Source organism: Pontibacter russatus (assembly GCF_009931655.1).
GTDB lineage: Bacteria > Bacteroidota > Bacteroidia > Cytophagales > Hymenobacteraceae > Pontibacter > Pontibacter russatus.
On record NZ_CP047984.1, the window covers coordinates 2290858 to 2405784 of the forward strand.

General features: G+C 51.9%; 106 protein-coding genes and 1 tRNA gene (2 of these 107 cut by a window edge). 51 read left to right on the forward strand and 56 right to left on the reverse strand.

Going from position 1 to position 114927, the window contains the following annotated elements:
• The 7 genes in view from GSQ62_RS09160 to GSQ62_RS09190 are tightly spaced (at most 43 nt apart) and all read right to left on the reverse strand, a layout consistent with a single transcriptional unit that may run on beyond the window.
• Positions 1-14: the start of a cytochrome c oxidase subunit II gene (locus GSQ62_RS09160; RefSeq protein WP_161889216.1), read on the reverse strand. Its footprint begins 1057 nt before the window's first position; the window shows 14 of its 1071 coding nt (coding positions 1-14); its start codon is at positions 12-14; its stop codon lies beyond the left edge, outside the window.
• Between the two features lie 24 nt (positions 15-38).
• On the reverse strand, positions 39-1307 hold the full coding sequence (locus GSQ62_RS09165; RefSeq protein ID WP_161889217.1) for a quinol:cytochrome C oxidoreductase: 1269 nt from the start codon (positions 1305-1307) through the stop codon (positions 39-41).
• A gap of 26 nt (positions 1308-1333) precedes the next feature.
• The gene (locus GSQ62_RS09170; RefSeq protein WP_161889218.1) at positions 1334-2008 is read right to left on the reverse strand and encodes a c-type cytochrome; all 675 of its coding nucleotides are present in this window, start codon (positions 2006-2008) and stop codon (positions 1334-1336) included.
• Positions 2008-2532 (reverse strand): DUF3341 domain-containing protein, encoded by a 525-nt coding sequence (locus GSQ62_RS09175; RefSeq protein ID WP_161889219.1) that lies wholly within the window; start codon positions 2530-2532, stop codon positions 2008-2010. Before GSQ62_RS09175 ends, GSQ62_RS09170 begins: the two co-directional genes overlap by 1 nt.
• Positions 2525-3952, reverse strand: coding sequence for an NrfD/PsrC family molybdoenzyme membrane anchor subunit (gene nrfD, locus GSQ62_RS09180; protein ID WP_161889220.1), 1428 nt, complete (start codon positions 3950-3952; stop codon positions 2525-2527). Before nrfD ends, GSQ62_RS09175 begins: the two co-directional genes overlap by 8 nt.
• Positions 3953-3970: 18 nt before the next feature.
• Entirely contained in the window at positions 3971-6967 is a 2997-nt protein-coding gene (locus GSQ62_RS09185; RefSeq protein ID WP_161889221.1) for a TAT-variant-translocated molybdopterin oxidoreductase, read from the reverse strand.
• Positions 6968-7010: 43 nt separating this feature from the next.
• Entirely contained in the window at positions 7011-8288 is a 1278-nt protein-coding gene (locus GSQ62_RS09190) for a c-type cytochrome (protein WP_161889222.1), read from the reverse strand.
• Between the two features lie 584 nt (positions 8289-8872).
• On the opposite strand from GSQ62_RS09190, the gene rpsF reads away from it, so the two are divergent.
• From rpsF to GSQ62_RS09220, 6 genes are all read left to right on the forward strand, one after another.
• Positions 8873-9244 (forward strand): 30S ribosomal protein S6, encoded by a 372-nt coding sequence (gene rpsF, locus GSQ62_RS09195; RefSeq protein ID WP_161889223.1) that lies wholly within the window; start codon positions 8873-8875, stop codon positions 9242-9244.
• Positions 9241-9492: a 30S ribosomal protein S18 gene (rpsR, locus tag GSQ62_RS09200; protein ID WP_161889224.1), complete on the forward strand. Its 252-nt coding sequence runs from the start codon at positions 9241-9243 to the stop codon at positions 9490-9492. Before rpsF ends, rpsR begins: the two co-directional genes overlap by 4 nt.
• Positions 9493-9504: 12 nt before the next feature.
• On the forward strand, positions 9505-9948 hold the full coding sequence (gene rplI / locus GSQ62_RS09205; RefSeq protein WP_161889225.1) for a 50S ribosomal protein L9: 444 nt from the start codon (positions 9505-9507) through the stop codon (positions 9946-9948).
• A gap of 278 nt (positions 9949-10226) precedes the next feature.
• Positions 10227-11207, forward strand: coding sequence for a GSCFA domain-containing protein (locus tag GSQ62_RS09210; protein ID WP_161889226.1), 981 nt, complete (start codon positions 10227-10229; stop codon positions 11205-11207).
• A 73-nt stretch (positions 11208-11280) separates the two neighbouring features.
• Positions 11281-11640 (forward strand): hypothetical protein, encoded by a 360-nt coding sequence (locus GSQ62_RS09215; RefSeq protein WP_161889227.1) that lies wholly within the window; start codon positions 11281-11283, stop codon positions 11638-11640.
• Between the two features lie 105 nt (positions 11641-11745).
• Positions 11746-13809, forward strand: coding sequence for a thioredoxin domain-containing protein (locus GSQ62_RS09220; RefSeq protein WP_161889228.1), 2064 nt, complete (start codon positions 11746-11748; stop codon positions 13807-13809).
• Positions 13810-14190: 381 nt separating this feature from the next.
• On the opposite strand, the gene GSQ62_RS21080 is transcribed toward GSQ62_RS09220, so the two are convergent.
• Positions 14191-15618 (reverse strand): OmpA family protein, encoded by a 1428-nt coding sequence (locus tag GSQ62_RS21080; RefSeq protein WP_161889229.1) that lies wholly within the window; start codon positions 15616-15618, stop codon positions 14191-14193.
• A gap of 383 nt (positions 15619-16001) precedes the next feature.
• The gene (locus GSQ62_RS09230) at positions 16002-17291 is read right to left on the reverse strand and encodes an aminopeptidase P N-terminal domain-containing protein (RefSeq protein WP_161889230.1); all 1290 of its coding nucleotides are present in this window, start codon (positions 17289-17291) and stop codon (positions 16002-16004) included.
• Between the two features lie 360 nt (positions 17292-17651).
• Between GSQ62_RS09230 and moeB the strand changes: the two genes are divergently transcribed.
• Positions 17652-18737 (forward strand): molybdopterin-synthase adenylyltransferase MoeB, encoded by a 1086-nt coding sequence (gene moeB, locus GSQ62_RS09235; RefSeq protein WP_161889231.1) that lies wholly within the window; start codon positions 17652-17654, stop codon positions 18735-18737.
• Positions 18738-19052: 315 nt separating this feature from the next.
• Here moeB and GSQ62_RS09240 read toward each other — a convergent pair whose 3' ends face one another.
• On the reverse strand, positions 19053-20054 hold the full coding sequence (locus GSQ62_RS09240; protein WP_161889232.1) for a glycosyltransferase family 9 protein: 1002 nt from the start codon (positions 20052-20054) through the stop codon (positions 19053-19055).
• Between the two features lie 352 nt (positions 20055-20406).
• Here GSQ62_RS09240 and GSQ62_RS09245 point away from each other — a divergent pair, with 352 nt between their 5' ends.
• The 4 genes from GSQ62_RS09245 to GSQ62_RS09260 all read left to right on the forward strand — a co-directional run bounded on the left by GSQ62_RS09245 (position 20407) and on the right by GSQ62_RS09260 (position 26407).
• Positions 20407-21174 (forward strand): hypothetical protein, encoded by a 768-nt coding sequence (locus GSQ62_RS09245; RefSeq protein ID WP_161889233.1) that lies wholly within the window; start codon positions 20407-20409, stop codon positions 21172-21174.
• Positions 21175-21452: 278 nt separating this feature from the next.
• Complete coding sequence (locus tag GSQ62_RS09250; protein ID WP_161889234.1) at positions 21453-22685, forward strand: M16 family metallopeptidase; 1233 nt, start codon at positions 21453-21455, stop codon at positions 22683-22685.
• A 200-nt stretch (positions 22686-22885) separates the two neighbouring features.
• The gene (locus tag GSQ62_RS09255; protein ID WP_161889235.1) at positions 22886-23530 is read left to right on the forward strand and encodes an O-methyltransferase; all 645 of its coding nucleotides are present in this window, start codon (positions 22886-22888) and stop codon (positions 23528-23530) included.
• A gap of 354 nt (positions 23531-23884) precedes the next feature.
• Complete coding sequence (locus GSQ62_RS09260) at positions 23885-26407, forward strand: LysM peptidoglycan-binding domain-containing protein (RefSeq protein ID WP_161889236.1); 2523 nt, start codon at positions 23885-23887, stop codon at positions 26405-26407.
• Positions 26408-26590: 183 nt separating this feature from the next.
• Here GSQ62_RS09260 and GSQ62_RS09265 read toward each other — a convergent pair whose 3' ends face one another.
• Entirely contained in the window at positions 26591-27919 is a 1329-nt protein-coding gene (locus GSQ62_RS09265; RefSeq protein ID WP_202621862.1) for an MFS transporter, read from the reverse strand.
• A 412-nt stretch (positions 27920-28331) separates the two neighbouring features.
• Here GSQ62_RS09265 and dnaE point away from each other — a divergent pair, with 412 nt between their 5' ends.
• From dnaE to trxA, 3 genes are all read left to right on the forward strand, one after another.
• Positions 28332-31955 carry a DNA polymerase III subunit alpha gene (dnaE, locus tag GSQ62_RS09270; RefSeq protein ID WP_161889237.1) on the forward strand — a complete coding sequence of 1208 codons (3624 nt, stop codon included), beginning with the start codon at positions 28332-28334 and terminating at the stop codon, positions 31953-31955.
• A 281-nt stretch (positions 31956-32236) separates the two neighbouring features.
• Positions 32237-32692 (forward strand): transposase, encoded by a 456-nt coding sequence (locus GSQ62_RS09275; RefSeq protein WP_202621863.1) that lies wholly within the window; start codon positions 32237-32239, stop codon positions 32690-32692.
• Positions 32693-33040: 348 nt separating this feature from the next.
• Positions 33041-33367: a thioredoxin gene (gene trxA / locus GSQ62_RS09280; RefSeq protein WP_115563496.1), complete on the forward strand. Its 327-nt coding sequence runs from the start codon at positions 33041-33043 to the stop codon at positions 33365-33367.
• 67 nt (positions 33368-33434) lie between these two features.
• On the opposite strand, the gene GSQ62_RS09285 is transcribed toward trxA, so the two are convergent.
• Positions 33435-33962, reverse strand: coding sequence for a DUF421 domain-containing protein (locus GSQ62_RS09285; protein WP_237587123.1), 528 nt, complete (start codon positions 33960-33962; stop codon positions 33435-33437).
• Positions 33963-34163: 201 nt separating this feature from the next.
• Here GSQ62_RS09285 and GSQ62_RS09290 point away from each other — a divergent pair, with 201 nt between their 5' ends.
• Both GSQ62_RS09290 and GSQ62_RS09295 read left to right on the forward strand, forming a co-directional pair.
• Positions 34164-34568, forward strand: coding sequence for a DUF5329 family protein (locus GSQ62_RS09290; RefSeq protein WP_161889238.1), 405 nt, complete (start codon positions 34164-34166; stop codon positions 34566-34568).
• 162 nt (positions 34569-34730) lie between these two features.
• Complete coding sequence (locus tag GSQ62_RS09295) at positions 34731-35105, forward strand: SpoIIAA family protein (RefSeq protein WP_161889239.1); 375 nt, start codon at positions 34731-34733, stop codon at positions 35103-35105.
• Between the two features lie 97 nt (positions 35106-35202).
• Here the strand turns inward: GSQ62_RS09295 and GSQ62_RS09300 are convergent, their stop codons facing one another.
• Positions 35203-36069 (reverse strand): sugar phosphate isomerase/epimerase family protein, encoded by an 867-nt coding sequence (locus GSQ62_RS09300; protein WP_161889240.1) that lies wholly within the window; start codon positions 36067-36069, stop codon positions 35203-35205.
• A 511-nt stretch (positions 36070-36580) separates the two neighbouring features.
• Positions 36581-37612: an isoaspartyl peptidase/L-asparaginase family protein gene (locus GSQ62_RS09305; protein WP_161889241.1), complete on the reverse strand. Its 1032-nt coding sequence runs from the start codon at positions 37610-37612 to the stop codon at positions 36581-36583.
• Positions 37613-37870: 258 nt separating this feature from the next.
• Between GSQ62_RS09305 and GSQ62_RS09310 the strand changes: the two genes are divergently transcribed.
• Positions 37871-38581 (forward strand): OmpA family protein, encoded by a 711-nt coding sequence (locus GSQ62_RS09310; protein ID WP_161889242.1) that lies wholly within the window; start codon positions 37871-37873, stop codon positions 38579-38581.
• Positions 38582-38859: 278 nt separating this feature from the next.
• On the opposite strand, the gene GSQ62_RS09315 is transcribed toward GSQ62_RS09310, so the two are convergent.
• On the reverse strand, positions 38860-39369 hold the full coding sequence (locus GSQ62_RS09315; protein ID WP_161889243.1) for a DUF6141 family protein: 510 nt from the start codon (positions 39367-39369) through the stop codon (positions 38860-38862).
• A 192-nt stretch (positions 39370-39561) separates the two neighbouring features.
• Positions 39562-40704 (reverse strand): cystathionine gamma-synthase, encoded by a 1143-nt coding sequence (locus GSQ62_RS09320; protein WP_161889244.1) that lies wholly within the window; start codon positions 40702-40704, stop codon positions 39562-39564.
• 179 nt (positions 40705-40883) lie between these two features.
• On the opposite strand from GSQ62_RS09320, the gene GSQ62_RS09325 reads away from it, so the two are divergent.
• On the forward strand, positions 40884-41603 hold the full coding sequence (locus GSQ62_RS09325; protein ID WP_161889245.1) for a TVP38/TMEM64 family protein: 720 nt from the start codon (positions 40884-40886) through the stop codon (positions 41601-41603).
• A 72-nt stretch (positions 41604-41675) separates the two neighbouring features.
• Positions 41676-41749 (forward strand) — tRNA-Arg (locus tag GSQ62_RS09330).
• A 178-nt stretch (positions 41750-41927) separates the two neighbouring features.
• On the opposite strand, the gene GSQ62_RS09335 is transcribed toward GSQ62_RS09330, so the two are convergent.
• The 22 genes from GSQ62_RS09335 to GSQ62_RS09440 form a co-directional block, all read right to left on the reverse strand.
• Positions 41928-42245: a hypothetical protein gene (locus GSQ62_RS09335; RefSeq protein ID WP_161889246.1), complete on the reverse strand. Its 318-nt coding sequence runs from the start codon at positions 42243-42245 to the stop codon at positions 41928-41930.
• Positions 42245-44521: a hypothetical protein gene (locus GSQ62_RS09340; RefSeq protein ID WP_161889247.1), complete on the reverse strand. Its 2277-nt coding sequence runs from the start codon at positions 44519-44521 to the stop codon at positions 42245-42247. The genes GSQ62_RS09335 and GSQ62_RS09340 overlap by 1 nt, the downstream gene beginning before the upstream one ends.
• Positions 44522-44558: 37 nt before the next feature.
• Entirely contained in the window at positions 44559-49304 is a 4746-nt protein-coding gene (locus tag GSQ62_RS09345) for a strawberry notch-like NTP hydrolase domain-containing protein (RefSeq protein WP_161889248.1), read from the reverse strand.
• Positions 49305-49386: 82 nt separating this feature from the next.
• On the reverse strand, positions 49387-49626 hold the full coding sequence (locus tag GSQ62_RS09350; protein ID WP_202621864.1) for a hypothetical protein: 240 nt from the start codon (positions 49624-49626) through the stop codon (positions 49387-49389).
• A gap of 145 nt (positions 49627-49771) precedes the next feature.
• Complete coding sequence (locus tag GSQ62_RS09355; RefSeq protein WP_161889249.1) at positions 49772-50506, reverse strand: hypothetical protein; 735 nt, start codon at positions 50504-50506, stop codon at positions 49772-49774.
• Positions 50507-50576: 70 nt separating this feature from the next.
• Entirely contained in the window at positions 50577-51152 is a 576-nt protein-coding gene (locus GSQ62_RS09360; protein WP_161889250.1) for a glycosyl hydrolase 108 family protein, read from the reverse strand.
• Positions 51153-51155: 3 nt separating this feature from the next.
• A complete protein-coding gene (locus tag GSQ62_RS09365) occupies positions 51156-51770 on the reverse strand; it encodes a hypothetical protein (RefSeq protein ID WP_161889251.1) in 615 nt (204 codons plus the stop codon).
• Entirely contained in the window at positions 51757-52425 is a 669-nt protein-coding gene (locus GSQ62_RS09370) for a hypothetical protein (protein ID WP_161889252.1), read from the reverse strand. The genes GSQ62_RS09365 and GSQ62_RS09370 overlap by 14 nt, the downstream gene beginning before the upstream one ends.
• Before the next feature lie 4 nt (positions 52426-52429).
• On the reverse strand, positions 52430-52612 hold the full coding sequence (locus tag GSQ62_RS09375) for a hypothetical protein (RefSeq protein ID WP_161889253.1): 183 nt from the start codon (positions 52610-52612) through the stop codon (positions 52430-52432).
• A complete protein-coding gene (locus GSQ62_RS09380; RefSeq protein ID WP_161889254.1) occupies positions 52599-53444 on the reverse strand; it encodes a hypothetical protein in 846 nt (281 codons plus the stop codon). Before GSQ62_RS09380 ends, GSQ62_RS09375 begins: the two co-directional genes overlap by 14 nt.
• Before the next feature lie 22 nt (positions 53445-53466).
• Positions 53467-54279 (reverse strand): hypothetical protein, encoded by an 813-nt coding sequence (locus tag GSQ62_RS09385; protein ID WP_161889255.1) that lies wholly within the window; start codon positions 54277-54279, stop codon positions 53467-53469.
• 44 nt (positions 54280-54323) lie between these two features.
• On the reverse strand, positions 54324-56942 hold the full coding sequence (locus tag GSQ62_RS09390) for a tail fiber domain-containing protein (RefSeq protein ID WP_161889256.1): 2619 nt from the start codon (positions 56940-56942) through the stop codon (positions 54324-54326).
• 7 nt (positions 56943-56949) lie between these two features.
• Complete coding sequence (locus GSQ62_RS09395) at positions 56950-57816, reverse strand: hypothetical protein (protein WP_161889257.1); 867 nt, start codon at positions 57814-57816, stop codon at positions 56950-56952.
• 9 nt (positions 57817-57825) lie between these two features.
• A complete protein-coding gene (locus tag GSQ62_RS09400) occupies positions 57826-58134 on the reverse strand; it encodes a hypothetical protein (protein WP_161889258.1) in 309 nt (102 codons plus the stop codon).
• A 3-nt stretch (positions 58135-58137) separates the two neighbouring features.
• A complete protein-coding gene (locus tag GSQ62_RS09405; protein ID WP_161889259.1) occupies positions 58138-58503 on the reverse strand; it encodes a hypothetical protein in 366 nt (121 codons plus the stop codon).
• Positions 58504-58597: 94 nt separating this feature from the next.
• Positions 58598-59203 (reverse strand): hypothetical protein, encoded by a 606-nt coding sequence (locus GSQ62_RS09410; protein WP_161889260.1) that lies wholly within the window; start codon positions 59201-59203, stop codon positions 58598-58600.
• A gap of 108 nt (positions 59204-59311) precedes the next feature.
• Positions 59312-59782: a hypothetical protein gene (locus GSQ62_RS09415; protein WP_161889261.1), complete on the reverse strand. Its 471-nt coding sequence runs from the start codon at positions 59780-59782 to the stop codon at positions 59312-59314.
• 42 nt (positions 59783-59824) lie between these two features.
• Complete coding sequence (locus tag GSQ62_RS09420) at positions 59825-60361, reverse strand: hypothetical protein (protein WP_161889262.1); 537 nt, start codon at positions 60359-60361, stop codon at positions 59825-59827.
• Positions 60362-60421: 60 nt separating this feature from the next.
• Positions 60422-62137 (reverse strand): hypothetical protein, encoded by a 1716-nt coding sequence (locus GSQ62_RS09425; protein WP_161889263.1) that lies wholly within the window; start codon positions 62135-62137, stop codon positions 60422-60424.
• Positions 62137-63147 carry a transglycosylase SLT domain-containing protein gene (locus GSQ62_RS09430; RefSeq protein ID WP_202621865.1) on the reverse strand — a complete coding sequence of 337 codons (1011 nt, stop codon included), beginning with the start codon at positions 63145-63147 and terminating at the stop codon, positions 62137-62139. The genes GSQ62_RS09425 and GSQ62_RS09430 overlap by 1 nt, the downstream gene beginning before the upstream one ends.
• A gap of 8 nt (positions 63148-63155) precedes the next feature.
• Positions 63156-63644 carry a hypothetical protein gene (locus GSQ62_RS09435; protein ID WP_161889264.1) on the reverse strand — a complete coding sequence of 163 codons (489 nt, stop codon included), beginning with the start codon at positions 63642-63644 and terminating at the stop codon, positions 63156-63158.
• A complete protein-coding gene (locus GSQ62_RS09440) occupies positions 63644-63901 on the reverse strand; it encodes a hypothetical protein (protein WP_161889265.1) in 258 nt (85 codons plus the stop codon). The genes GSQ62_RS09435 and GSQ62_RS09440 overlap by 1 nt, the downstream gene beginning before the upstream one ends.
• A gap of 498 nt (positions 63902-64399) precedes the next feature.
• On the opposite strand from GSQ62_RS09440, the gene GSQ62_RS09445 reads away from it, so the two are divergent.
• The 6 genes from GSQ62_RS09445 (at position 64400) to GSQ62_RS09465 (ending at position 69444) form a co-directional block, all read left to right on the forward strand.
• Positions 64400-64978 (forward strand): O-methyltransferase, encoded by a 579-nt coding sequence (locus GSQ62_RS09445; protein ID WP_161889266.1) that lies wholly within the window; start codon positions 64400-64402, stop codon positions 64976-64978.
• Positions 64979-65032: 54 nt separating this feature from the next.
• Complete coding sequence (locus GSQ62_RS09450; RefSeq protein WP_161889267.1) at positions 65033-65428, forward strand: nuclear transport factor 2 family protein; 396 nt, start codon at positions 65033-65035, stop codon at positions 65426-65428.
• Between the two features lie 147 nt (positions 65429-65575).
• Positions 65576-66232, forward strand: a complete 657-nt coding sequence (locus GSQ62_RS09455) for a DUF6624 domain-containing protein (protein WP_161889268.1) — start codon at positions 65576-65578, stop codon at positions 66230-66232.
• Between the two features lie 91 nt (positions 66233-66323).
• The gene (locus GSQ62_RS20655) at positions 66324-66851 is read left to right on the forward strand and encodes a DUF6252 family protein (RefSeq protein WP_202621866.1); all 528 of its coding nucleotides are present in this window, start codon (positions 66324-66326) and stop codon (positions 66849-66851) included.
• A 188-nt stretch (positions 66852-67039) separates the two neighbouring features.
• The gene (locus GSQ62_RS09460; protein ID WP_161889269.1) at positions 67040-67627 is read left to right on the forward strand and encodes a hypothetical protein; all 588 of its coding nucleotides are present in this window, start codon (positions 67040-67042) and stop codon (positions 67625-67627) included.
• Positions 67628-68334: 707 nt separating this feature from the next.
• Positions 68335-69444 (forward strand): Fic family protein, encoded by a 1110-nt coding sequence (locus GSQ62_RS09465; protein ID WP_161889270.1) that lies wholly within the window; start codon positions 68335-68337, stop codon positions 69442-69444.
• Between the two features lie 470 nt (positions 69445-69914).
• Here the strand turns inward: GSQ62_RS09465 and GSQ62_RS09470 are convergent, their stop codons facing one another.
• Positions 69915-70550: a recombinase family protein gene (locus GSQ62_RS09470; RefSeq protein ID WP_161889271.1), complete on the reverse strand. Its 636-nt coding sequence runs from the start codon at positions 70548-70550 to the stop codon at positions 69915-69917.
• 521 nt (positions 70551-71071) lie between these two features.
• Between GSQ62_RS09470 and GSQ62_RS09475 the strand changes: the two genes are divergently transcribed.
• From GSQ62_RS09475 to GSQ62_RS09500, 6 genes are all read left to right on the forward strand, one after another.
• The gene (locus GSQ62_RS09475) at positions 71072-72019 is read left to right on the forward strand and encodes an OmpA family protein (RefSeq protein WP_161889272.1); all 948 of its coding nucleotides are present in this window, start codon (positions 71072-71074) and stop codon (positions 72017-72019) included.
• Positions 72020-72107: 88 nt separating this feature from the next.
• Positions 72108-73112, forward strand: a complete 1005-nt coding sequence (locus GSQ62_RS09480) for an alpha/beta hydrolase family protein (RefSeq protein WP_161889273.1) — start codon at positions 72108-72110, stop codon at positions 73110-73112.
• Between the two features lie 193 nt (positions 73113-73305).
• Positions 73306-76272 (forward strand): type I restriction endonuclease subunit R, encoded by a 2967-nt coding sequence (locus GSQ62_RS09485; protein ID WP_161889274.1) that lies wholly within the window; start codon positions 73306-73308, stop codon positions 76270-76272.
• A 13-nt stretch (positions 76273-76285) separates the two neighbouring features.
• Positions 76286-77515 (forward strand): restriction endonuclease subunit S, encoded by a 1230-nt coding sequence (locus GSQ62_RS09490; protein ID WP_202621867.1) that lies wholly within the window; start codon positions 76286-76288, stop codon positions 77513-77515.
• Positions 77516-77518: 3 nt separating this feature from the next.
• Positions 77519-78604, forward strand: a complete 1086-nt coding sequence (locus tag GSQ62_RS09495; RefSeq protein WP_161889276.1) for an AAA family ATPase — start codon at positions 77519-77521, stop codon at positions 78602-78604.
• Positions 78605-78609: 5 nt separating this feature from the next.
• The gene (locus GSQ62_RS09500; RefSeq protein WP_161889277.1) at positions 78610-80238 is read left to right on the forward strand and encodes a type I restriction-modification system subunit M; all 1629 of its coding nucleotides are present in this window, start codon (positions 78610-78612) and stop codon (positions 80236-80238) included.
• Positions 80239-80347: 109 nt separating this feature from the next.
• Here the strand turns inward: GSQ62_RS09500 and GSQ62_RS09505 are convergent, their stop codons facing one another.
• From GSQ62_RS09505 to GSQ62_RS09535, 7 genes are all read right to left on the reverse strand, one after another.
• Positions 80348-80731 carry a hypothetical protein gene (locus tag GSQ62_RS09505; protein ID WP_161889278.1) on the reverse strand — a complete coding sequence of 128 codons (384 nt, stop codon included), beginning with the start codon at positions 80729-80731 and terminating at the stop codon, positions 80348-80350.
• A 343-nt stretch (positions 80732-81074) separates the two neighbouring features.
• Positions 81075-81350, reverse strand: a complete 276-nt coding sequence (locus tag GSQ62_RS09510) for a hypothetical protein (RefSeq protein ID WP_161889279.1) — start codon at positions 81348-81350, stop codon at positions 81075-81077.
• A gap of 35 nt (positions 81351-81385) precedes the next feature.
• The gene (locus GSQ62_RS09515) at positions 81386-82699 is read right to left on the reverse strand and encodes a hypothetical protein (protein WP_161889280.1); all 1314 of its coding nucleotides are present in this window, start codon (positions 82697-82699) and stop codon (positions 81386-81388) included.
• Positions 82700-82842: 143 nt separating this feature from the next.
• Positions 82843-83076, reverse strand: a complete 234-nt coding sequence (locus tag GSQ62_RS09520; protein ID WP_161889281.1) for a hypothetical protein — start codon at positions 83074-83076, stop codon at positions 82843-82845.
• Positions 83073-83324 carry a hypothetical protein gene (locus tag GSQ62_RS09525; RefSeq protein ID WP_161889282.1) on the reverse strand — a complete coding sequence of 84 codons (252 nt, stop codon included), beginning with the start codon at positions 83322-83324 and terminating at the stop codon, positions 83073-83075. Before GSQ62_RS09525 ends, GSQ62_RS09520 begins: the two co-directional genes overlap by 4 nt.
• A 25-nt stretch (positions 83325-83349) precedes the next feature.
• Entirely contained in the window at positions 83350-83691 is a 342-nt protein-coding gene (locus GSQ62_RS09530) for a hypothetical protein (protein ID WP_161889283.1), read from the reverse strand.
• Between the two features lie 71 nt (positions 83692-83762).
• On the reverse strand, positions 83763-84107 hold the full coding sequence (locus GSQ62_RS09535) for a hypothetical protein (protein ID WP_161889284.1): 345 nt from the start codon (positions 84105-84107) through the stop codon (positions 83763-83765).
• A 137-nt stretch (positions 84108-84244) separates the two neighbouring features.
• Between GSQ62_RS09535 and GSQ62_RS09540 the strand changes: the two genes are divergently transcribed.
• The 5 genes from GSQ62_RS09540 (at position 84245) to GSQ62_RS09560 (ending at position 90485) form a co-directional block, all read left to right on the forward strand.
• Positions 84245-84676, forward strand: coding sequence for a helix-turn-helix domain-containing protein (locus tag GSQ62_RS09540; protein WP_161889285.1), 432 nt, complete (start codon positions 84245-84247; stop codon positions 84674-84676).
• A gap of 81 nt (positions 84677-84757) precedes the next feature.
• On the forward strand, positions 84758-86143 hold the full coding sequence (locus GSQ62_RS09545; protein WP_161889286.1) for a phage integrase SAM-like domain-containing protein: 1386 nt from the start codon (positions 84758-84760) through the stop codon (positions 86141-86143).
• 76 nt (positions 86144-86219) lie between these two features.
• On the forward strand, positions 86220-87731 hold the full coding sequence (locus tag GSQ62_RS09550) for an RNA-binding domain-containing protein (protein WP_161889287.1): 1512 nt from the start codon (positions 86220-86222) through the stop codon (positions 87729-87731).
• Positions 87732-88677: 946 nt separating this feature from the next.
• The gene (locus GSQ62_RS09555; protein ID WP_202621868.1) at positions 88678-89682 is read left to right on the forward strand and encodes a zinc-dependent alcohol dehydrogenase family protein; all 1005 of its coding nucleotides are present in this window, start codon (positions 88678-88680) and stop codon (positions 89680-89682) included.
• 335 nt (positions 89683-90017) lie between these two features.
• Entirely contained in the window at positions 90018-90485 is a 468-nt protein-coding gene (locus GSQ62_RS09560) for an Hsp20/alpha crystallin family protein (RefSeq protein WP_237587125.1), read from the forward strand.
• 215 nt (positions 90486-90700) lie between these two features.
• Here GSQ62_RS09560 and GSQ62_RS09565 read toward each other — a convergent pair whose 3' ends face one another.
• The gene (locus tag GSQ62_RS09565) at positions 90701-91117 is read right to left on the reverse strand and encodes a hypothetical protein (protein ID WP_161889288.1); all 417 of its coding nucleotides are present in this window, start codon (positions 91115-91117) and stop codon (positions 90701-90703) included.
• An 842-nt stretch (positions 91118-91959) separates the two neighbouring features.
• Here GSQ62_RS09565 and GSQ62_RS09570 point away from each other — a divergent pair.
• The 3 genes from GSQ62_RS09570 to GSQ62_RS20840 all read left to right on the forward strand — a co-directional run bounded on the left by GSQ62_RS09570 (position 91960) and on the right by GSQ62_RS20840 (position 94015).
• Complete coding sequence (locus tag GSQ62_RS09570) at positions 91960-92244, forward strand: hypothetical protein (RefSeq protein ID WP_161889289.1); 285 nt, start codon at positions 91960-91962, stop codon at positions 92242-92244.
• Between the two features lie 2 nt (positions 92245-92246).
• Positions 92247-93662, forward strand: a complete 1416-nt coding sequence (locus GSQ62_RS09575) for a hypothetical protein (protein WP_161889290.1) — start codon at positions 92247-92249, stop codon at positions 93660-93662.
• A gap of 230 nt (positions 93663-93892) precedes the next feature.
• The gene (locus GSQ62_RS20840; RefSeq protein ID WP_237587127.1) at positions 93893-94015 is read left to right on the forward strand and encodes a DUF433 domain-containing protein; all 123 of its coding nucleotides are present in this window, start codon (positions 93893-93895) and stop codon (positions 94013-94015) included.
• Between the two features lie 154 nt (positions 94016-94169).
• Here GSQ62_RS20840 and GSQ62_RS20845 read toward each other — a convergent pair whose 3' ends face one another.
• The gene (locus tag GSQ62_RS20845) at positions 94170-94484 is read right to left on the reverse strand and encodes a hypothetical protein (RefSeq protein WP_237587128.1); all 315 of its coding nucleotides are present in this window, start codon (positions 94482-94484) and stop codon (positions 94170-94172) included.
• A 195-nt stretch (positions 94485-94679) separates the two neighbouring features.
• Here GSQ62_RS20845 and GSQ62_RS09585 point away from each other — a divergent pair, with 195 nt between their 5' ends.
• Together GSQ62_RS09585 and GSQ62_RS09590 are read left to right on the forward strand one after the other, a co-directional pair.
• Entirely contained in the window at positions 94680-95045 is a 366-nt protein-coding gene (locus GSQ62_RS09585) for a hypothetical protein (RefSeq protein WP_161889291.1), read from the forward strand.
• Positions 95046-95311: 266 nt separating this feature from the next.
• Positions 95312-96424 (forward strand): acyltransferase family protein, encoded by a 1113-nt coding sequence (locus GSQ62_RS09590; protein ID WP_161889292.1) that lies wholly within the window; start codon positions 95312-95314, stop codon positions 96422-96424.
• Positions 96425-96572: 148 nt separating this feature from the next.
• Here GSQ62_RS09590 and GSQ62_RS09595 read toward each other — a convergent pair whose 3' ends face one another.
• From GSQ62_RS09595 to GSQ62_RS09620, 6 genes are all read right to left on the reverse strand, one after another.
• Complete coding sequence (locus tag GSQ62_RS09595) at positions 96573-97289, reverse strand: FkbM family methyltransferase (RefSeq protein WP_161889293.1); 717 nt, start codon at positions 97287-97289, stop codon at positions 96573-96575.
• 383 nt (positions 97290-97672) lie between these two features.
• Complete coding sequence (locus tag GSQ62_RS09600) at positions 97673-98797, reverse strand: sugar phosphate isomerase/epimerase family protein (RefSeq protein ID WP_161889294.1); 1125 nt, start codon at positions 98795-98797, stop codon at positions 97673-97675.
• 461 nt (positions 98798-99258) lie between these two features.
• The gene (locus GSQ62_RS09605) at positions 99259-101670 is read right to left on the reverse strand and encodes a TonB-dependent receptor (protein ID WP_161889295.1); all 2412 of its coding nucleotides are present in this window, start codon (positions 101668-101670) and stop codon (positions 99259-99261) included.
• 6 nt (positions 101671-101676) lie between these two features.
• Positions 101677-103050, reverse strand: coding sequence for an HTTM domain-containing protein (locus tag GSQ62_RS09610; RefSeq protein WP_161889296.1), 1374 nt, complete (start codon positions 103048-103050; stop codon positions 101677-101679).
• 47 nt (positions 103051-103097) lie between these two features.
• A complete protein-coding gene (locus GSQ62_RS09615; protein ID WP_161889297.1) occupies positions 103098-104204 on the reverse strand; it encodes an imelysin family protein in 1107 nt (368 codons plus the stop codon).
• A 93-nt stretch (positions 104205-104297) separates the two neighbouring features.
• Positions 104298-105407 (reverse strand): DUF4856 domain-containing protein, encoded by a 1110-nt coding sequence (locus GSQ62_RS09620; protein ID WP_161889298.1) that lies wholly within the window; start codon positions 105405-105407, stop codon positions 104298-104300.
• Between the two features lie 354 nt (positions 105408-105761).
• Here GSQ62_RS09620 and GSQ62_RS09625 point away from each other — a divergent pair, with 354 nt between their 5' ends.
• From GSQ62_RS09625 to GSQ62_RS09655, 7 genes are all read left to right on the forward strand, one after another.
• A complete protein-coding gene (locus GSQ62_RS09625; protein WP_161889299.1) occupies positions 105762-106079 on the forward strand; it encodes a hypothetical protein in 318 nt (105 codons plus the stop codon).
• A gap of 1 nt (position 106080) precedes the next feature.
• Complete coding sequence (locus tag GSQ62_RS09630; protein ID WP_161889300.1) at positions 106081-106572, forward strand: DUF2231 domain-containing protein; 492 nt, start codon at positions 106081-106083, stop codon at positions 106570-106572.
• A gap of 253 nt (positions 106573-106825) precedes the next feature.
• Positions 106826-108100 (forward strand): aspartate kinase, encoded by a 1275-nt coding sequence (locus tag GSQ62_RS09635; RefSeq protein WP_161889301.1) that lies wholly within the window; start codon positions 106826-106828, stop codon positions 108098-108100.
• A gap of 142 nt (positions 108101-108242) precedes the next feature.
• Positions 108243-108467 carry a hypothetical protein gene (locus tag GSQ62_RS09640; protein ID WP_161889302.1) on the forward strand — a complete coding sequence of 75 codons (225 nt, stop codon included), beginning with the start codon at positions 108243-108245 and terminating at the stop codon, positions 108465-108467.
• 113 nt (positions 108468-108580) lie between these two features.
• A complete protein-coding gene (locus GSQ62_RS09645) occupies positions 108581-109354 on the forward strand; it encodes an enoyl-CoA hydratase-related protein (protein ID WP_161889303.1) in 774 nt (257 codons plus the stop codon).
• A 666-nt stretch (positions 109355-110020) separates the two neighbouring features.
• Positions 110021-110497, forward strand: coding sequence for a Fur family transcriptional regulator (locus GSQ62_RS09650; protein ID WP_161889304.1), 477 nt, complete (start codon positions 110021-110023; stop codon positions 110495-110497).
• Positions 110498-110513: 16 nt separating this feature from the next.
• Entirely contained in the window at positions 110514-111152 is a 639-nt protein-coding gene (locus GSQ62_RS09655) for a peroxiredoxin (RefSeq protein WP_161889305.1), read from the forward strand.
• Positions 111153-111703: 551 nt separating this feature from the next.
• On the opposite strand, the gene GSQ62_RS09660 is transcribed toward GSQ62_RS09655, so the two are convergent.
• Both GSQ62_RS09660 and GSQ62_RS09665 read right to left on the reverse strand, forming a co-directional pair.
• Complete coding sequence (locus GSQ62_RS09660) at positions 111704-111994, reverse strand: hypothetical protein (protein WP_161889306.1); 291 nt, start codon at positions 111992-111994, stop codon at positions 111704-111706.
• Positions 111995-112119: 125 nt separating this feature from the next.
• A complete protein-coding gene (locus GSQ62_RS09665; RefSeq protein ID WP_161889307.1) occupies positions 112120-112263 on the reverse strand; it encodes a hypothetical protein in 144 nt (47 codons plus the stop codon).
• A gap of 407 nt (positions 112264-112670) precedes the next feature.
• Between GSQ62_RS09665 and GSQ62_RS09670 the strand changes: the two genes are divergently transcribed.
• The 3 genes in view from GSQ62_RS09670 to GSQ62_RS09680 are tightly spaced (at most 4 nt apart) and all read left to right on the forward strand, a layout consistent with a single transcriptional unit that may run on beyond the window.
• Entirely contained in the window at positions 112671-113549 is an 879-nt protein-coding gene (locus GSQ62_RS09670) for a prephenate dehydratase (protein WP_161889308.1), read from the forward strand.
• Positions 113550-113553: 4 nt separating this feature from the next.
• Complete coding sequence (locus tag GSQ62_RS09675) at positions 113554-114744, forward strand: pyridoxal phosphate-dependent aminotransferase (RefSeq protein WP_161889309.1); 1191 nt, start codon at positions 113554-113556, stop codon at positions 114742-114744.
• Positions 114731-114927, forward strand: the start of a protein-coding gene (locus GSQ62_RS09680) for a chorismate mutase (RefSeq protein WP_161889310.1). It continues 934 nt past the right edge of the window; the window shows 197 of its 1131 coding nt (coding positions 1-197); it begins with the start codon at positions 114731-114733; its stop codon lies off the right edge, out of view. Before GSQ62_RS09675 ends, GSQ62_RS09680 begins: the two co-directional genes overlap by 14 nt.

Here is a 114927-nt window from a genome sequence, read left to right on the forward strand (position 1 = left end):
GCGAACGTAATCATTATATAACGCTTTTAGTACAATCTCTAAACATGATGGTGAACACTCTCCTGAAGGAATGGGTGGTTCAGCGGCACCAGGGAGGCTTTCGTCAGCCCTTTTGTGAAAACCAGCAGGAAAAGACCCAGGAAAGTAAGCGCTGTGCCTATTTCTATGAAACCGATACCCGCGCTTGCGCCCATCGTTCCCGGCATCATCATCAGATAAAAGTCCAGCCAGTGGCCAACCAGAATGGCTATCATTACTATCTTGAGCATGATCATCTGGCGTTTTGCGTCTCTTGTCATCAAAACAAGGAATGGGAAAGCAAAGTTTACGATCAGGTTAGTGAAAAACACCCACTTATATGTTCCACCGTTTCCGCCCAGTCGCTCTATGAAGTAGATGGACTCTTCCGGTATGTTGGCATACCAGTACAGCAGAAACTGTGAGAACCATATATAGGTCCAGAAGATAGAGAACGCGAACACATACTTGCCCAAGTCGTGCAGGTGGTTGGCGTTCACGAGCTTCAGGTAGCCGTTCTGCTTCAGAAAAACGACGGCCAGCGTAATGGCGGCCAGCCCCGAAACGAACCAGCTGGAGAAGACATACCAGCCAAACATGGTAGAGAACCAGTGCGTGTCGATGGACAGTACCCAGTCCCATGCTGAAGTAGAGGAGGTGATACCGAATATCACCAGAAACATGGCAGACAGGCGGATGCTTTTGTGGTAATAATCTGTGCCCCCATACAGGTCCTCGTTAATGGAGTTTCTTCTGAGCCACATCGTGAACAAAGTCCAGAGGGCAAAGTAAACGACCATCCTGACCAGGAAGAACGGGGTGTTCAGGTAACCGGATTTCCCGGCGATGATCGGGTCATATTCCGGGCTGTCAATATCATAAAGGCCTTCGTGTGTCCAATGGAAGATGTCATGCGATCCGAAAAGGAACACCAGCAGCATGATGGCGCCGCCAACAGGCAGAAAGTAGCCCAATGCCTCCGGTACTCTTTTCACAAGAATTGACCAGCCAGAGTAGGCCACGTAATTGAATGCGACGAAAAACGTTCCGATCAGGGCGATGCCTGTAAAGTAGACGTTGTTCATCCAAAGGTTCACAAACAGACGGGTAGTCCAGTCTGCCGCCTCATGCCCCGCAGCAGCGGCCTCGTGGCCTTCTGCATGGTGTTCGCCTCCCCCGCCTGCAGCCATAATGATGATACCGGCAATAAGCAAAACCACACCTACAGCTATCATCAAGAAAAACCTGTTATTCGTTTTTCTGGAAATGATGAGTCTTTCTTCTGTCATTATCCTATAATAATTATGCCTTAGACTTAGTTTTCAGGAGTTCCTGCAGGTGTTCCAGTTACAGGGTTGTCTGTAATGGTCTCTCCACCGGCCTCGTTTTCAGTTTCCTCTGTGGTTGCTACAGTAGTTCCGGTTTCGCCTTTCTGTAGCTGCTGCACGTACATCACAATTTTCCAGCGCTCGGTCGGGTTTACCTGCGAGCCATATGGCATCATGCGGCCCCTGCCCTGCGCGATAACGTAGTATATGTGTCCGGCTGGCAACTCGGCCACGCGCCCGGCGGTGAAAGAAGGGACCCCTTTAAACTTAACACCCACCAAGCCTTGTCCGTCGCCGGCCTCTCCGTGGCAGGGCGAGCAGAAGCGGGAATACAGCACTTTACCCTGCGCTAAATTCTCTTCATTCTTGGCCAGCGGGTTTGTCAACTCTTCCCCGGCCGCTTCAGCTGTCTCTTCTGTCAGGTACAGGTTGTACCCCTGCATACCGCGCGCCACGGTTCCTTTTGCCGGTTCCCGCATGTTCATGCCGCCCGGGTTGTACTTATTCTCCTTGATCTGAGAATAAGGGTCCAATGCAATAGAGTGGTACATGTCCGGTGCATACTCCAGCCCCGGGCTCTGCTCGTTGCTACACGCAAAGAGTACTGCCGATGAGAAAAGCAGCGCAGAGGCTTGTAGTCCTATTTTAGAAAATCCTTTCATTATTTTACTACCTCCTTCTCGTTAACCTCCACGGCCCCGTTAGAGCGCAGCAGTTTGTTTAAAGCAGAAAGATCCGTTACGCCTTCCTTCACCTCGATGGCCATCACAAACTTGTCGTCTGTGGAGCGCTTGTCGAACACGTTCACCCGCAAAGATGGCTTCAGCCCCTGCACGATGAAGAATGCGATTACCATGCTGAAAGCAGAGAAAAGCACTGTTAGTTCGAATGTTACCGGTATGAAGGAAGGGAGCGCTATGTGCGGCTTACCACCGATGATCATGGGCCAGTCGAAGCCTAGCATCCATATCTGCATCCAGAGGGCAAAGCTCATCCCTGTCAGGCCCCCGAAGAAGGCGACTATCGGCAGCCTCGAGCGCTTGATGCCCAGCACATCGTCAATTCCATGGATGGGGTACGGGGAAAACACCTCGTATATCTTAGTGCCGGCAGCACGGATGTTCTCGATGGCGTGTAACAGCACATCTTCATCATCATATATACCAAGAACAAACTTCTTATTCATGTTTGTGATCTGTATTTGTGTTCAAATCTGTGTCAGTGCTGTGCATGGTTTCAGCATGCGAGTGCGTTACTCCTGAGGAAGACTTCAGAATGGCTTTTACCTCTGCCATGTTCACTACCGGAAAGAACTTCACGAAAAGGAAGAACAGGGTGAAGAACAGGCCGAACGTGCCGACATATACGCCGACGTCAATGATGGTAGGAGAGAACATCGCCCAGGAAGACGGCAGGTAGTCGCGGTGCAGCGAGGTCACAATGATTACGAATCGCTCGAACCACATCCCGATATTCACAAAGATGGAAATGATGAACGTTGCCGTGAGGCTTCTTCGGATAGAGCGGAACCAGAAAAGCTGCGGCGTGATCACGTTACACGTCATCATCGACCAATAAGCCCACCAGTACGGGCCGGTTGCCCGGTTGATGAAAGCGTACTGCTCATACTCCACGCCGGAGTACCAGGCGATGAAGAACTCTGTGGTATAGGCGATACCCACGATAGAGCCGGTGGTGATGATCACCTTGTTCATCGACTCGATGTGCTCCAGCGTAATGTAATCCTCTAACTTGAATACCTTCCGCGTGATGATCATCAGGGTCAATACCATCGCGAATCCCGAGAAGATTGCCCCGGCCACAAAGTAAGGCGGGAAGATGGTGGTGTGCCAGCCTGGAATCACGGAGGTTGCAAAGTCCATGGATACGATGGTGTGTACAGAAAGCACCAGCGGGGTTGCCACACCTGCCAGGATCAGCGATACCGTTTCATAGCGTGACCACCCTTTTGCAGAGCCTGTCCATCCCATAGAAAGGATAGCGTATGCTCTTCGGGCGATAGGGCCCACTGCGCGGTCGCGGATGGTGGCAAAATCGGGGATAAGCCCGATATACCAGAAAACCAGCGATACGGAGAAGTAAGTGGAGATGGCGAACACGTCCCAGAGCAGCGGCGAGTTGAAGTTAACCCACAGTGAACCAAAGGTGTTTGGCAACGGAAGCACCCAGTAGGCCAGCCAGGGGCGGCCCATGTGCAGAATAGGGAACATGGCAGCGCAGATTACCGCGAAAATCGTCATCGCTTCCGCTGCGCGGTTAATGGAGCTTCTCCACTTCTGGCGGAACAGGAGCAATACTGCCGAGATAAGCGTTCCGGCGTGGCCGATACCCACCCACCACACGAAGTTGGTGATGTCCCATGCCCAACCTACGGTCTTGTTCAGGCCCCACTCCCCGATGCCGAACCACACGGTGCGGTAAACGGAGTAAAAGAAAATAGCCAGTCCTACCAGCGATATAGCAAAGGCCGCCGCCCAGCGCGGGTTAGGCTTCGCCTCTACCTGTCTGCAAACGTCTTCTGTGATGTCGTGGTATGTTTTCCCCCCCGTTACAAGAGGCTCTCTTATCGGAGATACATGCTGCATAACGCTCTCGAATTATATTTAAGCTAAATTTCTAATTTTAGTCAGGTACGTTACGTTTGGCTGTGTGTTAAGCTCTTCCAGCACGTGGAAAGCCCGCTCGCCCTGCTCGCGCGCCAGAATCTGCGACACCCGGCTTTCCGGATCAAGCATATCCCCAAACACGATAGCCTCCGTTGGGCACGACTGCGCACAGGCTGTCACGGCCTCCCCGTCTCGCGGCCTTCTGTTCTCGCGTTTCGCCTCCAACTTGGCAAGTTGCACGCGCTGCACGCAGAAAGAGCATTTCTCCATCACACCACGGGCACGCACCGTCACATCCGGGTTTAGCACCATCTTGCCCAGATCGCTGTTCATCATATAGTTTTCGTTGGCGAACTTGTCGTTGTTGAAGTAAGCAAACCAGTTGAACCGGCGCACTTTATAAGGGCAGTTGTTGGCGCAGTAGCGCGTACCCACGCAGCGGTTATACACCATCTGGTTGATGCCTTCGGAGCTGTGCATGGTGGCCGCCACCGGGCAAACAGTCTCGCAGGGCGCGTGGTTACAGTGCTGGCAAAGCATGGGCTGGAAAATAACAGAAGGGTTATCTGCCGGGCGCTCAAAATCAGCAGGCCCGCCATCTTCGTTCTCCACAGCGCTGTAGTACCTGTCGATACGCAGCCAGTGCATGTCGCGGCGGTTCAGCACTTCTGCCTTCCCCACCACCGGAACGTTGTTCTCAATGTGGCAGCTAACTGTGCAGGCGTTGCAACCAATACAGGAGTTCAGGTCGATGACCATGCCCCAGTGGTGATTCTTGTACTCGTAATCCTCCCACAGCGAGATTGTGGCTGGCTTTGTAGGGCCCTCCTTCGTGGCGATGCGAATATATTCTGTTACCTCTTTTGGGTTCTCCTTGTATTGTGCCAGGGTGTTTTCCTGCACCACCAGGCGGTCCATGATGGTGTGGTGCGTCTGTGTCTGCGCGATTGGCGATACGGCACCGGTTTTTTCGATGGTCACCGGCCCTGTATATAGGAGCACGTTGTCAACTACCGATATGATAGGATAGGCGCTTGCCCCCATCCCCTCTGCCACCGGCATTGACTCCAGCTTGCGGCCGTAGCCCATGGCGACTGCAACCGTGCCGTCTGCCTGCCCAGGCTGAACCAGTATTGGCAGCTCAATATTCTTCCCACCTGCAGTCGTTACTTTCACCACGTCGCCCTGTACCAGTTCCATCTCCTCCGCCATGCGCTGCGGCATGGCCACATAGTTGCCCCAGCTCACTTTGGAGATCGGGTCTGGCATTTCGTGCAGCCAGGGGTTGTTGCCGTGCTCGTCAGTGCCGATCCCTACTTTCTCATACACCACTGCCTCGATGGCGCCTCCCTTTACAGGTTTAGCAACCGGAGAAGCGGCAGTGAAATTATTGTTAACAGTAAGTAAGGTGACACCGGTTTCCAACACGCCATTGTGCACGGCCTGCTCCCAGAACATGTTAAAATCTCCGGAGCCAGCTATCTTGCGCCAGTTCTCCCGGATGTAATCATAATAGGTCGTCTTGTTGCCGCTCCAGGTCAGCAGGCTGTCCTGCATCTGGCGCGTCAGGAAGATGGGGCTGATAGTGGGCTGCGTAAGGCTCAGGGAGCCTCTTCTTGGCTCATTGTCGTTCCATGACTCCAGATAATGGTGATCCGGGGTTACGAAATCCGCCAAAAGAGCCGTCTCTTCCACTCTTTCAGAGAAAGACACTTTCAACGGCACCTTCTTCAGGCCGCTCACCACTCTGTCAGACAGCGGGTGGTCATATACCGGGTTTGACTTGTAGAAGAACACGGCGCCAACGGTACCGGCGTTCATCTCCTCAATCAGGCGAATCATAGCGGCATCGTTCCCCTGCTTTACATAGTAAGGCTTGTCAGCGTCAATAGTGGCGCCTGTTGCACCGAGGGAGTTGTTGATGGCGGCCACCATGGCCTGCGTGCCCGGATCGTTTGACCCTGACACCACCAGCGCCTTGCCCTGGTTGGCCTTAAGTTCCTTGATAGCGGCAGCGAGGGCTTTGGTTGCTGCGGCGGGCACATTGCCTGCGCTTCCCTGGCCTGTGATGCCATTATATAGGGCCGTCACCACAGCCGCCTCTTCTGATGGCTTTATCGGAACACGAACGTCTGCGTTAGCACCAGTCATCGAGTAATGCGTCTCGAACTGGTAGTGGCGCGACATATTCGGGTTCTGCGCTGTTACTTTTCTGTTCTGAATGTATTGCTTGGCAAAAACTGTTGGAGCAACCCAGGTACCAAGGAAATCTGCGTTGATGCTTACTACAACCTGTGCTTTACTGAAATCATATCCTGGCACTAGGCCACCGTTGGCGCTCAGCAAGCCAGATGCAGAATTGGCATCGTAGGTAACATGCTCGAAGTTGCCGAAGCGGGCTCCGAACTCATTGATGAGTTGTTTGGTAGAAGGGCTGATGATGGTCGAAGATACGAAGGCCACTTTACCGGTGGTGCCCCCAAGGCGGGAAACAATTTCCTGGTCTACTTGCGCCCACTCGGCTACTTTCCCTTTGCTGAGGGGAGTCCGCAGCCTGTTGTTGTCATACACGCCCAGCACAGACGCCTGCGCTCTGGGGTGCGTACCAAGCGGCGTGAGCGAGGAACTGGGGTTGGGCTCTACTTTAATGGGTCTGCCTTCGCGGGTTTTAACAAGGATGCTGTTGAAGATACCGCTCTGGTAGTAGGTGGTGGCGTACCAGTTGGCCACGCCCGGCTCTACGTCCACTGGTTTATTCAGGTAAGGAATCGCTTTACGAACGGGTGCCTCGCACGATGCCAGCGAAACCGCCGCCAAGCTAAAGCCCATCAATTTCAGGAAGTCTCTCCGCTTTGTTTTGCCATTCGAAGCGCTTTCGTCACTGGTTTCCCTAACAGGCAGGAATTCTGGAAACTCGTTATGAGCATGCTTAGCGAATTCCGGAGTGTTCTCTAACTCCTCAATTCCTCTCCAGTATTTTATTCTGTTTTGCATATTATATGTAGAAAACTCGAATCTTTATCTAAAATAGAATGAATTAATAGTGGCACTTGGAGCACTCTGTACCGCCGTTGGATGAAACCGTGAACGCCCCTTTGGAGCTTGCCTCGTGTATTTCCACCAATTTGTCGTAGTAGCCGTTGCCTTCGGTGTTCAGCGGCGTTTCGCGGTGGCAGTCAATACACCAGCCCATGGTAAGCGGAGAATACTGGTAAACCACTTCCATTTCCTGAATCGGGCCGTGGCAGGTCTGGCACTCAATGCCACCCACCTGCGTGTGCTGCGAGTGGTTGAAGTAAGAAAGGTCGGGGAGGTTGTGGATGCGCACCCACTCGATGGGCTGGTTGGTCTCCAGCGCTGTATATATCTTCTGAATCTCCGGGGACTCTTTCTGAATCTGGCTGTGGCAGTTCATACAGATGTTGGCCGAAGGGATGCTGGCACTCTTGCTCTTGTATACGGTTGAGTGGCAGTAGCCACAGTCTATCTGGTGCTCACCGGCGTGCAGTTTATGCGAGAAGGCGATTGGCTGCTTTGGCTTGTACCCCTGCTGGATGCCGATGCCCATGGCTGAGTCCCAGGTCAGGTCGAGGAGGACCACCACGAAAATGAGCAGCACCAGCGTACGGACCGCCTTGGACTTATATACTTTGGAGAAATCGAAACGCTGGTTAACCACCTGCTCGTCGTACTCGTTCAGCTTGCGGTTGCTGTTCAGGTAGTTCTTCAGCAGCGAGGTAATCAGCAGCAGCGTCACCACCAGCACGATCAGCACCAGAATCAGCACCACCAGTATGATGTCCAGGTAGCCGCCCACGGCGCCAATGGCATCCTGCCCCACATTTTCGCCCGGGGCCTGCGCCACATCCGACCCTACCGTTGTCTGCACCGCCTCATTCGCTGCAGCCGCCTCGATATAGGTCAGAATAGAGGTGATCTCCGCATCGCTGAAGTTGAACGAGGGCATCGCCTGCTTGTTGTACTCGTTATATATGGCAACAGCCTCGGCATCGCCGGACTGTATCAGCGCCTGGGAGTTCTTGATCCAGCTGTGCAGCCACGCCTGATCCCTTCGCCCGTTTACACCCTGCAGGCCAGGCCCCACAATAACGTCTGTTCCGGCAGAGTGACAAACGGCACAGTTGTCTTTGAACAGCGCCTCCCCTGCGTCTACAATGGCGGCATCCTCAACAGGCAGCCCACCCGTACTTGCGGCTTCCGCCGCCCCTTCCGTAGCGCCCGGGGTCACTCCCTTCTGGGAAACCTCTGCCTGCTCACTGGCTCCCTGGGCGTAAGCGCCAAACGAAACCACCATAGCAAACAAGAAGACGAAGAAAACTTTGATTTTTGTTTTAACTATACAGCTAATCATTGCCAAGATCTCTTGTATGTGTTTATTATGAGGTAATATTTCTTAACGGCCACAAATCTACTATGCGAATTCCATTATTCAAACAGAATAAGTTTATTATTTGCCCCTATATACACTATGCGTATAAATCACTTTTAGGCGCCCTTTGAATGAGGTTTTCAGCACAATAGAGGCATTTTTATTTAGAATGATTATAAATAATATTACACTTTCAAAGCATCGATCATATAAGTAAAACCATATTTTATACATGAATTATTTTAGAAACTAATAGACACAAATTGAGGCGGCTAACTTTACAGCTGTCCAAATTAGTCTTTTTTTATCTCACCATTTCACACGCTAAAGTACAAGGCTCCGTGCTCCCGTGTACACCTTGGCATATATAAGGGTAGGCATTGCCCCGTGCCGTCGGCCCCCGACACACGCTGCGTTCTGGCGCGGCGGCGGCTAAACCCGCAAAAAATTTGCTTTGCAGTTATTTAACCCTTATCTTTGCAGGCTAAAATTAAAACCATATCGAACCGATGGAATTGAAAAATTACGAAACGGTCTTCATCCTGACGCCTCTGTTAAACGACGCGCAGATGCAAGAAACGGTCGAGAAGTTCAGACAGGTGCTTAAGGAAAATGGCGCCGACATTATTCACGAAGAGAACTGGGGTCTTCGCAAGCTCGCTTACCCTATCCAGAAGAAATCCACGGGTTTCTATCACCTCGTTGAATTTAAGGCTCCCGGCACCGTGGTGGACGCCCTTGAGCTGGCTTATCGCCGTGATGAAAAAGTTGTCCGTTTCCTGACAACGGCCCTCGACAAGCACGCTGTGGCGTACAACGAGCGCCGAAGAAACGGTGAATTCAAATCACAAGCTAAAAAAGAGGAGGTAAAAGCACAATGAGCTTAGTTAACGAAAGAGTACACAAGCAAGACAACCGCCAGAAGTACTGCCGCTTCAAGAAGAGCGGTATCAAGTATATCGATTACAAAGATGGCAACTTCCTGCTGAAGTTTGTGAACGAGCAGGGCAAGATCCTTCCGAGGAGGCTTACGGGCACCAGCCTGAAGTTCCAGCGCAAAGTGTCGCAGGCGGTAGCCCGGGCAAGGCACCTCGCGATTTTGCCTTATGTTGGAGATTCTTTAAAATAAGGAGGGAGCACGATGGAAGTAATACTGAAAGACGACGTAAAGAACCTCGGCTACAAGAACGACACCGTGACGGTGAAGCCAGGCTACGGCCGTAACTACCTTATCCCGCAGGGGCTGGCAGTTATCGCTGATAAATCAAACAAGAAAGTGGTAGCGGAGAACATCCGCCAGGCCGCACACAAGGCAGATAAAATCAAGAACGACGCGCAGGAGCTGGCAAACAGCATCGGCGATGTAGTGCTGGAGATTCCTGCCAAAGTGGGCGAGACCGGAAAAATTTTCGGCTCTGTTACCACGCTGCAGATTTCCGATGCCCTAAAAGCAAAGGGTGTTGAGGTAGACCGCAAGCGCATCTCCTTCGACCAGGACGTGAAGACAGCCGGTGAGTACACGGCCACCATCAACCTGCACAAGGAAGTGAAGCACCAGGTTAGGTTTAACGTGGTGGCTGAATAAGCACTTATTTAACTTATAAAAGCGTCCTGCCCCACAAAGGCAGGACGCTTTTTTTTACCGCACCCCAACCCCCTCCTAATAACAGGAGAGGGGTAAAAGTTCGAGGAAGAGTATCTGGACATATATAAACACTACTCTTATGTGGATGGCAGCTATAGAACTTTAACATCGCCTTGGTAGAAGCAGTCTCCCTCTCCTGATTTTAAGAGAGGGCCGGGGTGAGGTAAAAAAGCATTCCTCGTATATATACCAGAATCCCCTAAAGCCATATATAACTCATGTTCCGGACCGAAGTACAGATAGCCCCTGCCCAACTACAACTCTCCCTCCAAGACAAAGTGCTGACCATCGGGTCATGCTTTGCGGAGGTGATTGGCAGCAGGCTGAAGCAGAATAAGGTGGATGTGCTGGTAAATCCGTTCGGGACTATTTTCAACCCGCTTTCTGTTTGCCTGTTGTTACAGGCTGCCGCCGGAAATACTCACGACTTTGAGCAACACCTCGTGCAGCACAACGGCATCTGGTACGCTTATGATCTCCACTCCTCCCTCTCCTCGCCGCACAAACAAGAACTGCTGCAAAAGATACAGGAGCGGGTGCATCGGACAAAGGAGCAACTGCAACAGGCGTCGCTGCTCGTCGTTACGCTGGGCACCGCTGTGGCATATAAGCTGCGGGGCAGTGGCAAAGTGGTGGCGAACTGCCACAAGCTGCCGGCAAACAATTTTGAGCGCACGCTGCTGCAAACGGAGGAAATGAAGCAGGCCTTTGAGCAGACACTCGCGCTGCTAAGCCAGATCAACCCGAACCTGCACGTGCTGCTGACGGTGAGCCCGGTGCGGCATATAAAGGAAACCCTTCCCATGAACTCCGTGAGCAAAGCCACGCTGCGGGTGCTGTGCCACCAGTTGGAGGAAGCCCATGCGAACCTGCACTACTTCCCGGCTTTTGAGATCATGATGGACGACCTGCGCGATTACCGCTTCTACGCGCCCGACATGCTGCACCCGACAGAGGTTGCAGAGGAGTATATATGGCAGAAGTTTGTGGCGGCTTATTATGACAAGGGTTTCCAGGTTTTCCGGGAGGTGTGGCAGAAAATGCGGCGGGCGGTGGCGCACAGGCCGTTTCACCCGCAGTCGGAGGCGCACCAGGCGTTTGTGCGAAACACCCTGCAGCAGCTGGCGCAGTTGCGGGAGCAGTACCAGATAGAGACGTCGGCGGAGGAGAAAGCGCTACGCGATCAGTTGTCCGGATAAAGCTCGCGCCCATATAGGCAAAACTCAGGCTTCTGGCAGGCAGTATATATAATGCACACCAAGCCTCAAGCCTATGAAACCGTTACTTCTCTCCTGCTTCTTTTTTCTGGCAACACTGACTGCCGTGAACGCGCAGGCGCCCGCCAACGACCTGAGCATTTTTCTGGGCAAGCTGCAGACATATATAGCTACGCATCCACGTCATATAGAGCCAAGAATGCCCGTTGCAAAGCCTGAGCCTGTCAATCCTCCTGCCCCCATGCCTTCTCTTGAAGTAACCGGCTATATGGAAGACCCTAAAACGGGCCTGCGCTACTACGCCGCATATGACAAGATAGTAGATCCCGAAACAAAATACTCCTTTCATGTGGCTACCATGAAGATTACCTTAGAGCCCATCAAGGAAACAGAAACAGCCTATAAAGAGAAGTAGGCTTTGCCGCAGCCAACCTAAAAAGCATCGCCTGTATTGCAATTGCACCCTATATAACTAACTACCGCCCTCACAGAAAAAGGCCGGTACAACAACCACACAACTATGGCAGAAGACAGAAAACCCAACCGCCTCCTGAACGAAAGCAGCCCCTACCTGCTGCAGCACGCCTACAACCCCGTAGACTGGTACCCCTGGGGCGAGGAGGCGCTGCAGAAAGCGAAGCAGGAGGACAAGCCCATCATCGTGAGCATCGGCTACGCCGCCTGCCACTGGTGCCACGTCATGGAGCACCAGTCGTTTGAGAAGGAGGAGATTGCGGCGGTGATGAACGAGCACTTCGTCTGCATCAAAGTGGACCGGGAGGAGCGTCCGGATGTGGATGCGGTATATATGGATGCGGTGCACGCGATGGGGCTGCAGGGCGGCTGGCCCCTCAACGTGTTCCTGAACTCTGATGCAAAGCCCTTCTACGGAGGCACCTACTTTCCGCCGCAGCAGTGGGTGGGCCTGCTGCAGAACATCGCCGAGGCCTATAAAAAAACCCGGCAGGAGTTGGATAAGTCGGCAGACCAGTTTGCAGAGCACCTCAACCGGAGCGAGTTGGAGCGATACGGGCTGCGCGAGAGCAACTTCCATGTGCGCGAGGACGATTTCAAGCTGATGGGCTACAACTTCAGCACCCGCTTCGACCGGAAACTCGGCGGCATGGGCCAGGCGCCCAAATTCCCGATGCCCACCAACTACCTGTTCCTGCTGCGCTACCACCACCACACCTCCGACCAGACGGCCCTGAACCAGGTACACCTGACCTTGCGCGAGATGGCCTACGGCGGCATATATGACCAGGCGGGAGGCGGCTTTGCCCGCTACTCCGTGGACGCCGAGTGGCTGGTGCCGCACTTCGAGAAAATGCTCTATGACAACGGCCAGTTGGTGACACTTTATGCCGAGGCCTACCAGGCCACACGTGAAACATTGTACCATGAGGTGGTATATGAAACCATCGCGTTTGTGGAGCGGGAACTGATGAGCCCGGAGGGCGGCTTCTATTCCTCCTTAGATGCCGACAGCGAAGGCGAGGAAGGCCGGTTCTATACCTTCACCAAAGACGAACTGCACGAGATACTGGGCAGCGAGGAGCCGCTGTTTTCTAAATACTACCACGCCACCGCAGCGGGCAACTTCGAGCACGGCCGCAACATCCTGCACCGCCGCAGCAGCGACGAGGAGTTTGCCAAAGCGCACGAACTGGAGGTAGAAGTGCTGCAGGACATGGTGCAGAACTGGAAAAGGAAAATCATGGAGGTACGGGCCACGCGCGTCAGGCCGGGGCTGGATGACAAAATCCTCACTTCCTGGAATGCGCTGATGCTGAAAGGGCTGGTGGACGCCTACTATGTTTTCGGCAACGACCATTTTCTGCAGCTGGCCCTGCGCAATGCGAATTTCCTGCTCCAAAACCTGAAAAAAGGCGACAGGCTCTTCCACAACTACAAAGCAGGCAAGGCCACAATAGACGGTTTCCTGGAAGATTATGCCTACCTCATCCGCGCCTTTACCCGGCTATATGAGGTGACCTTCGACGAGCAATGGCTGCAGCAGGCAAGGCAACTGACAGACTATACCCTGAAGCACTTCTTCGACGAGGCAGAGGGCCTGTTCTTCTTCACCGACCAAAGCTCGGAGAAACTCATTGCCCGAAAAAAGGAAATCATCGACAATGTGACGCCTGCCTCCAACTCGGTAATGGCAACCAACCTGCACTTCCTCGGGCTGTATTTTGATGAGGAACGCTATACCGCCCTCTCGAACGAGATGCTGGCGAAGGTGAAGGACCTGCTCGTGAAAGAGCCCTCCCACCTGAGCAACTGGGCCTCGCTTTATTTTTACAAACTCACGCCAACAGCCGAAGTGGCCATCGCTGGCGAGGAAGCCTCCGGGATGCGTGACGAACTCAGCGCATTTTACCTGCCCAACATGATTCTGCTGGGCAGCAGCAACGGGCAAAGCAGCCTGGCGCTGCTGGAAGACAAAGTGGCCATCAACGGTGAAACCACCATCTACGTTTGCTACAACAAAACATGCCAGTTGCCCGTGCATGACGCCGCCTCGGTGCTGGAGCAGTTACAGGGCATGCAGCAGAATCCAAAATTCCCGCCGCTGTAGCTATATATGAGTTAAAGACGAAGCCGCCGGACAAGATATCCGTTTCAGCAGTTGGCACAGCTCTGAGTGGTATATAGCTGGAAAATCTCTATAGGACGCAGGAGGTGCAGTTCTTCTGTCGGAAGAGGGAATATATAAAGCGAAACAGACGGAAATCTACGTGAGGCAAGAAACAGGAACGCCGCCCCAGGCATAACCGGGGCGGCGTTCCTGTTCCTGCAAGTGCGGCTCCCTACCTACACACCCGCTCGAGGTTCGGGTTTGGGTAAGTTCCCCAATATCGCTTTAGAAAGATATATACCGGGCGCACGATCAGGCTCATAACAGAAAAAGGCCGCAGGATATCCTGCGGCCTTTTTCCAATCTTTATATACTCCCCTTTTATTCGAGGTCAAGTTGCATATCAGGTGTGTTCAATTCAAACCCTACCCTTCTGTTCTGCGCTCGCGCTTCTGCAGTTCTGCGGCGCGACAGGCGCTCGTTCACCTCTACCAGCGGCTGTGTCTCGCCATAACCTTTTGTCACCAAACGGTCAGGGTTCTGCACGCCTTGCTCAATGAGGTATTCCTTCACCGCTTCTGCCCGCTGCTCAGACAGCGCCTGGTTGTATTCTTCAGAGCCAATATAGTCGGCGTGGCCTTTGATGAGCAGCACATGGTCCGGATAGTTGGTCAGGGCAACCACAATGCTGTCGAGCAGTTGTTTGTAAGAATCCTGCACACGGGCCTGGTCGAACTCAAAGCGTACTTTCTCTTCCAGCAGGCGCTGCGTTGCCTCGTCTAATTCAGGGCATCCGTTTGTTTCGGCTGTTCCCGGAGAAGTTGGGCAGTTATCCTCATTGTCTGGCACACCGTCACCGTCAGAGTCTACTGGGCAACCGTCTGGGCCTACCTGCACACCGGCTGGCGTGTCTGGGCACTGATCCTGGTCATCTGCCACACCGTCGCCGTCTGCGTCAGGGCAACCCTGCATGGCGGCAGTACCGGCCTGGTCTGGGCAACGGTCATCTTTGTCGGCTACGCCGTCACCGTCTTTGTCAGGGCAACCCTGGGTCGCGGCAGTACCGGCCTCAGTCGGGCATTCATCCTGGTAATCCGGCACGCTGTCAGCGTCTGTGTCGATTGGGCAGCCGTTTTTGTCCACCTGCACGCCTGTCGGGGTGTCAGGGCAATCGTCTCTTCTGTCCGGCACACCGTCACCGTCAGTGTCTTTGGCTTTGCCTAAGTTAAAGCCGAGGCCTACGTTGTGCATCAGGAAGCGGTCGTTGTCGCCCTCCTCGATGCCATCGATTTTATCCTGGCCGATGATCATATAGTTCGTCTCTACAAACGCGCTTACGGCGTCAGAGAAACGCAGCCGGATACCGGCGCCGCCTTTCAGGGCAGACGTGAAAAATTTATCGTCCTGCTGCGTTGAGCCGTCAGCACGGGTTACATCTGTGTTAGCCCAGGCGCCACCACCGGCAATCTGCAGGTATGGTCCGATAAAAGCGTCCTCTTTCAGAATGGTGCCGTACATTTTCAGGCGCAGGGCCAGCATGGCGGTCCCCATCTTCGCCTCAAACTGCCCCAGCGTGGACGACTCGATTTCCGGCCTGCCATACGTGAACTGCAATCCAGCATCGAAAGAAGGGCTGATGAAGCGGTTCAGATTGATACCTCCACCCCACTCGGGGTCGCTGTACTCATCGTTGTTGTTCATGTCGCCCCTGTACTGTAAGGCACTTCCATATATCTGGAGATTTGTCTTCTGATCTGAGCTCTGCGCGAACAGTTGGTCACTTGCCGTAAGCAAGAACACCAGCGCCATAGCTAGTCTACATAGTTTTGTAAGTTGTGTTTGCATGGTTTTACGAAGTATATTTTGATATGACAATACGTGCATGTTTGCAAAGGTGTTTCTATTATCATTAAAAAACAACCTTTTGCCTGACGGCGCGGCGGCCGCCGCTGCACGAAACTTTAAGAGGAGAAAAAGTTTTTCCATAGGCACAGGAAGCGATTTATAATTCTAATACCTTAACTGCCACCGCAGTGGTGACTGAATTAAACCTGGCGCGCGCCAGTCCTATCCTTAAAACTGATACCACTGCACAAGGTTGTTCAGGACGTTTTTTTTTAATCAACCGCAGTAATTTTAGTGTAAGAACGGCAAAAACCGCTGTCGGCAATGCTCCGCCTCCGGCATGCGCACTACCGCTGCATGAGCCGTTCTATCTCATCGGCTTCAATGGGGATGTTTTTCATCAGGTCGCGGGGGCCGTGCGGCGTCACCAGGAAGTCGTTCTCCAGCCGGACGCCGATGCTCTCCTCCCGGATATAGATGCCCGGCTCGCAGGTGAACACCATGCCCGCCTCAAACGGCCGGAACCTGTTGCCGACGTCATGCACATCCAGTCCCAAGTGGTGCGAGGTGCCGTGCATGAAATACTTTTTATAGAGCGGCCTGGCAGGGTCCTGGTTGCGCACGTCGCTCTCGTTCAGCAGCCCCAGCCTGATGAGCTCGTTCTCCATCAGGGTGCCCACAAACTTATGGTACTGGTCGAGGGTGTTTCCCGGCACCAGCATCTGCGAGGCTGCCCTCATCACCGTCAGTACCGAGTTATATATGTCGCGCTGGCGGGGCGTGAATTTACCGCTCACCGGCACCGTACGCGTCATGTCGGCGGCATAGTTGGCGTATTCTGCCCCGAAGTCCATCAGCACCAGTTCGCCGTCCTCACATTCCTGGTTGTTGTCCACGTAATGCAGGATGCAGGCGTTGCCGCCGGAGGCGATGATGGACGCATAGGCGGGCCCCCTGGAGCGGTTGCGCAGGAACTCGTGGCAAATCTCCGCCTCTATCTCGTACTCCATCACACCGGGCCTGATGAAGCCCAGCAGGCGGCGAAAGGCTTTCTCCGTGATGTCGCAGGCCTGTTGGATAAGCGCCACCTCCTGCTCCGACTTTACCGCGCGCAGTTGGTGCATGATGGGCGCGCTGCGCTCGTATTTGTGCAGGGGGTAGCGCTGCTGGCACCGCTTCACGAAGCGGGCGTCGCGGGTCTCTACCTCCACCACGGCGCGCAGGTGCTCGTTTGTGTTCAGGTATATATGCTCGGCCTCAAAGAGCTGGCTGTTCAGCACCTGGTCAAACTGGTGCGTCCACAGGATGCTCTCGATACCGGACACTTCCCGGGCCTGCTCTTTGGTGAGTTTATATCCCTCCCAGGTCAGGATGTGGTCGTTGGTTTCGCGCACAAACAGCACCTCCTTCATGCGCTCGTCCTTCGCATCCGGGAAAAGCAGCAGGATGCTCTCCTCCTGGTCCACGCCCGTGAGGTAGAACAGGTCGCTGCCCTGCCGGAAAGGCATGGTGCCATCGGCATTGGTGGGCATCACGTCGTTGGAGTGGAAGATGGCGACAGAGGAGGGCTTCAGTTGGCCTGCAAAATTGCGGCGGTTGCGCTTAAAAAGGGACTGGCCGATCGGAGAGTATTTCATCTTGCCTGAGGGTTTTCTTCGGTTGAAACAATGGCTTTCGCCGCTTAAATCTACTATAAAATAAGCAAATTAAGCAACGCTGGTGTTCCGCTTTGCTTCCTGCCCGCTTCCCCGGGCATTCTTTTATATATCGTTAAGTATCCGGACAGAATGAACCTGCACTACCCATAGCAGCATTGTGCAATGCAGGTTTTGATGATTAACCATATATGAAACAGCGATGGCATTTGGTGGTTGAGGATATAAAACGCACAGCTCCCTGCCGCTCCTTTTCAGGCAACTCATTCCTGTTTGCCGTATCTTTATCGGGAGGAATGGGCGTGAGACTAACGCTGCAGCACCCTATATAAATTGCAAAGCATGTTAAGCAAAGAAGAGACAGCGCGCTACAACCGCCAGCTGATACTGCCGGAGTTAGGCGTGGCGGGCCAGCAGAGACTAAAAGAGGCGAAGGTGCTGATGATTGGCGCCGGGGGCCTGGGTTGCCCCGTGCTGCAGTATCTGGCAGCCGCTGGCGTGGGTACCATCGGCATCGCCGACATGGACGTGGTGGGCGAGAGCAACCTGCACCGGCAGATTTTATATACTTCCGCCGATGTGGGCCAGCCTAAGGCAGCCGTTGCCGCCCGGAAACTGGCGCAGCAGAATCCTTTTGTGCAGTTTGAGGAGCATGGCGGGGGGATTACGGTAGCCAACGCGCTGGAGCTGGTGCAACAGTACGACGTAGTCATCGACGGCTCCGACAATTTCCCGACGCGCTACCTCGTCAGCGATGCCTGCACTATCCTGAAGAAGCCGCTGGTGTTCGGCTCTATCTTTAAGTTCGAGGGGCAGGTGACGGTGTTTAACTACAAGGACGGCCCCACGTACCGCTGCCTTTTCCCGGAGCCGCCCGGTGCCAACGAAGTGCCCAACTGCGCCGAGATCGGGGTGCTGGGCGTGTTACCCGGCATTATTGGCACGCTGCAGGCCAACGAAGCGATAAAAGTGATAACCGGCATGGGCGACGTGGCTTCTGGCAGGTTGCTGCTGTTCAACGCCCTTGCCCTCAGCTTTTACTCCGTCAAGATCCCGCGCAGCGCCATGGCCGATCAGGTAACGAAGCTGCAACCCAGCTACGAAATAGCCTGCGCCCCCGAAGCTCCAACTGACATTGTGGAGTTGTCGCCGGAGGAATATAAGAAGTGGTTGAAAAACGGCAGAGAAGTGCAGTTGCTGGATGTACGGGAGCCGCACGAGTATGAGGCGTTCAACATTCGCGGGGCATCCGTCCCTTTGTCGACGCTGGAGCAGAAGATTTCCGGCTTGCAGCTGGCACCGGAGGTGGTGGTACACTGCCAGGCCGGGGCCCGCAGCCGGAAAGCCATCGCCCTGCTGCAGCCGCACTTTCCGGAGGTGAGGTTTTATAATTTAACCGGTGGCTTGGCAGCCTGGGATGCGGAGTAGATTTATGCCCAACGCCAGACGCTCGCAGGAGCTGCGCACACTGCGAGGTCTTTAAGGTCTACAGCCAACAGCTTATATATAGGCAGCAACCAGTCAACGTCCCCATACTCCAAGTTTGCAACTTGGAGTACCAATAAGGTCAGTTTTCAACCGGCAAAATTTTACAGAACAATCCACGCCAGTTGAAAACTGGCTCCAAAACAAGCTCCAAGTTCGCAACTTGAAGTATCATACAGATGCCACTGCGATATGCTTCATAATGACTGAAAAATCAACCATTGAGCCATTTAACAATCATCAACTAACAATTAACCATCACCCAGCCACCGCCTGTTGCAGCACATCCAGCAGTTGCGCGTTGCGGATGTCGCGGGCGCACTTAAAGTGGCCCTGGGGGCAGGCTTTGTAGCCGTGCAGGCCGCAGGGGCGGCAGTAGAGCGGCTCCTCGCGCTCCACCACTTCAGCAAAGTCAGCCAGCGGGCCGAAGCCGAAGCGCGGCACCGTGGAGCAATAGATGGCGCAGGTGGGGGCGTTCAGCGCCGAGGCCAGGTGCATCGGGCCGGAGTCGTTCACGTAGTTCAGCACCGCATCGCGCATCAGCGCCGCCGACTGCAGCAGGTTCAGCTGCCCGCACAGGTTCTCCACACGCGGATTCTCACTCTCCGCAATAATTCCCTCGCAGTGTGCTTTGTCGGCAGGCGAGCCCAGCAGGTACACTTTATAGATAGGGTCCAGGCTGTTGAGGAGTTGCACCCACTGCTGCTGCGGGTACTGCTTCGTGAACCACACCGACGTTGGGGCCATGCAGATATAGGGTTCCTTCTTCCATGCCTCCACTTTGGCAAAATCCATCGGGCTGGGGTAGAGCTTCGGCCTGGACGGGATGGCGTTAGTCAGGCTCTGGATGAGCAGGTCGTTGCGCTCCACCTCGTGCGTTCCCGACTCCACATCATGCACATAGCGCCGGGTGAAAAGGCGGGAGAAAGGGTTCTTCTCAAAGCCGACTGTTTGCTTCGCCCCCGAAAAAGCGGTGAGAAAACCTGTGGCCCCGAAGCGCTGCACGTTCACCACCAGATCGTACTGCTCGGCCCGTATCTGCCGCAGCAGTTTCCAGAGGCTTTTGTACTTGCCTTCCTGCTTGTTCCAGATGAGCACCTGGCGCAGCAGCGGGTGTTCTTTCAACAGGCCCTCGTTGCCTTTGCGCAGCAGGAAATCGATATGGGTGTCCGGGTAAAAAGCATGCAGTTTCTCCACCAGCGCGGTTGCCAGCACCACATCGCCCAGAAAAGCGGTCTGTATGATCAGTATTTTGTTCATGCTGCTATGGCTGCCCCGGCAAAACTACATCCGTTAAAGCTGGCGTGCAAACCACCCGGGGAAGCAGCAGGCGCTATATATAATAAGTGGCCCCGGGCAGGGCGAGACAATGAGTGAAGACTGCCGCCGCAATAGCTCAGGAAGCCGGATATGCTTAAACTAATATTAAAGCGACTTTAACGGAATAGTTGCGGAAACTATATAAAATTCCGTTTTGAGTCTTGATATTTGCGACCGGCTGCCTCCGCCACTGTGCTATATATAACCCGCAGCCAATGGCACACCACCTGTGCCCTACGTCATGACGCATGCAGGGGATGCGCGGCTTCCGCTTCCCTGCCTATATAACCATATGAAAAGACCTGTATCCCTTATCTGCTCCCTCGCCCTTTTGCTTTTCATGTCGGGCTGCGTGTCTACGTATATGCCCAACGTGCCCAACGTGCCCATGTTTACCCAGAAGGGTGAGTTGAGCGTTGGCGGCCATATCACGCCCAAAGGCAACATCACCTTCAACACCTCCTATGCCGTATCGGACCATTTTGCGGTGCTGGCGAATGGCTCCATGCTGAACAGCGAGCGCCGGAAGCGTGACTTCCAGCACAACCTGCTGGAGGCTGGCGGCGGCTACTTCACCACCTTTGGCCCGAACAACAACCGGATACTGGAGGTATATGGCGGCGTTGGCGCGGGCAGCAGCGACCGCACCGACAAAGACGAGGACGAGAAAGGCAACATGACGTACGAGCGCCGCGAGGCCAGCTTCAGCAAGTACTTTGTGCAGGTGAACTTCAGCTCCAAACGCAAGAAATCGCTGCGCCTGCTGGGCCGGGAGTTTCCGCTGAACTACGGCACCGCCCTGCGCGCCAGTTACGTGGATATGAGCAGACACCTGCTGAACGGCGTGCCGCAGGAAGAGGAAAGCAACATCTTTCTGGAGCCCATCTTTTACACGCGCCTCACCCTGAACCCCTCGGTGCAGTTGCAGTACACCAGCGGCTCCAACTTCGGCCTGAAGAACGGCGACGCCCTCACCGCCGGCTACGCCGTGTTCTCGCTCGGCTTTGTGATAAATGTGGGCAGCCGCAGCCCACAGAAAACCGCTCCCGCTAAACGTTAGATCACTCTTTCCATATATAACTTACATCTATATAGTTCATATAGCTGTATAGTTCAGCCTTGCATATATAAAGCCGCTGGATTTCAGTAGATGTAAACCCACCCCTCCTCAGAGGGGCAGGGGTGGGTTTAATTTCAGCAGTATGCCCGTATCGAGCTCGGGTACATGCAGCTCAGGTATATATAACTCCGCCACACGCTAACGAATGTCGGACTTGCGGATGCCGGAGAAGAATCTGCTATTTTTTCTGTACCTTTGCAGGCTAAATTTCAGATTGAATGCCTGATTATCATATCCATACTTTACCCAACGGAATTCGCATTGTACACAAGCAGGTGCTGCACACCAAGATAGCCCACAGCGGGTTTATCCTGGACATCGGCAGCCGCGACGAGCTTCCCAACCAGACCGGCATCGCCCACTTCTGGGAGCACATGGCCTTCAAAGGCACCGAAAAGCGCAGGTCGTTCCATATCCTCAACAGGCTCGAGTCGGTGGGCGGCGAGCTGAACGCCTACACCACCAAAGAGAAAATCTGCTTCTACTCCTCGGTGCTGGACAAGCACTTCGACAAATCGTTTGAGCTGCTGACCGACATTACCTTCCGCTCGGTGTTTCCGGAGCGTGAAATCGAGAAAGAACGCGGCGTGATTCTGGAGGAAATGGCTATGTACCTCGACACGCCCGAAGATGCCATTGTGGATGAGTTTGATGCTGTGGTATATGACAAGCACCCGCTGGGCAACAACATCCTGGGCACCAAAGAGAGCGTGTCGCGCTTCGCCAGGCAGGACTTCCTCGATTTCCTGGACCGCACCCTCAGCACCGATTCGCTCCTGTTCTGCTCTGTCAGCAACCTGCCGTTCGAGAAGGTGCTGAAGCTGGCCGAAAAGCACCTCGGCGATATCCCGGAAATCAAGAAACAGCGGGAGCGCGTGCCGTTCAGCAGTTATATGCCCAAGGCGATTACCCTCGAAAAGCCAATCTCGCAGGCACATTGCGTAATCGGCTCCCCGGCCTACGCCCTCTCCGACGACCGCCGCATCCCTTTTTTCATGCTCGTGAACCTGCTGGGTGGCCCTGGCATGAATTCGCGCCTGAATTTGGCGGTGCGCGAAAAGCACGGTCTGGTCTATACGATTGACGCCAACTACGCCACCTATATAGACACCGGCCTGCTCACCATCTACTTCGGCACTGAGAAAAAGCAGCTGAAGCGCACGACATCATTGGTATTAAAAGAACTGAAAAAGCTGCGCGAGGTGCCACTTGGCTCACTGCAACTGCACACGGCCAAAGAGCAGTTGATGGGCCAACTGGCCATGGCCGAGGAAAGCAACATGGGCCTGATGATGATGATTGGCAAGAGCATCCTCGACCAGGGCCACGTGGACTCGCTGAACGACATCTTCGGCCAGATAAAAAACATCACCGCCACCGACCTGACGGACATCGCCAACGACGCCCTGCGCGAAGACCAGCTCAGCTTCCTGAATTATGTGCCTGCGTGATAGTTGATTGTTAGTTGCTGCTTGTTATTCAGTAATTGTTAAATTGCTATATGGCTAAATGGTTGATTGTATGCTGATATATATATGGATGCCCCTTCTATATTTAAGAAACAACAACCAATTAACCATATAGCCATTAAGCCATTCAACCATATATCCGTAAACAATCAACAATCAGCTATTTACAACCAGCCATCAAAATGGACCTCATAGACGAAGACCTGCTGCACTATGCGGAGGAGCACACAACGCCGGAAAGCGCGCTGCTGCACAAGATAAACCGAGAAACGCACCTGCATGTGCTGCGGCCTCGGATGCTGTCGGGGCACCAGCAGGGACGCTTGCTGTCGATGTTTTCGAAGATGCTGCAGCCAAGGCAGATTCTGGAGGTCGGTACGTATACCGGCTACTCGGCCCTCTGCCTCGCCGAAGGGATGCAGCCGGGCGGCAAGCTCCACACCATCGACATAAACGAGGAACTGGAAGAGCGGGTGCGCGGCTATTTCGCGGAAGCTGGCCTCACAGACAGCATTAAATATTATATAGGCAACGCCCTGGAGATTATTCCCTCCCTTGAGGTTACGTTCGACCTGGTGTTCATCGACGCCGACAAAATCAATTACGCCGCCTACTACGACCTCGTGATTGACAAGGTGCGTCCCGGCGGTATCCTCATCGCCGACAATGTGCTCTGGAGCGGCAAGGTGCTGGAGAAGTACCGCAAAAAACTGGACGAGGACACGAAGGCCGTCATGGATTTCAACAGCAAAATACAGGACGACGCGCGCGTCGAAAACATCCTGCTGCCGGTGCGCGATGGTCTGCTGGTAGTACGGAAAATCTGAAGTAATATATATAGCATCTTAATTTTATAAAGGAAAGGGAGAGCGGCGATGCTCTCCCTTTTTTCTTTTTTGCACCGCCCGGCGTGGCCAGTTTCTCATCATTCATATATAACCAGCTACAATACTGCACGTTAGGCTCAAGCCATATATAAATGGCTTATCGGGCGGGCATAAAGGGCTCAAAAAATAAGGAAAGAACTTGGCGAAGCGTTTTATAATGCGAGGCAAATTGCGTTATTTTTGCGAGCGTTATATTACTTTCAAACATATTAGCGCATAGCAATTTAAGCGCCACCAACTCAACAGTAAGTAGAGCCGCAGCATCAACATTTAGCCATAGTAAAGTACCAAGCCATGAGAAAATCCATCAGCAGCCTTTTTGCCCTCCTGCTCCTGCCCCTGCTGGCGCTGGCGCAACTCGTCACGGTGCCCCGCAACGTCTATTTCGCCGACATTCACCTCACCCTCACCAACGGGGCGCAGGAGGAAATCCAGAGAAAGGTGGACGCGCTGCACCGCAACCAGACCTACTTCAAAATGAAGGTGGACCTGGCGGATGCCTACTTTCCGGTGATCGAGCGGGTGTTCAAGGAGGAAGGCGTTCCTGACGATTACAAGTACCTGGCCCTGCAGGAAAGCGGCCTCATCGGCGATGCCATATCCACCTCGAATGCGGTAGGCTACTGGCAGTTCAAGCGCGAGGCCGCCTCCGACTTTAACCTGCGCATGGACCACCGGGTGGACGAGCGCCGCCACATCATCGAGGCGAGCCGGGGCGCCGCCAAATATTTCCTGCGCAGCAACAACTACTACAACAACTGGCTGAACTCGCTGCTGTCGTACTACCTGGGCTACTCCGGCGCCAAGCCCTATACCCGCCCTTCGGACAACGGCACCCGCAGGATGGAGATAACGGAGAAGGTGAACCCCTACATCCTCACGTTCCTGGCCCACAAAATTGCCTACGAGGCTTTTATAGGGAAAAGCAACCCGCCCGCTTTGTCGCTGCGCGAGCTGCGCGCCGAGCCCGGCCAGAGTTTGGCGGACATCGCCATGGCCACGCAAACCGATTACGCCGAACTGGAGAAATACAACAAATGGCTGCTGGGCAACACGATTCCCTCGGATAAGGATTACTACGTGATGGTGCCCGTGCGCAACGGAGGCAGCGATGCCGGGCTGCTGGCGTCGAAGGACACTACGCCGCTCACGAAGGAAAGGCCCGCGGCAACACTGGTGAAGGCAGGCCGCAATGGCCTGACCACCATCGTGGCCCGCCCCGGCGACACGAAGGACAAGCTGGCGGCGCAGGCGGGCCTCTCCACCCGCCGGTTCCTGCGGTACAACGACCTGCGCAATTTTGATAAGATTGAGCCCGGCGCTGTATATTACACCGAGAAGAAAAACATGGCGGCCGATGCGGAATACCACGTGGTGCAGCCCGGCGAGACGATGCAGCAGATTTCGCAGCACTACGGCATCCGGCTGAACTACCTGCTGTTCAAGAACCGCATGAAACGCAGCGAGGTGCCGGTGCCGGGCCGTGTGCTGTGGCTGCAGAAGCGCCGACCGGCGCACACGCCGATAGAGGTCCGTGACCTGGGCCAGAAGCAACCAGTAGCTGCCGCCGCCGCACCGAGCCAGAGCCAGCCTGCCGTTGCTTCTGCCGCCAGCACAGAAGAAGTGAAAGAACAGGACAAGGCACCGAAGGAAAGCATCTTCAGGAGATTCATCAACAGCTTCAAGCGCTTCAAGGAAGATAAGCCGGAACCGGAGGAAGCAGAAGCTGGAATGGAAGAGGAGGCAGCCGCTGCTACCGAAGTCAAAAAACCTGCTCCTGCTGTCCGTACAAAAGCGACTGCAGCCAGCAAGGCTGCGCCTGCCACAGAAACTGAAACGGCAGAAGAGCAGGAGGAAGATGGGTTTATGGACCCTATCGTGATAGAACCAGTGGAAACCGATGCTGCAACGGAGGCCCCGCCGACACAGGCACCCGCCGCCGCGCCGCAGAAGAAACAGCCGGAGTTATACCCGCAGAGCGACACTACAAGCATTTTCCAGGAGCCTGCTCACGCCACCGAAGAAACGGTTGACATCCTGCTTGATTCAGCGGCCACCTCCCCTGTAGCAGCTGAGGAAGACACGACGGCCGAAGAAGAGGAAAACTGGATTATAGGAACCGCGACAGACGAAGACTCCACGGCAGAGGTGAAGGATATATTCGTGGAGCCTGCCGCCACGCCGTCAGCCAAACCAAAGCCAGCCCCTGCCAAGCCTGAAAAGGCGGCTCCGGCTGCCGCGGCAAAACCGGCCCCCAAGCCAACAAAGCACATCGTCAAGCAAGGCGAGACACTCTACGCCATCTCCAGGATGTACGCCGTCACCGTCAACGACCTCACCGCCTGGAACAAACTCGGAAACGAGCCGCTGCGCGCGGGGCAGGAGCTATATATAGCCGAGCCGCTCGTGCAGCCCACACAGGCAGAAACAGCAGAAAGCGCCGCTGCTGCGCAGCCTGCAGGCAACAGCGCCTTCCACACCGTGGCTGCCGGCGAAACCCTCTACCAGATATCCAAGGCATATCATGTGTCGCTGGAGGAGTTGCGTGAGTGGAACGAGTTATCGGACAACAGCATTCGCCTGGGCCAGGAGTTGCGCGTGCAGGCGCCTGCCCGCGCTGCGGCCCCCGAAGAGACCGATGCAGACACTGAAACCAGCGCTGTGCCAGCCAGCGGTTATCACACCGTCGCTTCCGGCGAGAGCTTGTACCAGATTTCCCGCCAGTATGGTGTTACCATCAAGGACATCATGGAGTGGAACAACAAGCGCGATTTCTCCGTGAGCATCGGCGAGAAACTCCGAATCAGGAAGAAGTAAAACGAAGCTATTTGATATTAGATTTTGACAGGCAGCTATATATGGCTGCCTGTCTCATTTATTATTCGTCCTATATATAGGCAGGCCGCACCAATACTTTTTTTCGCTGGCGCGAGTTTGCAACTCGTGCCCCCGTGTTAGGATGTAGGTTTCGATCATATATCCTATATATGGCTTCTAACACTATCGTTCCTCCGGCGGGGCGGCCAGGTTAGAGGCAGATTGCAGGCCGGTGGCGATTTCCGGCACAATGCCCAGGCGCTCATAAATAGGCCACACCATCTGCCGGAGGCGGGGAAGCCTCACGGCAAAGGGCACAATGCTCAGCGCGCACAGCAAGCCGCAACCTGCCAGCGTGTAGCCCACCCCCACCCGCTCTGCCACGGCCCCGGCCAGCATGCTGCCGATGGGGGCCATGCCCATAAATGCCGTGGCATACAGACTCATCACGCGCCCGCGCTTGTCATCATCCGTCAGCGTTTGCAGCAGCGTGTTGCAGGAGGCCATCGACACAATCATGCCGAAGCCGGTGAACAGCATCAGCACAAGCGACAGCAGCAGCATGTTTGAGAAAGAGAAAGCGATGAGAGACGAGCCAAACAGAACCATCGTGAACACAATCACCCTGCCCAGCCCCATCACCGATTTCCGCTGCGCCAGAAACAAGGCCCCGCTCAAGGCCCCTAAGCCGGAGGCTCCCATCAGGTAACCCAGTGTGTTCGCGCCTCCGTGCAGAATATCCCGCGCAAAAACGGGCAGAAGCACACTAAACGGCATTCCGAACAGGCTCAGGAGCGCCACAATCATAATCAGAGCCCGAATGGGCGGAAAGCCGAAAGCGTACCGGAACCCGTCTTTCAACGATTGCCAGGGTTTCCGCTCCTGCGCCACCCGCTCCAAAGGCTCCAGGCGCATCAGCAGCAGCGAGGCCAGCACGGCTATATAGCTAAGGGCGTTGATGAGAATGCAGATGCCCTCCCCTACCACCGCGATGATGAGTCCGGCAATGGTTGGCCCCACCAGGCGCGCCATATTAAACATGGAGGAATTCAGGGCGATGGCGTTGCTGATGTTCTCCCGCTTCTCCACCAGCTCAAACACGAATGCCTGCCGGGTAGAGATGTCGAGGGCATTGATGATGCCCAGCACGGCGCTCAGGGCCAGCACATGCCATATCTCAACCGTTTCTGTCAGCACCAGCACGGCCAGCGTAGAGGCCTGTAGCATCGAGAGCGCCTGCGTCACGATCAACACCTTGTGCCGGTTGAACCGGTCGGCGGCCACGCCCGCGAAGGGGCCGAGCAGGAAGGAAGGAATCTGGCTGGAGAACGTCACGGCCCCGAGCAGGAACACCGAGTCGGTGAGGCGGTACACGAGCCAGCTGAGGGCAATCTGCTGCATCCAGGTGCCGACAAGCGAGATGCCCTGCCCCGTAAAGAACAGCCTGTAGTTGCGCGACTCCAGCGCCCGGAACATCCCGCTTAACTTTCCTCCTGATTTCGCTTCTCCCATACAATGACTTTCTCCTATCCGGCACAGCTTTTTGTTTACGTGTGGCTACCGCTTCCGAGTTATAATTTATATGGCAGTTGGTTATATATAGCCTATACCACCAACTGCTCCCTGAAAACCTGCCCCTCCGAGGAGGGGGATAAACTACTTTAGCGGAAAATCCCCCTCCCTGGAGGGGTTGGGGGTGGGTCCTACTGTAGAGTGTAAATAAAACGCGACCAGGTTATATATCCCCAAAACACTCCCTGTTTCTGAGACTAACATGGCCCCGCATTTGTTATCGAAGAAGCCGTTTATAGTTTGGGCCGCCGCCCGATTTTGCGTAATTTTAACTTCACAGAAATGGCCACAAGTATATGACGCTCCTTCTATACACTTCATTTCTAATTCGTAATTTCTAATTCTCAGAACCTTGCCAGTTTTTTCGCATTTACATACCCATACGCAGTACTCGCTGCTCGACGGCCAGGCCAGCATTGGCGCGCTCATGAAAAAGGCGCAGGCCGATGGCATGCCCGCCGTGGCCATGACCGACCACGGCAACATGTTCGCCGCCTTCAACTTTGTGGCCGAGGCCAACAAGTATAACGTCAAGCCGATTGTGGGCTGCGAATTTTACCTGGTGAAAGACCGCCACCTCAAAACGTTCACGAAGGAGCAGAAGGATGTGCGCCACCACCAACTGCTGCTGGCCAAAGACCAGGAAGGCTACCAGAACCTGGCCAAGCTTTGCTCGCTGTCTTATATAGAAGGCGTATATAGCAAGTGGCCCCGCATCGACAAGGAGCTGCTGCAGAAATACAGCAAAGGCCTGATTGCCACCAGCTGCTGCATCGGCGCCGAATTGCCGCAAACCATCCTCTGGAAAGGCGAAGAAGAAGCCGAGGAGCTGCTGAAGTGGTGGCTCGACCTCTTTGGCGAGGATTACTACATCGAGCTGCAGCGCCACGGCCTGCAGAACATCGACGGCACCGGCAAGAGCCAGGAAGATGTGAACCAGGTGCTGCTGAAGTTCGCGCACAAGTACAACATCAAGGTCATCTGCACCAACGACTCGCACTACGTGGACCAGGACGACTGGAACGCGCATGATATCCTCCTCTGCGTGAACACCGGCGAGGACCAGAGCACGCCCGTTGGCGACTTTGCCACCAAGTACTATCGCTTCCTGTCGGATGACCAGCGGGTGATATATGACACCGTGGACAACGTGCGCAGCAAGTACGGCCATATGCCAAACATCCGCCAGATGCTGAACCGCATCGACGAGGCCGGCCCGAAAACGCGTTTCGGCTTCCCCAACGACCAGTTCTACTTCAAGACGCAGGCCGAGATGAACGCGCTGTTCAAGGATGTGCCGCAGGCGGTCGACAACACCAACGAGATTGTGGACAAAATCACGCCGCCCAAGCTCAAGCGCGACATCCTGCTGCCCAACTTCCCGATTCCGCCGGAGCATGCCAACGCCGATGCTTTTCTGCGCCACCTCACGTTTGCGGGCGCGGCCAAGCGCTACGGCGAGATAACGGAGGAAATCCAGGAGCGCCTGGATTACGAGCTGCGCATTATCGAAACAATGGGCTTTGCCGGCTACTTCCTCATCGTGCAGGATTTCATCAACCGGGGCCGCGACATGGGCGTGGCCGTGGGGCCGGGCCGTGGCTCGGCGGCCGGCTCGGCGGTGGCTTACTGCGTCGGCATCACCAACATCGACCCCATCAAGTACAGCCTGCTCTTCGAGCGTTTCCTGAACCCGGAGCGTGTGTCGATGCCCGATATTGACATTGACTTCGACGACGTGAACCGCCAGCGCGTGATTGACTACGTGGTGGAGAAATACGGCAAGACGCAGGTGGCCCAGATCATCACGTTCGGCACGATGGCCGCCAAATCGTCGATCAAAGATGTGGCCCGGTCTACCTCGCTGCCGCTGGCCGAGGCAAACGAACTGGCGAAGATGGTGCCGGAAACGCCGGGCACTACGCTGGCCAAAGCCTTTATGGAGAATCTGGAGTTGGCTTCCATTCGGGAAGGTACTGATGCCCGCGCCGCCGTACTGAAACTGGCCGAAAAGCTGGAAGGCTCGGTGCGCAACACCGGCATTCATGCGGCGGGCGTCATCATCGCCCCCGACGATATTACCAATTATATACCGGTTTCTACTTCAAAGGACTCTGACCTGCTGGTCACGCAGTTCGACGGCAAGGTGATTGAGAGCGCGGGCATGCTGAAGATGGACTTCCTGGGCCTGAAAACGCTCACCATCATCAAAGACGCGATTGAGCTTATCAAGAAAAACCACGGGGTTGAGATTGACATTGACGCCATTCCGATAGACGACGAGAAAACCTACCAGCTTTACCAGCGCGGCGACACCATCGGCACGTTCCAGTTCGAGTCGGAGGGGATGCGCATGTACCTGAAGGATTTGCAGCCGACCAACATTGAAGACCTGATTGCGATGAACGCCCTGTACCGCCCTGGCCCGATGCAGTTCATCCCGAACTTCATTAACCGGAAGCATGGCCGTGAGGAGGTGGAATACCCGCACGAGCTGCTCAAGCCGATTCTGGAGTACTCCTACGGCATCATGGTGTACCAGGAGCAGATCATGCAGACGGCCCAGATTCTGGCCGGTTACTCCCTCGGCGGTGCCGACCTGCTGCGCCGCGCCATGGGTAAGAAGGACATGAAGAAGATGGCCGAGGAGCGCGAGAAGTTCATTGCCGGGGCCGGAGAGAAGCATAAAATCACCCCGAAGAAAGCCTCTGAGGTGTTCGACGTGATGGAGAAGTTCGCCCAGTACGGCTTCAACCGCTCCCACTCCGCCGCTTACTCGGTGGTGGCTTACCAGACGGGTTACCTGAAGGCCCACTACCCGGCCGAGTATATGGCCGCCGTGCTCACCAACAACATGAACGACATCAAGAAGGTGACGTTCTTTATTGAGGAGGCGCGCAAGCAGGGCGTGCAGGTGCTGGGGCCGGACGTAAACGAATCCTTGCTGAAATTTAACGTGAACGAGCAGGGCCATATCCGATTTGGTTTGGCTGCGATAAAAGGAACCGGGGAGTCTGCCGTGGATGCCATCATCACGGAACGCGAGGCAAACGGCCTGTACCAGGATATTTTCGATTTTGCCAAGCGCGTGAACCTGCGGGCCGTGAACAAGAAAACCTTCGAAAGCATGGCCCTGGCCGGTGCCTTCGACTCGTGGGGACTTTACCACCGGGCGCAACTGATAGAAGTGCCGGAGGGCGAAAGCATGAGTTTGCTGGAAAAGGCGGTGCGCTACGGCAACAACTACCAGGCGGAGCAGCAGGCCGCGCAGCAGTCGCTGTTTGGGGGCAGCGCCGCCGTGGCCTCCCCGCTTCCCAAAATACCGGAGGTGCATATATGGACGCAGGCTGAAATGCTCCGCCGTGAAAAGGAAGTGGTGGGCTTTTATATGTCAGGCCATCCGCTCGACCAGTTTAAGCTGGAAATCGACTCTTACTGCACCTGCCCTCTTGACAAAATTGAGGAATACAAGAACCGGGACGTGAACGTGGCGGGTATGGTGTCGGAGGTGGTGATACGGACGGCCAAGAACGGTAATCCTTTTGCGCTGTTCTCCATCGAGGATTACGACTCCACGATGCAAATGGCGCTGTTCGGGGAAGACTATATGAAGTTTTCGCCTTACCTGAAGATGGGCCTGTACCTGTTTATCCGGGGCAAGGTGCAGCTACGGTACAAGACCGAGGACCAGTGGGAACTCAAGCCCACCAGCATCCAGCTACTCGGCGACATCACCGATAAGATGGCGCAGGGCGTACACCTCAACATCAACCTGCAGCACTTCAGCCCTGTGTTGGCGGAGGCGCTGGAAGGCGCCATCGTAGCCAGCCCCGGCCAGAAGCGCCTGGAGATAACGCTTCACGTGCCGGAGGAGAAACTGGCCCTGCCCATGTACTCGCGCAAGTACAGGATTGAGCCGAAAGCGTTCCTGGCATCCATCAAGGATATGGGCCTGGGAGAGTGTAGGTTGATTTGATGTGAAAATTTGGGGATGTGGAGATTTTATGCTTCTTCATCAGCTAAAAAGAGGTATGCTGCTTCGGTGGCGTGCCTCTTTCTATTTACTGCTCTTTCAGACTTCCCAGTCCGAAAGCCCGCTGCCGAGGATTTCCTAATCCCCGTACTGCTTTTTATATACGCGGATTAGGAAATCCGCTTCAGGGTAAGTTTCGGATTAAGAAATCCGAAACAGCAATAGCTGTATCATATATAGTATCAGTCTAAACAGGACTCAAAAACGGGATAGTGCCGGGCAGCATGAATTTCCTTACGATGACGGTGGTGGACTGGGTGGATGTGTTCACGCGCCCTATATATAAACGCATCATGGTGGAGGCCCTGAGATACTGCCAGCAGCACAAAGGCTTGCGCCTTCATGCCTGGTGCCTGATGAGCAACCACCTGCATATGATTGCCGCCGCTGAAGAAGCCCGGAATCTTTCAGACATTCTGCGTGACTTCAAGCAATTTACCAGCCTTAAGATGGTAGCCACCATACAGGAAGAACCGGAAAGCCGGAAGCAGTGGATGCTGCACCGCTTTGAGTTCAATGCGCACCTCCACTCAAAAGTCCGGCGTTGTAAACTATGGCAGGACAGCAACGACGCAAAGGAAATTTTCAGCAACAATTTTCTGGAACAGAAACTGGCCATATATACACGACAACCCGTTGCGGGCAGAGTGGGTAAACGAGCCGGAGCACTATCGTTATAGTTCAGCTGGCAAATACGCTGGAGATGATGGCTTATTGCAGGTAGAACCGCTGGAGTAGCGAAAGCTCTATCTATTCAGCAGCATATATAGGCAGCATATCAGGCGCCTCTCTCTTTACTTTCTCAACCCCCCGCTTGCTTCTGAAACTTTTATTGATAACATTTGTTGATACAAATAACAGGCACCCTACATGCTGGTCTGCCGTACGTATAACAGGTGCAGGCTCCACAGGTGGCTAGATGGGCTACGACAGCTTGTCAGGGAGTTTAAGTTTGGGTGCATATTTGCCCGGACAGTAATTGTCACTATATTTAAATCAGGATTCAAATACAACAAAACGCTAAAGTCATGGCTAACAAAGCAATTGAAATTACAGACGCGAACTTTGATGAGATCATCAATTCAGATAAACCCGTACTGGTAGACTTTTGGGCAGAGTGGTGCGGACCTTGCCGCATGGTGGGCCCGATTGTGGAAGAATTGGCCGGTGAGTACGAAGGCAAAGCCGTTATCGGTAAAGTAGACGTAGACGCCAACCCGCAGACTTCCGCCAAATTCGGTATCCGCAGCATCCCGACGCTCCTTGTTTTCAAAAACGGTGAGGTGGTGGACAAGCAGGTAGGTGCCGTGCCTAAGAACGTGCTTTCCCAGAAACTGGAGTCGCAGATGGCATAAGCCACACCGCAGTATAACCCTAATAGAAAAGGCCTCCCACAACAGCGGAGGCCTTTTCTGTATATGATTATTCCTCTTTCTCCTCTTTCTTCATAATGATGCTTATTTTGCCGCTCCGCTCCAGGTAGGCATGGTCAATCCGGTTCAGGTCCAGGGCAGATCCCGAACTCCGGAGCGCCTCCAGCAAGTCGTTTTTCGTGACGCTGCTGGCGCGCATCGCCTCCTCCTGTAACTCTCCGTCCCGCACCAGCACCCTGGGCCGCCCTTTAATGAAATTCCCGAAGCCAAAGTGCGTGTGGTAGGCGACCATCGCCAGGCCTCTGTGCAGCAGCACGAGCGTGAGCGCGGCTGCCAACGTGGGCCAGAAAGGTGCGTTGCCCGTTATGGCACGGCTCAGCACCGAGCCATATATAATCCCGAGAATGATGTCGAAGGCCGTGTTCTTGCCGAAGACGCGGTGGCTCCCCACCCGCATAATCAGCAGCGCGGCGAAGAAAACGCCGATGGCCCGGGCAGACATTTGCCACCAGGTCAGGGTTTGGTCGTGTATGCCGAAAACGGTGCTGAAAACTTCCTGCATACTGGGAAAACGCACATATCCGTTTAGAGTTATGCGATGTCCGCCGCAGCGGCAGCGGCCGGATTTGGGAGGCGCGCCGCTGTCACGCACGCCAACTGCAGCCTGTACACTGGGCCAACCCATATAAAATATTCAAGAGGCACGGCACTATTGCACAATGATTGCTCTGAACCAGACATCATCCGTATCGTAAACTATAGAAGCAGGAAAAAAGCTATGAACACACGAATCATGTTAGGAATTGCCGCAGTGGCGGGACTGCTGTCTGTAGCGGACGGGGCGGCAACCCCTGCCGCTGTGCCTGCATTCGGCAGCCATGCCAACGGGCTGACGGAGGGCCAGAAAGTGGAGCGGCTGATCGCCTACCTGCGCAGCCTGGACGGTGCTGTCTTTATCCGGAACGGCAGCGAGCACAGCAACACAGAGGCGGCAGACCACCTGCAGACCAAATGGGAGAAGCACAGGGACGAGGTTCACACCGCAGTGGAATTCATTGAAGAGCTTGCCTCGGCCTCCGGACTTACCGGCGAAGACTATACCATCCGGTTCCAAGACGGCACCGTCCGCACCACCAGGGATGTGCTGCTGGAAGAACTGAAGCGGTTGGAACAGCAGCCTTAGTCTGTCCATGCCTCGTGTTTGGAAACGACAAAGGCTCAGGCTCTGTAAGCTCGCGTTTCAGCCCGGAAGCTAATGATTAACGGGCCCTTAATCTCCTGAACGCATGGCGCTGCCGCCGCAAATAAAAAATAGAACCTGCTGTAAAGTTTATAACCTGTTGCTATGTTACAACTGTTAGAAGAGTCTAAAGGTGATTTGGTCGCGTTCCGCATTTCGGGGAATGTAGACAGGAACGACTACAATGTGATGCTCCCGGTGCTGGAGGAGAAAATCAGGCAGCACGGCAAGATCAGGGTATATGCCGAGGTGCAGGATGTGGAGGCGTATTCGCTACGCGCGCTGTACGAGGACATTAAGTTCGACATCAAGCACGCCGCACACTTCAGCAGGGCCGCCATCGTGGGCGACCGCGCCTGGATAGACTGGCTCACGGTGATGGCCCAGCCCTTTACCACGGCCAACGTAAAGTACTTCGACTTCAGCCAGCGCAACAAAGCCTGGGAGTGGATACACGAAGGCTTGAACATTGATGCGTAGAATTTATATATAAACAAGCAGCGTACAATATCAACAGCGGTGCAGCGGAATAGTAATTTCCGTTGCACCGCTGTTGATATATAAGCTCCAGTCCCCGCTACTCTTTCAGGCTTTTCAGATACGCCAGCGTGATTGGCACCTGCGTAATCACCCGCGGGCTTTCGTCTTCTATAAAGTAGTGTTTGATCCCAACTTTTTTCGCTGCTTTTAATATAGCCGGCACATCTAACTGCCCCTGCCCAAGCGCCACATCGTTCTCTACTGGCATCAGGCCGGTAAAATCACCCTTCACGCCCTTCTTCATGTCTTTCAGGTGCATGGTCGTCCAGCGGTTGGGGTACTTCAGCAGCAGTTTGGCCGGGTCCTGCCCGCCGTGGTACGCCCACAGCATGTCCATGGTGAACGAGACGTATTTAGGATCGGTGTTCCGGACCATATAGTCGAACAGGGTGCCGCTTTGATAGGGTTTCATCTCGTAGCCGTGGGTGTGGTAGTTGAGGGTGAGGCCGTTTTCCCGCAGCACCTTGCCCGCCCGGTTAAAATCAGCCACGGCTTTTTGTGCATCCTCAAATGTGAAGTTATCCTTCTCATGTGGTATCCAGGCTACCTGCACGTAGTTGGCGCCCAGTATCTTTGCCACGCGCGCCACTTCCTGCGGGTTTTCCACCACCTGCTCATATCCTGCACCGACAGAGGGCGCCGTCATGCCCCGCATATCCAGCAGTTTGCGCAGGGAGTCCGGGGCCAGGCCGAAGGCGTTCCCACCTACTTCCAGCTCGGTTATACCCAATGCCTGGATGGTGTCCAGCGTCGCCTCCACCCCTTTCGGGAAGCTATAGCGGTAGGTGTAGGCCGCCATGCCGGGTGCCTGCGGGAAAAGGGGGGAGCCTTTTTGGGCAGATGCGCTGCCGTGGCTGATGAGGAGGGCGCACAGCATGCCGAATAACAGGGGGAGCTTCTTCATATATGGATTTCCTGGAAAAGGTATAACACGGGTTCAGCAACGCCCCCCGCAGCACCGTAAGCACTCCTGTTCAGCTGGTCTGCAGAAAGCTAATCAAGTATAAAGAAACTGCGTTAAATAAGCAACTGATTTAGAAGCGCCTGGCAGTTTTTATCATCTGCTTTTTCGGCTTCATATATATGGCATACGAAATATATACACATTTACTGGAGGAGTGATCTATAGATATGCTTCGTTAACAAGTGCATTTTGCAGCTCCGCGTGTTACTTGGCAGAGTGCCCGATATAGCCACATCGGCTTCAAGAACACAGCGAAAGTAGTTGGGCTTGGCTCAACCAGATGTAGCGTGAGCCTTTTCATATAGGGCGCAGGCCGCTTCGCGCGCGTCCGTGAGAGAACAGCCTTTGACGCTGTCGTTCATGTAGGGCAGCGGCAGGAAGTGCAATCGGGTTACCTGCACCATACGCATATCCCATATACTTCGCAACCTGGTTTTCCCTCAACGCGATGTTAATCTTTATAGATGGCCACCTCTGATTTTCCTTTCTTGATATAGCCCCGGTACATGCCCGCCGAGTTGAACGGCATCGCAATGTTCCCGTGGCGGTCCACGGCTATCACGCCGCCTTCGCCGCCGCGCTTCACCAGTTTCTTCATCACCACCTCATCCGCAGCCTCCTGCAGCGACATGCCCTTGTAGTCCATCAGCGAAGCGATGTCGTGGGCCACCACCGAGCGGATGAAATACTCGCCGTGGCCGGTGGCGGAAACGGCGCAGGTGTTGTTGTCGGCATAGGTGCCCGCCCCGATGATGGGCACATCGCCCACACGGCCGTAGCGCTTGTTCGTCATGCCGCCCGTGGAGGTGGCGGCCGCCACGTTGCCGTAGGCATCCAGGGCTACCGCCCCCACTGTCCCGAATTTGTGGCCTTCGGTAAAGATGTGCTCGTTACTGCCGGAGCCTCCGTCGTGGTCCAGTTTGGTTTTCTCCCTGTCCCTGATTTCCTGAAGCTGCCTGTAGCGCGTCTCGGTGCGGAAGTAGGACGGGTTCACTATCTCAAGCCCTTTCTCTTTGGCAAATTGCTCCGCCCCCGCCCCTATCAGCATCACATGCTCTGATTGCTCCATGACCGCGCGGGCGGCGCTCACGGGGTTTTTGATGGTGGTCACGCTGGCGACGGCCCCGGCCTTGAGGGTTTTTCCGTCCATGATGGCGGCGTCCAGCTCGTTTTTGCCCTCGTTCGTGAACACAGCGCCCTTTCCGGCATTAAACAACGGCGAGTCCTCCATCACGCGCACGGTGGCTTCCACGGCATCTAGGCTGCTGCCGCCCTTCTCCAGAATGGCGAAGCCTGTTTTCAGCGCCTCGTTCAGTTGCGCGGTATAGGCTTTTTCTTTCTCCGGCGTCATGTTGTCGCGCGTAATGGTGCCCGCGCCGCCGTGTATCACCAGCGTGATTCTGCTGTAGTCCGGTTTGGTTTGGGCCACGGTTATATGCCCGGCCAGCAGGAGCAGGCACAGGAAGTACAGTGTTTTTTTCATGGTTTGAGAAAGTGATTTTATAGGGTTACATGTGGATTCAGCTGAAAGGCGCCGACATGGGCCGGATGCCGCTTGAACTGCACCTAAAAAAATTATTTATATATTAAATTTAAAATATAGTAATTGGCATAAGGTTTGAAGTATAAAAAATCAATATATAGCACTTTGGGTTCTTATTTTTTGGTTCGCAGTCTTTTAATTTCCCATATTTGCAATACGACTAAACTTTATAAACTAAACAAAAACCAACTGATCCACATGAAATCTAATTTCTTCAAAGCCACCCTTTCGTTTTTGATGTGCGCGGTCCTGATGGCCTCCTGCGTGTCTTCCAAGAAGTACGACGAGCTTAAAGCAAGCAAAGAAGCGCTCGAGCGCGAGCAGGCCGCCTCTAAGCAGAAAGTAGATGAACTCTCGGCTTCCCTGAAAGAGCGCGAGCAGAAGCTTGCCGAGATGGAGCGCGCCATGAACGAGCAGCAGAAGATACTCGACAACCTGAAAAATGAGGTGAATGCCGCCCTACAGGGCTTCAACCAAGGCGACCTGAGCGTTAACATCAAGGATGGCAAAGTGTACGTGTCTATGTCTGACAAGCTTCTGTTTGCCACCGGCAGCACGAAAGTGAACGCAGGCGGCAAAAAGGCAATCGACCAGCTAGTGGACGTGCTGAAGAAGAACCAGCAGGTGGGCGTGATGGTGGAAGGCCACACAGACGATGTGAGCGTTGCCAACGGCATGAAGTACCTGACCGACAACTGGGACCTGAGCGTGCTGCGCGCCACAGAAATTACCCGTATGATGGCAGACAAAGGGCTTTCTCCGGACAGGATCACGCCGGCTGGCCGTGCTTATTATATGCCGGTAGACACAGGTCGCTCTGCGGAGGCAAAAGCTAAAAACCGCCGCACCGAGATCATCCTGACGCCGGACTTCTCTGAGATTTACAAGATCCTCGGCATCCAGTCGTAAGCCGGACTTACCATATATAAAGCCGATGCTCTCTACAGGGCATCGGCTTTTTTATTGCTGACTGATTGGCTTCATGGTTGAATGGTTAAATGGCTGACTCTTCTTCGCTGGCATGGGTTTGCAACCCGTGCTTCCTTACATAAGCCATATATCATATAGGGTTCATAACCGCCCGGGCCAAAGGCCTTTAGGAAGTAAACACGAGCCAAGCGGCTTGCGCTACATGCCTGCAGGAAGTGAATTACACCTGCGAATCAACCATTTAATCATTAAAAGAATCACCCTCCCTCCTTTGCCTGCCGGATGGCATCAAACAGCTCTTTTGCCCTTTGCGACCCAATGAGCAGCGGCTTTTTGTCGTAGAAGTGGAGCAGCACGCCTTCGTTGCCCGACACGTTATAGGCTTTGCCTTTCATGCCCCACCGGATGCCCCAGCCGCCGTAGTCGCGGAGGGGTTTGTAGGTGATGCGCTCATATCCCCGGAGCGTGCGCAGCGGAATGCGCACCGGCCGCAGGTGGAAAGGCCAGAAGCGCGCCTGCAACTCCCCCGGCTGCACCACCGTCGTCATCGACATGCGGTAAAAGAAGAAGGGCAGCCCTATCCCCATCAGCAGGAACAATAAAATAAGCTCCACATCAGAGGCAGGCCTGCTGCCGAAGCTGTTGCCCAGCAATACCTGCGCTACGAACCCCGACCAGAAAATAGCGGACACGCCCAGCACCACCACCCACAGCCATGTCTGCCTGAAGTGCTGCTCCTCCCGGAAAAGAACTTGTTGTGCTGCCATTTTTTAGACTCAGGATGTTAGGCAAAAGATGAAGTACTTATTCTCTATTTCTTTCTCTACGGGAGACGGCTGGCATCAGGTTGAAAAGCATATATGGTGCCATTGCTTCACGAAAAAAGCGCCTGCTTCTACAGCAGGCGCTTTTTATATATGCCAGGGAATAAAATTTGTCTAACGTCCTGTGTCTAACGTCTAACCTCGAAGCGCCTGCTCCAGGTCGGCCAGCAGGTCCTCTATATCCTCCACGCCCACGCTCAGCCGGATGAGCGAGTCGCTCAGGCCCGCCTTCAGGCGCTCCTCGCGCGGGATGCTGGCGTGCGTCATGCTGGCCGGGTGGCCGCACAGCGACTCCACGCCGCCCAGCGACTCGGCCAGCGTGAAGAACTTGAATTTCTCCAGCACACTCACCGCGTCCTCCACCTGATCACCTTTCAGCACAAACGACACCATGCCGCCGAAATCGCGCATCTGCTGCTGGGCTACGTCGTGGTTTTTGTGGTCCTCAAAGCCGGGCCAGTACACCTGCTCTACTTTCGGGTGGCCTTTCAGGAACTCCGCCACCTGGCGCCCGTTCTGGCAGTGGCGCTCCATGCGCAGGTGCAGCGTCTTCAGGCCACGCAGCACCAGGAAGCAGTCCTGCGGACCTGGTGTGGCACCGCAGGCGTTCTGGATAAAGGCCAGTTGCTGCTGCAGGTCGTCATCGTTCACCACGATGGCGCCCATCACCACGTCGGAGTGGCCGCCCATATACTTCGTGAGCGAGTGCATCACAATGTCAGCGCCCAAGTCAAGCGGCGTTTGCAGGTATGGCGTGGCAAAGGTATTGTCGGCCACCACCAGCAGGTTGTGCTTTTCGGCAATCGCGGCACAGCCTTTTATATCGATGATGTTCAGCAGCGGGTTTGTGGGCGTCTCCACCCAGATCATGCGGGTGTTTTTGTTCACCAGTTCCTCCACCTTGCGCAGGTCGCTCATGTCGGTGAAGTGGAACTTGATGCCGTAGTTCTGGAACACCTTCGTGAAAATGCGGTAGCTGCCGCCGTATAAATCGTTGGTGGAGATGACCTCATCGCCGGGCTTGAGCATTTTGATGATGGCATCCACGGCCGCCATGCCCGAAGAGAAGCAAAGCCCGTGCTTCCCGTTCTCGAGTGCCGCCAGCGCGTTTTGCAGCTGCGTGCGGGTGGGGTTGTGCGTGCGCGAGTACTCGTAGCCCTTGTGGTCGCCGGGCGAGCGCTGCACGTAGGTGGATGTCTGGTAGATGGGCGTCATGATGGCGCCGGTGGTTGGGTCCGGCTCTACGCCGGCGTGTATCGCTTTCGTTCCGAATTTCATATATAAAGTAGGTTTTATTAGCATGTTCCGTTAGCTGCAAGTTAGGCAATTAAGCCACAAGAAACCACAATTGCCCCCGCGCCAGCCGCAGCCCCCTGCACGGCGCTTTTAAAGCCGCCAAAATCTTTTGTCCTTTGTATTTCGTCTAGGAGGTAACAAAACCAATACAAAAACTCTGCATGAAGGTACTCCCCGTGCTGCGCACGCTTATCCGCGAAAATGCCTCTACGTTTGTTTCGATGCTGCTGCTGGTGGTGGTGCCCGTGGTGGTGAGCTCTACGCTGGCGGTGGTGCTGTACAATTACCAGGACCTGCTCGCGGGCCTGTCGTGGGCGGAGATGCTGCTTTACTTCGCCGTCATATCCATCACCATGGCCTTTGCGCTGACGCCAACTACTTTTGTAGCGCTGGTCAGCGGCTTTTATCTGGGCTGGGGCGGCTTTGGGGGCATTGTGGTGTCTTATGGCATCGCCGCATTAGTAGGCTATACGCTGGCCAGGGTGATAGACCACGGCAAGATGATGAGTTTCCTGAACCGCTTCGAGAAGGCGCGCATCCTGATGCAGGAGCTGCGCCACGAGAGCTGGGTCCTCATCATCCTGACACGCATTTCGCCGGTGCTGCCCTTCGCCCTTATGAACTTCGTGCTCTCGCTGCTGCAGATAGACCGCGTGAAGTTTTTTGTTGCCAGCATTGTGGGGATGCTCCCGCGCACGCTCTTTTTCTTCTGGGTGGGCACGCAGGCCCGCGATGTGGTGTCGGCGCTGCAGGACCCGGACAGCGGCACCGGCGGCCAGCTCCTGATGATAGCGCTGGTTATCATTTCCATCGGCGGCCTTTACGTCCTGTTCGACAGGGCCTTGAAGCGCGCCCTGCGGAAAGCGGCGGAGAGAAATTGAGAAAATCTTACTACTTGGCTTGCGTATAAGGGAAAAAGGCCTTTACTTTGCACCATATTCACAGAACAGAATGGTCACGTAGCTCAACTGGATAGAGCATCTGACTACGAATCAGAAGGTTAGGGGTTCGACTCCCTTCGCGACCACCGAAAAGGCCCTCAGCATGCAGCTGAGGGCCTTTTTCATTTCTTGGGAGCAGATATGGGAGCAGATTCGGAAAACTGCTCCCATGTTCAAGCCTTTTCAGCTTAAGAAAATAGAAGCCGGGGCAAATAATAGACTTCTAAATCTATATGTAAGAAAGCCTCTGCTATTGCTGCAATACTATGCTAAATACGTAGGCAAGAAAGAAGGCGTAGTTTGTGGCACAAGGTTCGTTTTAGAGCCTCTAAATATACTTGATATGCTGTCGAACAAATCCTTACCGGCTTCAACTATGGATACGCCTGTCTGAATGGTGTTCGTTATCTTTTGACCTGTCCTCGAAGGGGTTTGTCTCACAACATAGGGACTGGTGGTGCCGGGGTTTATTCCAGTTGCGGTCACATGAGGAGATACTATCTGCTTATCCTTATATTGGCTCATCAGGTAAAGGGCCCCTACCCCCACAACACCCACTGTTAAAAGCGTTTTATCGTTCATTATGCTTTATCGTTAGAAAGTCTACATTCGTGTACAAAATACTTCAAGCCCATGCTTCCGGCGTCGGCATATCGGTTCTTCTCGCAAACGGCCACACCAGGAGTATCCACCTGAATCACGATACCGGCGTCATACTCGGCCATAGAGCCGCCCCTCACGGTGCCGCCGGTGGTGCTCTGGAAAATCACCAAGAACAGCGTGTTCGGAAAGTCCTTGCGGAGCCTGTCAAACTCTTCCTGCTTGGCGTTCAGCTTGCTCCAACTGTCTATGGCTATCACATCGAAGTATTTGGCGGCCTCGCGGATGGTGCTGATTCCGTCCGGAGCGATGGAAGCGGCCTGGATGCGGCTGCGATTCTTCGGCTTGATAAACTTCTGTGTCATGCGCTGCACCAGGTCCGACTGCTTGTCTATCTCCAGCGTGAAAGAGGCCGCGCTGAATCCGTATTCGGCAAAGGCATCCATCAACTGATACAGAAAGCTCGTCTTACCGGCCCCCTTGTCGCCTCGCAGGGTGATGGCGAACTCTTTGCGCTCCAGGTTGCCCAGGAAAGCGCCGATATCGCCCTTCAGCCGGAAGGTGTTTGCCCTTGTGTCCACGCCTGGCTGGTCTATCTGCGTGAAGATACCGGCCAGTGTCTTGGGCAGCTTCTTAGTCCCAAAGGCTAACGGGCTGCTTTCCTGCTTTTTTGCTGGCGTTGGGGCTTTTTTTTTAACTCCGGCAAGCGCCGGTTTGCTGCAGCCACACTCGGCCTCGTCCATCCCAGGGCATCCCAGGCCCGCGAACTCCGGAAGGGAGCCCAGGCCGGATAAAGAAGGCGTGTCCTGCGGAATGTACTTAAAGCCGTTGTGTACATAGTCCATCAGATCATCGACCGCGTCAGTCAACTGCTTGTAGTAAGTGTCACTTTTTTGAACGGAGCCATCTTTTAGGGCCTTTGTAATGTCCTGCAGCAGCTTTTTTGCTTTCTCCTTGCCTGGTGCCGTGCCCATCATCGGAATGAACCGCTTTAGCAGGAGCACCGTGCTATACACCTTGCTCTGCTTCGTAAATTTCTTCAGCAACGCCATCGTATCGCCCTGGAAATTCAGCTTGATATGGGTAGCGTCCTCTTTCTTATACATTTTCAGAATGCCGTTAAGCTTCTCCTGAATTTTCTTGATGATACCGGCGTTATGGCTGCTCTTCCTGATTTTGCGCTCCACCACCAGCTTGTTTACCGTGTCCAGCAGTGATTTTACAGACTTCTCGGCCACCTCGCGGCCATTCATGGACGTGAAGCGCTTGATTACCTTCTCTTCCTCAGTGAAATGGTCGTGATAAGCGACTTGCTTAATAGCTTTTAGCTTCTTCGGCTTCGGCTCGTTCTTCACCTTCGGGGTTTTGGCTGCCCTTTTCACGGCGTTTTCCTCTTTGTTGTGGAGTTTAAGCACCCGCTCTTTATACAGCTCGTTCAGGCCTCTGAAATACAGCTCGTCGATGCGCTTGGCGTCATGGGCCTTCTTTATCTGCTCTCCGTACTTCACCGCCTCCGCCTTGGTCTTAGCGCCTTTTAGGAGAATGACGAAATCGCCGTAGCTCAACTCAGTTATAGGCTTGCTCTGCAGTGATTTGTAGGTGTCGACGGGCCTGGCAGACTTCACGGCGCGTTTTGCGGATTCGGCAATGCGGGTAGAAATCTGCTTTGTGTAGCTGTTGAGCATGTCTTTCTCCCTGTGGTTAAGGTCTTTGTCAGCGGCCCACCTGGCCTGCAGCGCATCCAACTCTTCCTGCGTCCGGCTGTTAAGCGCCTCCGTCATCCATACATCATGCGTTTTCTTCGGGGTTAGCACCTTTTTGCGCAGCTCCAGCATGTGCTCCAGCGAGGAAAACTGCGTGAGGCTCAGGCGTGAGGCCTTGAAGTTCTTTTCGATGCCGGAGGCCAGGGCCTTTAGTTTGGCGTCGTCTGTAGCCTCAGCGATGTACTGCCTGTAGTCCTCAAAGCTCGGATAGTCGTCCTGGTTGCTGGCAGGCACCATGGCCGCTGCCACTTTCTTGCCGTGGCTCGGCTTCACCACATGGATGCGGTCGTTTTGCTTTTCGACCGGCAGGACTTCCATCAGCTTCGCAAAATAAGTATCTACTGTGTCCTTAACACCGGCGTCTTCTCGGTAGGCCCACCAATCATCTTCCATGGCCTCCAGTGCGAATTGATGTGCCTCGCCAAGGGCCTCTGGCAACTTTGCAAAATCCAGTTTATTTACTACCTCCAGGTAGTTTGATATTGTTACTTTCATGGGGTGAAATGTTTTTAAAAGGCTGTTTCAAATGAGTTTATGCGGCTTTTTTTAAAGTGTCCAAACCAAGCAATAAAAGCTTAATTTTTACCGCTTTGGCTTTCAGCTTCAAAAGCTTCAATTTGGTTTTTTTAGAATCCTGCTTTATTTCCGGCACCAGCAGCCTCGGCCACTCGTGGACCGGCCTCGGCGCGTCCACTTTCTCCTGGAACATGCGCTTGAAGTCTGCCTCCGGAAGGCTCACGCTGTCGGAGTGCTTGGCCTGGAGCCACTGCACGAGCTCGTCGATGCGCTCCAGCTCCAGCTCGGACACCATCTTGTCGGCCTGCTTCTCAAACAGGTTGCGGTTCACCAGGCGCAGCACGTCGGAGTTGAGGAAAAACCAAGCGCCGGACTTCTTGGTACCGGCCACCATGATTTTGTAGTACTGCCCCTGGCGCAGGATGGAAACGCCCTTGGCTGTCACCAGGCTTCGGCCCACGGTCATGGACCGTATATAGGCCGCCGCCTGCGAGATCGGCACCGTCACCGACTTGTTTGATTCCTGCGGCACCCAATAATCGGGCATCAGGATGCCTTTCTTTTCGCCGCCGCCCTTCAGGGTGTAGCTCACCAGCTTGCCTTTGAACTGGTCGAAGGCCTGCAGCAGGTTGCCGGTCACCACATAGCGTATCTTGCTGTCCTGGCTGCTGTCACGGATGGCAGAGTCCCAATACTCAATCATGCTGTCGCGCTCGTAGCGGGAAATGCTGTAAGACGAGCCGCGAATGGCACCGATGGCCTCGTGCTGGCTGGCCGGTATCTCCAGGTATTTAGTGCTGTGGGCGACGGCGAAGCGCAGGCGCACATTGCTCGGGGCAAAGGGGTTTTTCTTCTTGCGGTCGATTTTGAAGCCCAGGAAGATGCCTTTTGCCAGTTCCTCGCGGCCTATGCTGTAGTAGATGCCCCTGCCCACGGTGAAGAACTCGAAAATGCCGTGCAGGAAGCGGTAGCGGTTGTTGGCCGTGTCGCCTATCTTCTTCACCGCCGCCTTTCGTGCTTCCTCCAGCACGTTTCTCCGCTCCTGAATGGCCATCAGCTGCTCGGCTGGCGGCAGCTTGGCTATTTTCTTGTCGCTGGGTAATTTGGCCACCAGGTCGGCGTAATGCCGGTTCTTTTCCTCTGTCTCCGCGTTGGCGCTTTCGAGCATATATTGCTTGAACTCTGCCACCAGCTCCGCTGTCTGCTCGGCTGCGGTTTTGCCGCCCAAAGAATCCTGCAGCAGGTTATGCACCTCTGGCTTGGTGAACGGCTTTTTGAGCACCTTAGCGCGTATCGTCTCCAGCATGGTGTTCTCTGAGAAAACAGACGTGCCGCCCTTGCCCACTTTGGCTATCTGGCTGCTGATCGTCTCGGCCTCCAGGTCCATGGCCTCCACCTCCAAATCATACTCGTCCTTGCGCTTCAGCTCTTCGATATAATCATCGTAGGCTTCGGTAATGTCCTCATAGAACGCCTGCTGATCCGCAGTCGGCAGCACGGCCACGCGGCCCGAAACCTTGTGCGCGATGGAGATGGCCGCGCCCCTGCTGTCGGTTGGCTTGGCATCCTCGTCCTTGCCAATGCCCAGGGGATCGCCCAGGCGCTGATTCAGGTCCAGGTTGTCAATCAGGTACTTGTTCACCACTGTATCGCCGTACTTGTTCAAAAAGTCCGGCACAGACAGCACGGCCTCGCTCTGCTTCTGGTTGGAAGAGGTGTTGGCGTCCAGGGATTTTAGTTTTTTCTGGAGCATCATCATCAGGCGCTTTTCAGCGGGGATGGCAGAAATAACATAGTCGTAAATCGGCGGTATGTGCTTTAGCTGGCCGGTGCGGTTGATGCGGCCGCGTTTCTGCACCTCGGTGTTGATGTCGAGCTCTGCCTGCAGGATGAGCATCACGCGCTGCTTCACCTCTGAAACCGGCACCACGTCGGTCGGCACGGCATGGGCTGAGGCACCGGTGGAGCCGGACTGGTTAATCATCAGCACGTCCACCTCATTGTCGTTGAAAGAGCGGAAAGCGTCGTTGGTCGCCAGTTTCTCGCGCAGCGTCACCAGGCCTTTGCCGGTCTTGTGGTTGAGCTGCACCTCGTACTTGCGGCCCGTTACCTCTGCCACGCTGTAGCCCGCTGCCTCAATGCGCTGCTTCACGGCGTCAATCGGGGAGATGGTGATGCCGGATGAGGCCTGCCGGATGCGCTCGGAGATTTGGAAGTATTTTTCCTGCCCCTCCGGAGACAGGTCGCTTACCTCTATCTGCTTTTTCTCTTTGCTGCCGTCGTGGTTTGTCTCGGTGTAACGCATCACGCCATCCAAGCCGCGCTGCAGGACCGTGGCGAAATCAATATCGATTAGCGAACCATTACCCACGGGGCTGCCCGCCTCGTCCTCCATCTGCTCAATAAAAGAGCCCATGGTGGAGGCGAAGGCAATAACCGGCTTCTTGCCCTCCCTTAGCCGCTGTATCGCTCTCTCGGCCACGGTATCAGCCTTTATGCTGAACAGCATTTGGTTGATTACCTGGAAGATTTTAGAGAAATACGGCGAATTGTCAACGCCTGCAGCGGAGGTGCCCCCGCGCTTCTTTATCTCTTTCGATTCGGCTGCGGCAATCTTGTCCATTTCCTCAATAGAGGGCTCCACATGCAGCTCCTGGAAGCCGATGATCTCCCGCATGATTTCGGTCATGTTGTCGGCCACCGCCTTGTGCTCCTGCTCTTTGTCCAGCGACGGATCGCCTGCTGTCTTGTCGAGGGTGATGTAGTTCACCTCTATGCCCTCAAAGCTTCGCTCACGGCGTATCATCTGCCCTTCCTGCACAAGCTGCGAGGAAAGTATCTCCTGCAGGGCCACGCCTCCGGCCTGAATGGCCTCCACCAGGCCCTCTTTGCTCAGGTTGGCGTCTGACATGGCCGTTTTCATGGCGTACAGCGGCAAGTTGTCGCTTCGCTTGGCGTAGGTCGCGGAAAGGAAAAGTACACCGGCGGCGCTGGCCACCACGTCCTGCAGGAAGTTTCCGGTGTTCGACTCGCCGGACGCGTTGTGGCTCTCGTCCATGATGATGATGTTGTCCTTTGCCACCTGGCGCAACCAGTCCGGCTTTGCGGGGGAGCGCTCCGGAGAGCTGAACTGTGAATAGGTCGCCAGGGCATAGTGGAAGCCCTGCGGCATCCGCTTGCTCTTGATAGTGTCCCTGAGCTGCTTTTCGGGCATGGGCTCATACACCACCTTGCCCCGCGCATCCTTGATTTTGGTCTTCTTGTCGCGGCTGTTCACCACGAACGGCACCAGGTCCTTCGAGCCAATGGCCACCAGGTCGCGGTAAAGGTCAGAGAACAGGTTGGGCTTCTCAGTGATGAACACCGGCACCTTGCCCTGCAGCGCCGCGTAGCGGATGATGGCAGCGGCCTGCCTGCCCTTGCCTATGCCGGTCTGGTCGCCGATGATCATGCCCTGCCCCCTTGCCTCTATGTTGTAGAGGGCCATGGCCACGGCGTCAATCTGCTCTGCGGCCAGCGCCTTGCACATCTCTGTGTTGGAGGCGTAGCCCAACCGGTGCTGCACAAAGGCGTCAATGTCGCCGCCCACGGCCTCTTTTATCTTGCCTAGGGCAGAAAACGTCTCGTGCGCCATCATATCCGGCACATGCGTGTCGAGCACGAAACAGGCGTTGGAGGTGGGGGTGTAGGGCATTCCCAGGCCGCCCAGGTCCAGGAGCTGCAGCTTTAGTTTAACGGCTCGGGCTTTAAGGGAAAGCATTTTTAGTCTTTTAGAATGGTTGGAAGTGTGTTGGGTTGGCTGAGGGGCCTCCAGGTATTGTGTCACGCGCTCGTACAGCTCGTCAAAGGTCCGTACCAGCGTGTCATGCCCGCTCTTTAGCGGCGAGACGCCCTGAGGAACCGGCTTTCTGCCGTTGATCAGTATCAGGCGCACGGCAAAGCCGGTGCCCTGGCGCGTGTACAGCTTTTTGCTGTCGATGTTGAGCACGTCCTCCACATGGTAATGGCTGTAGAGGTAATTGAAGAAAAGGCGGTTCTTGCCTGCCTGCAGCCTGCCTTTGTCGTCCCAGGTGGAGTGCCCGCCGATGATGATGGCGGCGCGTCCGGAATCCTTCATGCAGTCCAGTGCCCGGATGGCCATCACCTGCTCCAGCGACTTGAGTTTGTAGGTGCCGAAAACCACCTCGTCTGTGGAGCCGAACGGCGGGTTTGTCACCACGCAGTCGAATTGTTTTTCAAATCCCTTGAAAGGCAGCGTGGCATCCATCCCCGTCACGCCCGCATAGCCCTGTGTCTCCAGGTTCATGCGCCGCACCCGGTCAATCTCGTTCACGGTGCATTGCTGCGGAGTGGCCGCAATGGTCAGCAGCCCGTTACCGGCAGAGGGCTCGAAAAGCGTGTTTTCGGGCCTGTCAGCGCCCACGTATAGGCCTGCCAGGTAGCCAATCGGCGCCGGGGTGGAATACTGCTGCAGCAACATGCTCTGGCTTGTCCTGAAGCTGAGGTTCACCTGATTGTTGTATAGGCTCACGATGCGCCCGAATCGTTCGCGGGGAGTGGGAAAGGCGGCAGAGTGCGCCAATATTCTGGCACGGTTCACGATGGCCAGCTCGGTCAGCTCCTTTACCAGCGTCCTGTCTGTGATGCCGAAGGAGGCGGCAATCTTCTCAACGCCGGTCTTGTTGTCTTTTATGGAGTTGGAGAGCCGGACCTGCATGTGTCCGACAAACTCCCTCATGTGGGAGACTAACTGCTTTTCCATTTGCGGATAAAGGGTGAATTGTGGTTGTGGGGCGGCAAAACACCGTAGCAGCTCACGCCGGAGCTGCTACAGGGTGTTGTGGCTACTTGCGTCTTTTAGCAGTCGCAGTTGCTCTTTTTTTGCGGGGGGCCGCTTTGCGTTTTCTGGTCGCGGTCGCTGGCTTGCGCTTTTTGGACGTGGCCGTTTTGCGCTTTTTGGCCGTTGGCTTGCGCCTTTTGGCCGCTGTCTTGCGCCTTTTGGCTTTGCTCTTCTTTTTGTCGGTCAAAGCGTTGAAACCGAAAACTGCTGCGGCACCGATGCCTACTGATAATGGGTCAATCATTTTTGTAAGGATATAAGGGTTGGAAAAATTGGGTTATGCGTTTTGCCACTGAATGCCTTTGACAGTGATTTGCTTAGATGCCACCTCCGCTTCCTTGAGCATGCGGTAGGCTGCCACGGATGATCCAATGGCTATGAGAAGCTGCTTATTGTTCGTGGCCGGTCGTGTTCGCGGGGGTGAACAGCTGGACAAAAAGCGACTTGACGAACCGTGCGATGAGCAGCAGGACGATGAGGGCGATAAAGAGCACCAGCACCGGCACGATGATGTTGTGTGTGAGCCATCGGGCCAGGGAGAAGCGTTTTTCGGGCTCCGCTGGCGACGCCTGCAGCGGGGCAGGCGTCGGCGGGGCTTCCGTCCGGACAGTCACAACAACGGTGTCTGCGTCGATTTCACCTTTACAGTTGCATTTACTGGTAATCAGGCCCGTTTCATCAACGTTAACGGTGCTTATGGCCCTGGCGCTCTCTTGTTTGAAGGAGGCCCCGGGCGTGAGCCGGTCGGCTGACACTCGGACCTGGGCAGAGTCTGGTCTTACCTCTGCCTTGGCGGTCGCTTTTACGGTTTGCTCCGTTACAGTCCCCTGTGGCGGCTGCGGGTAACTCCCCTCGGTTGGCTTGGATGTGCTACAGGAAATTATAAGAAGCAGCAACATCGGCATGCTGCCTTTGCCCAGGTAGCCCACCAGCGTCTTGCGGAGCTGCCTCGGGGCGAATAGCAGGAGCAGGCTCAGCATGAGCGGCACCACGGCATCCAGCCAGGTGACAGCCTCCACTTTAAACACGCTCAGGAGCGTCGCCGCGAAGAGCACCAGCCCGACGAGGCTTGATTTCCAGCCGGAGCGGAAGTTGGCGCTTAGGAGTTTGAGAAAGGGTATCATTTAAAAATTGATTTAAGGGTTTGCGGGTTTTTGTAGAGGTAGAGGGAGCCAGCGGCCAAAAAGAGCAGCGCTAGGCTACTGTCTTTTTTTTTAGATAGTCCTGGAAGGTGTAGAGCCTGTTGAGCCATCCGACAAGGTTCGGAGCGCCGGTTTGGGCGTTGCCTCCCGCTATGCGCCGGTGGAACTGCTCCCGCGCCTCATAGTAGAGGTGGTAGAAGTGTTCGGGGTTTACCTGGTTGAGGAAAGCGGCCGTCATCTTTCCGAGCCTGCCATCCACGTCGAGCTGAATGCCCAGGGCGTTTCCGATGCGTTGCGCAATCTTCACGGCGTCGTCGCCGGTCAGCACGAACATGTCAAACATGATGTTGGCGATGGCCTGATCCTGAACCGCGTCGCCGCCGAAAGACTTCCACAGCGACTTGTAGAAGCTCTTCACGTACATTTTCAGGTACACGTCGTTGATTTCATCGTTGCGCTGGATTTCCCGCGTCTCCTTGATTTTGTCGATGATGGCCCATCCCTGCCAGTTTGGCCACCACCTGCGGCTGATGCCTTTGTAAGTCTCGCCGCCTGCGTCGGTGCCTACGAAGGAGTAGCCGCCCTCATTCCGCATGACGATGCGGTGCGCTAAGTCGAAGTTTGCCATGGTTTACCTGGTGAAATATTCTACAATGGTTTTGACTACATAGGCTGGCTTCCCGAATCCCTCTCCGGCGATGTACTGGTCATATCCGGCACGGGTGAGCAGGCGCACCTCGTCGGCGGCTATCCAGTAGTTGAACTCGTTGCCTGCGCTGGTTCTCATCCACATCTCCAGCATGTCGTTCTGCTTCTTTCCGGTCCACAGGCCCACAAAGCATTTGTCCTTCAACTGCGTGATGTGGTTCCTGCCGTTGCCGGTCAGGGTAGAGTAGATTGGCGACGTGGCGGCATATATGCCCTCGCCGTTCCAGGAATCGACAAAGGCGTAGGTAGCCGCCCCGCCTGCGCCTGGCTTGCTCACCACCGGTATCTGCGTCGGCTGTGGCTTAGGCTGCGGCTGCGGCGTCGGATTAGGCTGTGGCTGTGGCGTCGGCTGTTGCTCACTGGCTTTCACGCCGGACACGAAGGCCATTCCCGCCCCCATGATGAGGCCTACCACGGCCATGCCCATCAGGCTGTTCTCTTTTGCCGGTGCCGGAGCCTTTTTATAGCTGTTGGAGGCCTTCGGCTTGTTTTTGTAGGTGTTGCTCTTGGTCAGAGGCTTGCGGTTAGGCGGGTACATTGGAAACTTGTTTTACCGATGCGCTGTCGATGTAGCGCACGGAGCTGTGATACAAAAAGCCCAGGAGTATTCTGTTGTCGGGCAGCACGTAGTTGTCGGCCAGCCTCCCGAGTAGGGTGCCCGCCTCGACAAAGGCCAGGCGCTGCAGGCGCTCGTTGAGCACGAAGCCAGGGGCCACGGTCACAAGCACGGCGGGTGCGGAGACGCCGGAGAGGCCGGAGCTGATCATGCGGTTAAAGCTCTCCATCTCCGCTGCGGAAAGGTCTTTCTGCAGGTCGGCCACCAGGTCGCGCCGGTAAAGCGCCTTGTACTTGGCAGACACCTCGTAGAGCGTTACCCTGGTGCGGTACATCTCTCCGGCGGTCTTGTACACCAAATCCTGGTCGGTTCCGTCGCCCACGGTGTCGTTCACCCATTCGGCGGTCTGCACGATGGCAGAGTAGAACTGCGTGGCGAACCTGGCGGCCAGCCCGTCTGTGCTGTTGGGGTTGCCGTAGTCCTTCAGCGCCGAGGTGCGCTGCGCGTCTTTCACCAGCTTCTTCACCAGCAGGTAAGCGCCCCCTGCAGCGGCACCGACAAAGGCCACGTTCATGGCTTTGCCCATGACGCTCTCCGGCATTTGCAGGCTGACGGCGGGAAGTGTGGATTTTGCCATTCTGCTAGATGTAAGACTTGAACATTTGTATTTTGGCATTCACGCCTGCCTTTTTCGACTTGTCAGCCAGCAGGGCCAGGTTCTCCGGCGTGATGTTCTGTGCGATTGTCTGAAGCGCATCCAGCACCTTCAGCGACTCTATGGCATTCTTTGCCTCTATGTTGATGGTTAGTTTATGCTGCGGCATTGTTCACTTGGGCTAAAACGGTGTCTAAGTTTAGGTTTCCTTGCTTGGCGTAGTGCGCCACGGCGTACACTTTGGAGAGCTGTTCCTCGGAGAGCTGCGCCAGGATATTGTTTATCTCCCTGATGGCCTCCTGCTGCACCGGCGTCAGGTTCGCGGCCACCGGCAGGCTGCCCATGGGCAGTTGCGGTGCGCCGCCGCCCATCAGCTTGGTCACAAGTATTCCCAGGACATCGGGGGGCAGGGTTTTTGCCGCCTCAAACACGCCCGCGAGGCCGCTTTTGCTGTTTTGCTCAACTCCGGCGAGGGCGAGCTGGTGCTCCTTGTCCTTAAAGCGGTTGTCTAGCTGCAGGTCATTGTTCTTGTCCTTCAGCTCCTGTATTTTTTCCTCCAGGTGCTTCACCGTTTTTCGCAGATCCTCTACTCTTTGCTGCTCGGAGAGAAGCTGCTTTTCAGTGATGCCCATCATGAACATGGCCATGGTGGCGTCCATCTTCGGCGGCTCTGCGGCCTCGCTGGAGGCGGGGTTTGGGTTTGACATGTCTTTTAGCATTTTTTCGTTTGTGATTTTTATGAATGTGTGCGGCAGGTACCTCCTGGTCACCATGTCCTTGGCAAACCCGTTGCTGGCGTGGACGGTGATCGTCACTGTGCCGCCCTGGCGCTGCCCTTCCTCGACGCACTCCCTGAGCCCCTGCGCGTCGAACGCCTGCTGGTCCATGGGTGTGCGCTCAAAGCCCTGTCTGCTCACTTTCACGGTGCAGAGCACGTCTTTCCTGAAAGCGTACTGTATGTGGGCGATGGCCTCGTCAAGCGTTTTCTCAAAGTTCTTCATCGACAATAGGTGAAAAGGTTGGTTACACTGCCGGGATGGTCACGGTCACAGAGGTCGGTGTGCCGGTCGTGTATGCCGCCGATGGCTTGATGGCCACCGTGACGGTGTAGGCTGCGGTTTTCCTCACATAGCCCATTCGGAACACCTCGCTTATGGTCTGCCCCGCCTGCAGCGTGAATGGCTCGTCTGGATAGGCCGCGCCCTCCACCACATGCGACACGTCGCCCGACACTGCGGCGGCTGGTGCGGAGCTGGCAATTACCTCGAAAGCTAAAGTCCTCTCGCCGGTGATGCCCGACACCTCGCTTGCTCGGATGGTCAGCTCCGGCCCCGCGCCTGGGGCTGGCGCTGCCACCTTGGCAAGCACCGTCTGCGACATTTGCGAGGGATTGCCGCTCGGGTCCGTCCACAGGAAATAGCCCTCGCCTGGCTCTGATCTGAGCGTCAGCCCGTAGTTTGCCGCCTCCCTGGCGTAGTCCAGCGGGAATGTCTTTTTAAACACGCCCTCCGGATGCTGCACCGTTATGTCCTGAATCTTCACGCCGCCGCGCCAAAGGCTGAAATTCACCGTCACAGGGCCTGTTCCAGCGGGGTTGTTGGTGAGCTGCGAGGCCCAGGTGATCGTGCCCACGGTGTCGGTCTTGTTCAGGTAGGAGGCGTCGCCCTGCGAGGCCTGCATGTTGGTCCAGCACCTGAACCGGCTCATCGGGAAAGCGAGGCTCTTGTTAATGTTCGTCGCCCCGGCCACACACTCGGAAAGCTTGGTATAGGCGCTGTTAATCGCCGTTTTGATAGTAGACAGCTTCAGGGGAAGCGAGCAGGCGATTCGTGCCATAACCAGAAGAAGAATGAGTGTCAGAAAGATGATTTTGAACATGGTTACTGCCCTTTTTCAAGCTGTTCGATGCGCTGCAGCAGGGCTTGTATCGCCGGTGCCAGCAGGGCCACGGCCCTGGCGTAGTTCACGCCCATGGCATCCGTCAGGACGTGGTGCGGGATATGCTTTGTGAGTGCCGGCGCAATGTTCTCCACCTCCTGCGCCATAAAGCCGATCTCTATGGGAGCGTTCTCGATGTCGTTTCGGCGGTAGTAGTAGCCGGAAAGCTGGCGCACCAGCTCCAGCGCCTCCTCCGGCGCGATATGCTCCAGATCGGTTTTCAGCCTGGCGTCCGAAGTCATGGTGAATTCTGTCGCTGTCAGGCCTCCTGCCGCGTCGCGCTTGGCGATGCTGCCAGCCGTGGCCGATTCCTCAATCGTGGCGTTCCATTTGTACATCCTGCCATCGGCCCCCATCACGACAGGCGTTTTCTCTGCGCTGGCCACGGCACCGGGGAAATAGAAGTTATCCCCCTCAATGACTACCGTGTTTTCGAGCCTGTTCCGGTAAGAGGCGGAGACGGCGAAGCTTCTAGAGCCGAAGTAGTTAACGGCGTTCCAATTGGATGAGAACTCGAAGGCCTTCAGCTCTAAGTGGTCAAACACTATCTTGTCCCACCCTGCCGCAATGTTCATCGTCACGTTTTTGGCGATGCCGAACGATATGCGGCCACCCATGGAGCGGTTCCGCATAGTCACATTCTCCAGTTGGTCATGCCGGATCAGCATTTCGCGGGTGGAGTCAGTATCCAGAAAGGACAGGAAGTAGGCGTTGTTGACGCAGGCGAAGGCGGCGAAACTGCGGGGCATCACCTCTATATAGCTTCTGTCATCGCCTGCCACCAGGATTTTCGTGCTCTTGGCCGCCAGCTTGATCCCCTTCGTGCGGGCTGTGATGTGAATGTCTGTGCAGCCGTCGCCCAGGTGAATGTTCTCGGCCCCCGAAGTGGAGTGAATGGTTATCAGGCGGCTTCCGGAGGCGATGTAGACGCCGCTCACGTTCCCATACAGCACAATATCAGGCTGCTGGCCGGGCGAAGCGAAGGCCTCTATCTTGCAGTCCCTATTGGTGTAGCCTTCGTTGTTGAAGGTGTAGTACAGCCTGGTGTCTGCGGTCGCCTTGGCCAGTTTCACACCGTCGTACTGCTGTGCCGCAATGGCAGGGATGCCCAGGTAGCGGTCTTTCACGAAGCGCTCCTCCGGGTCTGTCTGCATCAGCGTGTAGCAGTTCAGCTCGACCGAGAACATCACGTAGGCCTTCCCCCCGCTTGGGGCAAGTAGCGTCGCCATCTGCCCTGCGGAGATGCTGCTGCCGTCCCAAAGCTTCAGCTCAGAGGTGTTGCCGCCCAGCCCCCTTCTCATAGTGATGGTCGGGTTCGCGGGGTTGTTCAGGTCGGGGAAATGCACAAAATACTCGCGGTAGTTCGTCGGCAGCGAGCTTCCGATGGCCCCTATCGTGAAAACCACCTCATAGCCGCCCGCAACGACACTGGCGGTTTCATAGGCAAAGCCGGTCACTTTCTCGCGCACCATCATGATGCCCCTCCAGTCGTACCGCGCCTCCAGCCGCAGCACCTCGTCACGGCGCTCGGCCATCCAGGGAACCCGAACGCCACCCAGGTAAAACTGGTAATCCATCAGGATGGAATCCTGCGGGTAGTTGAGCGATTGGCTGCGGATGGAAAGCGTGCCTGCGTCCACGGCCTGCGTCAGCAGCACCTCATCCGTTGCCGACGTGATGATCTCCCCTCCGTTCTGGCGCTGGTAAACGCACCTGTAGGGCCACGAATAGTAGACGTTCGGCAGCAGCTGCTGGCGGTCGCGCAGCGTCAGCAGCGCCTCATAGGAGGCCGCTGGAATCACCGGCGCCTCCACCTCCAGCTTCACCCACACGTCGGACTGGTCAGCTATTGCGCCCATCATGTTGGGCTGCTCCCCCGTCGCCACCTCGCCCGGCGCTGCCGTCAGGTGAGACACGCCACGGTAGAAAAACCCTGTCGCCCACTCGTTGCTGAAGGTGCCGGTGTAGCCTGTGTAAGCGCCGTTGGCGTCATAGAACTCTTCATACACCATCCAGGTGGTTTCATCCTTGGCCTCAATCGGCTCGTCGGCATAGAACCAGTACCAGTTGGCGTTCCCGGTGCCGTACAGGCGCACCATCAGATAAGGGTCTGCCGCCGAAGGGTGGTCGGGCAGCACGTCCACCAGGTAGGCGTACATATTGCCGGTCGGCGTCGTGATGGTCTGCGTCAGACCGTCCGTGCCGGTGTAGTTGGGGTGGGTCGGCTCGTAGGAAGTCTCGTCCACCTCTTCCACCATCCTCACCGGCGTCGCGAAGCGGGTGTTGCTGAAGCCAGCCGGTGTGCCCGGCAGAATCCCGGACTTCAGGACGTAGTTTATGGGCCTTTTACCGGTTGCCCCTTCCCATACAGACACCACCATGCCGTTTCTTCTGCGCTGCAGCGGGATGGCGTTTCGCTCCGCGATGGTGTCGTAGACGTGGTGCCCGCCTTGCAGGAGGTTGGCGTCAGCGAATGCCACGCCTTTTGCCACCTGGTCATCTGTCAGGCCTATCGGGGCGGGGAATTTGGTGCCTGGAACAAGTTTGGATATATATGTCATGGTCAGATTAGCCGATTGTGCCTATGTTGAATGTGTAAGGTGCCCCGCCGCCCAGGCCTTTGCCCAGGGAGCGCACCACGAAATACTCTGTCGCGAAGGACTGCTCCACGCCGTTCAGCATCTCATTGTCGGTGCGGACCTTGATGCGAAGGGCGCTTTCGGGGTTGGTCTGGTCAGAGCCCAGGAACTCAAACACGCGGAGCCCCCAGGAAACCGGAGCCAGGTAGTAGATATAGTCCTCTGCGCCTGGCGTCACGGTGACAGCGCCCATGTGCGCGTTCCATACCGTGTGCTTCAGCAGGTTTTCGCGCACCCAGGCCTCGGTGATGGCCGCGCCGGTGGCGGTGCCCTTGCCGTAGTAGGCTTTCACGCCCACGCCCCAGGCTACCGATGGAGAGCTGGCAGAAAGGACGTCCTTCACGTCGTACCCTTTGGCCGTGTAGGTCTTGATGCTGGACGATGAGCCGATCCTTGTGTCATACCGCTCGATGATGCCGGAATCTCTCGTGCCTAGCTCAAAATCGATTGTCTGTGGCGCGAACTGGTAGGAGCCGGTAATGACAAGCTGCTTTAGGCCGGGGCTGTTCACCTGGCTTTTCAGCGTTGCCGTAAGGCGTACCTCGTTGATTATGGTGCCGCGCTCAATGGTGGTGAACGGCGTGAAAACAGCGCTGCCGTTCAGCCTGAAATGTCCTGCAATAGTGGCAAGTGGAGGCAGCTCCTTGATAAGGTAGGCCTTGATGAAATCCTTGGCGGTACGGTACTTGTGCGCCATGTTAAACTGCGTCGGGGTGTCAAAATTCCTACCCGTTACATTGATGTTGATTTTGTCGCTGCCGCCCCTTGAAAGGGGCCTGTGTCCACCTGCTGCCATTGATTGTTGTTATTTATTGCACTTCCACATGTTTTTCAATACCAGACAGTCCAAAATGGCCTGCGCTGGCTCGGGCTCTCCCTCCTCCAGGAGGAAGCCGCCCCACTTGCCGTACATCACGCCCTCGTACACCTCGCCGGAGCCTGGCTCGAAGTCGCGTCCGTAGTCGGGCTTTACCGGCACCCAGTGCCCGCCCTTGTCAAAGGACAGGAGCAGCATCCTGTTGCCGTTGTTCTCGACCGTGAAGCTCAGGCAGCCATCTATGTCGGTTTGGAAATCTGCGGCTGTGTGCGATTCTGTTGCTATAGTGGCTCCCATGCGCTACTGTCTCTTGCCTTCCAGCAGAAAGACAATATCGTAGCTCAGGTCCGACACGGCGGCCACCGGCAGCTCTGTGCGGATGGTGAGCTTCGCGCCGTTGGTCGGCAGCGGCAGTGGCTTGTAGCGGTCCTTGGGGGCCACCTCTGTGCCGATGATCCAGTCGTTTTTGTGTGTCTGCTCCTGGTAGGTTCTCGCGGAATCCTTCAGGCCTACCTTGTAGGAGGGGATGCCGCCTGTGCTGTTTTCGTACACGGCGACGCCCTTGCAGCTCTCAAAGTCCTGGTCCAGCGTGATGGCTTCCTCGCGTATGCCTGCAGGCGTACCGGCCGGGATGAGGACGGTGTGCGTTTGTGATCTATTGGCCATTGTTTTAAAAGAAGAGGGTGAATGAAATTTTGAGGAAACCACTCCTGCGCTTCGTGGCAGGAGTGGTTTTTACCAGAGGATCTGCTGGCTGCTACTATGCCTTGCGGGCAGTGGCGGCACCATGCAGGTGCAGCTCAATGAAGTGGTTGGCAGCATTGCCGATGCTTGCGCCTTTCGGGAATCTCAGGGAGATTTTGATAGGCGTCTTGGAGCGGAGCACGCGGATAACACCCGATTCGTAAGAATCAACGTTACCGGCGGTTCTCTCGCTCTCTGCACCTACCAGCAGGTTGCGCACAGGCACAGACAGAATGTCTTTTCCTTGCTGCGTGATAACCAAATCAGCGTTTGCCAGCACCGCCGGAACGTCGCTGTACACGTTGGAATACTTCACCAGCGTCGGATCAGTTTCGCCGCCCACGGTGGCAGACGTGGCATAGCCGAAGCGGATTTTCTCCAAGGCCAGGTTCACGCCTTCCTCCAGCGTCATGCCGTTGAACGTGGACTCACCGTCAATCTGGCGGGTATTGGTATCCAGCAGTTCTACAATGCCACCTTTGTTGGTGATGTTCAAACGGAGGTACTGGTGTCCGTTGTTCAACTGCAATCCGCTGCGCTCGATGGCGGCGTTGTCGTTGATGTCAATTTTAAGAGCTGCAAGAACAGCCACTTGGCCTACTAAGTAAAGGGTGTTTCTCATCTGATTAAGAGATTGGCTAAAAGTTGGGATTTGATTAATGGTTAGTCGGCTCTACCAGCCACGGGGGTTTGAAAGTTGGTTTTTTGAATGCCAGCTAAATGCCGGAGGCTATCCGGCCATCAGCATTTGCATGGTGTTCTGCGAGGGATCGCCGCTGTAGGCGGTTGAATCCTGGTAAGCGCCACCGGCAAGCATCAGCGATGTTGCGGGCTCCACGTAAGGCCGGTACACCTGCAGGGAATCCACGCCTGAAAGCTGCGGGACGTTTTTGGCAAGCACCGCTTTCCAGCCAGTAGTGGCCAGTTCTCCGCTCTCGTCTCTTGACACCTCGTTGATGCCCGTGATCGCTCCGGCCACGGCCATGCCGGTCAGCATGTTGGCCATGATTCCTGGCTTCACGTCCACGAGCGCTGGCAGCCCGAGCGCAACCAGCGCCACGATGGCCGGGCTGTACTTGGCTACTTGCTCGGGTGCTTTTTCGCGGAGAAGCTTCACCGCCTGAGTGCCCGCAATGGTGCCACCCACCACGCCAAAGGCGTCAATAGCACCACTCTTTGCTTTGTTTTGATTGAATTTCATTTTGAAATGAATAAAGGGTTGAAAAAAATTAAGGGTTAGAAATTAGATTGACATGCTCACCGACTGCTTGCGCTTGCGCTTGGAGCCCACTCCTGAAAGACCGCCTGCGGCTGGTTTCTCTTTGCCTCGCAGTGAGTAGGCGACGCCTCCGGCCACAAGCAGCATCCACCACGGGAACCCGGCCTTTTTAGGCGCTGGCGCTGGAGCCACCGCTGGCGCCGGTTGGGCGGCTGTCATGGCCTGCGGCGTGGAGACGGAGGGCATGGTGCTCGGCGTGGCCTGGCAAGGGTTACATGCTGTGTTTACAGCCATTGGGTTTGTTATTTGAGGTGTGACAAAAGGAAGCGCCACCGGCGCGTACTGCTCCATCAGCTTTCTCAGCTCTTCCTCCGCATCCTGTGGAGTAGGGGCCGGAGCGGGCTTTAGCGCCTCCACAAGTCTGGTGGCGAAGCCCGTTCCGGTTGATACTCCGACGTGCTTGACAGACGTGATTTTGGGGGTGCCGCTGCCAACCATGTCTCTGGTGAAACTGTCATCTATTGGCGCTACTCTCCCAAAGACAACCATTGGATTATTCATTTTTTCATGCTGAATGAGGGTTTTACAGTGTGTGTATGCTATGTTGTGAAGCCTGGTTTTTTACTTCTGCGAGGACATCAGCACAAGGCCCGCCGCCATCAGCCCGCCGACGATGAGCATGGTGTTATCCTTCTTCGGCGTCGGGCCGGGAGGTGTGCCGGTGGGCTCGTACCGCCCCTGGTCTGCCAGGTATTCCTCTTCCGAGTTCGGCAGGATGAAGTCTTTGGGTATGGTGTTGGATGCGTCGTAGTTGGTGTCGGCCGGTCGGTCCAGCGCGCTTTTGACAAACTGGAAGAGCTTGGAGAAGTCGATGCCCTTGAGCCAGGTGAGGATGGTGGCTATCAGGCCGGAGGCCGCCGCCGTGCCGGTCGCGGCGCTCACCGGCTCACCCAGGCCGCTCACGCCACCGCGCTTCTTCACGCCGTGCTCCCATCCCTGCAGTATGTTCTTTTTGAGCGAATCCTCGTCGCCGCGCAGGCCCTTCCACATCTTCTGCACGTCGGCCAGCTTGCCTTTCAGCTTGCGGTACTCTGACACGTCCAGGCCCTTGGAAACGGCCTCAGCCTCTGTCCAATAGCCATATCCGAGCCTTTCGGCCATCCGGAACAGGTTGAGCTTGAAGGCCAGCAGCAGGCCGTTGCGCATCAGCACAGACACAGGGTTGAGCTGTATCATCTTGTCGAGGGCATACTGTCCGGCGTCTTTCACGGCCTCAACTGCTTTCTTGGCCTTGTCTCCGGTCCACTCAGCGGCGTTTTTTACGCCGGTGGCCACGGCTTTCGCGCCGTCGCTCACCTTGTCGCCCACCCATCCAGCGGCCTGCTTGATGCCTTTGCCTATGTTGTCGAACATAGACTTGGGCCAGCCGGAGAGAGCGCCCAATCTGGAAATGGCGATATCGTCGCTGTAGCCTGCGAAAAGGTCCAGCAGCCTGGTGCGCTCCGGCGCATTGTCCCAAACGGCCAGCAGTTGCTCTACCTGGCTGCGGAACCTGCGCCCCGCTGCAGCCGGAAGCATGTTCGGGCTGCTTTTCAGCAGGACGAGCGTGTTGGTCAGATGCAGCTTCATGCGGTCCAGCATGTCGGCGTAGAGGCCTTCGGCGGTACCTGCCGCGCCCAGGCCTGAAATAGAGCCCCCTGTGCCGAAGCCCACCGCCTCGGCCCCAAAGCCTGGTATGTCTATCTTTCGTGCGGTCGGCAAGCCGTCCAGGTATTGTAGTGCGCTCATGAGCGTGTCGTGATTTTTGGTGAATGGTACTTCGTAGTCGAATCGGTCTACCACGCAATCAATCGCGTAATAGCTCATTCTGGTGGACGGGGTCCTGCCTGACGTTGTCGGCACCACCACGTAGATGTGCTGCCAGTCGCCCTGGTAACTTGTCATCCGGAGGTAGTGCTCTATGCGCAGGTTGCTCAGGATGGATGAGATGAAGATGCTGTAGCAGTCGCAGTCCACGCCCTCTGCCCTGTCTGCCCAGGTGCGCAGCGGCCTGCGAAGCTGCTCCACGCCCTCTTTGTCGAGGGTGTACTGCACATGCGAGTACACAAAATCGAATATGTTCTTGCACGTCTGCTGCAGCGTCTCGGCCTCCAGCCTCTTGGCTATCTGCCTGGTGTCCGGAAGCGTCTTTTTAACAATCTTGGCCATGGCCGCAACCGTGTCGAAAACACTGCTCCTGTTGAGCAGCACCTTGTCCGAGCGCTTTAGCCTGCTTAGGTCGAAATAGCGCTCATACTCCCTTCCGGAGCCGATGGCGCGTTTATGGGAGGCCTGCATTACACGAGGGTCAGCAGACCGTTTTTCCCGACAAGCTTTCTTATGTAGGCGGCCGGTTCGCTCGGAAGCCGGTCCACGAGCTGTGCTGCGGTCCCCACCATTTCGCGGCCCTTCTTCATGGAGAAGTAGCCCATGTTGTAGCGCACCACCACCTTGTCCACACGGTACAGGCCGCTCGGCTCCAGGCTCTCGTCCAGGAGGATGCCCAGGAAGAGAGCGCCGCACAGAATGTTGAACTCCGCATGGAACAGGTCGCTCTTAGACACAAAGCGGTTCTTGGTGATGCCCAGCTTGTTGGCGACCGGACTGCCCAGGTCGCGCATTTTCAGGATTCCCTCGTCAAGCCTGCGGCCCAGGGTTTCGCGCAGCCAGTCCTTTTCGTAGTCGCTCAGTCGCTTTTTGATGTTCTCCAGCGCGATAACCATGGTCGCCGTGTCAGGCAGGAGCTGCATCAGGCCTACGGCACCCGCTCCGGACACTGCCTGCGGGTTGCCACCGCTCTCGATGTACATGATGGTCTTTAGCAGGTCGTAGGGCACCCTGGTCACTCCCTGCACCGCGAACATGGTCTTGCCGTACTTGCTGTCTATCTCGTCAAGCTGCCTCTGAATGGTCGGCAGCATGTGGCTCTGGTAGTGCGCCTGCTCCACCATCGGGATTGGCACGGTCGATATTTTAAGCTTTTTGGGCTCTGTGTCTCCCAAACCGGCCATGTTGCTGTACCTGGTGTAGCCAGTGTTGTGCAGCGCATAGGCAGAAGTGAACTCAATCACCCTGTTTTCCTTGGCCGATGGCGTCAGCGGATCTGCTTGCCGCGAGAAAAGCAGCAGCAGCAGCCCTGCAGCGCCGCCCATCACCAGCAGCTCCGCTAATTCGCTGTTGCTGGCAGAGTGGTTTGGTGTGGTTTTGCCCAACCACTTGGAGTGGTTGGGTGTTGTTTTGCCTAAACCACTCGGAGTGGTTGAAGTGGTTTGGTGTGGTCTTGGAGTGGTTCTAAGTGCGTTTCCCATGTCCCGCGCTAATTTTCTCCTAAAAACCGGCCACCGTTGAAAGGGAAAACAGGCGATTCCACCGGTGGCACCCGAAATCCGAGGAATGTAGGCGTCACTTTGAACTTAAAGCTGCCATTTCCGCCGTTGGTAAGCAGGCTAAACAGCTCCTTTCCCACGTTTACTATGCTGGTTCGCATCGGAACCACTATCTGATTAGACGAAAAAGGCTTTATCACCAGGTTTGCAAGCGTCGGCGCAGAACTCGCAAATTCTCCCCAGGCGTTGCCGGACAGGCTGTAGGCAGACACCTGCAGCGATTCCACCGGAAGCGACTTGGGTGAATTGTTGTCAATGTTCACCACCACGTCCATGGTGATCATCCCCCCGCTAACCTTTAGTTTAGAAGGGTGTGTGACAAACACCTTCAGACCTTCCACGGCGTTTTTGTAGCCGTTGAGCTGGTTCATGGCCATCACCAGAAGTGCGGCGCCTCCTAAAAAATATAAAGGGTTCATTAATTGGGAAGTTTCCCCTCTTTCCACCTCCGGAAGAGAGTTTTGAGACAAAACTCTACTGCGTACTTGGCAATGATTGATGCAACACCACCCAGGGCTCCGTAATATGCTACCTCCAGCGAACCAGGTATCGTGATTATAGCCATCGCGGGTTTCGGTATTTGGCTCAGGGAGAAAGTGGTTCCGATGGAGAAGATTGCTGCGTTCTGCAGCAGGCCCATACCAGGGAGTCCCGAGGGCATTGCATCATTAATCATTAGTAGTATGTCCGAATCATCGTCTTACTTGCCGTTTTGTTCTTAGTAGATGATTCAAAAGTAGCAGGTGGTGAAAGATGCCTTTCCAGCTCGGGAAGCTATCGAAGATTAAGGCTGGTTGAAGTGAGAAATGGTGATTTGAGGCTTTTTTGAGTGCTTTTTGGAAGCTTAAAGCATTATCAGTCAGCAAACTTATATGAGAGGAGATAAGGGGAATTTAGAGGTTGCTTCTGAAGAGATAAAGGTTGAAAAGCCTTTGATGGCTAGTAAACCTACACTTGTTGATGTCATTATTAGCATATAAATGCTTTTGCAATCAGGTAATAATGTCATCAGTGGTTGATTACAAGTGATGTTTTGCAGAGCAATTATCTTTCTCTATTAACTTTTGTAGGATGACAAGGATACTTTGAAATGAAAGAAGAGACAAGCTCCAGATTATTTACTATATTTATGAAGTATTATATTTTATGGAAGATCTTGTAAAGAATAATAACAATGACAGAAGAAATAAATCAGCAATTTCCAAAGGCTTATATAAACATAGACAAAGCGACAAAAATGTCTGGTTTTACAATGGCTTCAGATGTTCTGACTTGCTCTTTACTTCGGACACTTGCAGGTTCCAAGCCCTCGGGTAAATTTCTTGAACTTGGAACAGGAACAGGGCTTTCAACAGCATGGATTCTTGATGGGATGGATAATAATTCCACATTGATTTCAATAGACAGTGAACCTAAATTCTTGGAGATTGCTCGAAGATTTCTTGGTAATGATGAACGACTGCATCCGATTGAGACAGATGGTGGCGAATGGGTTGAGAATAACAAGCATCAAAAGTTCGACTATGTTTTTGCCGACACATGGCATGGGAAATATCTCCTTTTAGATGAAATATTGTCCATGTTGAATAAAGGTGGTCTATATATTATTGACGATATGTTGCCGCAGCCCAATTGGCCAGAGGGACATCATGAAAAAGCAATTAGGCTTGTAGCGGATTTAGAGTCCAGAGAAGACCTACTTTTGACAAAGCAGGTTTGGGCTACAGGAATAATCGTTGCCGTAAAAAAATAACCATCTTATCAATACCTATCAAACACTATATAATCTATCTTAAAATCAAAAGTTATGACCGATCAACACCCGAACCTTCTTTTAATTCATTCCTTCTTTAAAGCTTATGCAAACAATGACTTGGAAGAAATTAGAAAAATTTTAATGCCAGATATTGAGTGGGTAATTCCAGGTCGTCACCGCTTAAGTGGAACTAAAATCGGAGTCGAAGAAGTATTAGGTTACTTTAAACAAATTAATTCATATTCATTTAAAGCACAACCCATTGTAATGGGAGTAAACGATGATTATGTCATTGATTGTCACCTTAATTGGAGTAATTTAGAAGGAGGTGAAAATATTAAGGCTATGTCGTGCTTACTCTGGAAGTTTAAAGATGGGAAAATCAGCAAGGTTTATAATTTCCCTGAAGACCAGCACATGATAGACGATTTTTTTGATAAAGTATAAAAGTATCTTAAACAAAGCCAAGCACATAGTATACTAAAGATTTCATACTGTCTCCTTTTAGCCCTATCTTCAGTGGGTTATATTAACCATTACTACACTACGGGCTTCGGCTGCACGAGTGACGTTTTACGCAAAAACAAATAGAGTTTGAAAAAAGTAGTCTTTGCGATTCTTGTTCTCGCAGCCTTCCACTCATTCGGGCAAGGCCATAAAATAAATTTAAAGTTGAAGAGCCAGTTGGATAGTATTGGTGTTCTTGACCAGAAGTACAGAAACCTCCTGTTTGAATATCCTGAACAAAGCCAGAAAGATTCAATTGCCAAAACTTTTGGTGTTCCAACCTCTGAACTATGGGACTATATTCAGAGCAACATGATGAAGACCGATTCTTCTAATCTTGTCTTTATTGAAGAAGTGTTCAGCAAATATGGATATCCTGGTAAAACCCTTGTCGGAGCGAAAACAAACGAAGTTGCTTGGAATGTAATACAGCACTCTGAAAAGATTCCGCAATACATAGATATCATCAAGAAGGCAGGTATAGAAAAGGAGCTTCCTTATACATTGGTTGCTATGATGGAAGACCGCTATTTGATGAACCAGAAAAAAGAACAGATTTATGGGACTCAAGCTTGTGGCGGATGCTTAAGTAGTGGAGATAACTATCCTGTGATATGGCCCATAAAAGACCCAAAGAATGTAAATAAGCGGAGAAAAGAAGCTGGCTTTGAGCAAACTGTAGAAGAGAACGCAAAGCGAATGAGTATTGAATATAGAGTAGTTACATTGTCTGAGGTGAAATAACTTCTACACTCAACGTACTGGGCTTTACGGCAGCTTCGCCGCCGCAAAGCCCAGTACGTTGGCCGTGATTGACAACATAAACTAATACCCTATGAAAACCTTAAACCTAACCCTGCTTCTCATCTTCACCCTTCTGTTATTCACATCCTGCAAGAAAGACAAAGTAGAGCCATCCCTGCCAGCGGCAACTATGGAAGGGAAGAACACTTTCGGGGCTATGGTGAACGGGGAGGTGTGGGTGCCGAAGGGAAGACCAAGCACGTTCCAAACAAACTTGGGTGTTGTATATGATCCGAACTACTCAGGTGGTTCCTTTGATATAAGGGCCTACAGCAAGATAAGTGATGACCATGTATTTTATGAGTACTTCTACATCTATATGACACAAGTTGACCATGTGGGAGTTTACGACCTTGGAAATCCAGACATCGGCACAGTAACCTTTAGTTCGGAGAACTGTGAATATCAGAGGGAAGACAATGTTCAGGGTACGCTGGAAATCGCGAAGCTGGACATGCAGAATGGTGTCATCGCTGGCAAATTTGAGTTTACCCTTGCCAAGCCAGGCTGCGATACCATCCGTGTCACCGAAGGAAGGTTTGATAAGAAGCTTTTCTAAAAGATTAAGGAAAAAAAGAATAACCATCTGCTAACACGGCACAGGCTATATGTTCGGCTGACGCCTACACAAAGCCTGTACCAGCACGTTAGGCAACGGGTACTAAATTGCCTGAGAACGTTTAAATTAAAATTAGATATAGTAGAAAAAACATTTGTAAAATGAAAATTAAGTAATTAATACTAAGTATGGAAAAGCAAAATAATTTTCATTGGTTGAAGTATATTATTATTTTTCTTATTTCTCCTTATTTATTATCCTGTGAAAAAGCAGAATTGAATGAAGAACCTAAATATTTTATGACATGCAAACTTAATGATATGGATTGGAAAGCAGACGAAGGTTATGGTGTTGCACAGTTAGATTATGATTATGATGCGGGAGCCCATTTTTTATGGATTTGGTCACAAGTAGAAAAACCACTACCAAATGGTAGTCGATATCAAATTTCTTTAAGCGTCAATCAGCCTGTATCAACGGGTAAATTTTATTTTGATAATTCAGGAATAGTAATGGCCGCTAATGATGGTTTTTATGGCAATGTACACGGTTGGAAAAAAAATGGAAATGATGATTATTTTAGTGGTCCTAGCATAAATGGATTTATTAACATAACAAGCCTGACAAAAGATAATATTGGTGGAGTGTTCGAATTTACAGCGGTTACGCATAAAACAAGTAGTCATGCTGGGAATGATACAATTCATATAGAAGAAGGGAAATTTCTTATCCCTATTAATGGAGTGTCAGGAAAGAAATGGGATGGTCCAAAATAACTTAGGCTAATCGAGTGGATGGCTGACAGTGCACCCCTCACACCACCGAACGTACGGGTCGCTTATTCGGCGGTTCGTTAAGGATAGCGCAGCCGCTCTTTACACCAGCTGTGCCCTTGCCCTAGTTTGGGATAAGGCTAGCAAACTCCTGCGTTTGAACCTCCTTATCGGATTTCGGGCCACTTAACGTTTGGTCCTTCATCACCCTGTGAGACCTCCGCAGCGCTTACGGCTCGTTTCCAGGTAACTACTATAACCGCTGCTGATTTCTTGTCACATTGAAACCGAATCTATTCCAAGACCTCCCCAGGTAAGACGCATATCCTTCCACCTAATCCTGCTGCAACTACACAGAGCCGTTTGTTGGCCAGGGGCTTTGCAAAGATGTGCTTGCTCACCCACGACGAACCTGCTTGCGGCTTGCTAATCGGCTTCACCAACTTGCCGATAAGGGACTTGCGCCCTCTGGATAATCTGAGTATACTTCTTTCAAAATATACCCGCGCCATACTGGGCGCACACAAGGTGCATAAGCAATGCTACGACCATCGGCTTTGCACGTCTCATGCACGAGGCCATTCTGCTTCATGCAATATCTGGAATAAAACTACAGAAGTAATATTTACCTTTGAATAGATAACAAGTGTAATAAATCATTATTTTTACCTTTGTTGTTAATATAGGTGTAACTGCTACCCTCGTTATCTATGGTGCCATTTCACAGAGAAATACCCTACAATGATTTACCCTTACTTCCTCCGAAAATAGATCTGGAGACAAAGGATGTCATGCGAAAGACAATCAAAGCAAGCAGGGCTTTGGCGCAGCTGAACGGAGCTATCATCAACCTGCCCAACCCAAGCCTTTTCCTGGACACAATCCATTTGCAGGAAGCTAAGGCAAGTTCTGAAATAGAGAACATTATCACCACGAACGATGACCTCTATAAGTCAGTCGTTGCTGATAAAAGGCATGAATCCACGGCGGCAAAAGAGGTTATAAGCTATAAAGAGGCTTTGTGGCTCGGCCTGGAAAAGCTCAAGGAGCGGCCTTTCATTACCACAAACCTTTGCGTGGAAATCATGCAATGCATAAAGCAAAACACGTCGGGCATCAGAGCTACCCCAGGTACAACCTTAACCAACGCGAAGGGCGAGGTGATCTATACCCCACCGGCAGGAGAAACAGTAATACGCGAGAAGCTGGCAAACCTGGAGCGCTTCATTAACGAGGAGAGTGGCTTGGACCCGCTCATCAAAATGGCCGTGATGCACTACCAGTTCGAGGCTATCCACCCATTTATAGACGGCAACGGACGTACCGGAAGAATCCTGCTTCTGCTCTACCTGAAAATGGAGAAGCTGTTGGATGTGCCTGCGCTGTACTTAAGTGAATACATCATCCAGAACAAGGCGTCTTATTACCAGAAGCTAAGGGCCGTCACAGAATCCGGGCACTGGGAGGGCTGGATACTGTACATGCTGGACATGATCGAAAAAACAGCCACCAGCGGACTTAAAAAACTGGAGGAGATCATGGCCGTGATGGAGGCCACCTCGGAAGAAATAAGAGAGAAACTCCCAAAAGTGTATTCGAAGGAGCTCATAGAGATATTGTTCAGGCTGCCGTATACAAAGCGCCAGTTTCTGATAGACGCGAACATGGGAACACCAAAAACAGTAGGGAATTACCTGATAGCGCTTGAGAACGAAGGCTTCTTAAAAGCAACTAAGGTCGGAAAAGAAAAACTTTACCTAAACCAACGGCTAATGGAAGTACTGGAGAATAAAGAAAAAGCTCGAAAGCACAACGGTTAAGCTATAGCGTATAAACGCACTATAGCTTAACCGTTGATTCTCATCACATTATCTGTAATAGCCATAAGAATTTTCTACCTCAAGTCTACTGGTAGCTGATATCCTTGAAAGGGCCCAAAATGCTTTACGATTACCCTGACCTGCCTAGGATTGAATACTTTCCCCCTGTACTTCCCGAATTCCTGAAGAAAATCCTCATCCTGAAACCAAGAATTCAAGGCTTTTACATTGATACCATAGAGATCAGCGAGCCTTGATTTATTATAAGTAGGTATCCGCGTAATTGCCATTAATGTTTGCCGAGAACAGGATTGTTATATGAGGGGTAAATATAACAAAATAGGTTTAATGGTTATATATATAAAACAATATGTTTTTTTTAAAGCTTGCAATAGTCTCTTGAGTAAGTAACTATGCTGTACACCCTTATATGAAATAAAACAATAGTGCCTATCATGAGCGGTGAAAAATTATGTAGCCATCGCTTTTTTTACTTTTTGCACTGTTGCGGTGCCTACACCACAAATAGCAGCTACATCCCGAATACTTTTACCAGCCTTCAGTTGTTTGACAACAGATGTGTGATCTTGCAGAAACTGCTCATTTGTCTTAACTGTTCCTTTCTTCCTTCCCAAGGTTTTGCCCTTTCTCCGGGCTTCATCCAGTCCGGAATGTATGCGTTCTATCATTGTCTCACGCTCCCACTCGGCAAACTCCAGCATAATTGTGAAGAACAGTTTAGCTATAGGATCCTGCTTACCTTCTGAAGAAAGACTTTCGATGTTGCGGTTCAACAGGTAGACTGATACTCCCAGGCTCTTTAGCCGTTCCAGCACTTTCAGGCCCTCTAGGGTATTGCGGCCTAACCTGGAGATTTCCGTTACCAGAACCTTGTGTATGGCTCCTGATTCAGCAAGCTCCAACAGCCGTTGTATAGCTTTCCGATGCTCGTTTTTCTTAGCGCCGCTTACTTTTTCAGATATGGTCTCAACTACTATGTAGCCTTGCTGCTCACTGTACGCTTGCAGATCCGCTACCTGCCTTGCTATGTCCTGGCCACCTTTCGACACTCTTACAAAAACAGCTACTGATGTTTCTTTGGTCATTCTTACTTTTGTGCTTATTTAATCATTTGGTTTCCGTGATACACTTTTATAGAGAAGCACCAGGCGAAGAAGCAGCCAAAACAGGCTTTTTGGCCTGTAAGTTTCAGAGGGGATTATTCTGATACACTTTCTGCCTTTTACAAGACCTTCCTACAAAAGCTAAGAAGGGTACCACCGAAATATGGTGCAGGGCCAGCAGTACTCCTGTAAAGGCAAATGCAACACCCCATACCCTCCGACACTCATTTGCCACGCATCTGCTGGGGCACTGTTCAAGCAGGACCACCGAGATTTACACCCTTATTACCTCCTACAAACTCGTCAAAATTTCCAGTCCGTTTGATAAACTGTAGGATTATATTATATTACCATAGCTATATGCATCGCAAAAATGAAGGTGTTTGTAGTTTGATTATGAAGAAAGCAGGCTAAACGGTAGGTCAATTTAACCCCACAAATAGTGCAGATAGCCATTTGTTCACGCATATCTGCTAGTTAGGTGAAATTAGTAAAATAGTTTTATGAAAAAGCTTCTGGTGACGCTGGTCTTCTGCCTCTCCTTTGTAGTTCTTCAGGCACAGTGCCCGGAAGGATTGATCACAAGTGAGAAAAATCTGATAAAGAACGGAGATTTTGAAGAATCTGAAGCGAATTTCAAAACGGATTATATACAACACACCGTAGGAGAAGCAGGCAGATTCGCGATTCTCAGCAACCCAAAGTCACTTTATTTACATTTTGTCGGCAAAAGCGATGGAAAATTCATGGCGGTGGACGGTTCTACGGGTGCCAATAAAATAGTCTGGCAGCAGGAAATTGAGGTAAAAGAAAACACAGTTTATTTCTTCTCAACTTGGGTATCCAATCTGCTTAAGTTGAATCCTGCCGTGTTACAGTTTTCCATCAACGGCAAACTCATAGGCAAACCTTTCCATACCCCAGCTGAGCAAGGGGTGTGGAAGCAATTTTTTGTTAACTGGGATTCAGGGGATAACAAGAAGGCTACCATTACTATCGTCAGCCAAAACCTTGATTCGAATGGGAACGACTTTGGCCTGGACCGCATTAAATTCTATGAATGTGTAGCGTCCTCTCTGGAGGCACAGCTAACGGAGATGGAGCAGGGCAAGGTAATAGAACTGAGAAATGTGTTGTTTGAAACTGCGAGCTCAAAAATAGCCAAATCATCTTTCTCAGAGCTCAACCTGTTAACAAAGTACCTGCAGGACAACCCTTCTGTAGAAATAGAAATAGCAGGGCACACCGATAGCGTCGGCGACGAAAGCTACAATCTGAGGCTATCTCAGGACAGGGCTGATGCTATTGGAAAATACCTGATTGATAAAGGAACGGAAGCAAAGAGATTAACCATGAAGGGCTATGGTAAAGAAGTGCCTGTTGCTTCCAATGAAACCATGGAGGGGCGCCAAAAGAACAGAAGGGTTGAGTTTAGAATCACAAAATTATAAATCGCCTAACCCAGCACACAAACCATGTTCAACGATGCCTCTACGTTTCATGTACAAGCCCTTTGAGCAAAAAACAAAGCAAGGATTAATGAAGCAGGTTCTTCTATTCTTACTCTTTTCACTACTTGCGTCTTTTCAGGTTGCAGCTCAGTCAAAGAAACCAGAGGATTTCGGCTTTAGGCACTTGCAAACACACTATCAACAGGATACGGTAGACATTATAGTGCTGTCGAAGGAAGGTGAGGATGAAAAGGAAAAGCCGCTGTTTCTCTTCATTCAAGGTTCGCTGCCGAAACCGCTAATCCTGCTCAAAGAGAATGGGAAGCCTTACATGGTGTTCCCATTCGACGCTGACATACTTCTGGATGGTTATCATCTTGCCATTATCAGCAAGCCGTACGTGCCGCTAATCGGCAAGGCGAGCGAACTGCGGAGGGACATGGCTTATGTAGACCCTAAAACAGGAAGCTTTCCAGAGAAGTACATCAAGCGGGACAACTTGGACTACTACGCCAACAGAAACAATGCGGCTATCAAGTACCTGAAGAAGCAGGATTGGATAAGCGACAGTGAAGTAGTCGTTGCTGGTCACTCTGAAGGGGCTGCCATTGCTGCCAGGCTTGCAGAGGTGTCTAGGGACGTAACCCATCTCATTTTCTCCAGCACCAACCCTTTCGGCAGAATGATGACCATTATTTCTCAGATAAGGCAGCATGACGACTCCGTGGGTACGTCAGCAGAGAAGCAGTTCCAGTTTTGGGAGGAACTAGTCAACGATCCAGAGAACAACGATGCTCAGGGGGAGACTTCTTTCAAATCCATTTACAGCTTCTCTAAGCCACCGCTGCATTCGTTGCGTAGGCTGAAAATACCAGTCTTGGTTGCCTATGGCACTGAAGACATCGCGGCCCCTTTCTTCGATTACATGCGCCTAGAGTCGGTTAGTGAAAACAGGAAGAATATCACCTTCATGCCTTATGTAGGCAGGGAGCATAACTTCTTTGGCATTGACAGGAACGGCAAAGTGAATTATGATGATTTTGGGTGGGACAAGGTGGCACAGGACTGGAAAGCATGGCTTGAAAAGAATTAGTCTTTACTCAGCAATAACTTATAAAGTAGCTAGGAAATTGCACCCTCTGGATAATCTAAGTATATTCCTTCCGGAATATTACTTATGTCATGCTGAAACAAGCGCCATCATTTCAGCAAAAACAAAAGTGGTCTTTTTGCCATCACTACAAATGTCTAATTGATATATAAAAGTAACTTTGAAGAAAGTCTGAATGAGCACAGAAAATAATATAGAGGAGAATCTGATCAAACATCTGACGGAGCTAAAATACAGCTATCGTTCTGATATTATCGATAGAAAAACGCTTGAGCAGAACTTCAAAGTTAAATTTGAGGCGCTGAACCGTGTTCACTTATCTGATAATGAGTTTTTACGCTTACGAGAAGAGATCATCAATCCTGATGTTTTTGCGGCTTCTAAACTACTGCGTGAAAGACAATACTTCCAGCGTGAGGACGGTACCCCCCTGCATTATACCTTAGTTAACATCAAAGACTGGTGTAAGAACGACTTTGAAGTTATCAGCCAACTGCGCATCAATACAGAGAACAGCCACCAGCGGTATGATGTGATTTTGCTGATAAACGGATTGCCTGTGGTGCAAATCGAATTGAAGAAGCTGGACATTTCGCCACGGAAAGCAATGCAGCAAATCGTGGATTATAAGACGGAGCCAGGCAATGGCTATGGTAATTCGCTGCTTTGCTTCATGCAGTTGTTCATTGTGAGCAACAAGTCCAATACCTATTACTTCGCCAACAATAAGCTTCAGCATTTCGCTTTTAACGCGGACGAGCAGTTTCTGCCCATATACCAGTTGGCGGATGAAAACAACAAGAAAATAACCCACCTGGAGGTGTTCGCTGAGAAATTCCTGACCAAGTGTACGCTGGCGGAAATGATCAGCAAGTATATGGTGCTGGTGGAGAGCGAGCAGAAAATGCTCGTGATGCGCCCGTACCAGATTTATGCGGTGAAAGCCATTGTGGACTGCATTCACCAGAACAGAGGCAACGGTTATATATGGCACACTACTGGAAGCGGTAAAACCCTGACCTCTTTCAAGGCCTCTACTTTACTAAAGGATAACCCTGACGTTGAAAAATGTTTGTTTGTGGTGGATCGCAAGGACCTGGACCGCCAGACCCGCGAAGAGTTCAATAAATTTCAGGAGGGCAGTGTAGAAGAGAACACGAACACCGAAACGCTGGTAAGGCGTTTGCTTTCCACCAACTATGCCGACAAAGTAATCGTGACCACCATTCAGAAATTGGGCTTGGCGCTTGATGGCACGAATAAGCGCAATTACAAAGAACGTTTGGAGCCTTTGAGCAAAAAACGGGTTGTTTTCATCTTTGACGAGTGCCACCGCTCACAGTTTGGCGATAACCACAAAGCGATTAAAGAGTTTTTCCCGAATGCGCAACTGTTTGGTTTTACAGGTACGCCCATCTTCGATGATAACGCTACCTATAAAATAAGAGAGGGCGAAGACGGTACTTACAAAACCACGGAGGATATCTTTCAGAAGAGGTTGCACGCCTATACCATAACACACGCCATAGACGACAAAAACGTACTGCGTTTTCATATAGATTATTTTAAAGGCAATGGCGCACAGAATGCCAAGCCAGGTGAGCCGATTGCGCAGCAGGCGGTGGTAGAGGCTATTTTGGAGAAGCACAATGCCGCTACCAATTCCAGAAAGTTCAATGCGGTGCTGGCGACGGCTTCAATCAACAATGCCATTGAATATTATCAGCTGTTCAAAGAACTGCAAAACAAGAAGCAAGCGGAAAATCCTGATTATGTGCCGCTCAACATTGCCTGTGTGTTTTCGCCACCAGCCGAAGGCAACAAAGACATACAGCAGATACAGGAGGATTTAGAGCAAGAGAAAGAAGACAACAAGCAGAACCCCGAGGAAAAGAAAGCGGCGCTTAAAACCATCATGGCGGACTACAACAAACAGTTCGGCACCAACCACAGCATCAACGAGTTTGATTTGTATTACCAGGATGTGCAACGGCGCATCAAAGACCAGAAGTTCAGCAATAAAGACTACCCGCACAAAAACAAGATTGACATTACCATTGTGGTGGATATGCTGCTGACAGGTTTTGATTCTAAATATCTGAACACGTTGTATGTAGACAAAAACTTGAAATATCACGGCTTGATTCAAGCGTTTTCCAGAACCAACCGTGTGCTGAACGACACCAAGCCCTACGGTAATATCCTGGATTTCCGCTCGCAGCAAGATGCCGTGAACCAGGCGATTGCGCTGTTCTCGGGTGAGGACAACGGACGCGCCAAAGAGATTTGGTTGGTTGACCCAGCGCCTGTGGTGATTGAAAAATACAAGGCAGCCGTGGAAGCGCTGGACGGGTTTATGGAGGAGCATCACTTGGTGAACGAGCCACATGAAGTGTATAACCTGAAAGGCAATGCGGCACGCATCGCTTTTGTGCAAAACTTTAAGGAGGTGCAACGGCTCAAAACCCAGCTCGACCAGTACACCGACATAGACGAGGCGCAGCAAGCCCAGATTGATGCTATTTTGCCAAAGGAAACGTTTCAGGAGTTTAAAAGCTCGTACCTCGAAACCGCCAAGCAACTAAAGGAAATACAGCAGAAACAAGGCGACCAGGCACCGCCCGACCTGCAGCAGCTGGACTTTGAGTTTGTGCTGTTTGCCTCTGCCGTAATTGACTACGACTACATTATGGCGCTGGTGGCAGATAACCTGGGCAAAAAACCTGCGAAGCAAAAAATGACCAAAGAACAGTTGATTAACTTGCTGAAATCTGACGCCAACATGATGGAACAGGAGGAGGATTTGACAGAGTTTATCAGCAGACTGGATTGGAGCAAAGGGATAAGTGCCGAGGGCTTGAGCACCCTGTTCGAAGCGTTTAAGAATGATAAACATAACAAAGAACTATCTGCCATTGCCCAAAAATACGGCTTGCAAACCACAGACCTGAAAGCCTTTGTAGACAAGATAATAAGCCGAATGATTTTTGACGGCGAAAAACTTACCGACCTTTTAGCTCCTTTGGACTTGAGTTGGAAAGAACGCCGCCTAAAAGAACTATCATTGATGGAAGACTTAGTGCCACAATTAAAGAAAATAGCCGATGGGCGTGAGATATCAGGATTAGCTGCTTATGAGTAACGAGACAAAGAAAATGATACCCGAATTACGTTTTCCTGAGTTTTTAAATGAGGGGGAATGGAGTTATAAGAATGGAGATAAACTTTTCGAATCTATTTCTAATAAAAATCATAACTCAGATTTGCCAATTCTTGCAATTACTCAAGAGCAAGGAGCAATTCCAAGAGAAATGATTGAATACCATGTTTCAGTTTCAGACAAAAGTGTCGAGAGTTATAAAGTAGTAGAGGTAGGTGATTATATTATTAGCCTTAGGTCATTCCAAGGAGGAATAGAGTATTCAAATTATCTCGGATTGTGTAGTCCTGCTTACATTATTCTGAGAAAGAAAGTAGATTTAGTAAATAACTTTTATCGACACTACTTTAAATCATTACCATTCATTAAAGACTTAAATAGAAATCTAGAAGGAATTAGAGATGGGAAAATGGTTAGCTACAAGCAATTTTCCGAAATCTTAATTCCAAAGCCTAAGGAGTCTGAACAACGTAAAATCGCATCCTGCCTTTCTTCTTTAGATGAAGTGATTGCAGCGCACAGCCAAAAGTTAGAATCCTTAAAAGACCATAAAAGAGGCTTGATGCAAATCCTTTTCCCTCAGGAAGGAGAGGTTATGCCAAAATATCGTTTCCCTGAGTTTAAGAAGGATGAGGAGTGGGTAGAAATGCCTCTGAGAGATGTATTTTCAATATTTCAGGGGTATGCATTTTCTAGTAATGATAATGTACCTAATGGAACTAGATGGTTGAAAATTGCAGATGTTGGGATTCAGCAAATGAAAAATGATTCACCATCCTTTCTACCTCAAAGTTACAAAGAACAGTATGAGAAGTTCTTATTGAAAAAAGGGGATTATGTTTTAGCCTTAACACGTCCCATCTTAAACATGGAACTTAAAATTGCTCCAGTTGATGATACCTTTCACAATGCATTATTAAATCAACGAGTTGGTAAAATAGTAACAACCTATGATAGCAGTTTTGTATACTATCAACTACAAACGACTGCTATTATCGGTAATATAAATAAAAATATAGCTGGGAATGAGCCACCTAATTTATCATTCCAACAAATTGAAAATATCATAATACCATTTCCCTCAAATCATCAAGAACAACAAAAAATCGCTGAAACACTCTCTACTTTAGATGCTTTAATCGCGGCGCAGGCTGATAAGATAGAGCACTTGAAATTGCATAAAAAAGGATTGATGCAGGGATTGTTCCCGAAAATTAATGATTAGAACATGAGTAGTGTAACTGAAATAGCGCGAACATTAAAAGATACAAAAGAAAACATAATTCTTATTTATGCCTTCAACGCTACTGGTAAAACTCGACTTTCTGTTGAGTATAAAAACTTAACTAAAAACCCGGACGATAATCTACATGCAGGGGTATATTACAACGCTTTTAGTGAGGACCTATTTGTCTGGGATAACGATACGGAGAATGGTGAGCAGAATATAAAGCTTGATATAAGGTTTAGCAGTCTTAATCGTTTACATGGCTCAATGACGGAGGAGGATATAGACAAAAAGCTATTGCCTTATAAACGTAAGTATGACTTTTTCCTTAATCTTAATAGCGACCCTGAAAAAGGCTTTGACTCTATTGTATTCTATAAGAAAAATGATACTAGTACGCCTATAAAGATATCTAGGGGAGAAGAAAGGATCTTTGTATGGTGTTTCTTTTTAACATTATTTGAAGTCGAAGGTTGGGCTGACAATCATACCGAGCATTTCTTTATTGATGACCCAGTCTCAAGTTTGGATGATCACAATATTTATGTCACCGCCTATACTGTATATGACTTACTATTAAGAGAATTCGAAAACAGGAAAATTATCATTACCTCGCACCATTTTGGTTTCTTAACTATCTTGTCTGATATGTTAGGTAAAGGCTCTAATGCTGATAAATTTCGAAATAGAGACAAATCAAAGAAATACAAAGAGTTTATACTTGAAGGTAATAATGATGAGTTATCATTGATAAAAACAAAGGACGGTGTTTTTCTATACCATTTGAGATTACTGCAAATACTTGATCAAGCTAAGAATACAGAAGTATTTACCTTTCATTTTGCATTGTTAAGACAGGTGTTAGAAAATATAGCATCTTTTTTAGGTGTTGGTCAATTTAGCTATGTTCTGGAGCAAATTGGAATTAGCGATAAGGAAAGAATTGCTTTTATTGTTAATGCACTCTCGCACTTAAATGTTTATTACCAGCAAATTGATAAGCCTGTACCTGATAATTTAGAAGTTTTTAATCAGGTGTTAGATGGCATTATGAAAAAGTATGAGTTTATTATTCCTACCGCTTAAAAAATATGACACTCAAAGATCAACAACAACTGGGCAAAACCCTTTGGGATATAGCAGATAACTTACGTGGAGCAATGAATGCGGATGACTTCCGCGATTACATGCTCTCGTTCCTTTTTCTCCGTTATTTATCGCACAACTACGAAGAGGCAGCCAAGAAAGAATTGGGTTCAGACTATCCCAGTCTGCTCGAAATAGACAAGCGCACCCCATTGTCTGTTTGGTATGCCGCCAACGAAGCCGACGTAGCCGAGTTTGAAAAGCAGATGCGCCGCAAAGTGCATTATGTGATTAAGCCAGAACACTTGTGGAGCAACATCAGTGAGATGGCAAGAACCCAAAACGGTGAGTTGCTGGTCACGCTAGAAGCAGGTTTCCGCTACATCGAAAACGAGTCGTTTGAAAGTGCTTTCCAAGGCTTGTTCTCTGAAATCAACCTGAACTCTGAAAAGCTCGGTAAAACCGCCGCTGACAGAAACAAAAAGCTCTGCACCATCATTCAAAAAATCGCCGAAGGTATAGCAGACTTCTCTACAGACGCCGACACACTGGGCGATGCCTATGAGTATCTGATTGGTCAGTTTGCTGCAGGTTCAGGCAAAAAAGCGGGGGAATTTTATACCCCACAGCAAATCTCCACCATACTTTCCGAGATTGTAACCCTGGATAGTCAGGACCCAAAAACGGGTAAGAAAAACAAGCTGGATAAAGTATTGGATTTTGCATGTGGTTCGGGCTCCTTGTTGCTTAATGTAAGGAAACGGATAAGGGAAAGTGGCGGTAGTATTGGTAAAATCTACGGGCAGGAAAAGAACATCACTACCTACAACCTTGCCCGCATGAACATGCTGTTGCACGGCATGAAAGACACCGAGTTTGAGATATTTCACGGAGATACGTTAGAGAACCAATGGGATTTGCTCAACGAAATGAATCCTTCCAAAAAGATAGAATTTGATGCCATTGTAGCCAATCCGCCTTTTAGTTTGCGCTGGGAGCCTAACGACACCCTGGCAGAAGATTTCCGCTTTAAGGGGCATGGTTTAGCACCCAAATCTGCCGCCGATTTTTCTTTCCTGTTGCACGGTTTTCACTTCCTGGGCAAAGAAGGCACCATGGCCATCATCCTGCCCCACGGCGTTTTGTTCCGGGGGGGCGCAGAAGAGAGAATCCGCACCAAGCTCTTAAAAGATAACCATATTGATACGGTAATCGGTTTGCCGTCCAATCTGTTCTATTCTACTGGGATTCCTGTGTGTATTCTGGTTTTGAAGAAATGCAAAAAGGAAGATGATGTGTTGTTCATCAATGCCAGTGAGCATTATGAAAAAGGCAAGCGTCAGAATACGCTTCGGGTGGGCGAAAACGGCAATCCAAACGACATCAAGAAAATCGTAGAGACCTACCAGTTCCGAAAAGAAGAAGAGCGTTACTCTCGTAAGGTTTCGATTGAGGAAATTGAAAAGAACAGTTACAATTTGAACATTTCGAGATATGTCAGCACCTCCATTGATGAAGAGAAAATTGACCTTCAAAAGGTAAACACTGAATTAGTTGAAATTGAGAAAAGGATAATAAGCAGTATTGAAAAACATAATCAGTTTTTGAAGGAGTTGGGATTACCATCTATTTAAAAATTTAAGTTTATTGGATTTGCAGCGTGTTTTGCAAGCACATTTCCAAAGGCGTAGGCTTAGCTACACATCGCCAGAATACAGATGCTGGCCTTTTTCTCCGGCCCCGTCACTTAATGCTTAACAAGTGGTTCGGAGCAAGTGTGAGCAGAAGCTGCTTCATGAAGTCAGCGATGAAAGACTCCTTGTAGTTTAGGTGCTGCAGCCTCCGCTCCAGCATAATCAAAGTATTGCCCCAGTTAATCTGATTCTTGCCATCGTAGTGATGTATAATTATTAGCAGTTCTTTTACCGCTGCCGTAGGTGTTAAGACCGTTAGCACGTCAAGCGCTTTCAACACCTGAACCGATACGCTATCTAATTCTGAAACTTTTGTGACAGTCCCTGCCTGGCTGAAGTGAAACGGTAGCATGTTCAGTTTTGCAGCTGCAGTAGGTGTTACTTCGAACTTAACAATTGCGAAGTACTGCTTGGGTGATTTCTGTTCTTTCATGAGTGGTGTAAGATTAGATATGGAAATTTATGACCTGGTCATAATTCAGGGCTTTGCAGTTAATCAGGCTGAATGTATGGTAAAGCCCTGGCGGGTACACCCGGATTAGAGCCTGCACAGCTATGACCTCCTGAGCTGATAGCGTGACCTTATATATTCGTTTTTGCGGGTTGCCTACCACGCGTCTTGCCAGCCTTTTGGTAAAGCTTTCGAGGTATGGGAACGCCAACCTGCAGTTTGTTCTCCTGGTCTACAGGTTTATGGAGGAACTCCAACAGCACAGATAGCCGCGCCATAATTTCAAAGCGGTGAAGCATTATCTCCTGGTTGACCAGAAACTGCCTCATTGCCAATAGCCGTCTCTAAACTTAAAGAGTTGCTCCCCGGATTTGTTGTCGTAAATGAGTGCCGTATCAATAAACTGCTTGTTCCCGAGGGCGTACTTCTTTAGCCTTGATATACCCAGGTTCTTGTCTGGAGCCGTGTGTTTCATCCTGTAGTCCCTGGAATGGAAGGTGCGGCTGTTACCATCAGAAAAATAGATAATCATCTTGGTGAGCGCCTTTTGAACAAAGCTTTCGCCCTTGGGGCTTCGCTTATGGGTAGCAGTTTTATTCATAAGTATAGGTTTTGGATAATATTGTTTGCCAACTTTTAGGACTCCTGTACAGGTGCATGCTGCTTGTAAAATTTCTGAAGGGCGTCTTTGCCCAGCTTGCTGATGCGGTTTCTGTGGTATTCAAAAAGCTGCACAGGCGATTTTTCTTGGATGCGCTTGATGGCTTTCCCCTCTTTGTAAAGCCAAAAATCAGATCGGGCGCGACGAAGTGCATCCGATACCCTTCGCTGGTGGCTCCATGTGTCCTGCTGCACCAGCCAATCGTGGGTTTTGCAAAACCCGAATTTGTTTTCGCGGTCGAAGTAGCCGCTACCGCTCACAAACTCCGCATAAGGCATAGGTGGGTACTTATCAGGGCGCTTGCGGTAGTAAGCCTCTGCCAAATCTATGCGCTTCATGCACTCAGCATGGTAGCCCTCCCACTCTTTCTCGTCGAAGTCAATTCTGAAACTGCCGTACACGCCGGTCCAAATCCCATTCTTGGCCAGCTTATCATGTGTCTCATCGAAGTCGTAGCCAGGGTAAAGCATGGTCTTGGCGTATTGCCAGAAGTTTTCGACAAAAGACAGGAATACCGGGTTCTGAGAAGGTTTCGCTGGAGCTGCCGCGCCCCCGGCTCCTGTAGCCTGTTTTTTTGCAGCTAAGGGTCTTTCCAGCCGCTCTTTGGCACGTTTACCGGCTCGTTGCGGCCCTGTGTTGCTAGTATTCGTGTTGCCAGCGTTGCCATTCTGGCCATCGCCGACAGGCACGGCACCCGGTTGCGCAGCAACTCCTTTATCCACAGTAGTAGATTTCTTTTCTAAGTTTCCAGTAGTTTCAAATGATACATTAAGCGGAAAATTTGTACAATCAGGTGTAATGCCTGGGAAGTTCTCATTGAAATTTTGCGCTTTAGGATGCATCTTTTTGCACTGGTTTTGGTCTGCAAAAATTATTTCAGGCGATATCCACAACTCAAAATCATGGAAGGTTCCATGGAACTGGTAGCCACTAATCAGGCCCAGTTTGCGTAGCTTTGAGATGTGGTTTCGCATGGTGCGCTCCGAGAAGCTGCGCATATCAGAAAGTTTAGAACTGTTGGTAAACAGGCTTGGCAAGTCATTCTCGTGCTCTGGCGTAAAGCCTAAGCAAACCGATTGTTCATATGCCTTGATATAATCTAGGATAATACGCGTGCCGGTGTCCTTCACATTGCCCGATATCAGCTTGGTCCTGGTGAAGAAGACTTGCTCTGAGCCGTCGCTGTGTTTGCGCCTTCGCTCTACTAGTGGTTGCGCCGCGTTCATTTTTTCGACAAACAGGTGCCATGCAAGCAGGGCCTGCTTTTGGTTAATCTTTCTTAAAAGCATTTCGTATTATAGAGGTTAGAAGGTTGCGGGGCTGGTGTTGATTGCAGTCGTTACCAGCCCCTGTTGCAGACCCTGTATCGTTAGAGAAAATTTTTCCACGAGTCGCTCTGCAGTTATCCGAGCATTTTCATGTTTTTTAGCTGTTAGAAAAGAGTTAGCTGTTGGCGCTCCAGCAGCTTCTCCAGCTTTCCCCGCTTCTGCTCCAGCGCCTCGCCTATCACGTTCAGTCTGCTCTTGGCCTTTCCGTGCTCCTGGTAATAGTCTGGTGCCTGGTTAAACTTCATTCTATTGAGCCGCTGCTTTAGCGTCTTTTGTTCCTGCTCCAGGCAACGCACTTCACGGCGGACAAGCAGAATACTTTCTTGTCTTTCGCTCATGCTGCTTCCGTTTTATAAACAGGCACATTTGTGACTGAAAGGGCGGTTATACTTGCCTGAAGGTGCTGTCGGTCGTGATCGATGGCAGCCACGGCGTTGTCGTAACAGCGCTGCTCAATCTGCCCTTTCGCCAGTTCTTCCTGCAGTAGATTCAACTCCTGGTTATAGAGCCGCAGCATGCCTTTATAGAGGCGCAGCTTGGATTTATGGTACGAATGGCTTGGCGATAAAAAGGTCGGAGATGCCATGTTATGGAAGTGTGTATTGAGACGGTTAGGCAGCCTTTCTTTTCTTCTTGCGCTCTGGAAGTACAGCGGCACATTCCTTAATCTTGCCGTACTCAATTAGCTTGCTGCGCAGCACGCGGTAATCGCCGGGGGCGAACTCCTCGGCCTGCAGCTTGTACACTTTGCCGAAACGGTCGCGCTTGCCGTATTTTATCCAGTTGCGGATCGTGCTGTCGCCGTGACCAGTAAACTCTATGATCTCGGCTATTTTAAGGTAGCGGTCCATGGCGTTCTCCAACACCGGGCGCAACTCCTCCAGCCTGCCGAATATCTCACTCTTGAAACCTTCTAAATCTGCTGGTGTTAGAATCTCAATTGCATGTCCCATACTTTGAGCGGCATTTAGTGTCAATAAAAATCTCTATCATAAAAAATAACTCTATCTCAGGTATTTACCTGCTAAACGTCTAAACCGGCTTGCTTACCGGGCCTTATGCCCTTAGCTTTCCGCACCAGCTCATAGATACTGGGCTGAACAGGTGGCTGGTGGCTATACAACTCCTGAATTTTGCACTCGAAAATGCTGGCAAAAAACATGATTTCGTCAGCTGTTAGCTTTTCGTTCGACAACCGGTTGTAGAAGGTCTGGACATTGCCCCCAAACTCCTCCTGAAATTGCTTCCGAAGCAGCTTCTTTTGGCTGTCGTTCAGGTCCTCGTAGCGAAGTTTGATGTTAAACTTTGGTCCTGCAGACCTAATTACGATTAAGCCTGGCCTAACACTTTTTTCTTTGCGGTTTAACATATCTTATAGGTTTATATTTATCTTAGACTAAAATACAGCTCAATTATACGATAGTATTTTACTTTTAGCAAATACTATTTGATAATATTTTTAAACCATATTATAAATAACTGATAAACAGTTAAAAGTTCTTATAGATGATAGTTGGAGAAAGGATTAAACGAGCTATTGAGGAGACCGGATTAACTCAGGAACAAGTAGCAGCTCATGCTGAAATGAGCTTGGCTAATCTTTATAAAATCTATAAAAGAGATTCAATAGAGAGTCGATACCTAGTAAAAATTGCCAAAATACTGCATTTGCCTTACAGCTACTTTCTGGATGAAGATCCAGGCTTCACGAGCAGGAATTATCAAAATGGAGTTGGTAATGCTGCTGGTAACCACATCAACCAAAAAATAATGAGTCCGGGAAATGAAGGCACAAATGTGGCAAGTTCAAATACCAATATACAGAATCTTCAGCACCAGTTGGAGCTATGCCAGTCAGAGAAAGCGAGTCTGGAGGAAAAGTTAGTGCTGAAGGATGAGATCATAGAGCTGCTGCGGGGGAGGAAGAAGTCGATATGAGTGAAGTCGTAGCTGCTTATAAAGGACCTATTTAAAGGTATTCATAGACTGGGTATAGATGCTCCTATTAACTTGCCATAAATGGAAATAAACCGCTATATAAGAACAGACCGCATTAAAGATGGATATGGCCCAATCCGTATAGCGGTGCATTACCACAACAAGCGGCTCCAGCTTTCAACAGGCGAAAAAGCTCTCTACCCTGATGGGTGGGATGAGGAAAAACAGCGGGTAAAAAGCCGCCAGCCTTTTGCCTCCGTTATCAACCAGAAACTCGACAACATCGAGAAGACGCTGGTCTATATATACCAGGTGTCGGAAAAGAACCGCAATGCATTAGACAACGCCTCCTACAAAACCCTTTATGAGCAGCTGTTTGCCAGCATTACAGGAAGCGGCGTATCGAGCACTCAGGATGTGTTTACACATGCAATGCTGCAAGAGGCTTATGAGAAATACCTGAAGGCTACTTCACAGCCTGAGACAGTCCCGAAGCCGCCTCAGGGCTTCCTGGAGCTGATGGCACTCTGGATCGAGGAGGAAAAAGAACGTATTGTAGAGGCCAGTGGCCGTAAGATGTCTTCTAATACCATCAAAGGGCTAAACTCCACGCTAAAGCGATTTCAAGCATTTGAGGCGCAACGTGGTCAGCTGATCACCTTCGAAGGCATGAACAAGTATTTCTATTCAGAGTTCAGGGCGTATATGCTGGATGAACTGCAGCAAGGCATCAATAATTTCGGCAAGCACGTTCGCCGCCTGAAGCAGTTCCTCACCTGGACCGAAGATCATGATGAGGAACTGCCTGTAAACCCGAAGTACGTCAGGTTCTCGGCTCCATCTCGCTATACTGGCGTGGATTTCCTGTACCTCGAGGAGCTGCACGCTATCAAGGTCCTCGACTTCAAATCAAAGGAGCTGCGCACAAGGCTGTACTATACCTACTCGAATAAACTAAGTGAAGAGCTGGGCCAGGAGGCCTTTGAAAATTACCTGCACCAGGTAGAGCTGGCTAGGGATCTATTCCTGATGTGCTGCTATACCGCCCTTCGGATATCGGATGCTCAGAGCTTGACCTTCGCTGACATAAAAGGTGAGCTGATCGTTACCGGCAGCCAGAAAACGGGTAATGTCAGCTATATTCCTTTCTTCGACGATAATATCTTTAAGCCGGTAGCCCTGGTAAACAAGTATCGCAGCAGCAGCCCGCAGATCTTCCCGAAGTGCCCAAAGATTAATTACCACCTGAAAACCGTGCAGAAGCTGGCCAGCGTAGACCGAATTGTGCTGACTACTAAAATAGGTCGTAAAACATTTGCTACCCTGAAGGTATACCAGGGCGTTCCGCGTTCCATCGTCATGCAGGCCACAGGCCACAAGACGGAGACTTCGTTTAACCGCTATCTGGGCGTGAACGAGCAGGAGCTGGTGAATATATTCAAGCAGAAGTCTGCCCTGGCCTCATAGCTCTATATGTAGCAGATACTTCTTCATCTGCACTGATCAATTCATACATTTACTGCCTTAAACAGGATAATAGATAATGTCAGGCCTGCCTATTAACATAAACGACTTAGTTAACGCTACTACTGTTGAGAGTGAACGAATCGAGTATAAGGAGTCGTGGAACCCGGAGGATATCATGCACTCCCTTTGCGCTTTCGCCAATGACTTTCACAACCTGGGGGGCGGCTATATCATAGTAGGAGTTGCAGAGAGAGACGGCATGCCTGTTTTACCTCCTAAAGGGCTGCTACCAGAGCAAATAGATACATGCCAGAAGAAACTGCTTGAACTCAGTAATAGAATTGTACCCTCCTATTTTCCTGTATCCTCGGTAGAGTTCTTCCAGGGAAAGCATATTTTAGTCCTGTGGGCAACTGGTGGCGACAATAGGCCCTATAAGTGCCCTAAGAATATTGTCGCTAATCCTGTTTATAACCACTATATCAGGAAGGGCTCTAGCTCTGTTAGGGCCACTCCTGATGAAGAGCGCCAATTGTATGAGCTTGCAAACCGTATTCCGTTCGATGACAGGATTAACCATTCGGCTTCCATAGAAGATTTAAAGCTCCCTCTAATCCTGTCTTATCTGAAAGAAGTTGGCAGTGAGCTTTACCATAGAGCAAGCAGTATCCCTTTTCCGGAACTGTGCCAGCAGCTGCAGCTTATAAAAGGCTCCCCGGAGTATCTCAGGCCTGTAAATGTCGGGCTCCTTTTGTTTAACAACCATCCAACTAATATATTCAGGGGTGCAAGAATTGATGTAGTTAGGTATATAGACCCTATAGGAGATGAGTTAGAGGAGCGGATTTTTGAAGGCCCTGTTCATGTTCAGCTTCGCAGCGCCCTACAGTTTATACAGAACACTATTATCGCTGAGAGAGTAAGGAAAATACATAATCAGGCTGAAGCACAACGTTTCTACAATTATCCTTTCGCTGCTATTGAAGAGGCGCTGGCCAATGCTGTCTTTCATCGAAGTTATGAACTTAATGACCCCATAGAGGTAAACATCAGGTTGGATAAAATTGAAATTCTCTCTTTCCCTGGGCCAGTACCGCCAGTAGGTAACGAGGATTTGAAGAAAGACAGAATTGTGGCCAGAAGCTACCGAAACAGAAGAATCGGAGACTTTCTTAAAGAATTGCGGCTAACTGAAGGAAGAGGAACAGGCATCCCTAAGATAAGAAGAACAATGAGCGTAAATGGCTCACCAAACCCCGTATTTGAAACAGATGAGGCAAGAAACTATTTTCTAGTCACGCTTCCTATACATGAAAGCTTCTCTCCTTTACCAGCTATACCTGACGTTGAACTGAGTGATACAGCAGCTATCACGAAACAGATCCTTAACCTCTGCAAGACACCTCACAGTAGGTCTGAGATATTAAATTATATCGGCACTAACACAGGTGCAGCTAGCTACAGAAAGTATGTTTTACCTCTAATACAGTCAAACTCCTTGCGCCTAACCATTCCTGATAAACCTAGTAGTAAAAACCAGAAATACCAAACTACAGAAGAAGGTGAAGCGTTATTGCATCAGTTGTAGGACACTAACATTCCTGGTTAGATAAAGAGATGCTATTGTAGCAAGGATATGTCAAGGATATGTCAAGGATATGTCAAGGATATAAAGCATGTGCAATCAATGTTGCTCCTATAGCAGATGAGCAGCCGGAAAAGTGGGAGCAGATTTTGGGAGCAGTTTTCTCATAAAAGGACACCGTCAACCCAAAGCACCTGAAATGAAAAGTGCCCTAATTGCATAATCAGCCCTGTTTTGCTATTATATGTTTGTATTTAGCGGACTTGGAATGGTTCCTTCGCGACCACCGGAAAGGCCCTCAGCATGCAGCTGAGGGCCTTTTTCATTTCTTGGGAGCAGATCCGACAAACTGCTCCCATGTTCAAGCCTTCTCAGATTAAGAATCTATAAGCTGGGGCAAATATTTTACTTCTAAATCTAAATTGACAAAGCCCCTACTATTATGCAGTACCATGCTCTCAGCTTCCCATTTTTAGAAATGCTCTGCAGTAGAGAGAAAGGATGCGAGAAATTTCCACGTTATAAATGGCGAAAAAAAGGATCAGGCCCAGGATCATCGGTAGCTCATCATGGGAGGCACTGGTACCTGGGGCTTTCGCTCTTGCCGTCTTTTGGAGGAGTTGTTTCAGCCGAAGTAGAAGTATGAATTGTTTCTCCTTTTCTACTATACCTTATAAAAATTGGATATGATTTGGCATAAAGCATTGATCGATACCATTTTCTAATCTTTATATATAACATACAGTATTTTTATTTCTATAATGGTAATAAGAGACGATTTCCCGCATTTGCACATAGGGCCAGGTCGTTAAAAGGGGTTTACCTTATCTTATATAGGATATTACTTCGTAAAGGGGAATACCTACGGTTGGAGCAAAAGGCATTTGCTGGCAGGACGCTCTGGGAAAGCTATGAAAGGGATATAGGCTAAATTTGAAAATTTAAAGCGATGAATATTCCGCTTGAAATGAACGCAATGGTACTGGAGAGGCAGGGGCAGCCGCTTGTTTATAAAACCCTTCCCGTGCCAACGCCTTCCGCGCAGCAGGTGCTTGTGAAGGTAAATTCCTGCGGCGTGTGCCGGACCGATTTGCATGTGCTGGACGGAGAACTCCCCAAACCAAAGTTGCCCCTTATTATGGGGCACGAGATCGTAGGGACTGTGGTAAGCACAGGGACAGAGGTGAAACTTGTGCAGGTAGGCGATGCAGTCGGTATTCCCTGGCTGGGTTATACATGCGGGCGGTGCCGGTACTGCCTGCGCCAGAAAGAGAACCTGTGTGAGAACGCCCTCTTTACCGGCTATACCCTCGACGGTGGATATGCAGAGTTTACGCTGGCGGATGAACGCTACTGCTTCCCACTTCCTTCCTCAGCCGGCCCCGCCACTGCCCCATTGCTCTGCGCTGGCCTTATCGGTTACCGCTCCTATACGATGGCGGGGGAAGCCATCAAGAGCCTCGGCATCTACGGTTTCGGAGCGGCGGCCCATATTGTGATCCAAGTGGCCATATACCAGGGCATAGAAGTCTATGCCTTCACTCGGGAAGGCGACAAGGCTGCGCAGCAGTTCGCCCTGCGTCTTGGAGCAGTGTGGGCCGGAGACTCCGAACAGGCGCCACCCCGCAAACTGGATGCCGCCATCATTTTTGCGCCGGCTGGCCAGCTGGTGCCTAAGGCTTTAGCCGCTGTAGACAAAGGCGGCACAGTGGTTTGCGGAGGGATCCATATGAGTGATATTCCCTCTTTCCCCTACCATATCCTGTGGGGGGAAAGGGTGCTCCGCTCCGTGGCCAACCTCACCCGGCAAGATGGGGTGGAATTTCTGAAGCTTGCACCCCGGATTCCTGTTAAAACGCAGATTCAGCCCTTCAATCTGTCGCAGGCCAACGAGGCCCTGGAGGCCCTGCGGCAGGGCAGGCTAACTGGTGCGGCAGTGCTGGTGATAAGTTAGACCGCTTTTTTCCTGTAGCCGCTTCCCTTAGCCCAGAGACTAAATTAGGTTCCAAGGGTAGGTGTTCTAATAAAATACTCTCACATCCGCGTACCTTAAATCCTACATCACTTGAAAGAGAACGCTTGCTCCGGCCCTTTATAAGTGACCGGTCTCATAGAAATAAAGGGCTTATGCTGATTGTTGTCACTTTCCTTATTTTAGAACCTTTCCGGTTTAACCAATATAATTCAGATTCGTTTAATCTAAAATATAATGGGTAATGTTATAAACATAGCTATTATTGTTTATAGAAATTATTAGTAATTGATGTTAAACCTTAATTAGTAAAAGCCATGGCAAACTTGATGAAAAGAAACGGAGGAGTCTCAGCGCCGACACGATCCGTGTTCTCAGACTTTTTTACCGACATTGATCGTATGTTCGACAACGATTTCTTCCTGATGCCCATGAACCTGAAAAGGCAGATGGAGGGTAAAGTGCCGTCTGTTAACATCCGCGACAAGGAGAAGGAGTACCTCATAGAGGTGGCGGCGCCCGGCATGAAGAAGGAGGATTTTAACATCGACATGGAAGAGGGCATGCTCACCATCAGCAGCCAGAAGGAGGAAGATAAAACAGAGGAGAGGGAGAACTACAAGAGACGAGAGTATAACTACAGCTCTTTCAGCCGCTCTTTCAACCTGCCTGAGAACGTGAAGTCCGAGGAGATCAAAGCCCACTACGAAGACGGTATCTTAAGCTTAACAATACCAAAGAAGCAGGAGCAGGAAAAACCAAAACAGAAGATAAAAATTCAATAAGAAAAAACCCCGCGCCATATTAGTGGCGCGGGGTTTTTTCTTATTGAAGGAAGCAGATTGCGCTTTATAGATAAAGCTAACTTATATATGCCTCTATTAAGAAAACTAACTCATAGTATGCTTGAGCAGGTGCTGCTGATCTAAAGTCTCCTTCTAAAAGCATATAGGAGGCAGAGCCTTCCCATTATAAAAGATGGTGTGCTATACATATGCCGCTATAGGTACCTTTCGGTAAACTTATACAGATCTTTCCTGTACTGCTTGAAGTCGTAGTTGAAAGCCTGAATTTGGTCTTCGTATTTTTTGTGTACTCCCCGATATAGCTGCTCATTGAAAGGGGCTCTGTTCTGTAACAGGCTTTCCAGGTACCTTTCATGCTCCCGGATATCATGTTCAAACTGATCTAATAATTCACCTTTAAAGTACAGAATCAGGTTCTGGAAATGGTCTACACCTTTCTTATCCTCCACAGAGGTTATTCTCCCCGCCACTCTTTCAAGCAGCCGCTGATAAAAGGCCAGTTCGATTCTCCAGAAGTTTATCTCAAAAAGCCAGGATCTGCTTTCCCTGTGTAAATTCGCGAGGCTTACCTCAAGCAGATAATTTGTGTTTGCCGGACTGAGACTTTTCATCTTTTCGCAATTTTAGGTTGTAAAAAAAGCCAAACAGGATGTTGTAAAGCAAACTATATATACTTTGACATGGGAGTCTCCGACAACTTTCGGGCGAGCGGCAGAAGTCAGTTGTGCAAGGACAGGGCTATTGTTATATATACGAGGAAAAGACCGTTTGATAATTGGAATTTTCGCCTTCTAACGCCTTAGATATTGCTTGTTGGGTGTAAGAATCAGAAAGGACCTGTTATCCATGTTACTCCAAGGCAGATCAGCAGCCGAACAGTGGGAGCAGTTCTTTCATAAAAGGACACCGCCAACCCAAAGCTCCTGAAACGGAAAATGGCCTAATTATATAATTAGAGCTGTTTTGGTGTTGTATGTTTGTATTTAGCAGTCTCAGAATGGTTCCTTCGCGACCACCGAAAAGGCCCTCAGCAGCACGCTGAGGGCCTTTTACTTTTATAGGAACATATTACGAACAAATGGCTTTAGAAACCTCTACAACTTTTGCAGTATGTTCAACAAATTGGAAATACCCTTGAAGTTCATTCTTTTTTAAATACTTGATACACACTTAGATCCTTATTATAGCAGGAATATAAAATCAATATCTTTCAAACATAAACTATTTATTTTGTAGTATAACTTTAATAACATATATTGACCACTATTTAAAAGTCGTAACATTCAATACTACTAATTCAATGAGCTTAACGTTTAAGTATCAAAACCAATTTGATAGTTACGGCTTAACTACTTGTCCCCCGCAAGAATGCACAGAAACAGAAAGGTCGGCTTATCGATGGTGTTATAAGCCATTGAATGATGAAAGGAATTTCATGCCTCAGGCTATAAAAATGGAGAAGAAGATTATTCCTCCTCGCCGTAACACAAAGCCAGCGAAGATGTGTGAAGACTTTGCAATTTCTCTTTTCGATACGGCAGCCAAAGCAAAAATAGTGTTCAAAGAATTACCTTCCAATATCAAAGCGCTACTTGGGTATACACATTTATCTAAAACAGACCTTGCCAAAGATGATGGTGTAATGAGTGATATAGATGAAAAAGGACACTTCAATTTTCATGAGTACGCTAATTCAGCATTTCTAAAAAGATGCAGAATCATTGATGATCTCGCTTAATAATGGAAAACGTACAAGGATATAAACTTAGCGGCTTCCCCTTCGAGAATCTCGTAAAGGTTAAAGACCTGCTTTATTATGATGGGCCTTTGCTATCTCATTTCATAGATGAAGTAGAAGAAACTCATTACTTCTACTTATGGGTTGATTATAATGAAGAATTTAACAGGTGGCTTATTTTTAGAGTAGATGAGTATGATCTAGTTGAATACCTTGTAGGGATAGAACCTCTACAAGGATTGATCTGGAAAAATAAAAATGAGTTTTTATATATAGTAGATATAGATGCCGATGTAAACTATTATAATCCAACTATAGTAAGAGCGTCAGATCTGCCCAATTCTTATATCCCGGATGAATTCTCCTACTTCAACTCACCAATACCTGAAATTTATGAATCACTGTTAGCTACTTTAAAAGCGAAGAGAAATCTGAATACAGAGTATGTTGATGCGCTAAGAAACAATGCTGTATTTTTGAAGATTACTCCAAAGTCGAAGAAACACAGCACCGTAGTTAGCACTTATGATGCGAGTGATTTTCTGAGAGATATATCAAATTCTTATTTAGGATTTGCTGAGGCTAAATTTGCCAAAGATTTCTTTAAAGTTTATGAAAGCTTTGACAAATTTGAAAGTGCTAAGAAACAAGTTCTTTCTCAAGTTGAACCTAAACTTGTACAAGTAGGTATCTCAAGCTTTGCTATTGGTGTTGCTTCTGACTTCCTATCCGATAATAGCAATAAAAGTGAGTTCTTATGGAAGAAATCTATTGCAAATGAGTACAAAGAACAAATCATCAATATCGACTATTCTTCCGATGTAGAACTTGAAAATATAAAAGATAAGTTTACTGATAAAGAACGACAGTTAATCTTTAAACCGCTGATTAGGATTTTTAAAAATAAGAGGTTCGACTTATCAATTACCGATTATCATTTTTCAGATAAGAGAAAAATAAAAGTAATGCCTACGAAGGCTGAAACTATTTTACTTGCACAAAAACAAATTACAGAAAAGGAACGTCAGGAAGCTGCATTTGAGTTAGTAACTATAATTGTAGAGAAGCCTATAAATGAGTCCGCTGAAAAACTAAGTAAGAAGTCTCTTCAAGAGGGCTTCCTTTTTTCCCAGCCTACTAAAGGTTTTGAGTATATATTTGAGTCGATTGACTATAAAGATGATATAATATATCTCAAAAAGCCCTTACGAGTAAGAGTAACGTATGAAAATAAAGTCTACACCATCAGCATACCTGAACTGGATATTAGGCTAACTACTTCTCAAAAAGAAGAACTTCTTCCTCTAATGAAAAAAGAGTTGTACCAACGTATCTCATATTTGTTAATTACTAATACCCCCCTATCAGAATTAGAAATTAATCAAAGTCAATTCATTCAAGATTATTTAAACTTATAAGCTGATAAATATTTAATATTACTCCACTTATAGTTTAGATTTGACTACAGCATATTAATGCTTTATGATACATTTAGAAGAGAACTCTAATTGTGTAAAAATATTCTTTTAGGACAGGCCAATAAGCCTGTCCTAAAGTTGTGCCCCCCTATACACCCCACTAAAAGCACAGTAACAGTATAGGAATCTCAGCAAATTTGTATATTTAGTTAAAAAGTATTTTACCGCCCATGCCTACTATCAAAGACTATATAACTCTTGATCCAGAAGTACTATGTGGTCAACCCGTCTTCAAAGGCACACGTGTTACGCTCGATACACTTTTCATGCACCTGGAGAAGGTTTTTCCCTGAATGATTTTCTGGAGGATTTCCCGTCTGTGAGCAGAGAACAGGTAGGAGTTGTTCTCGGAATAGCAGAGAAAATAATGACCTCCAAGAATATTCAGGAGATATATGAAACTGCTGATTGTCGAGAAAAAAGCATCGCTTCTGTTTTCCGCTTACGTTATATATCCACCCAGTCGGCTTCTGTTTTCGACTCGAGCAGGAAATCCAGGTACTCGTTCAGCGACAGCTCTGAGAATTCGTTGATGTCGAGGCAGTTTGTCAGCGGGTCGTACCAGGCCAGGAAATTAAAGTACCTTCCCTTCAGCCGTTGGCTGCCTGTCAGTTCCACCAGGGCGTTCGGTTTCCCCATCTCGGCCCAGGTGGCCTTGCCACGGCGTATCAGGCTGGCCATATCTGTCTCTAACTGTGCCCGCTGCCCCTCTGTCAGACGGTGGCGCTCGGCTAACATGCCGCTTGCTTCTATTCTGTCCATGCTTCCTTTCTTTAATACCCTGAATATATAGTATATAATCTGAATATATAGCTTATGTTATTAAGTATTTTTGATGGGAGGCGGAAACGGAGAAACGAGCAGCAGAAAAGGCCCTCTATCCTGCGCAGGGCTTTCTTTTTGGAACCAATCAGCAGCGCAACGGTATAAAGGAAGGCAAACCAAACCTGCACCACCATGAAGGCTAACGTTCCATCTGATGAGTTTATAGGCTCTGCCGCTGCCGGCACGCACCACCACGCCAGCCTGCAGCAGTTCCTCGACGCGAAGGGAGTAGACACAACCCGCTATGAACCGGTCGGGGCGGGATTCAGCGGCGGCGGCGACGCGTTCTCAGGGTTTATAATCTGCAAGGACAATCAAAGGTCCACCGAGGAGAGAGACCACCTGATTAAGCTGTACTTCGAGGAGAAGATGGCCCAGGAGGAGTTCTTCTCCCTGTTCAAAAGATTTGAAGTAGTCGTTATATCAAAGCATGGCGTTTACGACATCGCAGAAACGAACGGAGAGTTGGTGATTGAGAAGGAGGAAGACGAAACGTAACGAATGCTGAGTCGGCTGCACGCCCGGAATTTATATATGCCGGGGCACCTCACCTCCGGGAGTGGTGGTATATGCACTAAAACTGCGGCAGTGCGTCATTCCCAATCCATATAGTATAATTTAAGCTTCCTGGGCCGGAAGCATGAGTTATTATAATTATAGTTATTATCTTTAAACTTATACCACTTATATGCGTTAATGCAGCCATATTAGCTGCGACACAGCAGTTGTCATCACCAGTGTTCTTCGTATAACCCTTTCCGGCCATGCATTACATCAAGCAACTCGACAGCGTAAGGGCGATTGCTGTCATACTGGTGATTATCACGCACTGGGTTCCGGAAACCCATGCGCTCAATGTCTATACCGGCGTATTCAATGGAGTGGATATCTTCTTTGTGCTGAGTGGGTTCCTGATTACCAGAATACTGCTCGAAACAAGAATGGAGGCGGAGAAGCTCGGAACCCCAAAGATTACCCTGGTCAAAAATTTCTTCACCAGGAGGTTCCTCAGAATATTCCCCATTTATTACCTGACGGTATTCCTGCTGTTTGTGGCCGGGCCCGCCACAGGAACGGACATCAGGGGCAACTTCCTGTATTTCCTGACCTACACCTCTAACTTCTACTTTTTCGACAGGCAGGAATGGGACGGCATGCTGTCTCACCTGTGGTCGCTGTCAGTCGAAGAGCAGTTTTACCTGATATGGCCCTGGTTTATGCTGTTCCTGCACAAGAGATCCCTGTTGCCGCTTATCCTACTGTCTGTGCTGACAGGAATAGCGGCGCAACTGTTGCTGATGGAGGTGAGTTTCGGGGACATTCTGACTTTCTCCTGTTTCGATGGGTTTGGCCTGGGGGCGCTGCTGGCCTGGGTGGTAGTCTTCAGGCCCGCTTCGCTTGGCAGGTTGTACCCGGCTGCGCTCTGCCTGGCTGTCATGAGTTGCCTGCTGCAGGTAATGAGGGTGGCAGGCTCCGGGGGCATCGTGCTGCTTCCTTCCAGAACCCTTACTGCCATTTTTACATTGTGGGTCATTATCGGTATCCTGCTCTATGGAGAAAAGAAATCCATCTTCTTCAACTCCATCCTGAGTAACCGCGCCCTGATATTCATTGGCAAGATAAGCTATGGCCTTTACCTGTATCACCTGATAATTCCTTACGTCACCTGGAGAGCATTTGACAGGATGAACTCGTACCTGCCGTCCGCTATATACCGCTACAACGAGTATCTGGTACAGGTTGAGAATTTAGGCCTGCTGCTGCTCATTTCCTACATCTCCTGGGTGCTGATTGAAAAACCAATCCTGCGCCTGAAAAGGTACTTCGAATACCAGCAGACGCCTGCTGTCGCGCCGCCCAAAGCAGTTGCCAGTTGAAGCAGCCAGAAAAAGAGCTCTGCTGAAAAGAACACCTGCGGCAATGGCTATATCACGCCACCAGATGGGTGCTGTATATATAGCTGACACCAACCACAGGCAGGCCATCTTCTAAAGCGGATGCTCACCTATATAGGCAACACACCTCCTACTCCTTCACAAACATATAATTGCGGAGGCTTTCGGTTGGTTTCCGGTACGGGTGCTTGTCAAAATCCTGGCAGTCAATCTTTTTCCCGTTGCGGATGAAGAAGCCTTTGTAGCCCATGTCCGTCAGGAAAGAGAAAATCTCGCCTTTCCCGGCGTCCTCGTGGCTGCACTCGAACAGCAGCGTGGGCATGTGCTTCTGCAGGGTTTTCCGCCCGCCTTTAAACACAGACATCTCGTGGCCTTCCACGTCGCACTTGATGAAAGCGAGCTTACCGGGCGCCTTGTCCCTGAAAAAAGTATCCAGGGTCGTTACCTGCACCTCCACTTTGTGCAAGCCGCTGTTTTCCGGAAGCTTTTCCCCTTTCTGCGCGATTCTGGCTCCGCCTGAGCCTACAAACTTTCTGAAGATATCGAACGTGCCTTCTTTGTCGGACAAGCCTTTGTTTCGGATGGTCACGTTATCGAGCTGAAACGACTCTTTGAGGTCCAGCAGGAAATCGCCCAGTTCAGGCTGCGGCTCAAAGGAGATGACGCGCCCGCCCGGACCTACTTTTTTCGACATCCAGTAGGTATAAATCCCCCTGTTCGCCCCAATGTCCAGCACCGTGGCCCCTGTCAGGTTCTGGTCCAGCAAAAACCTGACGGAGTCTTTCTCGGTTCTGCGGCGGTAACGCCAGAAACGGGAAACCATGTGTAGTCTGTCGATGATGTTCATAGGCAATGGTCTGAAATGATATAGCAAGACAGCAGCGATGCAAACCGACCAGAAGCCGGGGCCACATCCCTGTGTATCTTCCCAATATAGTAAAAAAATTTGCTATGGCAGCAGAAGCCCGGTGCCTGCCCTGTGGGTACAAGCCGCCCTTTGCAAGGTGCCTAAACTAAAAAAGCACCCTGCAGAGCAGGGTGCCTTTCCAAGCTATGAAAACAAACTTAATGCCGTAAAGTAACGGATTGGATTTGACAAAACAAACTGCCTTAATATATAAAAAAAGGTATATAAACAAGAAAATGCCTGCCTTTGGCGTGTAAGCCCCTCGGGAGGCGAAAGAATTTTTTAATTAGCTGCTACATCCGCAAGCCATGTATAGCCTAGGCCTAGCGTAGCTCCTCCATCGTCACCACCGGGATGTCCTTGCCTGCTATCTGCTTTAGCTCCCGGAAACCGCCGTTGTTATACTGGTAGCCCATATCGGTGAGTTCCCACAGCATGGGGGCCAGGTTTAAAACAGTGGCCTTGTAGCCCTGCATAATAGCGCCCATATTGCCGGTGCCCTTCGACAAGGCGGCCTCGTTCTCTATCTCGAACGGCCCTGAGAAGCCCTGCTCCTGCAGCGTGTTCACAAACGCCCGCCAGTCCATGCTGTCGGAGCCGCCGAAGCCGGGCAGCATTGCCTCGTAATTATGGCGGTCCCACTCGTTTCTGGGGATGGGAACCCTCGCGCGCTTGGCCAGGTCAGCATCCACCTGCTGCATCGGGTACATGTTGCCCCAATGCACGTTGTTTCCGCGGCGCGTCGCTTTTACGTGGATGCGGTGCAGCCGGGCCATATCCGTATTCCGGATTACCTCGCTTGGGTCCACGTGCTGCCACACATCATGGGAGGGGTCATATATCTCGCCGTGCGCTTTGCTCGGGATGAGCTCGTACATCAGTTTGCGGGCCGCCAGCACGCCTGTCAGGTTGTTGAAGGTGCTGGTGTAGCCAGCGGCGCGCCAGCCTTCCATCGGGCAGTTCTCGTACAGCACCGTCACGCCCAGGTCCTCGGCATATTGGATGATGGGCCTGAACACTTCGGCATATGCCTCCAGGTTTTTCTGGAAGCCGTTCTCTTCGTTGCCCAGTGCGTGGTTGTAGCCTACAAAAGTGCCGACTTTCACGTCGTTGGCGTCGCCGCCGAGCAGGTGCGCCATCCGGATGAGGCGGAGCAGGTGGTCCTGGTTTTTCACGCGCTGCGCCTCGTCCCCGCCAATCAGGTTGTCGAAGGCCCCCAGTGAGAGCTGCAGTCGGTTCTTGTTGAACTTGTCGAGCAGGGCTTTGGCGTCATCCGGCCGGAAGTGCTCGTAGTCCAGGTGCGTTGCCACAAAATCATTCCGGGTGCCGTCGCGCCGGAACACGCAGAGGTCGAGCCCCTGCACGCCTACTTCGTTGGCTTTCTCAATTACCTCATCCAGACTCAGCCGGTCGAAGGCCGAGGTCATTATCCATATCTGGTTGTTCATGCGTTTGGGTTATTTATATATGCTGCTGCTGGCAGGTGCTTCTCTATATATAAGCGTTGATGCCTGCTCAACCAAATTAGCGGATTCTTCCCCTTCCTCCAAATCATATAGGGTATGGGATAGGGGTTTATGCCAGTATCCCATGGGTTTCGCCTATCTGCCCAACCACCCCTACCCCTCCTTGTCCTTGTAGAGGGGCAGGGGCGGTTGGAATATACTTGCACAGCGAGTATGCGTATGCCCAAAACCTAATTGATAATAGTACAATGTGGCAGGAGCCTACCAAAAAAGATGTATAGACCGTATAGAACTACACCGGCATGTCATTTCTAAAGGCTCCCGGAACCAGAGCCAAAGGCTTTGTCTCCCTTCCATCAAAATTCTTTCAGGATGGCAGAAACGAAAAGCCGGGCCTTATTATAACTGCAGCAACAACTGACAATCAACAACCAGCAATCAACCTACAGCTTAAACTGCAGCGTGATGTAGTAGTTGCGGGCATCCGAGGGGATGATGCCGGGGCCGGGGTAGCCGGTGGCGCGGCGCGTGAAGTAGCGGTTGTCGGTGAGGTTGTTGATGCCGGTCTCCAGCGTGAAGCGCTTGTAGGTATAGCTGCCCGAGAGGTCCATCACCCAGTAAGTCGGTATAACGCCCACTACGGCCGTTGGCTCCAGCAACGAGTTCGGGGCGTCGGAAAATTGCTCTGCGGTATAGGCATACTGGTAAGCCAGCTTAAAATTGTAGCGCTTAAACGAGAGCCCCACCTTGGCAATAACAGGCGGCGCCAGTTCCACTTCATTTCCATCTATATCCCTTAGCGGGCTGCTGTACCTGGTGTTCACCAGCGTCACGTTCGAGAAGGCCGAGAGGCTGGTTTGATGGTCTTTGCCATATATAAGTTTGAGAAAATCGGCCTCCACAAAAGTTTCCAGGCCTATGTTCCGCGAGTCTCCCACGTTGGTGCGGATGCGGTTGGTGGTACCCGCGATGTTCATGAAGTTAATACGGTTTTTGTAAGCGAGGTAAAACACGCTGGCATCGTAGTTCAGCACCCCGCTGATGTTGCCCCGGAAGCCCAGGTCGGTGCTGTAGCCGCGCTCGTCCTGCAGGTTCTGATCCACAAGCTGGTTGGGATTGATGACGCGCATGTCGTTGAAGTTGATGGCGCGGTAGTTCTGCGAGAAGTTGGCATATACCTCCATCTCCTCGCTCGGCTTATAACTCAGCCCGAGCCCTAAGAGCAGCACGTTGCGGGAGTTGCTGCGGTCTTCCGGCACCACCTCATCCCGGATAATGTTGCCCGCCTGGTCTGGCACCACATGGCGGTAGCTGCCGTCGGCGTTGGTGTTGATCCACTCGTAGCGCACGCCCGGCGTCAGGCTCAGTTTCGGGGTGATGTTGAAGATATTCTCGGCAAACAGGGCGATGTTGCGGCTCAGGTAGTCGTAGGCAGATGCGTTGGGCGCACCCGTCTCCGAGTAAAACCGGAAATCAGCGTCAGTGGCCGTGGATCCGTCGCCCTGCTGCTGATCGGTGAAGCCACGGTAGTAGCGGGCGCCCATCAACAGCGTGGAGAAGGAATTGCCCAGGTCGTAGCGGTGGAGCAGGCGCGTCTCGTTTCCGAAGTTCCTAAACTGGTCCTGCAGCAGCGTGCGCGGCTGCGTCATATCGTCCGGACGGCTGATTTTGCCCATATAGCCCAGGGCATCGCGCTGCGCCAGCAAGCCGAAGTTGCGCACGTTCAGCTTCGTGCGGTCGCTCAGGCGGTAGTCCAGCGTCAGGGCCAGCAGGTTCCAGTTCACTTTAAACCAGTTGCGGTCGCGGATAGACTGCCGGGCATCCTCCTCAAAAGCCGCATCCGCCAAGCCTCCCGGCTGCTGCGCCAGGTAATCCATATAGGTATAGTCGAAGCCAATCTCCAGTTTGTCGTGCGGCTTGTAATGCACGGAGCCAAAAGCGGTATGGGCATCAAAGCCGGAGTTGTCGCGCCAGCCGTCGCCGCGCTTGTATTGGTAAAAGCCATAGTAATGAAACTTGCCTTTGGTGCCGCCCACGCTGTTGAAGGAGTTGAACAGGCCCCACGAACCGGCCGTTTGGCGGGTAGTCAGTTCAAAGGGCTTGTCTTCCGGCCCCTCTTTCATCACGAAGTTGATCATGCCGCCGAACTGGGTGCCGTACTGCAACGAGGCCGCACCGCGCACTACTTCTATCCTGTCCAGCGCCTCCGTGGGCGGGGTGTAGTAACTTTCCGGGTAACCCAGGGCGTCGGCGCTGATGTCGTAGCCGTTCTGGCGGGTGTTGAAGTTGGAGGTCCGGTTCGGGCTGAGGCCGCGGCCCCCAATGCCCAGTTGTAGCCCGGCACCATCGCTCTCCCATATATTGAGCCCAGCGACTTTGGCGAAGACCTGGCGGCTGTTGTTGGTGGCTTTGTTGGCCGTAATGTCGCTAATGACCACTACCTCACTTTTTTTGCCCTCATATATGGCTGTGCCCTCCACCGAGTTGAGGCGGGCGATGCCAAAGGTTTTCTCGCGCTCCGCATTCACCTTCACTTCCTTCAGTTGCCCTTCCAGCGGATTCAGAGAGAAATCAAGGGAAACATTGCTGTTGCTAATGGTGACCTGCTGCGTGGCCGATCCCCAGCCCACGCTGTAGGCGGTCAGGGTATATAGGCCGGGTACGAGATTGGTAATGCTATAATTTCCCCGGGCATCAGCCTTAAACAAAGCCCCCGTGTTGGTCAGCAGCACCTCGGCCTGCGGCACGGCTTGCTGTGTGGCGGTGCTGGTTACCTTACCGGTAATAGAGAATGTTTGCGCCCGCGCAGCCAGACAGCTGCAAAGCACCAGAGCGATCGTTAGCGTTATGCGCATGTTCATTTATTTCTGCCCCACCGCCTCTTGCAGCGGAGCCACTTCATCAAAAGGTAAAATCCAGGGCTTCGGCAGAAAGCTCTCTTCTTGAGCCGCCAGGTTCACCGCCGGGTCGATGAAGAGGCGGCTGCCACGGCCGTTCAGGCTCACGTACACTTCGGCGCGCACCTGCGCACCGGGTACGCCACGGGCGGCAAAGTCCTGCTGCAGCATATGGGCGTACTGCAGGATCATATCCGGCTGGGTGGCCACCTGCTTCTCCTGGTTGATGGTCAGGTACTCGCGGTTGTTGATCTCTACTTCGTGGCCGGTGTGGGGATCGCGCACGTAGAAAAAAGCCGTGCCAGTCTTCTCCATCAGCATCACGCGCCACGAAAAACGATAGCCCTGTTCGGTCCAGAAGAGTTTGCCGGGGTACAGCGCAAACCGCCAGGGCACCAGCACCTGCAACACAAAATACACCACCAGCAGGCTCAAGAGCAGTGGTTGGGCCGATACCTTGGCATAAGCAGGATAGATGCGTATTCGCACATTCACCAAACTCCGCAGCCCCTGCAGCACGCGGGTATGAAATCCTTCAGAAAAGAAGATCAGCGTGCTCACGATCATGATATAGGGGAACATGCCAATCTGGAACAGCACTGCCGTGAGCACGTGGAACACCGCCACGGTGACATAAGCCAGCAACCGGCTTCTGCGCCAACTCAGGAAAAACGGAATGGTGAGATCATAAAAAGCGCCGAACCAGCAGAACACAAAAGCCACCCACACTTCGTCGAGGAGCGGGCCGATGAGCGGGAGGTGGGTGTGTGCCGGCAGCCAGTAGCGCAGCGGCATGGCCTCCAGCAGCCAGTCAGGGTTTAGCTTGGCCACCCCGGCGTAGAAGTACACCAGCCCCAGTTGCAGTTGGAAGATGAGCAACGCCCAGCGCGGCACGTGGCTCACCCATATATGCGGCCTGCGCAGCACGTCCAGCGAAAAATGCCGTTGCGCCGGCACCAGCACCAGCAGCAGCGCCACCACGCTCACAAAGTAGTAGTGGTTCAGGTAATTGGTTTTGTCGATGAGCTCGACGTACGTAAAGCTGAGGAAGAACAGCCCCGCCGACACGCGGTAAAACAGCCCCAGCATGATGCCCAGCGCCGACAGCGCCATCCCTACAAACAGCGCGTACATGCCCGCCTCGCCCAGCGGCTGCACCCACTCAAAGCCGTAGTACGGGAAGTACACTTTGGGCTGCACGTACAGCTCCGTCACCCAGCCTTTCGCCATAAAGCGCAGTACGCTCGCCAGCATCATCCCGCCAAAAATAACGCGGAACACGGCCAGCGGCGCGGCAGAAACAGGTGCGGTCAGATAGGACGTCAGCCTCTGGGGCATATGCTATATATAAAGTGCTGTGCTTTGTCAGTTACAGGACTCACTCGTTAATCCCCGTCGTTGTCGGAGTAGGTGATGGTGACGCCCAGGGCGGAGGGCATGTCGGTTTTAGTGAGCACGATGAGCTTCTGCAGGGCGTCATATACCGCTGTCACCGCCTCGGGCTGCGTCGCCACGGCTTCAGAAAGCGGGCCTTCCACCGTTTCAGCGGCGGCTAGTGCGGCATCGAACTGTGCCTCGATGGCCGCCGAGAGCGGACCGCCGTTATAGGCTGCTTCCACATGGTCGAGGTAGTCATCCAGGCCCGGGCCGTTGGCACCCATAAACTTGGCTTTCTCGGCACGGATGGCCGCCTTCAACAGTTCCAGCGAGGTGCCGCTGTAATAGGCCTCCACTTTCTCCGGCAGGGCGCTGCCCGCGGTAAAGCGGCCGCTCGGAATGCCCACTTTGGCGCGTTTGGTTAGGTCGATGTCGAAGTTGAGTTGGTTAACGAGGTTGCCCACGGCGCTGCCCACCGCGGTGCCCGCCGCCTGTTCAAACGTAGCCGTGTAGTTGCCGCTGGTCCAGTCCTCATATACCGCATCGGCGCGCTGGCTGATGAGGCTGGCCACCTCCTGCAGGTACTGCTTCCGGTTGGCCGCACTGGCGTCCGTTATATATAAACCAACAACTTCCTCCTCCGATGGCGCGCCATATAGCAGATAGTCCAGCGCCGGAAAGCCTTTGGCATCCAGGTTAGCGGCAGCCTGCAGGTCGTAGCTGCCCGAGGTGATGTTGCTTTCTATCTCGCTGGCGGCGGTCGGGTATATGTTGAGGTTGTTGCGCAGCATCTGCTCATCGGCGGGGCCAAACTCATATATACTCACCTGTTGCCAGGACTTGTATGCCTCCTGATAGGCACCACGGGCAGCCGCCAGCGTGGCGGCAGAAGGCTCAGCGGCAAACGCTGCCACCGCTGCCTCCATCGCCGCTGCTTTGGCGACAAGGGCTTCGTAGCCCGGCACAATCAGGTTGTCGGCGTAGTTGGCCAGCATCGCCCCGCGGTCGAAATCAGCTTTGGGATTTGTGTCATCCTCTTTGTCGGAGCCGCAGCCTGCCAGCACAGAGAGGCTCAGCATCACAGCAACGGCTGCATATAGGTTGGGAAGTTTCATAGGTTCTGTCATGAATGGGAAAGGCAGCAGCAGGGACAAAGGATGCCTCCGCTGCTGCTTATATATAAACACTTTTGTAAAGGTGCAGCTATATTACAATTGCCCTTTGATGCTGTCCATGCTGTAAGCGGTGCTGAGGATGTTGATGGCTGCGGCAATGTCGTCGCCGGTAGTCTGGTACAGGTTGTCGCCGATGGCGTCCGTCACTTCCTGGAACTGGGCGTCCGACAGCTTGCGGTCTGACTTGTACTGGAGGCCCATGATGAAGCCGATGGCCTCGGATAAATAATGGCTCTTCCTGGCCTGGTCGGCGAGGCTGTTTTGGGCGGCGTTCAGTTCGTGGATGGCGGCGGCGGCTACCAGTCGCTCCCACTCAGCGCGGACAGTGGCGGCGGCAGCATCTTTACCAGCCATGTCTTTGGCGGAGATGGCAGCCCGGCCTTTGATGAAGGCATCCATGATGGCTTTGTTGCTTCCGAGGGCGGCATCTACCTGATTGCTGTAATTGGCCCAGTATTTTGCGTCCTCTGTGTTGGCCGGAAAGTCCTTCGGGGCTCCGAAGTAGCCGAAGGCCTCGTCCCAGTGGTGCTCCATGGTAGTGCCTTCGCCCGGCGTCACGGTGGTGTTATCCACTGCTGCCCCGATTTTCTCCTCCGTCAGGTAGCCCTCCACCGCCTGGTTGTAGAACACGGCGCCCATCAGGCCTTTCTGGATTACCTGTCCGTACTCCACACCGTTCGCATCCACGAGGTATGTTCTGGAGCCGTCGGCTGAGGTAAGCAACCCGGCCGTGCCCTCTGAGGCGGGGGCGCCGCCGCGCTGGCTGGCAATGGCCACGGCATCAAAAAGCGCCTCGAACACGGGCTGGGCCGTTAGGATAGTCTTGTTCTTCAGTTGCTTGGTGGTAGCCTCGTTCAGGGCAGCGTCAGAAAAAGGCGTGTTGGCGTTCGCGTACATGTCCTTCATCTTCTGGGCGTTCAGTTCACTCCCGGTGTTGCCTGTCTTGATGTAGTCGCTCAGTTCTGCCAGCATGGCGATGCGCGTGGTCTGCCCGGAGTAATCAGCGTTTTCGAAGCTGTAGGTTTCCGGCAGGTTATAGGAAGGATTTTCCTCGCTGTCGTCAGAGCACGAAGTAAAAGCCACACAGGCGGCAACAGCCATCGTGAATGTCCGGAGTTTAAAGGCAGTCAAGGTCTTGGTCATACAAATATGCTGTTTTAATTTAGACTTAATATAAATAGGATGGGCAAAGCTAAGTTGAACCTGTCTTTGAGGCAAGCCTTATTTAAAATTATTTTAAATAAAGTGGAACCAAATCAGGGAAGGCAAAGAATAAGGATATGGCATAAAAGGAGAGAGGCAGCAACCGCCCCATTATATAAACACCTGGCGCCAAGAGAAAAGGCTACAGCCATCTTTAAACTGCACCGGAACCGGCTGCAGCGCGGGGAGGGCATCCGGCTGCCCCCTACTCAAAAGCCAGCCTGAGCAGCATGTATAACCCTGTTTATATTTTTTATTATATTTGATAAAATTCATATTTAAAACGTTAGCACTATGAAAAACGCAAAACTGATTGCCATTCTCTTTTTGTTGATGGCTCCGTTCCTGTATTCCTGCGAGGAAGGCACCGATGTGGTGGAGTCTGGCACCTATCAGGGCACCATTGACAAGGTAAATCCTGAAGAAACGGAGATTTATGTAAACACCGCCGATGACAAGCGCCTTGAGCTTTATTTCACAGAAACCACCACACTCGAAAGAAACGGCGAAACAGTGCCTTTCGAACAGTTGCAGCAAGGCCAGCAGGTAGAGGTGGAGGTGGAGAAAGTAGGGCAGCGGCTGGAGCCGATAGCCGTACGAATCCTGGAATAGCATGTATGACCCAACCTTCTGGCGGACGGAGATATGGCACCCGCTCACGGTGCATTTCCCTATCTCCTTTCTGCTGCTGGCTACCCTCGTTATGCTTATCGCCCTCTTCCTGAAGGGCACACAGGCGCACTTCTGGCACAGGGCCGGGGCCTATTTGCTATATGCCGGTTGCCTGGCGGCCTGGGTGGGCATCTACACGGGCGGGCTGGCAGACGGCATCGTCTCGAGGAAGATCTGCGACCCCACGGTGCTGAAGGACCATGAGATTGCGGCCGACAACATGGCGTACATCTTTTCTGCCGCCACCCTCCTGGTGCTGGCCCTGCGCCTGAACCTGCTGCGGGTAAAAACAAGGCTGCTACAGGTTGTGGCCGTGCTGCTGATGGTGGTAGGCTCCGGGTTTCTGGTATATGCCGGGCACCTGGGCGCCAGCGTGGTATACCAGCAGGCCGGGGGCGTGAATGTGCCCGCCGGCGACTGCGCCGGCTTCTGATGCGTGAACATCGGCATTTATATATAAAATCCCCGCCCTTCAAAGCGGGGATTTTATATATAGACTTATATAGCTCACTGGCTTTACGGAGCGTTGGTATCCATCTCACGGCATCCTTCCGCTGTTTCCTCACGTCTATGAGTTACAAGAGCAGCCTGTTTACTCCCTGCGCAGTTTCTTTTTCGCGGCGGTTTTGATTTATATCTTGATTTATATATAGCCTGTTTTCCGGATAACACCTATTTTATGGCACATGAGCACAGACGGCATCAAAGTATATAAGTTCGGGGGCGCCTCCGTGAAAAGCGCTGAGGCATTCCGCAACGCGGCCCGCATCGTAAAAACACACGGCGGCGAGCGGCAACTGCTGCTGGTGGTGTCGGCAATGGGGAAAACCACCAATGCCCTGGAGCAGGCAATGGACCTGGCGTACCGGCAGCAGGATTTTGAGCCGGAATACCAGCGCATCAAAGCCTATCACGAAGAAGTGCTCGCGGAGCTGTTCCCGGCACCCGACAACCCGGCACGCCAGCGGGTTGCGCAGTTGTTTGAGGTGCTGCACAGCACACTTCAGCACACCAGCCCCCACGCCAGCTACGATATGGCTTACGACCAGGCCGTGAGCTACGGGGAACTGATCTCCTCTGCCCTGCTGCACCACTTTCTGCAGGACCAGGGCCTTGCCAACGCCTGGGTCGACAGCCGGGAGTATATAAAAACCGACAGCACCTGGCGCGAAGCCCGGCTAGACTGGCCCCTTACCGAACGCTTGATAAAGCGCGATCTGCCGCCCCTGCTCCGGCAGCAATTGGTGGTGACGCAGGGCTTTCTGGGCGGCACCGGCGAGGGCCTTACCACCACGCTTGGCCGCGAGGGCTCCGACTTCAGTGCCGCGATTTTTGCCTACTGCCTCGACGCCGCCGAAATGTGCATCTGGAAAGACGTGGAGGGCCTGCTGAACGCCGATCCCAAGCACTTCCCGGACACCGTGTGCTACCCCGAGATATCGTTCCAGGAAACGGTGGAGATGGCGTATTACGGTGCCTCCGTCATCCACCCCAAAACCATCAAGCCCCTGGCCAACAAGCAGATTCCGCTGTACGTCAAATCGTTTCTGAACCCGGAGGGCAGGGGCACCAAAATATGCGACTGCCGTTTCGACAAAATAGCGCCCGCCTATATCATCAAAGAAAACCAGTGTCTCATATCCTTCAGCGTGAAGGATTTCACTTTTGTCTCGGAGAAGAACCTGGGGACTATCTTTAAAGCGCTTGCCGACCTGCGGATTAAAATGAACCTGATGCAGAACTCCGCCATCTCGTTTTCTATCTGCGCCGACTTCCACCAGGAGCGCCTGCAGCGCCTCATCCAGACGCTAAGCGATCAGTTCATCATCCACTACAACACAGGGTTGACGCTCTACACTGTCAAAAACTACGACGCAGCGAGCCTGGCCAGAGTGATGGACGGGAAAGAGGTGTTGCTGGAGCAGCGCACCCGCAACACCTGCCAGATTGTGACCCGCTAACCCGGCTGTCACTCACACTAAATTTATTTCTATTTCCTTCCACTAATAGCATGTTATACCAGAACTTTGTATTTACTTTGCGTATATAAAAGGCCCTTGTTAAACCGACTGCCTTTTGAGACTGATCACCACCTAAACCGCTATGCAAACTGCTGAAAAATTTACCATTACCTTCTTCTTCAAGCTTCTGGTGCTCTTTGTTCTTCTGATTGCAGGTGTTGTGTTCAAAACCACCGATCTGACGAAGCCAGTGGATGCCCGGAACCTGAAGCCTTCGCCGCCGGCAACGGTGACGGAGCCCGACTCCCAACAGATTCAGCGTTTGTACTTCCGGATGGTCAGCAGCGAGTCGTCTGCTTCCCTGTAAAGAGTTTTACCGCTGGTCATGTAGCTGTTGCCCACCCTTCCAGGTGGGCTTTTTTTATGCTTTCCGAATAAAAATCGTACATGCAGTATAGCACCAGCGAAACAGGAAAAGATATGGAGTTTATACTCGTAGACCCACAGGCCCGGCAGCACGTCGCCCTTATCCGACTCAACAGGCCCAAAGAGCTGAACGCCCTGAACCTGCAACTGATGGGGGAGTTGCGCGACGCGCTCCGGCAGCTCGACGAGGACGAGCAGGTGCGGGCCGTGGTGCTCACCGGCAACGAGCGCGCTTTTGCAGCCGGCGCCGACATCAAGCAGATGGCCGGGAAAACCGCCATCGACATGCTGCTCGCGGATCAGTTCGCCACCTGGGACCAGATCCGGAAAACCAGGAAGCCCATTATCGCGGCAGTGTCGGGTTTTGCGCTGGGCGGCGGCTGCGAACTGGCCATGACCTGCGACATGATCATTGCCTCAGAAACGGCTCTGTTCGGGCAGCCGGAGATAAAAATCGGGGTGATGCCGGGCGCGGGCGGCACACAGCGCCTCACCAGGGCCATCGGGAAGGCCAAAGCCATGGAGATGGTGCTGACCGGCAGGTTTATGACCGCAGCGGAAGCCGAGAAGCGGGGACTGATCAACCGCGTGGTGCCGGTGGAGCTATACCTGGAAGAAGCTTTGAAGCTGGCGGAAGAGGTAGCGCAGATGTCGCCGGTGGCGGCGCGGCTGGCGAAGGAAGCCGTAAACCGCGCCTTCGAAACGCAACTGGACGAAGGGCTGCACTTCGAGCGGAAGAACTTCTACCTCTGCTTCGCCTCCGACGACCAGGCCGAAGGCATGAGCGCCTTTATCGAAAAACGCAAACCCCGGTTCAAAGGCCGCTAAACCATATATGGCTGGCAATCTGTTTGCTGTCCATATATATTTCCGGCGCTACAGGCTTTGCGGCCGCATTTCCGTATGCCTTCAGCGAGCAACGTCCTGTGCATTTATATGGAAAGCTCCTCCATAAAGAACAAGCTATGCCGGTTCATAACTGAACACAGCCTGCTCTCTTTGTCTTGCATTTATATATGCAGAGTTATATGTGCGCTACTTATCCATATATAGCTGATTGATGCTGTCGCCTTATTCCCTCCTCGAAAATCAATTCTTATATATGTAAAGCCCACCGCTGCCTGGCTCCTGAGTATACGGATGAAACTAATGAAAGCCGCGCTCCCTCTATACTGTCATCCTGCAAGGATCTTGTGGGCGAGCCGCAACCACTCATCTATATAGCTACAGCTTCATCTCCCTTCTACCAAGATCCTTACAAGATGTATAATAGTTTGTACAAATTCGGTTCCCACATTTGACCACATTCCGAACGGTCACTTAAGCTAGTTCGTATTTTTTTATTTTGCCTACGCAAGCTACTGGCAGTAAGTAGCTTATGTAACACTGGGCAAACGCATTACTTTTTGTTAACCGGCATTGCTTGCAGGCGCAGGATTTAGGGCTTAATTTTGCAGCAAATTTTACGAGATAAGAAGTTTTCTCACTTAATACATGCAGCACATCCCCCACCGGCAGACTCTGCGCGAGCGCCTGCAGGCACACCATCTGAAAGCCACACACCAGCGCATTGTGGTGTACGAGGCACTGGTGGACCTGCACGGCAAGCACCCGACGGCGGAGGAAGTGTACCAGCTCCTGAAGCCCGCCAACCCCAGCGTGTCGCTGGGCACCGTCTATAAAACACTCGACACCTTTGCGGAGGCAGGCCTGGTACACAAGGTGCTTTCGGAGGAGGGCGGCAAGCGCTTCGACGCCAACGCCAGGGCCCACAGCCATATATACTGCAGCAACACCCGGGAGATCATCGATTTTGAAGACGAGGAGTTAGAGGCTTTGCTGCGGGAGTTCCTGCGCAAAAGAAACCTCCACAACTTCGAGCTAAAGGGCTTCTCGGTGCAGCTGACGGGGAACAAGGTGGAGCCGGAAAAGCAAATCAGCATAACATGCGTACCTAAAATAGATTTATAACTTAAAAACTTAGAAAATGGCAGTTTTAGTAGGTAAGAAAGCACCGTCTTTCAAAGCTACAGCCGTAGTAAACGGCGAAGAATTCGAGGAAAACTTTTCATTAGAGCAGTACCTGGGCAAGAAGCACGTGTTGTTCTTCTTCTACCCGATGGACTTCACATTTGTATGCCCGACAGAGATCCTGGCTTTCCAGGACAGGCTGGCGGATTTTGAGCGCAAAGGCGTGGCCGTTGTGGGCTGCTCCACTGATACGCACATGTCGCACTTCGCATGGCTGAACACGCCACAGGAGCAGGGCGGCATACAGGGCGTTACCTACCCGCTGGTAGCCGACGCCGCCAAAACGATCTCCCAAAACTACGACGTGCTGGCTGGCCACTACGACTACAACGAAGAGGGCGAGGTTACGTTTGTGGGCGAGCCGGTTGCGTACCGCGGCCTGTTCCTGATCGACAGGGAAGGCGTGGTGCGCCACCAGGTGGTGAACGACCTGCCGCTCGGCCGCAGCATCGACGAGGCGCTGCGTATGGTGGATGCCCTGCAGTATTTCGAGGAGAAAGGCGAAGTTTGCCCTGCCAACTGGGAAGAAGGCGAACTGGCCATGGAAGCCACTAAAGAAGGTGTTTCCGCATACCTTGCCAACAGGCTCAACTAAGCTAAACAAGCTTTAGCTACTATATATAAAAGCCACCGCAGTTGCGGTGGCTTTTATGGTTTTAGGGGTATGGTTTCGCTAAAGTAAGCTGTACGTGAACTCTGGAATTGTTCTGCCTAAGCTTTGAACTGCTGTACATCCCTTCGGCCATATATTCAAGTTCTATAGTTTGCTTTGGTGCTCTCGGGCCGAGAGGCCTCGTTTTCCCACTCGGTGCTGTGTAATTGAAGCTGCCTCCGCTCTGCTTCGGCTGCCGCATCCGCGGCACCGCAACATTTACAAGGCACCTCATGGAAAAACTGGAAACAGTGTCGCTTTGAGCTTCTTTAGAGGTTTGTATATAAAGATAGTAGCTTGCTTATCAGTAGATTAAATACAAAATAATTCCAGAGTTCACGTTAAGCTGTAGAATTAATTTATCCATCAGTTCATCAATAGAAAACTGGTTAGGCATACCCTTCAAAACTCATAATTACTTGTTCTTTTGTTTTCATAGCCAACATTCTATAAATTCCTACCAACGGTTGGGCTAAAGTACGCTTTAATGATTTTTAGCTTTTGTTGTGTGTTCGTTTTTCTTTTCTTCTTTCAATTATTTCTATTAAGGAAGGATTTACTTCTGTACCAAAGTAGTAGTCATAGAAGCACATATTTTTTCCTTTTTCCTCAATAACTTCATCTGCTTCAGAAGTCAAAACAAAGGAACTTGGCGCTAAATCAGTAAACTTGTCAAATCTTGCTTTCCAAGTTTTATTAATTACTTCATCTACAACTGCTTTTGTAAAGGATTTAGGGATATAGATTGCATCGGAAACGCTATAAGCAGCTAATTCATAATACAACTCTTTGAAAGCTTCTTGTTCTTTAATCTTTATTAGTCCAGCTTGTCCAGGAATAAATGAAAATATTGAAGACCATTTGGGGCTAGGCCAACCAGTCCATAAAATTTCGCATTTTGGATTATGCTTTAATTCGGCGTAATATTTTTGTCTTGTCCACCACCACCATAGATAAGCAAATCAAAATTAATGAGGTCAATGCTTTTAGAATTACTTATTTCTTCAAGCATTTTCTCAAAATCTTCAACCTCTATGGTTTTATATTTTCTCATTCTTTAAATGCCACACAACTTGCCGCTAAACGGAGTTATTCCGTATATCCACCCAATATACGCAGCTAACCGTAGCTGAACTCCCGGATATACTATATATAATACATCCTTTATATATAGCACAGCCTACCGCCTGAAACACCTTTATATATAGAAGTACTGATACGATTTCAGCAGCCGGATAAATTTTTTATTTAAATTTCGTTACGAAACTTGCCTTTGTAAAATTACTTTGGTAAGTTTGGCCACATATTACAAGCAGGCAATGATTCAGCACCTTTCTTTTTACTTTAGCTATTACTTTTTTGGTACTCCGAAGGGGCTCCAGAGATAGCTATTGTGTAAGTAAGTGCTTTACAATATAGAACTCAGGAAGCCCCGCCTTAAGCGGGGCTTTTTCTATTTTTATGACACACGGAAAAATTAAAGTAGCGATTCAGGGAGGCCCGGCCTCCTTCCACGAGGTGGCTGCCCAGCAGTACTTCCCCGAACACGACGTGCAGAGCTTGCCCTGCCAGTCGTTCCGGGAGTTGTGCGAGGCCCTGCACAAAGGCAAGGCCGACCAGGCGGTGATGGCCGTGGAGAACACGCTGGCGGGCAGCATTCTGCCGAATTACAACCTGTTGCACCAGTACAACCTGTTCGTGACGGGCGAACTGTGGCTGCCGATCGAGCAGAACCTGATGGCCCTGCCGGGGCAGCGGTTGCAGGACCTGCGCAAAGTAGTGTCGCACCCGATGGCCCTGAACCAATGCACCGAGTTCCTGACACAGCGGCCGCAGCTGCAACTGCAGGAAAGCCACGACACCGCCGACAGCGCCAAGGAGATCAGGGAAAAAGGCCTGGAGGGCGTGGCCGCCATTGCCAGCAAGCAGGCCGCTGCCCTGTATGGCCTGGAGATGCTGGCTGAGAACATCGAAGACCGGCGCGACAACTTCACGCGCTTCCTGGTGGTGAACCGGGAGCGGCCAAAGGCTGTGGTGTCCACCAACAAAGCCACGCTCCTGCTGCAGGTGTCGCACGACAGATCGCTGGCGGATATCTTCACGCAGTTGAGCCTGCACAACATCCACACGGCGCTGATACAGACGCTCCCGGCCATTGCCCGCAGCTACGCGCATTATATGGTGATAGAGCTGGAGGGAGAGTCGAGCGATAACCTGCAGGAGACGATTGCCTCGCTGGAGCCCCTGGTGGAGTACCAGCAATTGATAGGCCTGTACCACAAGACAAAGTACCCGGAGCACCCGAACCCCAAAAAGAAGGTAAAGTCCTTACAGCTTTAGCAGCATGATCATTCCGAAAGCAGACCGCCTCCAGCACGTGCAGGAATACTACTTCGCCAGGAAGCTGGCCGAAGTACGGGCGCTCAACGAACAGGGGCGGCAGATCATCAACCTGGGCATCGGCAACCCGGACCAGCTCCCCTCCGCCGCCACCGTAGAGGCACTGCACACCTCGGCCTCGGCCAGCCAGAGCCACGGCTACCAGCCCTACAACGGCATCCCGGCTTTCCGGCAGGCCGTGGCCGAATGGTACAGCCAGACCTATAAGGTAGCTTTGACAGCGGCGGAAGTGCTGCCGCTGATGGGCTCGAAAGAAGGCATTATGCATATATCGCTGGCCTTCCTGAACCCCGGCGACAAAGTGCTGGTGCCGAATCCCGGCTATCTGGCCTACTCGTCAGCGGCCCGCCTGGCGGGTGCCGAGCCGGTGAGCTACCACCTGAGCGAGGAGAACGGCTGGCTGCCGCAGGAGCAGGAGCTGCTGCAACTGGTGCAGCAGGGCGGTGTGAAGCTGATGTGGATCAACTACCCGCACATGCCCACTGGCACCGAGGCCACGGCCGAGATGCTGGAAAAACTGGTAGCCTTTGCCCGTCGGCACCAGATCCTGCTCATCAACGACAACCCCTACAGCCTTGTGCTGCCCAACCAGTCGCCGCTGAGCTTGCTGAGCATACCGGGCGCGAAAGAGGGCTGCCTTGAGTTGAACTCGCTAAGCAAGTCGCACAACATGGCGGGCTGGCGCGTGGGCATGGTGCTGGGCCACCCGGACTACCTGGCCACCATCCTGGCCGTGAAAAGCAATATGGACTCCGGCATGTTCCTGCCCATCCAGCAGGCCGCCGTAGAGGCCCTGCAGAACGACAGCGCCTGGCACGACGCCCGCAACAAAGTATATGCCGCCCGCAAGGAACTGGTGCATCAACTCCTGGACACGCTGCACTGCCGCTACCAGCCCAATTCCGTGGGCATGTTTGTGTGGGCGCGCGTGCCGGACCATATCCCCGATGTGGAAGCCTACCTGGACGAACTGCTCTACGAGGCAGGGGTTTTTATCACGCCAGGCAAAATTTTCGGCAGCCAGGGGGAACGATATCTGCGCGTATCGCTTTGTATATCAGCGGCCCAGTTAGAAGAAGTCATTAAACGAATCAAAAATCATATCTTACAAACCGTTAGCCATGAGCTCAAATAATTCAAACCTAAACATTACCTCAGACTCGAAAATCCTGTACGGCGGCCCGCTTCCGACACTAATTTCGGGCCCCTGCAGCGCCGAGAGCGAAGAACAGATGCTTCAGACAGCCCGCGGGCTGATAAAGGACCACCGCGTGCATATTTTCAGAGCTGGTATCTGGAAGCCACGCACCCGTCCGGG

What these genes read in the sequence shown, in the direction of transcription:
- GSQ62_RS09165 (WP_161889217.1), bottom strand. Translation starts at nt 1,307, where the DNA reads ATGACAGAAGAAAGACTCATCATTTCCAGAAAAACGAATAACAGGTTT.
- GSQ62_RS09170 (WP_161889218.1), bottom strand. Translation starts at nt 2,008, where the DNA reads ATGAAAGGATTTTCTAAAATAGGACTACAAGCCTCTGCGCTGCTTTTC.
- GSQ62_RS09175 (WP_161889219.1), bottom strand. Translation starts at nt 2,532, where the DNA reads ATGAATAAGAAGTTTGTTCTTGGTATATATGATGATGAAGATGTGCTG.
- nrfD (WP_161889220.1), bottom strand. Translation starts at nt 3,952, where the DNA reads ATGCAGCATGTATCTCCGATAAGAGAGCCTCTTGTAACGGGGGGGAAA.
- GSQ62_RS09185 (WP_161889221.1), bottom strand. Translation starts at nt 6,967, where the DNA reads ATGCAAAACAGAATAAAATACTGGAGAGGAATTGAGGAGTTAGAGAAC.
- GSQ62_RS09190 (WP_161889222.1), bottom strand. Translation starts at nt 8,288, where the DNA reads ATGGTGGTTTCGTTTGGCGCTTACGCCCAGGGAGCCAGTGAGCAGGCA.
- rpsF (WP_161889223.1), top strand. Translation starts at nt 8,873, where the DNA reads ATGGAATTGAAAAATTACGAAACGGTCTTCATCCTGACGCCTCTGTTA.
- rpsR (WP_161889224.1), top strand. Translation starts at nt 9,241, where the DNA reads ATGAGCTTAGTTAACGAAAGAGTACACAAGCAAGACAACCGCCAGAAG.
- rplI (WP_161889225.1), top strand. Translation starts at nt 9,505, where the DNA reads ATGGAAGTAATACTGAAAGACGACGTAAAGAACCTCGGCTACAAGAAC.
- GSQ62_RS09210 (WP_161889226.1), top strand. Translation starts at nt 10,227, where the DNA reads ATGTTCCGGACCGAAGTACAGATAGCCCCTGCCCAACTACAACTCTCC.
- GSQ62_RS09215 (WP_161889227.1), top strand. Translation starts at nt 11,281, where the DNA reads ATGAAACCGTTACTTCTCTCCTGCTTCTTTTTTCTGGCAACACTGACT.
- GSQ62_RS09220 (WP_161889228.1), top strand. Translation starts at nt 11,746, where the DNA reads ATGGCAGAAGACAGAAAACCCAACCGCCTCCTGAACGAAAGCAGCCCC.
- GSQ62_RS21080 (WP_161889229.1), bottom strand. Translation starts at nt 15,618, where the DNA reads ATGGCGCTGGTGTTCTTGCTTACGGCAAGTGACCAACTGTTCGCGCAG.
- GSQ62_RS09230 (WP_161889230.1), bottom strand. Translation starts at nt 17,291, where the DNA reads ATGAAATACTCTCCGATCGGCCAGTCCCTTTTTAAGCGCAACCGCCGC.
- moeB (WP_161889231.1), top strand. Translation starts at nt 17,652, where the DNA reads ATGTTAAGCAAAGAAGAGACAGCGCGCTACAACCGCCAGCTGATACTG.
- GSQ62_RS09240 (WP_161889232.1), bottom strand. Translation starts at nt 20,054, where the DNA reads ATGAACAAAATACTGATCATACAGACCGCTTTTCTGGGCGATGTGGTG.
- GSQ62_RS09245 (WP_161889233.1), top strand. Translation starts at nt 20,407, where the DNA reads ATGAAAAGACCTGTATCCCTTATCTGCTCCCTCGCCCTTTTGCTTTTC.
- GSQ62_RS09250 (WP_161889234.1), top strand. Translation starts at nt 21,453, where the DNA reads ATGCCTGATTATCATATCCATACTTTACCCAACGGAATTCGCATTGTA.
- GSQ62_RS09255 (WP_161889235.1), top strand. Translation starts at nt 22,886, where the DNA reads ATGGACCTCATAGACGAAGACCTGCTGCACTATGCGGAGGAGCACACA.
- GSQ62_RS09260 (WP_161889236.1), top strand. Translation starts at nt 23,885, where the DNA reads ATGAGAAAATCCATCAGCAGCCTTTTTGCCCTCCTGCTCCTGCCCCTG.
- GSQ62_RS09265 (WP_202621862.1), bottom strand. Translation starts at nt 27,919, where the DNA reads ATGGGAGAAGCGAAATCAGGAGGAAAGTTAAGCGGGATGTTCCGGGCG.
- GSQ62_RS09275 (WP_202621863.1), top strand. Translation starts at nt 32,237, where the DNA reads ATGAATTTCCTTACGATGACGGTGGTGGACTGGGTGGATGTGTTCACG.
- trxA (WP_115563496.1), top strand. Translation starts at nt 33,041, where the DNA reads ATGGCTAACAAAGCAATTGAAATTACAGACGCGAACTTTGATGAGATC.
- GSQ62_RS09290 (WP_161889238.1), top strand. Translation starts at nt 34,164, where the DNA reads ATGAACACACGAATCATGTTAGGAATTGCCGCAGTGGCGGGACTGCTG.
- GSQ62_RS09295 (WP_161889239.1), top strand. Translation starts at nt 34,731, where the DNA reads ATGTTACAACTGTTAGAAGAGTCTAAAGGTGATTTGGTCGCGTTCCGC.
- GSQ62_RS09300 (WP_161889240.1), bottom strand. Translation starts at nt 36,069, where the DNA reads ATGAAGAAGCTCCCCCTGTTATTCGGCATGCTGTGCGCCCTCCTCATC.
- GSQ62_RS09305 (WP_161889241.1), bottom strand. Translation starts at nt 37,612, where the DNA reads ATGAAAAAAACACTGTACTTCCTGTGCCTGCTCCTGCTGGCCGGGCAT.
- GSQ62_RS09310 (WP_161889242.1), top strand. Translation starts at nt 37,871, where the DNA reads ATGAAATCTAATTTCTTCAAAGCCACCCTTTCGTTTTTGATGTGCGCG.
- GSQ62_RS09315 (WP_161889243.1), bottom strand. Translation starts at nt 39,369, where the DNA reads ATGGCAGCACAACAAGTTCTTTTCCGGGAGGAGCAGCACTTCAGGCAG.
- GSQ62_RS09320 (WP_161889244.1), bottom strand. Translation starts at nt 40,704, where the DNA reads ATGAAATTCGGAACGAAAGCGATACACGCCGGCGTAGAGCCGGACCCA.
- GSQ62_RS09325 (WP_161889245.1), top strand. Translation starts at nt 40,884, where the DNA reads ATGAAGGTACTCCCCGTGCTGCGCACGCTTATCCGCGAAAATGCCTCT.
- GSQ62_RS09335 (WP_161889246.1), bottom strand. Translation starts at nt 42,245, where the DNA reads ATGAACGATAAAACGCTTTTAACAGTGGGTGTTGTGGGGGTAGGGGCC.
- GSQ62_RS09340 (WP_161889247.1), bottom strand. Translation starts at nt 44,521, where the DNA reads ATGAAAGTAACAATATCAAACTACCTGGAGGTAGTAAATAAACTGGAT.
- GSQ62_RS09345 (WP_161889248.1), bottom strand. Translation starts at nt 49,304, where the DNA reads ATGGAAAAGCAGTTAGTCTCCCACATGAGGGAGTTTGTCGGACACATG.
- GSQ62_RS09350 (WP_202621864.1), bottom strand. Translation starts at nt 49,626, where the DNA reads ATGATTGACCCATTATCAGTAGGCATCGGTGCCGCAGCAGTTTTCGGT.
- GSQ62_RS09355 (WP_161889249.1), bottom strand. Translation starts at nt 50,506, where the DNA reads ATGATACCCTTTCTCAAACTCCTAAGCGCCAACTTCCGCTCCGGCTGG.
- GSQ62_RS09360 (WP_161889250.1), bottom strand. Translation starts at nt 51,152, where the DNA reads ATGGCAAACTTCGACTTAGCGCACCGCATCGTCATGCGGAATGAGGGC.
- GSQ62_RS09365 (WP_161889251.1), bottom strand. Translation starts at nt 51,770, where the DNA reads ATGTACCCGCCTAACCGCAAGCCTCTGACCAAGAGCAACACCTACAAA.
- GSQ62_RS09370 (WP_161889252.1), bottom strand. Translation starts at nt 52,425, where the DNA reads ATGGCAAAATCCACACTTCCCGCCGTCAGCCTGCAAATGCCGGAGAGC.
- GSQ62_RS09375 (WP_161889253.1), bottom strand. Translation starts at nt 52,612, where the DNA reads ATGCCGCAGCATAAACTAACCATCAACATAGAGGCAAAGAATGCCATA.
- GSQ62_RS09380 (WP_161889254.1), bottom strand. Translation starts at nt 53,444, where the DNA reads ATGAAGAACTTTGAGAAAACGCTTGACGAGGCCATCGCCCACATACAG.
- GSQ62_RS09385 (WP_161889255.1), bottom strand. Translation starts at nt 54,279, where the DNA reads ATGGCACGAATCGCCTGCTCGCTTCCCCTGAAGCTGTCTACTATCAAA.
- GSQ62_RS09390 (WP_161889256.1), bottom strand. Translation starts at nt 56,942, where the DNA reads ATGACATATATATCCAAACTTGTTCCAGGCACCAAATTCCCCGCCCCG.
- GSQ62_RS09395 (WP_161889257.1), bottom strand. Translation starts at nt 57,816, where the DNA reads ATGGCAGCAGGTGGACACAGGCCCCTTTCAAGGGGCGGCAGCGACAAA.
- GSQ62_RS09400 (WP_161889258.1), bottom strand. Translation starts at nt 58,134, where the DNA reads ATGGGAGCCACTATAGCAACAGAATCGCACACAGCCGCAGATTTCCAA.
- GSQ62_RS09405 (WP_161889259.1), bottom strand. Translation starts at nt 58,503, where the DNA reads ATGGCCAATAGATCACAAACGCACACCGTCCTCATCCCGGCCGGTACG.
- GSQ62_RS09410 (WP_161889260.1), bottom strand. Translation starts at nt 59,203, where the DNA reads ATGAGAAACACCCTTTACTTAGTAGGCCAAGTGGCTGTTCTTGCAGCT.
- GSQ62_RS09415 (WP_161889261.1), bottom strand. Translation starts at nt 59,782, where the DNA reads ATGAAATTCAATCAAAACAAAGCAAAGAGTGGTGCTATTGACGCCTTT.
- GSQ62_RS09420 (WP_161889262.1), bottom strand. Translation starts at nt 60,361, where the DNA reads ATGAATAATCCAATGGTTGTCTTTGGGAGAGTAGCGCCAATAGATGAC.
- GSQ62_RS09425 (WP_161889263.1), bottom strand. Translation starts at nt 62,137, where the DNA reads ATGCAGGCCTCCCATAAACGCGCCATCGGCTCCGGAAGGGAGTATGAG.
- GSQ62_RS09430 (WP_202621865.1), bottom strand. Translation starts at nt 63,147, where the DNA reads ATGGGAAACGCACTTAGAACCACTCCAAGACCACACCAAACCACTTCA.
- GSQ62_RS09435 (WP_161889264.1), bottom strand. Translation starts at nt 63,644, where the DNA reads ATGAACCCTTTATATTTTTTAGGAGGCGCCGCACTTCTGGTGATGGCC.
- GSQ62_RS09440 (WP_161889265.1), bottom strand. Translation starts at nt 63,901, where the DNA reads ATGATTAATGATGCAATGCCCTCGGGACTCCCTGGTATGGGCCTGCTG.
- GSQ62_RS09445 (WP_161889266.1), top strand. Translation starts at nt 64,400, where the DNA reads ATGACAGAAGAAATAAATCAGCAATTTCCAAAGGCTTATATAAACATA.
- GSQ62_RS09450 (WP_161889267.1), top strand. Translation starts at nt 65,033, where the DNA reads ATGACCGATCAACACCCGAACCTTCTTTTAATTCATTCCTTCTTTAAA.
- GSQ62_RS20655 (WP_202621866.1), top strand. Translation starts at nt 66,324, where the DNA reads ATGAAAACCTTAAACCTAACCCTGCTTCTCATCTTCACCCTTCTGTTA.
- GSQ62_RS09460 (WP_161889269.1), top strand. Translation starts at nt 67,040, where the DNA reads ATGGAAAAGCAAAATAATTTTCATTGGTTGAAGTATATTATTATTTTT.
- GSQ62_RS09465 (WP_161889270.1), top strand. Translation starts at nt 68,335, where the DNA reads ATGGTGCCATTTCACAGAGAAATACCCTACAATGATTTACCCTTACTT.
- GSQ62_RS09470 (WP_161889271.1), bottom strand. Translation starts at nt 70,550, where the DNA reads ATGACCAAAGAAACATCAGTAGCTGTTTTTGTAAGAGTGTCGAAAGGT.
- GSQ62_RS09475 (WP_161889272.1), top strand. Translation starts at nt 71,072, where the DNA reads ATGAAAAAGCTTCTGGTGACGCTGGTCTTCTGCCTCTCCTTTGTAGTT.
- GSQ62_RS09480 (WP_161889273.1), top strand. Translation starts at nt 72,108, where the DNA reads ATGAAGCAGGTTCTTCTATTCTTACTCTTTTCACTACTTGCGTCTTTT.
- GSQ62_RS09485 (WP_161889274.1), top strand. Translation starts at nt 73,306, where the DNA reads ATGAGCACAGAAAATAATATAGAGGAGAATCTGATCAAACATCTGACG.
- GSQ62_RS09490 (WP_202621867.1), top strand. Translation starts at nt 76,286, where the DNA reads ATGATACCCGAATTACGTTTTCCTGAGTTTTTAAATGAGGGGGAATGG.
- GSQ62_RS09495 (WP_161889276.1), top strand. Translation starts at nt 77,519, where the DNA reads ATGAGTAGTGTAACTGAAATAGCGCGAACATTAAAAGATACAAAAGAA.
- GSQ62_RS09500 (WP_161889277.1), top strand. Translation starts at nt 78,610, where the DNA reads ATGACACTCAAAGATCAACAACAACTGGGCAAAACCCTTTGGGATATA.
- GSQ62_RS09505 (WP_161889278.1), bottom strand. Translation starts at nt 80,731, where the DNA reads ATGAAAGAACAGAAATCACCCAAGCAGTACTTCGCAATTGTTAAGTTC.
- GSQ62_RS09510 (WP_161889279.1), bottom strand. Translation starts at nt 81,350, where the DNA reads ATGAATAAAACTGCTACCCATAAGCGAAGCCCCAAGGGCGAAAGCTTT.
- GSQ62_RS09515 (WP_161889280.1), bottom strand. Translation starts at nt 82,699, where the DNA reads ATGCTTTTAAGAAAGATTAACCAAAAGCAGGCCCTGCTTGCATGGCAC.
- GSQ62_RS09520 (WP_161889281.1), bottom strand. Translation starts at nt 83,076, where the DNA reads ATGAGCGAAAGACAAGAAAGTATTCTGCTTGTCCGCCGTGAAGTGCGT.
- GSQ62_RS09525 (WP_161889282.1), bottom strand. Translation starts at nt 83,324, where the DNA reads ATGGCATCTCCGACCTTTTTATCGCCAAGCCATTCGTACCATAAATCC.
- GSQ62_RS09530 (WP_161889283.1), bottom strand. Translation starts at nt 83,691, where the DNA reads ATGGGACATGCAATTGAGATTCTAACACCAGCAGATTTAGAAGGTTTC.
- GSQ62_RS09535 (WP_161889284.1), bottom strand. Translation starts at nt 84,107, where the DNA reads ATGTTAAACCGCAAAGAAAAAAGTGTTAGGCCAGGCTTAATCGTAATT.
- GSQ62_RS09540 (WP_161889285.1), top strand. Translation starts at nt 84,245, where the DNA reads ATGATAGTTGGAGAAAGGATTAAACGAGCTATTGAGGAGACCGGATTA.
- GSQ62_RS09545 (WP_161889286.1), top strand. Translation starts at nt 84,758, where the DNA reads ATGGAAATAAACCGCTATATAAGAACAGACCGCATTAAAGATGGATAT.
- GSQ62_RS09550 (WP_161889287.1), top strand. Translation starts at nt 86,220, where the DNA reads ATGTCAGGCCTGCCTATTAACATAAACGACTTAGTTAACGCTACTACT.
- GSQ62_RS09555 (WP_202621868.1), top strand. Translation starts at nt 88,678, where the DNA reads ATGAATATTCCGCTTGAAATGAACGCAATGGTACTGGAGAGGCAGGGG.
- GSQ62_RS09560 (WP_237587125.1), top strand. Translation starts at nt 90,018, where the DNA reads ATGGCAAACTTGATGAAAAGAAACGGAGGAGTCTCAGCGCCGACACGA.
- GSQ62_RS09565 (WP_161889288.1), bottom strand. Translation starts at nt 91,117, where the DNA reads ATGAAAAGTCTCAGTCCGGCAAACACAAATTATCTGCTTGAGGTAAGC.
- GSQ62_RS09570 (WP_161889289.1), top strand. Translation starts at nt 91,960, where the DNA reads ATGGAGAAGAAGATTATTCCTCCTCGCCGTAACACAAAGCCAGCGAAG.
- GSQ62_RS09575 (WP_161889290.1), top strand. Translation starts at nt 92,247, where the DNA reads ATGGAAAACGTACAAGGATATAAACTTAGCGGCTTCCCCTTCGAGAAT.
- GSQ62_RS20840 (WP_237587127.1), top strand. Translation starts at nt 93,893, where the DNA reads ATGCCTACTATCAAAGACTATATAACTCTTGATCCAGAAGTACTATGT.
- GSQ62_RS20845 (WP_237587128.1), bottom strand. Translation starts at nt 94,484, where the DNA reads ATGGACAGAATAGAAGCAAGCGGCATGTTAGCCGAGCGCCACCGTCTG.
- GSQ62_RS09585 (WP_161889291.1), top strand. Translation starts at nt 94,680, where the DNA reads ATGAAGGCTAACGTTCCATCTGATGAGTTTATAGGCTCTGCCGCTGCC.
- GSQ62_RS09590 (WP_161889292.1), top strand. Translation starts at nt 95,312, where the DNA reads ATGCATTACATCAAGCAACTCGACAGCGTAAGGGCGATTGCTGTCATA.
- GSQ62_RS09595 (WP_161889293.1), bottom strand. Translation starts at nt 97,289, where the DNA reads ATGAACATCATCGACAGACTACACATGGTTTCCCGTTTCTGGCGTTAC.
- GSQ62_RS09600 (WP_161889294.1), bottom strand. Translation starts at nt 98,797, where the DNA reads ATGAACAACCAGATATGGATAATGACCTCGGCCTTCGACCGGCTGAGT.
- GSQ62_RS09605 (WP_161889295.1), bottom strand. Translation starts at nt 101,670, where the DNA reads ATGCGCATAACGCTAACGATCGCTCTGGTGCTTTGCAGCTGTCTGGCT.
- GSQ62_RS09610 (WP_161889296.1), bottom strand. Translation starts at nt 103,050, where the DNA reads ATGCCCCAGAGGCTGACGTCCTATCTGACCGCACCTGTTTCTGCCGCG.
- GSQ62_RS09615 (WP_161889297.1), bottom strand. Translation starts at nt 104,204, where the DNA reads ATGAAACTTCCCAACCTATATGCAGCCGTTGCTGTGATGCTGAGCCTC.
- GSQ62_RS09620 (WP_161889298.1), bottom strand. Translation starts at nt 105,407, where the DNA reads ATGACCAAGACCTTGACTGCCTTTAAACTCCGGACATTCACGATGGCT.
- GSQ62_RS09625 (WP_161889299.1), top strand. Translation starts at nt 105,762, where the DNA reads ATGAAAAACGCAAAACTGATTGCCATTCTCTTTTTGTTGATGGCTCCG.
- GSQ62_RS09630 (WP_161889300.1), top strand. Translation starts at nt 106,081, where the DNA reads ATGTATGACCCAACCTTCTGGCGGACGGAGATATGGCACCCGCTCACG.
- GSQ62_RS09635 (WP_161889301.1), top strand. Translation starts at nt 106,826, where the DNA reads ATGAGCACAGACGGCATCAAAGTATATAAGTTCGGGGGCGCCTCCGTG.
- GSQ62_RS09640 (WP_161889302.1), top strand. Translation starts at nt 108,243, where the DNA reads ATGCAAACTGCTGAAAAATTTACCATTACCTTCTTCTTCAAGCTTCTG.
- GSQ62_RS09645 (WP_161889303.1), top strand. Translation starts at nt 108,581, where the DNA reads ATGGAGTTTATACTCGTAGACCCACAGGCCCGGCAGCACGTCGCCCTT.
- GSQ62_RS09650 (WP_161889304.1), top strand. Translation starts at nt 110,021, where the DNA reads ATGCAGCACATCCCCCACCGGCAGACTCTGCGCGAGCGCCTGCAGGCA.
- GSQ62_RS09655 (WP_161889305.1), top strand. Translation starts at nt 110,514, where the DNA reads ATGGCAGTTTTAGTAGGTAAGAAAGCACCGTCTTTCAAAGCTACAGCC.
- GSQ62_RS09665 (WP_161889307.1), bottom strand. Translation starts at nt 112,263, where the DNA reads ATGAGAAAATATAAAACCATAGAGGTTGAAGATTTTGAGAAAATGCTT.
- GSQ62_RS09670 (WP_161889308.1), top strand. Translation starts at nt 112,671, where the DNA reads ATGACACACGGAAAAATTAAAGTAGCGATTCAGGGAGGCCCGGCCTCC.
- GSQ62_RS09675 (WP_161889309.1), top strand. Translation starts at nt 113,554, where the DNA reads ATGATCATTCCGAAAGCAGACCGCCTCCAGCACGTGCAGGAATACTAC.